This window comes from Larkinella terrae (assembly GCF_009668025.1).
Taxonomy (GTDB): Bacteria; Bacteroidota; Bacteroidia; order Cytophagales; family Spirosomataceae; genus Larkinella; species Larkinella terrae.
In genome coordinates, this window is record NZ_WJXZ01000014.1 from 1,506,823 (window position 1) to 1,622,165 (window position 115,343).

Annotated in this window: 101 protein-coding genes (2 of these 101 only partly in view); 39 read left to right on the plus strand and 62 right to left on the minus strand. The window is 50.3% G+C overall.

Annotated features, from left to right (window positions below; translation table 11 throughout):
• From GJJ30_RS27845 to GJJ30_RS27865, 5 genes are all read right to left on the minus strand, one after another.
• Positions 1 to 293: the 5' end (the start) of a glycosyltransferase family 9 protein gene (locus tag GJJ30_RS27845; RefSeq protein ID WP_154178421.1), read on the minus strand. The gene continues 730 nt to the left of window position 1, outside the view; the window shows 293 of its 1,023 coding nt (coding positions 1–293); the start codon lies at positions 291 to 293; the stop codon falls past the left edge of the window.
• Positions 294 to 469: 176 nt separating this feature from the next.
• Complete coding sequence (locus GJJ30_RS27850; RefSeq protein WP_205880624.1) at positions 470 to 1,096, minus strand: hypothetical protein; 627 nt, start codon at positions 1,094 to 1,096, stop codon at positions 470 to 472.
• Between the two features lie 165 nt (positions 1,097 to 1,261).
• Positions 1,262 to 2,356 (minus strand): DUF4249 domain-containing protein, encoded by a 1,095-nt coding sequence (locus GJJ30_RS27855; protein ID WP_154178422.1) that lies wholly within the window; start codon positions 2,354 to 2,356, stop codon positions 1,262 to 1,264.
• Positions 2,357 to 2,371: 15 nt separating this feature from the next.
• The gene (locus GJJ30_RS27860; protein WP_154178423.1) at positions 2,372 to 4,789 is read right to left on the minus strand and encodes a TonB-dependent receptor; all 2,418 of its coding nucleotides are present in this window, start codon (positions 4,787 to 4,789) and stop codon (positions 2,372 to 2,374) included.
• A 111-nt stretch (positions 4,790 to 4,900) separates the two neighbouring features.
• Positions 4,901 to 6,598 carry a helix-hairpin-helix domain-containing protein gene (locus tag GJJ30_RS27865; RefSeq protein ID WP_154178424.1) on the minus strand — a complete coding sequence of 566 codons (1,698 nt, stop codon included), beginning with the start codon at positions 6,596 to 6,598 and terminating at the stop codon, positions 4,901 to 4,903.
• A gap of 144 nt (positions 6,599 to 6,742) precedes the next feature.
• On the opposite strand from GJJ30_RS27865, the gene GJJ30_RS27870 reads away from it, so the two are divergent.
• Positions 6,743 to 7,027: a 2TM domain-containing protein gene (locus GJJ30_RS27870; protein WP_154178425.1), complete on the plus strand. Its 285-nt coding sequence runs from the start codon at positions 6,743 to 6,745 to the stop codon at positions 7,025 to 7,027.
• 90 nt (positions 7,028 to 7,117) lie between these two features.
• Here the strand turns inward: GJJ30_RS27870 and GJJ30_RS27875 are convergent, their stop codons facing one another.
• Both GJJ30_RS27875 and GJJ30_RS27880 read right to left on the minus strand, forming a co-directional pair.
• Positions 7,118 to 7,912, minus strand: a complete 795-nt coding sequence (locus tag GJJ30_RS27875; protein ID WP_154178426.1) for a thymidylate synthase — start codon at positions 7,910 to 7,912, stop codon at positions 7,118 to 7,120.
• A 152-nt stretch (positions 7,913 to 8,064) separates the two neighbouring features.
• Entirely contained in the window at positions 8,065 to 8,481 is a 417-nt protein-coding gene (locus tag GJJ30_RS27880) for an OsmC family protein (protein ID WP_154178771.1), read from the minus strand.
• A 135-nt stretch (positions 8,482 to 8,616) separates the two neighbouring features.
• Between GJJ30_RS27880 and GJJ30_RS27885 the strand changes: the two genes are divergently transcribed.
• On the plus strand, positions 8,617 to 8,952 hold the full coding sequence (locus GJJ30_RS27885; protein WP_154178427.1) for a hypothetical protein: 336 nt from the start codon (positions 8,617 to 8,619) through the stop codon (positions 8,950 to 8,952).
• Here the strand turns inward: GJJ30_RS27885 and GJJ30_RS27890 are convergent.
• The 12 genes from GJJ30_RS27890 to GJJ30_RS27945 all read right to left on the minus strand — a co-directional run bounded on the left by GJJ30_RS27890 (position 8,949) and on the right by GJJ30_RS27945 (position 21,771).
• Positions 8,949 to 9,518, minus strand: coding sequence for a precorrin-2 dehydrogenase/sirohydrochlorin ferrochelatase family protein (locus tag GJJ30_RS27890; protein ID WP_154178428.1), 570 nt, complete (start codon positions 9,516 to 9,518; stop codon positions 8,949 to 8,951). The two genes, GJJ30_RS27885 and GJJ30_RS27890, sit on opposite strands and share 4 nt — an antisense overlap.
• A 102-nt stretch (positions 9,519 to 9,620) precedes the next feature.
• Positions 9,621 to 10,370: a uroporphyrinogen-III C-methyltransferase gene (gene cobA, locus GJJ30_RS27895; RefSeq protein ID WP_154178429.1), complete on the minus strand. Its 750-nt coding sequence runs from the start codon at positions 10,368 to 10,370 to the stop codon at positions 9,621 to 9,623.
• Positions 10,371 to 10,457: 87 nt separating this feature from the next.
• A complete protein-coding gene (locus tag GJJ30_RS27900) occupies positions 10,458 to 12,605 on the minus strand; it encodes a ferredoxin-like domain-containing protein (RefSeq protein WP_154178430.1) in 2,148 nt (715 codons plus the stop codon).
• A 458-nt stretch (positions 12,606 to 13,063) separates the two neighbouring features.
• Positions 13,064 to 14,317 (minus strand): sulfate adenylyltransferase subunit 1, encoded by a 1,254-nt coding sequence (locus tag GJJ30_RS27905; protein ID WP_310588405.1) that lies wholly within the window; start codon positions 14,315 to 14,317, stop codon positions 13,064 to 13,066.
• Positions 14,318 to 14,402: 85 nt separating this feature from the next.
• On the minus strand, positions 14,403 to 15,314 hold the full coding sequence (gene cysD / locus GJJ30_RS27910; RefSeq protein WP_154178431.1) for a sulfate adenylyltransferase subunit CysD: 912 nt from the start codon (positions 15,312 to 15,314) through the stop codon (positions 14,403 to 14,405).
• 119 nt (positions 15,315 to 15,433) lie between these two features.
• A complete protein-coding gene (locus GJJ30_RS27915) occupies positions 15,434 to 16,147 on the minus strand; it encodes a phosphoadenylyl-sulfate reductase (protein ID WP_154178432.1) in 714 nt (237 codons plus the stop codon).
• Positions 16,148 to 16,196: 49 nt separating this feature from the next.
• The gene (locus GJJ30_RS27920; protein ID WP_154178433.1) at positions 16,197 to 17,300 is read right to left on the minus strand and encodes a Gfo/Idh/MocA family protein; all 1,104 of its coding nucleotides are present in this window, start codon (positions 17,298 to 17,300) and stop codon (positions 16,197 to 16,199) included.
• 1 nt (position 17,301) lies between these two features.
• Complete coding sequence (locus GJJ30_RS27925) at positions 17,302 to 17,760, minus strand: PIN domain-containing protein (protein ID WP_154178434.1); 459 nt, start codon at positions 17,758 to 17,760, stop codon at positions 17,302 to 17,304.
• The gene (locus GJJ30_RS27930) at positions 17,753 to 17,980 is read right to left on the minus strand and encodes a UPF0175 family protein (protein ID WP_154178435.1); all 228 of its coding nucleotides are present in this window, start codon (positions 17,978 to 17,980) and stop codon (positions 17,753 to 17,755) included. Before GJJ30_RS27930 ends, GJJ30_RS27925 begins: the two co-directional genes overlap by 8 nt.
• Before the next feature lie 44 nt (positions 17,981 to 18,024).
• Positions 18,025 to 19,218 carry a trans-sulfuration enzyme family protein gene (locus GJJ30_RS27935; RefSeq protein WP_154178436.1) on the minus strand — a complete coding sequence of 398 codons (1,194 nt, stop codon included), beginning with the start codon at positions 19,216 to 19,218 and terminating at the stop codon, positions 18,025 to 18,027.
• A 93-nt stretch (positions 19,219 to 19,311) separates the two neighbouring features.
• On the minus strand, positions 19,312 to 20,370 hold the full coding sequence (locus GJJ30_RS27940) for a sulfite exporter TauE/SafE family protein (protein WP_154178437.1): 1,059 nt from the start codon (positions 20,368 to 20,370) through the stop codon (positions 19,312 to 19,314).
• Between the two features lie 228 nt (positions 20,371 to 20,598).
• The gene (locus tag GJJ30_RS27945) at positions 20,599 to 21,771 is read right to left on the minus strand and encodes a S8 family serine peptidase (protein ID WP_154178438.1); all 1,173 of its coding nucleotides are present in this window, start codon (positions 21,769 to 21,771) and stop codon (positions 20,599 to 20,601) included.
• Between the two features lie 201 nt (positions 21,772 to 21,972).
• Between GJJ30_RS27945 and GJJ30_RS27950 the strand changes: the two genes are divergently transcribed.
• From GJJ30_RS27950 to GJJ30_RS27975, 6 genes are all read left to right on the plus strand, one after another.
• Positions 21,973 to 23,046, plus strand: coding sequence for a plastocyanin/azurin family copper-binding protein (locus tag GJJ30_RS27950; protein ID WP_154178439.1), 1,074 nt, complete (start codon positions 21,973 to 21,975; stop codon positions 23,044 to 23,046).
• 209 nt (positions 23,047 to 23,255) lie between these two features.
• Complete coding sequence (locus GJJ30_RS27955; protein ID WP_229313462.1) at positions 23,256 to 24,656, plus strand: DUF7133 domain-containing protein; 1,401 nt, start codon at positions 23,256 to 23,258, stop codon at positions 24,654 to 24,656.
• 145 nt (positions 24,657 to 24,801) lie between these two features.
• Positions 24,802 to 27,633 carry a leucine--tRNA ligase gene (gene leuS / locus GJJ30_RS27960; protein ID WP_154178441.1) on the plus strand — a complete coding sequence of 944 codons (2,832 nt, stop codon included), beginning with the start codon at positions 24,802 to 24,804 and terminating at the stop codon, positions 27,631 to 27,633.
• Positions 27,634 to 27,713: 80 nt separating this feature from the next.
• A complete protein-coding gene (locus GJJ30_RS27965) occupies positions 27,714 to 28,514 on the plus strand; it encodes an exodeoxyribonuclease III (protein ID WP_154178442.1) in 801 nt (266 codons plus the stop codon).
• Complete coding sequence (pnuC, locus tag GJJ30_RS27970; RefSeq protein WP_154178443.1) at positions 28,511 to 29,179, plus strand: nicotinamide riboside transporter PnuC; 669 nt, start codon at positions 28,511 to 28,513, stop codon at positions 29,177 to 29,179. The genes GJJ30_RS27965 and pnuC overlap by 4 nt, the downstream gene beginning before the upstream one ends.
• Positions 29,176 to 30,141, plus strand: a complete 966-nt coding sequence (locus tag GJJ30_RS27975; protein ID WP_154178444.1) for an AAA family ATPase — start codon at positions 29,176 to 29,178, stop codon at positions 30,139 to 30,141. Before pnuC ends, GJJ30_RS27975 begins: the two co-directional genes overlap by 4 nt.
• Here GJJ30_RS27975 and GJJ30_RS27980 read toward each other — a convergent pair.
• From GJJ30_RS27980 to GJJ30_RS27990, 3 genes are read right to left on the minus strand one after another with little or no spacing between them, the layout of a single operon-like run.
• Positions 30,133 to 30,747, minus strand: coding sequence for a 3'-5' exonuclease (locus tag GJJ30_RS27980; protein WP_154178445.1), 615 nt, complete (start codon positions 30,745 to 30,747; stop codon positions 30,133 to 30,135). The genes GJJ30_RS27975 and GJJ30_RS27980 overlap by 9 nt on opposite strands.
• An 8-nt stretch (positions 30,748 to 30,755) precedes the next feature.
• Complete coding sequence (locus tag GJJ30_RS27985) at positions 30,756 to 31,208, minus strand: RES family NAD+ phosphorylase (RefSeq protein WP_229313464.1); 453 nt, start codon at positions 31,206 to 31,208, stop codon at positions 30,756 to 30,758.
• Entirely contained in the window at positions 31,205 to 31,645 is a 441-nt protein-coding gene (locus GJJ30_RS27990) for an Xre family toxin-antitoxin system antitoxin (protein WP_154178446.1), read from the minus strand. Before GJJ30_RS27990 ends, GJJ30_RS27985 begins: the two co-directional genes overlap by 4 nt.
• A 155-nt stretch (positions 31,646 to 31,800) precedes the next feature.
• Between GJJ30_RS27990 and fumC the strand changes: the two genes are divergently transcribed.
• Both fumC and GJJ30_RS28000 read left to right on the plus strand, forming a co-directional pair.
• A complete protein-coding gene (gene fumC, locus GJJ30_RS27995; RefSeq protein WP_154178447.1) occupies positions 31,801 to 33,204 on the plus strand; it encodes a class II fumarate hydratase in 1,404 nt (467 codons plus the stop codon).
• Between the two features lie 68 nt (positions 33,205 to 33,272).
• Positions 33,273 to 34,139 (plus strand): glycerophosphodiester phosphodiesterase family protein, encoded by an 867-nt coding sequence (locus tag GJJ30_RS28000; protein WP_154178448.1) that lies wholly within the window; start codon positions 33,273 to 33,275, stop codon positions 34,137 to 34,139.
• Positions 34,140 to 34,203: 64 nt separating this feature from the next.
• Here the strand turns inward: GJJ30_RS28000 and GJJ30_RS28005 are convergent, their stop codons facing one another.
• The 3 genes from GJJ30_RS28005 to GJJ30_RS28015 form a co-directional block, all read right to left on the minus strand.
• Entirely contained in the window at positions 34,204 to 35,799 is a 1,596-nt protein-coding gene (locus GJJ30_RS28005; RefSeq protein WP_154178449.1) for a bifunctional GNAT family N-acetyltransferase/carbon-nitrogen hydrolase family protein, read from the minus strand.
• Between the two features lie 81 nt (positions 35,800 to 35,880).
• Positions 35,881 to 36,912 carry a threonine aldolase family protein gene (locus GJJ30_RS28010; RefSeq protein WP_154178450.1) on the minus strand — a complete coding sequence of 344 codons (1,032 nt, stop codon included), beginning with the start codon at positions 36,910 to 36,912 and terminating at the stop codon, positions 35,881 to 35,883.
• A 128-nt stretch (positions 36,913 to 37,040) separates the two neighbouring features.
• Positions 37,041 to 37,595: an outer membrane beta-barrel protein gene (locus GJJ30_RS28015; protein ID WP_154178451.1), complete on the minus strand. Its 555-nt coding sequence runs from the start codon at positions 37,593 to 37,595 to the stop codon at positions 37,041 to 37,043.
• A 245-nt stretch (positions 37,596 to 37,840) separates the two neighbouring features.
• On the opposite strand from GJJ30_RS28015, the gene GJJ30_RS28020 reads away from it, so the two are divergent.
• Positions 37,841 to 38,743, plus strand: coding sequence for a sterol desaturase family protein (locus GJJ30_RS28020; protein ID WP_154178452.1), 903 nt, complete (start codon positions 37,841 to 37,843; stop codon positions 38,741 to 38,743).
• A 90-nt stretch (positions 38,744 to 38,833) separates the two neighbouring features.
• On the opposite strand, the gene GJJ30_RS28025 is transcribed toward GJJ30_RS28020, so the two are convergent.
• On the minus strand, positions 38,834 to 39,142 hold the full coding sequence (locus GJJ30_RS28025; protein ID WP_154178453.1) for a GNAT family N-acetyltransferase: 309 nt from the start codon (positions 39,140 to 39,142) through the stop codon (positions 38,834 to 38,836).
• A gap of 252 nt (positions 39,143 to 39,394) precedes the next feature.
• On the opposite strand from GJJ30_RS28025, the gene GJJ30_RS28030 reads away from it, so the two are divergent.
• Both GJJ30_RS28030 and GJJ30_RS28035 read left to right on the plus strand, forming a co-directional pair.
• Positions 39,395 to 40,111, plus strand: a complete 717-nt coding sequence (locus GJJ30_RS28030; protein WP_229313466.1) for a membrane or secreted protein — start codon at positions 39,395 to 39,397, stop codon at positions 40,109 to 40,111.
• A gap of 36 nt (positions 40,112 to 40,147) precedes the next feature.
• Entirely contained in the window at positions 40,148 to 41,227 is a 1,080-nt protein-coding gene (locus GJJ30_RS28035) for a dipeptidase (RefSeq protein ID WP_154178454.1), read from the plus strand.
• A 66-nt stretch (positions 41,228 to 41,293) separates the two neighbouring features.
• Here GJJ30_RS28035 and GJJ30_RS28040 read toward each other — a convergent pair whose 3' ends face one another.
• Complete coding sequence (locus tag GJJ30_RS28040; RefSeq protein WP_154178455.1) at positions 41,294 to 41,863, minus strand: DUF4126 domain-containing protein; 570 nt, start codon at positions 41,861 to 41,863, stop codon at positions 41,294 to 41,296.
• A gap of 181 nt (positions 41,864 to 42,044) precedes the next feature.
• Between GJJ30_RS28040 and GJJ30_RS28045 the strand changes: the two genes are divergently transcribed.
• Positions 42,045 to 43,805 (plus strand): ABC transporter ATP-binding protein, encoded by a 1,761-nt coding sequence (locus GJJ30_RS28045; protein ID WP_310588407.1) that lies wholly within the window; start codon positions 42,045 to 42,047, stop codon positions 43,803 to 43,805.
• Positions 43,806 to 43,884: 79 nt separating this feature from the next.
• On the opposite strand, the gene GJJ30_RS28050 is transcribed toward GJJ30_RS28045, so the two are convergent.
• The 7 genes from GJJ30_RS28050 to GJJ30_RS28080 form a co-directional block, all read right to left on the minus strand.
• Positions 43,885 to 44,154 carry a hypothetical protein gene (locus GJJ30_RS28050; protein WP_154178457.1) on the minus strand — a complete coding sequence of 90 codons (270 nt, stop codon included), beginning with the start codon at positions 44,152 to 44,154 and terminating at the stop codon, positions 43,885 to 43,887.
• 102 nt (positions 44,155 to 44,256) lie between these two features.
• Positions 44,257 to 46,830, minus strand: a complete 2,574-nt coding sequence (locus GJJ30_RS28055) for a penicillin-binding protein 1A (RefSeq protein ID WP_154178458.1) — start codon at positions 46,828 to 46,830, stop codon at positions 44,257 to 44,259.
• 233 nt (positions 46,831 to 47,063) lie between these two features.
• On the minus strand, positions 47,064 to 47,552 hold the full coding sequence (gene msrB / locus GJJ30_RS28060; protein WP_154178459.1) for a peptide-methionine (R)-S-oxide reductase MsrB: 489 nt from the start codon (positions 47,550 to 47,552) through the stop codon (positions 47,064 to 47,066).
• 98 nt (positions 47,553 to 47,650) lie between these two features.
• Complete coding sequence (locus GJJ30_RS28065) at positions 47,651 to 48,211, minus strand: fasciclin domain-containing protein (protein ID WP_154178460.1); 561 nt, start codon at positions 48,209 to 48,211, stop codon at positions 47,651 to 47,653.
• A 178-nt stretch (positions 48,212 to 48,389) separates the two neighbouring features.
• Positions 48,390 to 49,280 carry an anti-sigma factor gene (locus tag GJJ30_RS28070; protein ID WP_154178461.1) on the minus strand — a complete coding sequence of 297 codons (891 nt, stop codon included), beginning with the start codon at positions 49,278 to 49,280 and terminating at the stop codon, positions 48,390 to 48,392.
• The gene (locus GJJ30_RS28075) at positions 49,277 to 49,825 is read right to left on the minus strand and encodes an RNA polymerase sigma factor (protein WP_154178462.1); all 549 of its coding nucleotides are present in this window, start codon (positions 49,823 to 49,825) and stop codon (positions 49,277 to 49,279) included. Before GJJ30_RS28075 ends, GJJ30_RS28070 begins: the two co-directional genes overlap by 4 nt.
• Before the next feature lie 165 nt (positions 49,826 to 49,990).
• Positions 49,991 to 50,260, minus strand: a complete 270-nt coding sequence (locus GJJ30_RS28080) for a hypothetical protein (RefSeq protein WP_154178463.1) — start codon at positions 50,258 to 50,260, stop codon at positions 49,991 to 49,993.
• A gap of 200 nt (positions 50,261 to 50,460) precedes the next feature.
• Between GJJ30_RS28080 and lysA the strand changes: the two genes are divergently transcribed.
• Together lysA and GJJ30_RS28090 are read left to right on the plus strand one after the other, a co-directional pair.
• Positions 50,461 to 51,717, plus strand: coding sequence for a diaminopimelate decarboxylase (gene lysA, locus GJJ30_RS28085; RefSeq protein ID WP_154178464.1), 1,257 nt, complete (start codon positions 50,461 to 50,463; stop codon positions 51,715 to 51,717).
• Between the two features lie 79 nt (positions 51,718 to 51,796).
• Positions 51,797 to 52,510, plus strand: a complete 714-nt coding sequence (locus GJJ30_RS28090) for a YebC/PmpR family DNA-binding transcriptional regulator (RefSeq protein ID WP_154178465.1) — start codon at positions 51,797 to 51,799, stop codon at positions 52,508 to 52,510.
• 15 nt (positions 52,511 to 52,525) lie between these two features.
• Here GJJ30_RS28090 and GJJ30_RS28095 read toward each other — a convergent pair whose 3' ends face one another.
• The 4 genes from GJJ30_RS28095 to GJJ30_RS28110 form a co-directional block, all read right to left on the minus strand.
• Positions 52,526 to 52,765 carry a hypothetical protein gene (locus tag GJJ30_RS28095; RefSeq protein WP_154178466.1) on the minus strand — a complete coding sequence of 80 codons (240 nt, stop codon included), beginning with the start codon at positions 52,763 to 52,765 and terminating at the stop codon, positions 52,526 to 52,528.
• 101 nt (positions 52,766 to 52,866) lie between these two features.
• Positions 52,867 to 55,749, minus strand: a complete 2,883-nt coding sequence (locus GJJ30_RS28100; RefSeq protein WP_154178467.1) for a T9SS type B sorting domain-containing protein — start codon at positions 55,747 to 55,749, stop codon at positions 52,867 to 52,869.
• Between the two features lie 168 nt (positions 55,750 to 55,917).
• Positions 55,918 to 56,916 carry a glycosyltransferase family 2 protein gene (locus GJJ30_RS28105; RefSeq protein WP_154178468.1) on the minus strand — a complete coding sequence of 333 codons (999 nt, stop codon included), beginning with the start codon at positions 56,914 to 56,916 and terminating at the stop codon, positions 55,918 to 55,920.
• Between the two features lie 91 nt (positions 56,917 to 57,007).
• On the minus strand, positions 57,008 to 58,492 hold the full coding sequence (locus GJJ30_RS28110; protein WP_154178469.1) for a circularly permuted type 2 ATP-grasp protein: 1,485 nt from the start codon (positions 58,490 to 58,492) through the stop codon (positions 57,008 to 57,010).
• A 249-nt stretch (positions 58,493 to 58,741) separates the two neighbouring features.
• On the opposite strand from GJJ30_RS28110, the gene GJJ30_RS28115 reads away from it, so the two are divergent.
• From GJJ30_RS28115 to GJJ30_RS28130, 4 genes are all read left to right on the plus strand, one after another.
• Complete coding sequence (locus GJJ30_RS28115) at positions 58,742 to 60,265, plus strand: DUF5723 family protein (protein WP_154178470.1); 1,524 nt, start codon at positions 58,742 to 58,744, stop codon at positions 60,263 to 60,265.
• Positions 60,266 to 60,478: 213 nt separating this feature from the next.
• Complete coding sequence (locus tag GJJ30_RS28120; protein WP_154178471.1) at positions 60,479 to 60,811, plus strand: PadR family transcriptional regulator; 333 nt, start codon at positions 60,479 to 60,481, stop codon at positions 60,809 to 60,811.
• A gap of 130 nt (positions 60,812 to 60,941) precedes the next feature.
• Positions 60,942 to 63,572 carry an ABC transporter permease gene (locus tag GJJ30_RS28125; RefSeq protein WP_170299292.1) on the plus strand — a complete coding sequence of 877 codons (2,631 nt, stop codon included), beginning with the start codon at positions 60,942 to 60,944 and terminating at the stop codon, positions 63,570 to 63,572.
• 160 nt (positions 63,573 to 63,732) lie between these two features.
• Positions 63,733 to 64,308 (plus strand): Uma2 family endonuclease, encoded by a 576-nt coding sequence (locus GJJ30_RS28130; protein WP_154178472.1) that lies wholly within the window; start codon positions 63,733 to 63,735, stop codon positions 64,306 to 64,308.
• A 377-nt stretch (positions 64,309 to 64,685) separates the two neighbouring features.
• Here GJJ30_RS28130 and hslU read toward each other — a convergent pair whose 3' ends face one another.
• From hslU to GJJ30_RS28155, 5 genes are all read right to left on the minus strand, one after another.
• Positions 64,686 to 66,086 (minus strand): ATP-dependent protease ATPase subunit HslU, encoded by a 1,401-nt coding sequence (hslU, locus tag GJJ30_RS28135; RefSeq protein ID WP_154178473.1) that lies wholly within the window; start codon positions 66,084 to 66,086, stop codon positions 64,686 to 64,688.
• A gap of 153 nt (positions 66,087 to 66,239) precedes the next feature.
• Positions 66,240 to 67,289 carry a type IX secretion system protein PorQ gene (gene porQ / locus GJJ30_RS28140; protein ID WP_310588408.1) on the minus strand — a complete coding sequence of 350 codons (1,050 nt, stop codon included), beginning with the start codon at positions 67,287 to 67,289 and terminating at the stop codon, positions 66,240 to 66,242.
• 138 nt (positions 67,290 to 67,427) lie between these two features.
• Positions 67,428 to 68,156 (minus strand): hypothetical protein, encoded by a 729-nt coding sequence (locus tag GJJ30_RS28145; protein ID WP_154178475.1) that lies wholly within the window; start codon positions 68,154 to 68,156, stop codon positions 67,428 to 67,430.
• Positions 68,153 to 68,914, minus strand: a complete 762-nt coding sequence (locus GJJ30_RS28150) for an LVIVD repeat-containing protein (protein WP_154178476.1) — start codon at positions 68,912 to 68,914, stop codon at positions 68,153 to 68,155. Before GJJ30_RS28150 ends, GJJ30_RS28145 begins: the two co-directional genes overlap by 4 nt.
• An 11-nt stretch (positions 68,915 to 68,925) precedes the next feature.
• Positions 68,926 to 69,474 carry an LVIVD repeat-containing protein gene (locus tag GJJ30_RS28155; protein WP_154178477.1) on the minus strand — a complete coding sequence of 183 codons (549 nt, stop codon included), beginning with the start codon at positions 69,472 to 69,474 and terminating at the stop codon, positions 68,926 to 68,928.
• Between the two features lie 104 nt (positions 69,475 to 69,578).
• Between GJJ30_RS28155 and GJJ30_RS28160 the strand changes: the two genes are divergently transcribed.
• The gene (locus tag GJJ30_RS28160; protein ID WP_154178478.1) at positions 69,579 to 71,135 is read left to right on the plus strand and encodes an acyl-CoA carboxylase subunit beta; all 1,557 of its coding nucleotides are present in this window, start codon (positions 69,579 to 69,581) and stop codon (positions 71,133 to 71,135) included.
• Positions 71,136 to 71,206: 71 nt separating this feature from the next.
• On the opposite strand, the gene GJJ30_RS28165 is transcribed toward GJJ30_RS28160, so the two are convergent.
• On the minus strand, positions 71,207 to 72,121 hold the full coding sequence (locus GJJ30_RS28165; protein ID WP_229313470.1) for a sugar phosphate isomerase/epimerase family protein: 915 nt from the start codon (positions 72,119 to 72,121) through the stop codon (positions 71,207 to 71,209).
• 289 nt (positions 72,122 to 72,410) lie between these two features.
• On the opposite strand from GJJ30_RS28165, the gene GJJ30_RS28170 reads away from it, so the two are divergent.
• The 3 genes from GJJ30_RS28170 to GJJ30_RS28180 all read left to right on the plus strand — a co-directional run bounded on the left by GJJ30_RS28170 (position 72,411) and on the right by GJJ30_RS28180 (position 76,238).
• Positions 72,411 to 72,989: an RNA polymerase sigma-70 factor gene (locus GJJ30_RS28170; RefSeq protein ID WP_310588409.1), complete on the plus strand. Its 579-nt coding sequence runs from the start codon at positions 72,411 to 72,413 to the stop codon at positions 72,987 to 72,989.
• A 102-nt stretch (positions 72,990 to 73,091) separates the two neighbouring features.
• Positions 73,092 to 74,186, plus strand: a complete 1,095-nt coding sequence (locus tag GJJ30_RS28175) for a FecR family protein (protein WP_154178479.1) — start codon at positions 73,092 to 73,094, stop codon at positions 74,184 to 74,186.
• Between the two features lie 78 nt (positions 74,187 to 74,264).
• Positions 74,265 to 76,238, plus strand: coding sequence for an STN and carboxypeptidase regulatory-like domain-containing protein (locus tag GJJ30_RS28180; RefSeq protein ID WP_154178480.1), 1,974 nt, complete (start codon positions 74,265 to 74,267; stop codon positions 76,236 to 76,238).
• A gap of 6 nt (positions 76,239 to 76,244) precedes the next feature.
• On the opposite strand, the gene GJJ30_RS28185 is transcribed toward GJJ30_RS28180, so the two are convergent.
• Both GJJ30_RS28185 and GJJ30_RS28190 read right to left on the minus strand, forming a co-directional pair.
• Positions 76,245 to 76,973, minus strand: coding sequence for a LytR/AlgR family response regulator transcription factor (locus GJJ30_RS28185; RefSeq protein ID WP_154178481.1), 729 nt, complete (start codon positions 76,971 to 76,973; stop codon positions 76,245 to 76,247).
• Between the two features lie 43 nt (positions 76,974 to 77,016).
• Positions 77,017 to 78,150, minus strand: a complete 1,134-nt coding sequence (locus tag GJJ30_RS28190; protein ID WP_154178482.1) for a sensor histidine kinase — start codon at positions 78,148 to 78,150, stop codon at positions 77,017 to 77,019.
• 341 nt (positions 78,151 to 78,491) lie between these two features.
• Between GJJ30_RS28190 and GJJ30_RS28195 the strand changes: the two genes are divergently transcribed.
• The 3 genes from GJJ30_RS28195 (at position 78,492) to GJJ30_RS28205 (ending at position 83,375) form a co-directional block, all read left to right on the plus strand.
• Complete coding sequence (locus tag GJJ30_RS28195; protein ID WP_154178483.1) at positions 78,492 to 79,718, plus strand: thioredoxin fold domain-containing protein; 1,227 nt, start codon at positions 78,492 to 78,494, stop codon at positions 79,716 to 79,718.
• Positions 79,719 to 79,850: 132 nt separating this feature from the next.
• Positions 79,851 to 82,199 (plus strand): TonB-dependent receptor, encoded by a 2,349-nt coding sequence (locus GJJ30_RS28200; RefSeq protein WP_154178484.1) that lies wholly within the window; start codon positions 79,851 to 79,853, stop codon positions 82,197 to 82,199.
• 93 nt (positions 82,200 to 82,292) lie between these two features.
• Positions 82,293 to 83,375: a M20/M25/M40 family metallo-hydrolase gene (locus GJJ30_RS28205; RefSeq protein WP_154178485.1), complete on the plus strand. Its 1,083-nt coding sequence runs from the start codon at positions 82,293 to 82,295 to the stop codon at positions 83,373 to 83,375.
• Positions 83,376 to 83,479: 104 nt separating this feature from the next.
• Here GJJ30_RS28205 and GJJ30_RS28210 read toward each other — a convergent pair whose 3' ends face one another.
• From GJJ30_RS28210 to GJJ30_RS28225, 4 genes are read right to left on the minus strand one after another with little or no spacing between them, the layout of a single operon-like run.
• Entirely contained in the window at positions 83,480 to 84,430 is a 951-nt protein-coding gene (locus GJJ30_RS28210; RefSeq protein WP_154178486.1) for an ADP-ribosylglycohydrolase family protein, read from the minus strand.
• Between the two features lie 48 nt (positions 84,431 to 84,478).
• Positions 84,479 to 85,081, minus strand: coding sequence for a hypothetical protein (locus GJJ30_RS28215; protein WP_154178487.1), 603 nt, complete (start codon positions 85,079 to 85,081; stop codon positions 84,479 to 84,481).
• Positions 85,082 to 85,112: 31 nt separating this feature from the next.
• A complete protein-coding gene (locus GJJ30_RS28220) occupies positions 85,113 to 86,816 on the minus strand; it encodes a DUF6909 family protein (RefSeq protein WP_154178488.1) in 1,704 nt (567 codons plus the stop codon).
• A gap of 55 nt (positions 86,817 to 86,871) precedes the next feature.
• On the minus strand, positions 86,872 to 87,468 hold the full coding sequence (locus GJJ30_RS28225; protein WP_154178489.1) for an outer membrane beta-barrel protein: 597 nt from the start codon (positions 87,466 to 87,468) through the stop codon (positions 86,872 to 86,874).
• Between the two features lie 132 nt (positions 87,469 to 87,600).
• Here GJJ30_RS28225 and GJJ30_RS28230 point away from each other — a divergent pair, with 132 nt between their 5' ends.
• Both GJJ30_RS28230 and GJJ30_RS28235 read left to right on the plus strand, forming a co-directional pair.
• Positions 87,601 to 88,353: an FkbM family methyltransferase gene (locus GJJ30_RS28230; RefSeq protein WP_154178490.1), complete on the plus strand. Its 753-nt coding sequence runs from the start codon at positions 87,601 to 87,603 to the stop codon at positions 88,351 to 88,353.
• Between the two features lie 96 nt (positions 88,354 to 88,449).
• The gene (locus tag GJJ30_RS28235) at positions 88,450 to 90,579 is read left to right on the plus strand and encodes a M3 family metallopeptidase (RefSeq protein WP_438821610.1); all 2,130 of its coding nucleotides are present in this window, start codon (positions 88,450 to 88,452) and stop codon (positions 90,577 to 90,579) included.
• Positions 90,580 to 90,695: 116 nt separating this feature from the next.
• Here the strand turns inward: GJJ30_RS28235 and GJJ30_RS28240 are convergent, their stop codons facing one another.
• Positions 90,696 to 90,986 carry a hypothetical protein gene (locus GJJ30_RS28240; protein ID WP_154178491.1) on the minus strand — a complete coding sequence of 97 codons (291 nt, stop codon included), beginning with the start codon at positions 90,984 to 90,986 and terminating at the stop codon, positions 90,696 to 90,698.
• 272 nt (positions 90,987 to 91,258) lie between these two features.
• Between GJJ30_RS28240 and GJJ30_RS28245 the strand changes: the two genes are divergently transcribed.
• The gene (locus GJJ30_RS28245; protein ID WP_154178492.1) at positions 91,259 to 94,291 is read left to right on the plus strand and encodes a glycosyltransferase family 117 protein; all 3,033 of its coding nucleotides are present in this window, start codon (positions 91,259 to 91,261) and stop codon (positions 94,289 to 94,291) included.
• 128 nt (positions 94,292 to 94,419) lie between these two features.
• Here GJJ30_RS28245 and dnaJ read toward each other — a convergent pair whose 3' ends face one another.
• Together dnaJ and GJJ30_RS28255 are read right to left on the minus strand one after the other, a co-directional pair.
• Positions 94,420 to 95,562: a molecular chaperone DnaJ gene (gene dnaJ, locus GJJ30_RS28250; RefSeq protein ID WP_154178493.1), complete on the minus strand. Its 1,143-nt coding sequence runs from the start codon at positions 95,560 to 95,562 to the stop codon at positions 94,420 to 94,422.
• A gap of 92 nt (positions 95,563 to 95,654) precedes the next feature.
• Positions 95,655 to 96,254, minus strand: a complete 600-nt coding sequence (locus GJJ30_RS28255) for a nucleotide exchange factor GrpE (RefSeq protein ID WP_154178494.1) — start codon at positions 96,252 to 96,254, stop codon at positions 95,655 to 95,657.
• A 192-nt stretch (positions 96,255 to 96,446) separates the two neighbouring features.
• Between GJJ30_RS28255 and queG the strand changes: the two genes are divergently transcribed.
• Positions 96,447 to 97,382, plus strand: a complete 936-nt coding sequence (gene queG / locus GJJ30_RS28260; RefSeq protein WP_154178779.1) for a tRNA epoxyqueuosine(34) reductase QueG — start codon at positions 96,447 to 96,449, stop codon at positions 97,380 to 97,382.
• 69 nt (positions 97,383 to 97,451) lie between these two features.
• Here the strand turns inward: queG and GJJ30_RS28265 are convergent, their stop codons facing one another.
• From GJJ30_RS28265 to GJJ30_RS28280, 4 genes are all read right to left on the minus strand, one after another.
• Entirely contained in the window at positions 97,452 to 98,414 is a 963-nt protein-coding gene (locus tag GJJ30_RS28265; RefSeq protein ID WP_154178495.1) for a threonine ammonia-lyase, read from the minus strand.
• A gap of 31 nt (positions 98,415 to 98,445) precedes the next feature.
• Positions 98,446 to 99,294 carry an alpha/beta fold hydrolase gene (locus GJJ30_RS28270; RefSeq protein WP_310588411.1) on the minus strand — a complete coding sequence of 283 codons (849 nt, stop codon included), beginning with the start codon at positions 99,292 to 99,294 and terminating at the stop codon, positions 98,446 to 98,448.
• A 144-nt stretch (positions 99,295 to 99,438) separates the two neighbouring features.
• Complete coding sequence (locus GJJ30_RS28275) at positions 99,439 to 99,915, minus strand: methylated-DNA--[protein]-cysteine S-methyltransferase (RefSeq protein ID WP_154178496.1); 477 nt, start codon at positions 99,913 to 99,915, stop codon at positions 99,439 to 99,441.
• 112 nt (positions 99,916 to 100,027) lie between these two features.
• Positions 100,028 to 101,242 carry a PQQ-dependent sugar dehydrogenase gene (locus tag GJJ30_RS28280; protein WP_229313472.1) on the minus strand — a complete coding sequence of 405 codons (1,215 nt, stop codon included), beginning with the start codon at positions 101,240 to 101,242 and terminating at the stop codon, positions 100,028 to 100,030.
• Between the two features lie 293 nt (positions 101,243 to 101,535).
• On the opposite strand from GJJ30_RS28280, the gene GJJ30_RS28285 reads away from it, so the two are divergent.
• The 3 genes from GJJ30_RS28285 (at position 101,536) to GJJ30_RS28295 (ending at position 103,641) form a co-directional block, all read left to right on the plus strand.
• On the plus strand, positions 101,536 to 102,360 hold the full coding sequence (locus GJJ30_RS28285; protein ID WP_154178498.1) for a serine O-acetyltransferase: 825 nt from the start codon (positions 101,536 to 101,538) through the stop codon (positions 102,358 to 102,360).
• Between the two features lie 285 nt (positions 102,361 to 102,645).
• Positions 102,646 to 103,197 (plus strand): RNA polymerase sigma factor, encoded by a 552-nt coding sequence (locus GJJ30_RS28290; protein ID WP_170299293.1) that lies wholly within the window; start codon positions 102,646 to 102,648, stop codon positions 103,195 to 103,197.
• A gap of 87 nt (positions 103,198 to 103,284) precedes the next feature.
• Positions 103,285 to 103,641 carry a thioredoxin family protein gene (locus tag GJJ30_RS28295; RefSeq protein ID WP_154178500.1) on the plus strand — a complete coding sequence of 119 codons (357 nt, stop codon included), beginning with the start codon at positions 103,285 to 103,287 and terminating at the stop codon, positions 103,639 to 103,641.
• Here the strand turns inward: GJJ30_RS28295 and GJJ30_RS28300 are convergent.
• Entirely contained in the window at positions 103,627 to 104,973 is a 1,347-nt protein-coding gene (locus tag GJJ30_RS28300) for a D-arabinono-1,4-lactone oxidase (RefSeq protein WP_154178501.1), read from the minus strand. The two genes, GJJ30_RS28295 and GJJ30_RS28300, sit on opposite strands and share 15 nt — an antisense overlap.
• 269 nt (positions 104,974 to 105,242) lie before the next feature.
• Between GJJ30_RS28300 and GJJ30_RS28305 the strand changes: the two genes are divergently transcribed.
• The 3 genes from GJJ30_RS28305 to GJJ30_RS28315 all read left to right on the plus strand — a co-directional run bounded on the left by GJJ30_RS28305 (position 105,243) and on the right by GJJ30_RS28315 (position 106,794).
• Positions 105,243 to 105,428 carry a hypothetical protein gene (locus tag GJJ30_RS28305; protein WP_154178502.1) on the plus strand — a complete coding sequence of 62 codons (186 nt, stop codon included), beginning with the start codon at positions 105,243 to 105,245 and terminating at the stop codon, positions 105,426 to 105,428.
• A 118-nt stretch (positions 105,429 to 105,546) separates the two neighbouring features.
• Positions 105,547 to 105,828: a hypothetical protein gene (locus tag GJJ30_RS28310; RefSeq protein ID WP_154178503.1), complete on the plus strand. Its 282-nt coding sequence runs from the start codon at positions 105,547 to 105,549 to the stop codon at positions 105,826 to 105,828.
• Between the two features lie 549 nt (positions 105,829 to 106,377).
• Complete coding sequence (locus tag GJJ30_RS28315; RefSeq protein ID WP_154178504.1) at positions 106,378 to 106,794, plus strand: helix-turn-helix domain-containing protein; 417 nt, start codon at positions 106,378 to 106,380, stop codon at positions 106,792 to 106,794.
• Between the two features lie 117 nt (positions 106,795 to 106,911).
• On the opposite strand, the gene GJJ30_RS28320 is transcribed toward GJJ30_RS28315, so the two are convergent.
• The 3 genes from GJJ30_RS28320 to GJJ30_RS28330 form a co-directional block, all read right to left on the minus strand.
• Complete coding sequence (locus GJJ30_RS28320; protein WP_154178505.1) at positions 106,912 to 110,007, minus strand: T9SS type A sorting domain-containing protein; 3,096 nt, start codon at positions 110,005 to 110,007, stop codon at positions 106,912 to 106,914.
• Positions 110,008 to 110,074: 67 nt separating this feature from the next.
• Positions 110,075 to 111,604: a DUF1501 domain-containing protein gene (locus GJJ30_RS28325; protein WP_154178506.1), complete on the minus strand. Its 1,530-nt coding sequence runs from the start codon at positions 111,602 to 111,604 to the stop codon at positions 110,075 to 110,077.
• Positions 111,605 to 111,714: 110 nt separating this feature from the next.
• The gene (locus GJJ30_RS28330; protein ID WP_154178508.1) at positions 111,715 to 113,352 is read right to left on the minus strand and encodes a DUF1800 domain-containing protein; all 1,638 of its coding nucleotides are present in this window, start codon (positions 113,350 to 113,352) and stop codon (positions 111,715 to 111,717) included.
• Between the two features lie 440 nt (positions 113,353 to 113,792).
• Here GJJ30_RS28330 and GJJ30_RS28335 point away from each other — a divergent pair, with 440 nt between their 5' ends.
• Positions 113,793 to 114,032: a hypothetical protein gene (locus GJJ30_RS28335; RefSeq protein WP_154178510.1), complete on the plus strand. Its 240-nt coding sequence runs from the start codon at positions 113,793 to 113,795 to the stop codon at positions 114,030 to 114,032.
• A 35-nt stretch (positions 114,033 to 114,067) separates the two neighbouring features.
• Here the strand turns inward: GJJ30_RS28335 and GJJ30_RS28340 are convergent, their stop codons facing one another.
• Entirely contained in the window at positions 114,068 to 114,538 is a 471-nt protein-coding gene (locus tag GJJ30_RS28340) for an anthrone oxygenase family protein (RefSeq protein ID WP_154178511.1), read from the minus strand.
• 339 nt (positions 114,539 to 114,877) lie between these two features.
• Between GJJ30_RS28340 and GJJ30_RS28345 the strand changes: the two genes are divergently transcribed.
• Positions 114,878 to 115,343: the 5' portion of a PQQ-dependent sugar dehydrogenase gene (locus GJJ30_RS28345; protein ID WP_154178513.1), read on the plus strand. Its footprint extends 749 nt past the window's final position; only the first 466 of its 1,215 coding nucleotides appear in the window; its start codon is at positions 114,878 to 114,880; the stop codon falls past the right edge of the window.

A 115,343-nucleotide genomic window follows, 5' to 3' on the forward strand; every position in this document is an offset into this window, starting at 1 on the left:
GCCAATCGGAGCTTGATCAGCATCGTGCGGAGGTTGTTGTGCAAATCAATGATGTAGTCGTAGCGCTCGGTTTTCAATTGAGCGATGAGGTCATTCAGGCTTTCATCCAGAAAAAAACCTTTGTCAATGTAGGGATTCGATTCAATGAGGGACTGGTAGGATCGCTTCGTACAGTAATGAATTTCCGCTCCCGGAACCTGTTGTTTCAGGCACCGAATAACCGGCGTCGTGAGTACGATATCGCCAATGGACGAAAACCGGATAATCAGGAACTTGACAGGAGTGGTATGCATCTGATACCAAAAGTACAATAAGGCCGGGATTTTTTGAAAGAATCCCCCAAAACCTACGGAATTGACGCGCTATAAATGATTTGACGGCCCACCCTGTCAGCGGTCGCAGACCCTGACAGCGGTGGAAAGCCATTATTTGCGGAGCTTTATTATATAACTCCAGAACTTCACCGCTGTCAGGGTCTGCGACCGCTGACAGGGTGCGTAAACAATTCCTCAACGTTTTCCTGAAGCATATCCTGATGAAATTGAATGTATTCCGTTTTACCGCCAAACCAATTTAAGACATCGTCCCGCTTCAGCAACGTCGGGAGGTTTGACAGATGGCTTTGGTAGGAGGAATGGGCATAGGATGTCAAATCTTTCGTGACTCCGTGGTTGACCGGATTGCAGTGAATATAGAAAATAAGCCTGGTGAAGTAAGAATCATCGCTCACAACTTTCCGCTGGAAGGGGCGTTCAAATAAACCGCCGGTTCGCTGAACTTGCGAATTGAAATACTGCGCGTAACTGTTGAAAAAATGAGAAAATTGACGACTGACATTGGGTGGTTTTCTCCAACCCCGTTCAACAAATAGCCGCTCCTGATCAAGTTCATGATTTTCCTTCACCCGAATCATCAGGTGGAAATGGTTTTTCATGAGGCAATAAGCATACGTATCAATGACGGGCGCCAGGTAATTCGCGTATTGGTGCAGAAAAAAACGATAGTGATTTGGATCGACAAATATCGGAGCACCATTGATTCCTCGGTTATAAATATGGTAGTAGCGGCCCGGTTCGAGCGGTTCGATTGGTTCCATCTGTTTTCGATTTAACCGTTTAGACGAAAACAACCGAAAAAGTCATCAGACACCCTGTCAGCGGTCGCAGACCCTGACAGCGGTGAGGGGTTGGAATTATTTAGTAGTGCTCTGCAAATGAGAGCTTTCCACCGCTGTCAGGGTCTGCGACCGCTGACAGGGTGGTTACTGATCCCAGAAGCGGGGTTTGTTGGGAGTGCGGTTTAGGCTGTTGATGCAGGGAAGACAGGCCGCCAGGTTATCCAACTGAATAACTTTTCCGTTGGGAACGCCGACCGCATCCTTCGACCGGTCTACTTTCAGGGGCAGGACACTTACGCCGGCGGCACCGAAATAACCGTAAATCACCTCGTCCGGATTACTGGTGCATTTCATGTTCCCACCAACGGTCGCCGGGGCCGAATCGAACAATCCGCCCGTGTTGGTGACCAATTTCTGGACGCTGCTGAAAAACCGGTAAGCACCCGGACTGATGGATTGCTGCTCCACTTCCAGGTAGTAAACACTCCGAGAGGTGAAAGGCACACTCATGATGTATTGCCTACTGATCGATTTTCCATTGATGGCAGCATCCGAACGGATGTTGATGCAGTTGCTGTAACATTGATTAATGTCCCAACAGGCTGTACAACAGGGAATTCCGGTGTAGAACCCGTCGGCATTGAGACCGGGGCTTATCTGACAGGCGGGTGTCATTTCGTAGTTTTTCCAGATCCAGCGGTAATAATCACCGGTCGTTTCCGGGTCTTTGGTATCCAGGTAAACCTCCCAGTTGTTGCGTAAATCATTGCTGAACGGGGCCGGATTATACGTGTATTCGTAAGTCAGCCGGGTGATCGGAGGAGCGGCTTTGAGCAGTTCCAGCGAAGATTCGTACTGTTTTCCGGCGGAGGTTCGGATCAGGAGTTTATAGGAACGACCTACGGTGCCGCGAATTCCGTTGGTAGCGGTTTGGTAAGAGCCCGGGAGCACCTCTTTCAAAACTTCCTGATTGCCCAGATTATCCGTAATCGTCACGGTTGCTCCGGTAACCAGTAAATTCAAGCCTGAGTAAGTATAGTCGGCAGTTTGGGTCAAATTGACGACATACGGCCCGGGTTGATCGGTAATCATCCCTTCGACCACCACGGCCCGACCGATCGACTGGGTGTCGGGCTGGTAGGGAGTCAGGCAGGAACTGACGAGACCTAAAGTGAGGAAAATCAGCAAATTGGCGCCAAGAAATGGTAAAAGCCGGTGGCTGTATTTTATACTTTTCATACGCGAGGATCGGAATCAGAACTTGAAATTGTACGTCAGCGACGGGAAGGCCGAGCCGAAAACCGACAGTTTGTAACCATCCGTCAGGGAGGCTGAATTGAGCTTGAAAAACACCGAATAAGCATTTTTTCGGGCGTAGACGTTGTAAATCGAGAAGACCCAGCTTCGTTCATACCGCCGTTTTTTCGCCGGGTCACTCCTGACTGGATCCTGATTGAATTCGACCGCAAAATCAAGGCGGTGGTAATCGGGAATCCGCTGCTGGTTGCGGTTGATATAAATCGGAACAATAATGCCGTTGATGCGCGCCCGGGCGTAGGGCTGCGTTACGGGGCGGCCCGTGCTAAAGGTAAAGTTAAACGACATATTTACCCGGTTGTTGGGCCGAAAAGTCGTCATTGCATTGAGTGTGTGCGGTTTATCAAAATTGGCCGGATATTGCCTGCCGTTATTCACCCGTTCTTCCGGATAAGCCCCGTTGATCGTGTACAACGCCCGCGAATACGTATAACTGACCCAGCCAATCCAGCGACCTTTGTTTTTCTTCAATTGCGTTTCCAGCCCATACGCCTTGCCGCTGCCCTGCAGCAAGTCGGTTTCGGGCGTCGGATTCAGGGTCAGATTGGCGCCATCTTTGTAATCGATCGCGTTTAGAATGGTCTTGTAATACACCTCTGCGGAAGCTTCGATGGCATTTCCGGCCGTATTTTTGAAATAGCCCACCGACCACTGGTCCGCAATTTGCGGTTTGATGAACGAATCGCTCAGTTTCCAGCGGGAGATGGGCAGCGCAGCCGTCGTATTCGTGATCTGGTGAATATATTGCCGCAGGCGGTTGTACCCCGCTTTGATCGACTGACCTTCCCCCACCGTCCAGCGTACCGCCAGCCGGGGCTCAATGCCACCGTCCTGGTGGTAAATATGCCCTTTGTTGTAAGTAGTTGACGATGTGGTGGTTTCAGGTTGAAGTGGAGCGCCCTCCTGGTAAATAGGCACGGTAGCGGGTCCGCGGTTCAGGAACTGGGAGTAGCGAAAACCGCCCAGAATGGAAACCGCTTCGTTCACTTTCCACTCATCCTGGACATAAACCGCCAGCTCATACGCTCGTTCGATGGGCAGGGTTTTCGCCAGCACATTCGACTGAAAACCGGGGACCAATTTGTTGGGCTGGAGGTAATAATCGATCAGGCTAAAACCGCCCTGCAACTGGTGATTTTCCGATGCGTCAAAACTCAGATCCGCTTTGAGCTGGCGGTGCAGAATTTCCGACGTAAGCCGAAACGCATTGGCAGAATCAGGAGCGGAGGTTTCGGGGCGGTATTGGCTGTAAATGGCCGTCGTTGTCAGGTTCAGCTGGTTGTTGATCGCGTAATTCCATTTCAGCGTACCGTTCAGGGTACGGTATTCGAATAGGGTAGAGGAAGCATTGACTTCCACGGTCGACAGCGAATCGGAAGCCAACTTGAACGCATCGTGACTGTTGTAACCCGTAAACGTAACCGTATGCTTTTCATTGGGTTGAAACTTCAGTTTAGTGGTTACGTCGTAAAAGTTGGCTTTCGTGTCCCGAATGTTTCGCGGCAGTAGTTTGAACAGAAAGTCATTGAACGAGGCCCGTCCGGCGAGCAGAAAGGAAAGTTTTTTGTTCAGAATTGGACCTTCGATACCCAACCGGCTGGCCACCACGCCAATGCCGCCGTTCACGCTGATTTTCTCCGTTTCCGGCTCTTTCACCCGAATGTCCAGCACCGAAGCAGCCCGCCCTCCCATACTCGGCGCAATACCGCCCCGGTTCAGCGTTACATCGCGAACAATATCGGGGTTGAAAACCGAGAAAAAACCCATCAGGTGGCTGGAATTGAAGATGGGAGCGTCGTCCATCAATACCAGATTCTGATCGGTGCTGCCGCCCCGGACGTTGATGCCCGGTGCTCCCTCGCCGACGGTCGTTACGCCCGGCAATAACAACAGACTCCGCACCACATCGGCCTCGCCCATAAACGCCGGAATGCGTTTGATGGTTTTGATCGTCATTTGCGTAACGCCCAGTTCCACTTTTTTAACGTTGCGGTCGGGGGCTTCGGTCGTTACGGTGACCTCTTCCAGGTCTTTGGAGTCATCCTGAAGCAGGATTTCCGTCAAAACCGTTTTGTTGAGTGTAATAGCGTGGGTCTGTGAATGAAACCCCACGTGGGTGAATTTAACGTTATAAGTTCCGGCGGGAAGCGAAATGACGAAAAAACCGTCGCGGCTGGTTGTGGTTCCCCGGCGGTTTTCGGTAATAAAAACCGTCACCCCCTGAATGGGCTGTTTGGTGGTGGCGTCGCGAATATAACCGGTTAACGAATGATTGAATTTTTCGGGTTTAGTCTGGCCCGCCCCCAAATAGGGAATCAGCCAACTACACACCAGGGTGAAGTAGAAAAATCTCATCAGGTCAGGTTGTAAGGGTTCTTACTACCTGGTAAATATCAAGTATTGAATAGTAAATTACGAATAATGAGGAGATTAAAATTACATTTAAGGTTCGATCAGTACCGAAAATCAGCCACGGTTCTTCTTTTTGAGAAGATAGGCTTCCATTTCGGGCAGCGTTAGTGCGTTGAACGTCATATTTTTAGTTAAACCACCTTTGCGGGCCACTGCCACCCCGTAATGCATATCGTGAAAACCGGCCATCTCGTGCGCATCCGGATTGATGCTTAGCATAACGCCCTGACTAACTGCGTATTGCACCCAACGCCAGTCGAGGTCGAGACGCCAGGGGCTGGCATTGATTTCAATAACAACCCGGTTTTCGGCACAAGCGTCGATGACGGCTTTGTAGTCGATGGGGTAGCCTGCCCGGGCCAGCAACAGGCGCCCCGTCGGATGACCGAGAATCGTGGTGTAGGGGTTTTGGATGGCATTGATCAGCCGGGCCGTGGCTTTTTCGCTGCTCATCGACAGATTCTGGTGAACCGAAGCCACGACGTAATCGAACGAGGCCAGAATGTCGTCGTCGTAATCGAGCGCCCCGTCGCTCAAAATATCGGACTCAATCCCTTTCAGGATTTTGAATGAACCGCCAAACTGGGCGTTCAGCCGGTCGATTTCTTCGTGTTGTTGCTGAATGCGGTACGGCTCGAGTCCTTTGGCGTAAACCGCCGTTTGCGAATGGTCGGCAATACCAAAATACGCAAACCCAAGCTCCCGGCAGTAGTTCGCCATCTGTTCCAGCGTATGCTTGCCGTCGGAATAGGTGCTGTGATTGTGCAGAATACCGCGTAGCGCATCCCAGGTGACGAGGTCATTAACGCTGTGACTCCGCGCCCAGTCAAACTCAAAACCGCCTTCCCGCATTTCGGGCACGATAAACGGCAAACCCGCCCTTTCATAAACCGCTTCTTCGGTTTCGGTCGGATAAGCCATACTGGTTTGGAGTAAGGTCCAGCCCGCTGCACCGGTTGCCTTCAGGTGTTTTTCGGCGGCTGAATGGATAAACAATTGACTTTCAAATTGATCGGACGGAACTGTGATGATTTCAATCTGCACTTCGTAACCACTGGCCTGCCCGCGCCAGGTGAAAGGAGAGGATTCGATTTCATTCTGTTCCAGATACGACAGGGAATTCAGAAACTCAAACGCGGCAATCGGGTCGGAGGTGCCAACGACAAACTGGACGGTATCGACCTCCTCGATTTTACGCCGGATTTGTCCGGTTATTTCAACGCGGCTAAACTCTTTTTCAAACACATCGAGCAGCATGCTGGCCAGCGCGTCGGCTTTATCCATGCGGAGTTTGCCGGACTGGTTTTCCAGAAAAGCCAGTGATTCGAGAATGGCCTGCTGCGTTTTTTCTCCAAATCCTTTGATCTTGGCAATTTCGCCACTTTCGCAGGCCAGCCGCAAATCCTGCAAGGTATCAATACCGTAATCCCGCCAGATCACCCGAATCTTTTTGGCGCCAATTCCCTTGATCCGAAACATTTCCAGCACACCTTCGGGCGTTTGAGCCAGCAAATCGTCCAGGTCCTGAAGCCGACCGGTTTCGATGATTTGCAGTACTTTTCCGGCCACCGATTTGCCGACTCCCGGCAGTTTGATCAGCTCCGGAAATGACAGTTTGGTGAGGTCTTCGCTGGTTTTGTCCAGATTAAAAGCAGCCGACTGAAACGCCCGGATTTTGAACGCATCCACATCGTGGAGTTCCATCAATTTGGCCGTCAATTCCAGCATATCGATAATTTCGGTATTGCTCATGGTGTCGAATAATTCAGTCGTTTTTGTAACCAAAATATCAAATGTGGTTTCTTGTTGGCCCGCTGCAAAAGAAAGTTGGGCTTCTTTATTGATTATAGCCTGAATCTGACTAACTTAATTTCCCCAACAATCGTAGACCCCTACATGGACACACGCGACCCTCATCTTTGGAAGCAGGCGAAAGCTCGGGCCGGCTTTAAAATGCACCTGCGTACTTATCTGTTTGTCAACGTTGTTCTCTGGCTGATCTGGCTGGTCATTTTCCTGGTTTTTAAAGAAAAATGGGGCACTTACCCGTGGCCAATCTGGACGACACTCGGTTGGGGAATCGGCCTGATTTCGCATTACTTCAGTGTTTACCACGGTTTTAACGAAAAAAATCTGGCCGAACGCGAATACGAAAAACTCAAACGCACTCACGGACTTTAGCCCGCAAGATTTTCACTTCACAGCGTTAGTGTTCCCACGAAAAACCCCGAATCTCACGGATTTAAGTCTACGCTCCTTGGTTCGCAGAAACTAAACCGCAACCGGAGCCTTGATCGCCGGGTAAGGATCGTAATTCTCCAGTTTGAAATCATCGTATTTGAAATCGAAAATCGACTTCACCGACGGGTTCATCTTCATGACCGGCAATGCCCGTGGCTCGCGGGAAAGCTGTAAGTTAACCTGATCCAAATGGTTGAGGTACAGGTGTGTATCTCCACCCGTCCAGATAAATTCGTGGGGTTCATAGCCGCACTCCTGCGCAATCATCATGGTCAGCAGCGCGTACGAAGCAATGTTGAAGGGAACGCCCAGAAACACGTCGGCGCTCCGTTGGTACAACTGGCACGACAGGCGGTTTTCGGCGACGTAGAACTGAAACAGCGCGTGGCAGGGCGGCAACGCCATGTTCGGAACGTCGGCCGGATTCCAGGCTGAGACGATCATCCGGCGCGAATCGGGACGGTATTTCAACTGCTTCAGAACGTCCTGCAACTGATCGATGAGCTGGCCGTTGGGAGCTTCCCAACTGCGCCACTGTTTGCCGTAAACCGGTCCGAGTTCGCCGTTTTCATCCGCCCATTCATCCCAGATTTTGACGCCGTGTTCGGTCAGGTAATTGATATTTGTATCCCCTTTGATAAACCACAGCAATTCGTGAATCACCGATTTCAGGTGTATCTTTTTAGTCGTAACGAGTGGAAATCCTTCCTGTAAATCAAACCGCATCTGGTAGCCAAAAACGCTGATGGTGCCGGTGCCGGTGCGGTCGGTTTTTTGGGTCCCGGTTGCCAAAATATGCCGGAGCAGGTCGTGGTATTGTTTCATTCTGCCAAAATAAAAAAAGGCTTCCGGGTTCGAAAGCCTTTTGGGAGATAAAAGATTTGAGACTAGAGACTAGAGATTTAACAGGTTATCAATCACCGATTTGTTTTTATCACCGGTCTCACATTTTTCTTCTCATTTCGCTTGTCTACCTGCTATTTTTCAATTGTCAGTGAATACGTGATGGCGGCCGTCGGGCGAAGCTGGGCAGTTGCCGAGCAATATTTATCCATCGACAGGTCAATGGCCCGGCGCGCCTTGTCTTCGTCCAGATTTCCTTTCAGGAAGTAATGGAGATGAATGGCCTGGAATGGATTGGGGATGGCATCGGCGGGGCGCTGGCCTTCGACCGTAATGCGGAAATCCTCAATAATCTGCCGTTGTTTTTTCAGAATCAGAATCACATCGATGGCACTGCATCCGGCTAATCCCATCAGCAGCATTTCCATGGGACGGGCGCCCGCGTTGTGGCCGCCGATGTCCAGAGCGCCGTCAATATGTACCGGAACGTTGGAAACGCCGGTCGCTTCAAAATGGAAATCGTCATCAACCCGGTTCAACTCCACTTTCATGGTTTTAAATTGGGGCGAAACGGTATTGGATTGCTCACTTACCATGGTTTTTTCGTTATAGGAATATTGACAAACTGCAAGATTGTTTGTTTGTCATAAAATACGTAATTTCACTCGAATAAATTCCTGTCAATCATGTCGGATCGACTATTTGACTTAAAAAACGACCGCCGGTTCAGCATGTATCTGTACCGTGCCGGTTTTGGTTTCTGGCTCCTGTACATTGTCATGGGCGCCCGTTTCATGCGGGAGTTGGTTGCTTACCGGACCGACTGTGCGGTTTTCTCCTTTTTTCTGATGGTCATGGCATTGTCGGCCTCCATGTACTACGATTACCATCATCATCCCGCGGAATTTGAGCAAAAGAAAAAGTGGCTGATTGCCATGTATATGGTTTTAGCCGGGCTCATCTACGTTTTTATTCTCCGCAAGGAACCACTTGATCTGTCCCACATTCTGCCCCATTTTTAGGGCTTCATTACCCTGGTAATTTCGTTTAGTCGCTCCACTTTTTCCTGAAAATCACCTTTCAGGCGGTTTCGGATGCTTTGTAGGTTATTGAGCGTATCCTGTAACGAATCCGGCAGGATTTCTTCCAGTATTTCCCGAAACCGTTTGGCGAAGGTGGGTGACTTGCCGTTCGTTGAAATAGCGATTTTCAGATCGCCCTTTTTAACAACCGAACTCAAATAGAAATCGCACAAATCGGGTGTGTCGGCCACGTTAACCAGAATCCGGCGGTTTTTGCAATCATTCTGCACCTGCGCATTGACCGCCTTATCGTTCGTTGCCACGATGACAAGGTCGTTGTTTTGCAGGTATTCAGGACGATAGGAATCGTAAATCAGGCGAAAATTGGGATGTGTTTCGGTCAGTGCAACCAGTTCTGGTCGGATTTCGGGAGCGATCAGGGTAATGGGGGCATCGGGAGCATTCGATAGCAGGGCATTCGCCTTTTCCAACCCTACATTTCCACCACCTACCACCAGCGTCCGGAGGTTTTCAATTTTCAGAAAGATGGGGAAGAGGTTGTTCATGGAAAGAAAGGTGGTAGGAACACGGATTGAACAGATTTCAAAAGATTAAAACGGGTCATTATCCGTGAAAATCCTATGCATCCGTTCAAACCGCGTTTATCTCTAAATATTTGCGATAACCTGTTGCAAATCAGTTAATTGTAAATCACGTAACCGCGCAACTTCACCGACTACGATAATGGCCGGGGAACTGATTTTAGCGGTTGCAACCTGCTCAACAATCGTTGAAACTTTTCCGGTTACCACGCGTTCGTCGGTCAGCGAGCCGTTTTGAATAATGGCAACCGGCAGATCGGTTTTGCCGCATTCACCGAAAACCGTCATGATTTCAGCCAGTTTGTGCATACCCATCAGGATTACGACGGTCGCGGTAGATTGTGCCGCCAGATGAAGATCCTGCGAAAGCTGACCGGTTTTGGTGGTGCCGGTTACCACCCAGAAACTCTCACTAACTCCGCGCGTAGTCAGCGGAATTCCCGCCAGAGCCGGAACGGCGTAGCTGCTGGACAAACCGGGGATCACTTCCGTTTCAATACCGCACTGCCGGGCGTATTCCATTTCCTCGTACCCGCGTCCGAAAACGAAGGAATCACCGCCTTTCAACCGCACAACGTGACCGTAATTCTGCGCATAATGTACGATTAGCGGATTGATTTCTTCCTGCGTACACGAGTATTCGTTCAAGCGCTTGCCGACATACACTTTCAGCGCATCCGGTTTGCAATAATCCAGTAAATCGGGGTGCACCAGCGCATCGTACATGACCACATCAGCCCGTTGCAATGCTTTGACGCCCTTCAGTGTTATCAAATCCGGATCACCAGGACCCGCACCTACCAATGTCAATTTCATTAGAAATAAGTTTTGAAGCATGAGTGATGAAGTATGAGTTAACCGCGTCAGCCAACTCATCATTCATAACTCATAACTCTTCATTCATTAGCTGTCTTTTGCAATGACCAGTTCGCGCAGTTCGGGCAGACCTTCCAGTTCGATCTGACGTTCACGGTAGACCCGGAATTTTTCGATAAAATCAGCGGCTTGCGCCATAAAGGATTGGGCAAACTCTTCGGTAGGCTCGTTTTTATTGATGCTGAAAACCAGCGCTTTGAAGTCCCCTTCCTGTTCGTGGAAACCTTCGCCAACGAAGTTTTTATCGAAATCGCTGACAATACCATGCTGGGTATTGGTGTTGATGTCTTTCATCATCAAACAACCTTTGGCACCCACAATCCACGCGTTGTACGTATGATAAATGGCATCAGCCCATCTTCCTTCGTTGTAGGCTTCGCGGGCCCAGCCCAGTTTTTCATTGGCTTCCGTCAGAACCGTAGCCACCAGGTCGATCATCACACTGGCACATTCGCCAATCCCGATTTCGGTAATGAATTGCTCCGTATGATCCCAGTCTGTATAATCTTCCTGGGCCAGTGTTTTCAGGTCGGCCAGCGGTTTTAAGAGCGAATAGAAATAATTTTTGCCTTTTCTCGCGTAATAATCACTGTAATACTCGCCATCGAAGGCGTTGGCATCGTAATCGTTCAGCAACAGACGGAGACCTTCCGGACCGCGTTTGGTCGGAATTTTTACCACTTTATCGCCGAAAAGACCTTCTCCTTTTCCATTAAAACCGCCCCCAAGCAGCACTTGAAGAGCTGGAATGATGTAGGCTCCGTTTTTCACCGAGCTACTGTGGAAACCGATGTTGGCAACGGAATGCTGACCGCAGCCGTTCATACAACCCGAAATCTTGATTTTGATGTCGTTGTTGTAAATCAGGTCAGGGAATTCAGCTGTCATCATTTTCTCCAGAGCCCGCGTGATCCCGTAACTGCTCGAAATTGCCAGGTTACAGGTATCGGTACCGGGGCAGGTGGTGATGTCGGCGGCAGAATCAAAACCGGGAGTTGCCAGACCAAGCGCATCGAGTGCGGCATACAGTGCGGGCAGGTTTTCCGGCTGGATGTGCCGCAGGATATAGCCCTGATTCACCGTTACGCGAATATCGTCACCGGCGTATTTTTTAACGACATCAGCCAGCGCCCGGGCCGTATCCGAGTGCATATCACCCAGTAAAACCCGGATTTGGGCCGCATACCAGCCTTTTTGTTTCTGCTCGAATACGTTGGTTTTCAGCCAGGCCTGGTAGCGCTCATCACCCGACAACTCTGCTGGATTTATCAGCGAGACAGTCGCCGTTGCATCGGGTTCCGAGAGAGCAATGATGTTAGTATCGATGGCGTACGTTTTATTTTTCAACGCCAGTCGTTCCCCTTCTACGCGCTGTAAAAATTCTTCAAGACCAATGTCCTGAAGCAGGAATTTCATGCGGGCTTTGTGCCGACGGGTGCGCTCACCAAAGCGGTCGAAGACGCGGATACAACCTTCGATAAACGGAATGATTTTGTCTTCTTCCAGAAACTCGTAAGCGGTTTCGGCCATGTAGGGCTGAGCGCCCAAGCCACCGCCAACCATCACTTTAAAGCCTCTTTTTCCGGCTTCGTTGATGCGCGGAACCAGCCCGACATCGTGCATGTAACCGTAGGCGGAGTCTTTTTCGCTCGAGGACAAGGAAATCTTGAATTTCCGGCCCATTTCCTGGCAAATCGGATTGCGTAGGAGGTAATCAAATATCGAATAGGCGTAGGGAGTAATGTCAAACGGTTCTTCGGGATCGATACCCGCTGTGGCCGAACCGGTTACGTTGCGGACGGTATTTCCACAAGCTTCCCGGAGCGTTATTTTGGCATCTTCCAGGTCCGACCACAGTTGGGGTGTGTCAACCAGTTTCACAAAGTGCAACTGAATGTCCTGTCGGGTGGTTGCGTGAAGATTTCCGGTGGCGTATTTATCAGAAATGTCGGCAATTCGGACCAACTGATCGGCCGTAATCCGCCCGTGGGGCAATTTAATACGAATCATCTGCACACCCGGTTGACGTTGCCCATAGACGCCCCGTCCTAGCCGAAATTTGCGAAAGTTTTCTTCGGGCATTTCACCATTGGCAAAGCTTTCAATTTTACTCTGCAGGACCAGAATATCACGCTGGGCGGCCGGGCTGACGTTATCGGTGAATTGAACAGACATAATGTATTGCTTTAGTGAGATAGTCGATAGATTTGAGAGACTAGTGTTTTGAACAAAATGCCGGAAATCCGGCACTTTGGGTTATGGTTTACATACAAATGTACTCATTTATCAGTTCCTACCATTCCGGAAATAGGCCTACTTTTTATTATTGGTCATTACTATTGGTTATATAGCGCACGCGTTTTCAGAATGATAAAGCCAAATCTGTCAACTAATTACCTTGCTTTACCCGAATGTTTGGGAAAGTCGATTCGGTTGCTTTTCGAATCAACAACCTGAACCACCAAAAGCCGATTGAAGAGGCAACGACGATCGCTTTTATAGCGGTTTTACCGAATACAACTCGTTGAAGGGAATCGGGTTAGCAGTAAGCAAAACGCTGTCCCACCCGCAGCAAGGGCCGATATTCGGCGATGCAACGTAGGAACAGCGACTGTTAACGAGATACTTAAAAATTAAATGGCTTCTTTCCGGAGCATCAAGGCACCAACCGTTACGTTCGAGGTTTCGTCAATCAATATAGCTCCGCCATTGACCCGGTTTTTGTCGTAAGGGTCAAAGCTAACCGGTTTTGCGGTTTTGAGAACAATCCGGGCAATGTCGTTCAGCTTCAGACTTTCAACGTCTTCCGTTTCTTCATACGTATTGACATTCAATTGGTAGATGATTTCGCGGACGGCGCAGCGGGTCCGGAACGTACCGTGTTGCAGCGTATACTTGTTACCCACTTTCAGCGGTTTGGTATCCATCCAGCAGAGCATAGCTTCGACATTCTGACTCACAACTGGCTGGTTATCTGACTTTACGATGAGATTTCCACGGCTCACGTCGACATCGTCGGCCAAATGCAGCACGACCGACATGGGCGCAAACGCTTCATCAAAATGCTTTTCGGCCACTTCAATGGCATCGATGGTGGAGGTTTCACCAGTTGGTAAAACCGTTACCGTATCGCCTTTCCGGAAAATACCGCTGGTAATTTTTCCGGCGTATCCCCGGTAATCGTGCAGTTCGGCAGTCTGCGGACGAATCACATACTGAACGGGAAAACGAGCATCTGTCAGGTTTTCGTCGTGGTCCAGCTCGACAGTTTCGAGGTAGCTCAGCAGCGGTTCACCTTCATACCAAGGCATATTGGCCGACTTTTCGACCACATTATCCCCGTTCAGGGCGCTCAACGGAATATAGGTGACTTCGCCGACGTCCAGTTTTTGGGCCAGTTCGTTGTAATGAATGCAGATGTTGGAAAAAACATCCTGCGAATAATCCACCAGATCCATTTTATTGATGGCCACCACCAGGTGCGGAATACCAAGCAGCGAAGCGATCAGCGAATGGCGACGCGTTTGTTCAACCACCCCGTGTCGGGCATCGACCAGCACAACCGCCAGTTGGCAGTTGGATGCACCCGTGACCATATTGCGGGTATACTGGATGTGACCCGGTGCGTCGACAATGATAAATTTCCGTTTGGGCGTCTGGAAATACCGGTAAGCCACGTCAATCGTAATGCCCTGTTCGCGTTCGGAGCGTAAACCGTCGGTCAGCAGTGCCAGGTCGATTTCACCATCATCCCGACTTTTGCTGGCGCGTTCGATGGCTTCCATCTGGTCAGCCAGAATGGATTTTGAATCGTATAACAGGCGGCCGATCAGCGTGCTTTTGCCGTCGTCGACGCTACCTGCGGTAATAAATCTGAGTAAGTCCACTTTTAAAATGATGAATTAAGAATGATGAATGATGAGCAAGAATTAGCAGGAATAAACTCTACATTCTTAACTCATAACTCTTAACTTAAAAATAGCCTCCCTTTTTCCGGTCTTCCATCGCGGCTTCCGACACCTGATCGTCGATCCGGGTTTCGCCCCGTTCGCTGATTCGGGTGGCCTGAATTTCGGCAATGGCGGCTTCCAGCGTGTCGGCATCCGATTCCACGGCGGCCGTGCAGGAAATATCACCCACCGTCCGGAACCGAACCCGGCGGGTTACGATTTCGTCGGTTTCTTCCTGTTGAATAACGCCTTTCGCCGTGGCCAGCAGCTTACCGTCGCGCAGAATCAGCTCGCGTTCGTGGGCAAAATAGATGCTCGGCAGAGCAATATTTTCGCGTTTGATGTAATTCCAGACATCCAGCTCGGTCCAGTTCGAGATTGGGAAAACCCGAACGTTCTCGCCCTTGTGAATCTTGCCGTTGTAAATGTTCCAGAGTTCGGGCCGTTGCAGTTTGGGGTCCCAGGAACCGAATTCATCCCGAACGGAAAAAACGCGTTCTTTAGCGCGGGCTTTTTCTTCATCGCGCCGGGCACCACCGATGCAGGCATCGAATTCGAATTCTTCGATCGTATCGAGGAGGGTAAACGTCTGCAGCGCATTCCGGCTGGCGTTCCGGCCCGTCGGTTCTTTCAGTTTCTTTTCCCGAATGGTATCTTCCACATACCGCACAATCAGCTTTTCACCCAGGCTTTCGGCCAGCCAATCCCGAAAATCGAGGGCTTCCTGGAAGTTGTGACCGGTGTCGATGTGCACCAGCGGAAACGGGAATTTACCGGGACGAAACGCTTTGAGCGCCAGATGCACCAGCGTAATGGAATCTTTCCCGCCCGAAAACAGCAGCGCCGGTCGCTCGAATTGCCCGGCGACCTCGCGCATAATGTGAATCGCTTCCGATTCGAGCTGATCTAAATAGTCAAGTTTGTAAGTACTCATATGTATTCTCTGCTTCCCTCTGAAAATCTCCGCTTAACTCTGCGATATAACCCGTTGAACTATTTCGCGGACGGGGCCGCCCGGCGGTTGAGCAGAGAAAAGAAGAGTTGAGCGGAGGTTTATTTGGCATGTAATCCGCACTCTTTTTTCGAATTATCTTCCCACCACCAGCGACCGGCCCGGAAATCCTCGCCCTCCTGAATGGCGCGGGTGCAGGGCTGGCAGCCGATCGATACAAAACCGCGGTCGTGCAACGGATTGTACGGCACATTGTTTTTGCGCACGTAATCCTTCACCTCGTCGAACGTCCAGCTCATCAGCGGGTGGAATTTGATCAGGTTATGTGCCTCATCCGCTTCCAGTTGCGTCATCGTCTGGCGGTTTTGGGACTGTTCGGCCCGAATGCCGGTAACCCAGATTTTGTTGCCCGCCAGCGCCCGGTTCAGCGGTTCCACTTTCCGGATGAAACAACATTCTTTCCGGTTTTCGATTGACTCGTAAAAGCTGAACGGACCTTTTTCATTCAGCATTTTTTCAACGGCATCGGTTTTCGGATAATACGCTTCAATCCTGGTGTCGTACCGGCTGTTGGTTTTCTGCCAGACCTGATACGTCTCGCCAAACATCCGGCCCGTATCCAACGAAAAAATGCGAATCGGGATGTTGTTGGCCAGAATCATATCCGTAATCACCTGATCCTCATAGCCGAAGCTGGAGGAAAAAACCACCTGGCCGGGAAATAACTCAGCCAGTGTCCGCAGACTTTCTACTTCGGTTTTACCCGCGAGTAGGTCCGTCAGACTTTCGATGGTGTAAGAAGGTTCTGCTATCATTGGGTACTCACGGACTGAAGTCCGCGCTTTTATGTGCTATAGTCGTACGCTACTTCAGGGTGATGGGTTTGCCTCCTTCTTTGGCCGAGCGACGGGCCGCATCCAGAATTTCCATCACCACCATATTCACTTGCAGGGATGACAAATCATCCACGGATTTAGTTTCACCCCGCACCACTTGTGCCAGATAATCGAACGGATCGGAAACCGGTGCATCGGTTTTGGCGGCTTCGGTCGTCTGCTCAGTTTTGTCGTCTTTCAGTCGAACCCGCATTTTGGTGCCGTCGAGCGTAAACACGTACCCGGTTGCCCCGTACACTTCCATATCCTTGCGGCTAAACGGCCAGTTCCACGACGGTTGGATCACCACCTGTGTTTTCGGATAAACCAGCACGATCGTCGCGTCGTCGTCAACCTTGGGATAGGTATCCGGTTGAATCTGAAGCGTAAACGCACTCACGGAGGTCGGTCGCTGGCCTTTCAGAAGCCAGGTTGCCAGGTTGGCACCGTAACAGCCAAAATCGAACAGGGCTCCAGCGCCGTTTGTAACCGGATCGGTCAGCCAAGCCACAAACTCTTTATTCATCCGGCTCGGCCCGTCGTGACCATCGTGCACGACAATCCGTCGAATCGGGCCGATCGCGCCATCTTTTACCGCCATCTGGTAGGCTTTGTGGTTGCTGCCGTACCAGGTGGTTTCGTAATTGGTCAGCAAATGGATGTTGTGCTTTTTCGCCAGCGCTTCCATTTGTTTGGCCTGGTCAAGACTGACTGCCAGCGGTTTTTCCACCATGACGTGAATGCCACGGGGCGCGCAAACCTTCACCACATCGATGTGTTTGCTGATCTCGTTGAACGCCGTCACCGCGTCCGGTCTGGTCTTGTCCAGCATTTCCTCAAGGGTGGAGTAAACCAGACTCATCGGCAATCCGTAGCGTTTCATGTAACGCTCGGCCACTTCCCGATTGGGCTCGGCAATCCCAACCACTTCGATGTCAGGGTCGCCGGTTTTCTTGGCCCGGTTCAGGATCCAGCCGACATGCGAATGCACCAGTCCAGCTACCCCGATCCGTACCGGTTTTTTAGCAGTTTGGGCGATATTGGGTGAACTGAAGGCTAGCACTAATACGAGTAAAAGTAAAGCGATTCGCATGTTATTCGTTGGCTTCTTCGAGTATCAAATCATATAAGCTTTCACTAGCTCGGAAATCGGTTTTCTTTATTTTTTCAAGTAATGGACGAACACTTGGTATAATACCCAGGCGCTTGGCCCGTAATATCAATCCCAACGTGCCTAAATATTTTTGAGAGATAGCTTCCGCATATTTCCTGGCTTTATTGTCATCGATCAGGACGTAACATTCTTCAATTTCAGCCGCCAATGCCAGTACACTGGCTTCTCCGGCGTCCATTATCGCGTTTAATTTTTCCTGTCGAACCTTGTCATGAATTTCCTGAACAATAATCCAATCAGGTAAAAGAATTCCAAATTCGCGGGCAACAACAGGAGTTGCATAAACTTTGTCGAAGCACTTATTGAGAATCTCTGTTTCTCCAATTTTATCCAATAAGATAATAGAGGATGTGTCAGATATGACAAGAACTTCAGACATTGGAAATTTCCCGCTTAAGATCTTCTACGGAATAATTAAAAACGCTAAAACCAAACCGCCCCATAATTTCAATGAAGGAACGTTTACTGATGCCTACGATGTCTGCGGCTTGGCCCAGTGTAACTTTGCCTTTCTCATACAATTGACCGGCAAACAGCATTTTAGCCTCAAACTCCTCAATATCAAGGCTGTCGGGTAAATTGAGCGTCAGCGTTTTCATTTGTTTGTGATTTGGATTGATAACCTGAAACCACGCTTTTAAATTCACTGGGCCGCCGACTGAACGGCTTCGGCCGACTTGGTCAGGGCCTGTGTAAAATCGGCTACCAGATCCTCCCCATCTTCCAGACCGACCGAAACCCGGATCAGGCCTTCAGTGATTCCCAAAACCGCCTTCTCGTTCGGTTTTAACTTCGAGTGAGTGGTAGTGAACGGATTGGTTACAATCGTGCGCGTATCCCCTAAGTTAGAAGAAAGCGACGCGATTTTCAAGGATTCGAACAAAGCTTTGACCCGTTCAAAACCGCCTTCCACTTCGAACGTTACAATAGCACCTCCCGCCGACATCTGGCGCTGGGCCAGCTCGTATTGCGGGTGGGAGGGAAGGAACGGATATTTCACATGCTGCACATCCGGGTGTTCTTCCAGCGCCTGGGCCAGTTTGAGGGCATTCTGGCAGTGCCGATCCATGCGGAGCTCCAGCGTTTCCAGGCTTTTCGACAAGGTCCAGGCATTGAATGGCGACATCGACGGGCCCGTATGCCGGGCAAAAAACCGGATCGGTGCGATCAATTCTTCCGGGCCAACCACGATGCCACCGAGTACGCGGCCCTGTCCGTCCATGTATTTCGTGGCCGAATGCACCGACAAATCAGCGCCCAGATCGAGCGGGGTTTGCAGAATGGGCGTGGCAAAGCAGTTATCGACGTTCAGGATAAAACCGTATTTTTTCTTCAGACGAACCAGCATTTCCAGATCGACCAACTCCAGCCCGGGATTCGACGGCGTTTCCAGATAAACCATTTTGGTGTTGGGCTGCATGGCGGCTTCCCATTCGGCTTCCGTAGCGGTGGCATCCACGTACGTATAGGTGATTCCCCATTTCGTCAGAATCTGCGAAATAATCTGGTGGGCCGATCCAAACAACGCCCGGCAGGCCACAATGTGATCGCCTGATTGTAGCAAGGCCGCCATACTCGCAAAAACCGCAGCCATACCGGTCGCCGTGGCAATACCCGTCTCGGCGTTTTCGAGCATACAGACTTTATCGACAAACTCCGTTACATTCGGATTGGAAAAACGGGAATAAATATTGCCTTCTTCCGATTCCTCAAAGAGCGCTTTACCCTGTTCGGCACTTTCAAAGGTGAAACTGGACGTCAGAAACAAAGGCGTTGAATGTTCGCGGTACTGCGACTTTTTCGTCTGGATACGAATGGCTTTCGTTTGTCTTTTCATGAACTTGGGGAATAGACATGAGATAATAGACAAGAGAGTAAAGACTTTTTAAATACCATGCGGTCTTTACTCTCTTGTCTAACCTCTCAACTCTCATAGCACTACGGATAAAAAATTACGCAAACTTACGATTATTACCACAACGCCGACCATAATCATCATGGCTTTTATCGGCAAGCGGGTTGAAAGGAGGGCGGCAATGGGAGCGGCAATCATCCCGCCCAAAACCAGGCCGATGATGACTTGCCAGTGCGTCATACCAATGAGGGTAACAAACGTCAGTGAGCTCGACAGTGAGATGAAAAACTCGGCGAGATTGACTGATCCGATCGTGTAACGCGGGTGGCGCCCGCTGGCAATCAGCGTAGAAGAGACAATCGGGCCCCAGCCACCGCCACCGATGGCGTCCATCGTACCACCAAACCAGGCCAGCAAACCGATTTTCTTGATCGGTTTTTTCTTGATTCGCTTGGCCAGGGCTTTCTGAATGATCAGAACGCCCAACACCGCCGTGTAAACCGCAACTGCCGGTTTGATATAGACCGAATATTGTTCCAGCGAAACCAGGACGTAAGCGCCCAGACAGGCCCCGATGACTCCCGGAATTAAAACCGCTTTGAATAGCTTGCTATTGACATTCCCGAACCGGAGGTGCATGTAACCCGAAACTCCGCTCGTGAAAATCTCCGAACTGTGGACGCTGGCACTGACGGCCGCCGGACTAACGCCCACGGTGAGCAGAAGGGTGGAGGCCGTAACCCCGTACGCCATGCCCAGCGCTCCATCGATCATCTGCGCGACAAAACCGCCTACCACGTAGTACCAAAAATCCGCATTGAGTTCCAGCGAGGTCATGAAGAGCGTCAGCCGGTCAAGCGTCAGGTAGCTGAACAGCAGGTGCCCGACAATCATAAGGGCAATGGCCGCTGAAACGTAGATGGCAATTTCGGTGCGATTGCGTCGGCGCAGCAGCACCGAACGGGCGGGGGCATCCGGGACCAGTTCGATCTGAGAACCTGGAAACGCCGTGCGTAGTGCCTTAACCTGTTGGGCGGCCGAGTCGCCCTGCACCGTAATCTTCAACCCGTTCAAGTTCAGTCCGACGGGAGTGGTTGCTTCAGGAGAAGAGTCGGAGGCTGAGACTGGTTGCATAACTAATTAAGTATATATAGTTAGTAGGGAATTTTTTTCATGAAAAACGGCATTGTATAATGCCGCCATCATTCTCAGATTAAGTCACAAAGGTGGGCAAACTATTGTATTTAAGCAAGAAATTCGTCCTTATTATTCTGAATCTGATTTGTTGGGTATGAATTTTCTAATTGTCAATATTTCTACAATTCCTACCTGGTTAATGGAATAAAAGCCGTTTCCGCAGGTTTATTCACCGGCAATGGGATCGGCGGTTCCGTCCGGGTCATTCTTGACAAAACCGTTGGTCGGAATCGCATGACCGCGAATCAGCAGCAGACCTGCTACGTGCGGTGACGCCATCGACGTGCCCGACATGGTCGCATATTTTCCGTTCAGGTAAGTCGAGGTAATTCGTACCCCGTAAGCGCAAATATCGACCGTCGGACCGTAGTTGGAAAAGGAGGCAAAACGGTTGTTTTGATCCATCGCCGAAACCGTAAAGACGTTCGGGTGATTGATATTGGCGGGGGCGTATTTTTCCGCCGATACACCTTCGTTTCCGGCGGCAATGGCGAACAGAATGCCTTTGTCGGCGGCCTGTTTGATCACCCGCTCCAGGGTCGTCGAAGTCCCTTCGCCACCGATGCTGATGTTAACCACGTCACCGGCTTTGCCATTCTGGTAAACATGCGAAACCGCCTGAACCAGCGCCGACAGTTTCCCTTCCCCTTCGTCGTCGAGTACGCGGAGGGCCACCAGCGTGGCTCCGGAAGCAACGCCTGTAATGCCAATGGTGTTGTTTTTGGCCCCGATAATGCCCGCGATGTGCGTTCCGTGGCCATTTTCATCATCGACGGTTTTGCCGGTGAGAAACGATTGACTCCGGTTGGCGTCGACGTTCAGATCGGGATGATCCAGATCGATGCCGGTGTCGAGAATCCAGGCGGTTTTGTCGGGATTGAGATCCCCCCGGCCGTAACCGGTTTGTTTCACGTTCCACGTCAGCGTGGAAGTAACGGCCACTTCGACGCAACTGCACAGCGAGATAATCCGGTCTGGTTCAATGAGTTCGACCGATGCGTCGGTTTTTAATTGCTCGGCTTCCGTTGCGCTGATGTGGGCCAGAATACCGGTTTTCTCACCGGAAAACAAAACCTGCAACCTGGGGTCGCTCAACCCGTGACGGGTCAGCAGTTGCTGGGAAACCGTACTGACGCGCGCATTCGGAGCCACCGGCAATTCTTCGGTCGGTTTATAGGTTACGATGTATGCTCCGGCAATGGCCTGGCCGTTGGAAGTGGAAGCCTTCACCAGACAGTCGCCCGCCGGTCCGATGGCTTCTTCATCGGATTGGCAACTGATTGATAGCGAGATAAGAACGGCATTGAAGGACAAGGCCGATAAAGATGACCACCGCATGGAAGTTTGAAGTAAGAAAGCCGAAAAAATGTAGCGGTAGATCGATAAAATTCGTGTAGTTACAGTGAAAAACACTTAATAGTCAACGAATGGAAAAACCGAAAATTGCACCGGTTTTTAGTCGGTTGTGATTTTGATGAAAGGAAACCTGGAAAAGTAGAAAAAGCCGTTAATTTGCTTTTTTCCTTATAATTTTCCTGCATGAGAAAGTACGCAGCCTTAGTGATTTTCGTTGCACTTTGCGGCCTAAAAATTCCGGTGGCCTTTGCCCAGGACACCACGCTGACGATTCGGGCAATCGAGGGCCTGAAATACGACGTGCCGCGCTTTGTGGTGCGACCCGGCACCCGAATCAATCTGACGCTTGATAATTACGACGATATGTCTCACAATCTGGTGGTTACGCTGCCGGGTGGGCGTTTGAGGGTGGTCAATACCGCCATTGGCCTTGGCGCAGACGCGGCCAAACTCAATTACGTTCCGCGCACGCCGGACGTGGTGGCGCACACCGCGATTGTGGAACCGGGAAAATCGGAAAAGATCAGTTTCCGGCTCGATCAGGAAGGAATTTACACGTATGTCTGCACCTATCCGGGCCACGGTTTTGTCATGTACGGAGCGATTTACGTCACCAGAAAACCGGCCACGGTTCCGGCTCTGGAAAAAGATCCGAACGTATCGGCCAATCGTCGGGACGATCTGGCGGGCCATGTCGGACACCAGCCCAACCATCCATATGAACTGAAATATCCGGCGATCTACCGAACCTTTATGCCCGATTCCGGACCTGCGTCGATTGCAGTCGGACTTACTCCCACCCAAGCCTATTGCTGGGATGCAGGAGCGTGCCGGTTACGCTATGCCTGGACGGGCGGTTTTGTCGATTTGACCGATCATTGGGACGGAAACGGCAAGAAACCCTCGCACGTTATCGGCGATGTGTATTTCCGGGACCGGGGCGGTTTTCCGATCCGGTTTGGTACCGCCGACCGGCTGCCCGAAGTGCATTTCAAAGGTTACCAGCTCTTCAATCGCTACCCGGAATTTCGGTACCTGGTGAATGGCATTGAGGTGCGGGAAATAATCAAGCCGCTGCCGACGGGCCGGGGGCTGGTCCGTTATTTCAGTCTGGGGCCCGTGGCCGGACCGGTTTATTTTGTCTGCAAATCCGGCGATGGCGTAAAATACCGCCCATCTGTGGGCAAAATTCAGGATGGAGTGGTGCGTTTGCCGGTAGGAACGAAGAAATTCACGATAACGATGATTGCCGAATGAAAACGTATAGAACTATTCGAAACAGTTGCCAGACGCCCCTAAATCCCCTGAAGGGGACTTTCAAATCCGGCATAAATGCTGTCCAAGTCCCCTTCAGGGGATTTAGGGGCGTCTGGTTGCTTTTAACTTTTTTTTATTCTTCTATAGTTGCCAAACCGCTTTTCCCCGCCGATACGATCACCGATTATTACGAAGTTGAAACCATTCAGATGCCGAAAGGACTGACGGCCGAAACGGATGGAATGGCAATCATGCCGGATGGCCGGATTGTGGCCGGTTTTCATCGGGGCGAAATCATGATCTACAATCCCAAAACGAAAACCTGGAAGCTTTTTGCCGAAGGCATCCACGATCCGCTGGGCATTCTGGCGGTCAGCAACAGCGAAATTCTGGTGATGCAGCGCCCCGAACTCACCCGGATAAAAGACACCAACGGCGACGGTGTGGCGGATGAGTACCTGACCGTTACGGATGATTTTGGGCTGTCGGGCAATTACCACGAATTTGCTTTTGGACCGATTAGAGACAAAAAAGGGAATCTGTTCATCGCTCTCAATTGTGCGTCGAGCGGAGCCGGTATTTTTCCGGAAGTACGGGGGAAGCTGGATACGCTGGGCCGGCCGGGCCGCATGTACTCGGCAGTGCCTTATCGGGGCTGGATCATGAAACTGACCGCAACGGCGGCCCGGACCGACGGAAAGCTGCATCCGTATGCCAGCGGTTTTCGGTCGCCCAACAGCATTGGGTTCGATGCCAACGGAAATCTGTTCGCGGCCGACAATCAGGGCGACTGGCTAGGAACCAGTAAGTTATACCATGTTCAGGAAGGCAGACATTACGGGCATCCGGCCAGTCTGTTGTGGAAAGACGGTTTTCCGCACGTAACGCCCAGTAAGTTGCCGGTTAAACTACTGGATAGTTTGCGGACGGTCGAGAGCGTGGCGTTTCCGCATAGCCGGATTGCCAATTCGCCGACGCAGCCGGTGCTGGACGATACCGGTGGTAAGTTCGGACCGTTTTCGGGCAAAATGCTGGTGGGTGAAATGGATCATCCGTACCTGATCCGGTTGATGCTCGAAACCGTCGATGGGCATATTCAGGGCGCCTGCGCGCCGTTCCTGGCCGGAGTTGGGTTGCGGAAAGGCAACAACCGACTGGCGTTTGCGGCCGACGGCAGCCTCTGGCTCGGTCAGACCGACCACGGCTGGGCGGGCGACCGGGGCATTCAGCACGTTCGCTGGAAGGGGAAAACCCCGCTGGAACTGGCCGACATGAAGCTGACGCCAACCGGTTTTGTTTTGACGTTTACGCAGCCGCTCGATGCTGCCACAGCGAAGCAACTTACTAATTATCAGTTTCAACGGTATTATTACGAATACCACGAAGCGTACGGATCGAAGCAATTCGATGTGAAACCGGTACCCGTTACCAATGCTGAACTTTCTGCCGATGGCCGGACGGTAACGCTGAAACTGGCTGAACTGAAAGCCGGTTACATTTACGAACTCGAACTCGGGAAACTTCGCTCCCGAACCCAGCAAAGCCTCCTGAATCACCTGATCTGCTACACTCTGAACCGACTTCAGCGAAATACGCAGGCGAATCCGTAAGAAAATCCCTACTTTTGTAAATGGATTGTTGCGCAGAGCTAAGCGGAGTAAAAAAGAGTTTAACAGAGTTTTCTCCGCTTAACTCTTTGTTACTCCGCTTAGCTCTGCGAAACATTTTTAAAGCGCATAAAAAGCATTAGCTCCAATGTCTGAGTACAACCACAAGAAGATTGAAGAACACTGGCGGGCGTTCTGGGAAAAGAACCACACCTTTCGCACCGAAAACAACTCTTCAAAACCGAAATATTACATCCTCGACATGTTTCCGTACCCGTCGGGGGCTGGTTTGCACGTCGGACACCCGCTGGGCTACATTGCTTCCGATATTGTTACGCGTTACAAACGGCTGAAAGGCTTCAACGTGCTGCACCCGATGGGCTTCGACTCGTTTGGGTTGCCCGCCGAGCAGTACGCCATTCAGACCGGCCAACACCCGGCCATTACGACCGAACAGAACATTGCCCGCTACATTGAGCAATTGAAAAATGTTGGTTTCAGCTTTGACTGGAGCCGCGAAGTCCGGACGTCCGATCCGTCGTTTTACAAATGGACGCAGTGGATTTTTATGGAATTGTTCCGCAGTTGGTACAACAAGGACACCGATCGTGCCGAATCCATTGATACCCTGATTGCCAAGTTTGAAACCAACGGAACGAGCGGTATTCAGGCGGTTTCTGACGAAGATGTCCCGAGTTTCACGGCGGAAGAGTGGAAGGGAAAATCGGCACGCGAGCAGTACGAAATCACGCTGAAATACCGCCTGACCTACGTGGCCGACGCAGTCGTGAACTGGTGTGCGGCTTTGGGAACGGTGTTGGCCAACGACGAAGTCAAAGACGGCGTTTCGGAGCGGGGCGGTTATCCGGTGGAGCAGAAATTGATGCGCCAGTGGATGATGCGGATCACGGCCTACGCCGACCGGTTGCTGAAAGGATTGGATACGATCGACTGGTCGGATTCGCTGAAGGAACAGCAGCGTAACTGGATCGGGAAATCGACCGGGGCGGAAGTAAGTTTTCAGATTGAGCACCGCGTTGAGCGGATCAAGGTGTTTACAACGCGGCTGGATACCATTTTTGGCGTGTCGTTCATGGTATTGGCACCGGAACACGAACTGGTGGCTGAGCTGACAACCCTGGAGCAAAAACCGGCGGTGGATGCCTACGTGACGGCGGCCAAAATGCGGTCCGAGCGCGACCGGATGGCCGATGCTAAAACCGTATCGGGGGTCTTTACCGGAAGTTACTGCATCAATCCGTTCAACGGCGAACGGGTTCCGATTTACCTGGCTGATTACGTGCTGGCGGGTTACGGAACCGGGGCCGTGATGGCTGTTCCGTCGGGCGACCAGCGCGACTGGGCGTTTGCCAAACACTTCGATCTGCCTATTATTCCGATTCTGGACGCGCAGAAAGAGATTGACAACCAGGCGGATAACACCAAAGAAGGACGTTACATCAATTCCGGCCTGATCAATGGGTTGACGTATCAGGAAGCCCTGCCGGTTTTGGTTCAGTTTCTGGAACAACACGGCATTGGGAAAGCCAAAATCAATTTCAGGATGCGCGATGCGGTTTTCAGTCGCCAGCGGTATTGGGGCGAACCCGTTCCGGTTTACTTCAAAGACGGTCTGCCGTACCTGTTGGAGGAATCCGAATTACCGCTGGAATTGCCGCAAGTGGATAAATACCTGCCCACCGAAACCGGCGAACCACCGTTGGCTCGCGCGGAAGGCTGGAAATACACCCCTCAGTCCCCTGAAGGGGATGAAAAATACGAATACGAATTGAGCACCATGCCCGGCTGGGCGGGATCGAGCTGGTACTGGTACCGTTACATGGACCCGCAGAACGAGCAGGAGTTTGCCGATCAAAAAGCCATCGACTACTGGCGCGACGTGGATTTGTACGTGGGCGGTTCCGAACACGCGACGGGCCACCTGCTCTACAGCCGGTTCTGGAATAAATTCATGAAAGATCGGGGCTTCGTTCCCGAAGAAGAACCGTTCAAGAAACTGGTCAACCAGGGCATGATTCTGGGCCGGTCGAATCTTGTGTATCGCTTGAAAGATTCGGTCGTAGAGGGAAAAAAGCCGGTTTTTGTTTCGAATGGATTGAAAAGCCAGTATGAAGTGACGCCTTTGCACGTCGATGTAAATATCGTCGAAAACGATGTGCTGAACGTTGAAACGTTCCGAAAAACACGCCCGGATTACGCGGAAAATGCGGAGTTTATTTTAGAAGACGGAAAATACATCTGCGGAGTCGAAATCGAGAAAATGTCGAAATCGAAGTTCAACGTCGTCAATCCCGACACGGTGGTCGAACGCTACGGCGCCGATACCTTGCGACTGTACGAGATGTTCCTCGGTCCGCTGACGGATGCCAAGCCCTGGAATACGAACGGCATCGACGGCGTGTACCGGTTTTTGAAGAAATTCTGGCGGCTGTTCTACGAAGAACCGACCGAAAACCGCCCCGGGCGCTGGCTGGTGACGGACGAAAAAGCGAGCCCGGCCGAGCTGAAGGTACTGCACAAAACCATTCGGAAAGTCGCAGAAGACATTGAAAACCTGTCGTTTAATACGTCGGTGAGTGCATTCATGGTGTGCGTCAACGAGCTGGCCGCGTTGAAGTGCAACAAAAAGGCGGTTTTGCAGGTGCTGGTGGTGGTGTTGTCGCCGTTTGCCCCCCACATTACCGAAGAACTCTGGGCGGCTTTGGGCAATCAACCCGGCACGCTGAGTTACGCCCAGTTCCCGGTTTTCAACGCGGCTTTTCTGGTGGAAGACACCATCGAATATCCGATCCAGATCAACGGAAAAATGCGGACTACGCTGGTTTTTCCTGCTGATACAATTGCGTCGGAAATTGAGAAAGAAGTACTGGCGAATGAGACGGTTTTGAAGTGGCTGGAAGGAAAAGCGCCGAAAAAAATAGTGGTTGTGCCGAAACGGATTGTGAACGTGGTAATTTGAGAATGGCACCGCTGACAGGGTCTTCGACCGCTGTCAGCGGCAAAAAATCTTCGGGATTATCAACGGAAAACTTTGTTTATATGACGCTCGACGCACCCATTCATTCCGGCGAAACCGTTCGGATTCTCACTTATAATCTCAACGGCATTCGGTCGGCCCTGAGCAAAGGACTGATCGAATGGTTGCTGCAAAACCCGTTCGATGTTCTCTGTTTTCAGGAGGTAAAAGCAACCCACGACGTGGTGGATCTGCTGCCGTTCGAAGCGCTGGGTTATAAGTACCACTGGCATGCGGCTGAGAAAAAGGGCTACAGTGGCGTAGCGACATTTTCCAAAATAGCACCCGATCAGGTCGTGATGGGGTGCGGCATTCCGGCCTACGACTGCGAAGGCCGGATTCTGCGGACGGATTTTGGCGACCTGACGCTGCTAAACTGCTATTTTCCGTCGGGCACGACCGGCGAAATCCGGCAAACCGTTAAGATGCAGTTTCTGAATGATTTTTTCGATTATGTTCAGGAACTCCGCAAAACCCGCCCGAATGTGGTGGTTGTGGGCGATTACAACATTGCGCACACGCCAATCGACATTCATGATCCCGTTCGGAACAAAACGTCGTCCGGTTTTTTGCCGGAAGAGCGCGAATGGCTGACGAAGTGGTTCGACAGCGGTTTCGTGGATTCGTACCGGTACAAAAATCCGGGGCAAGTCGAGTACAGCTGGTGGAGCTTCCGGGCCGGTGCCCGCTCGACCAACAAAGGCTGGCGGATCGATTACATCTCCGTCAGCGAGCCTTACAAAGACCGGATCGTAGCCGCCGGACACCGAACCGACGCCGTTCATTCCGACCACGGACCGGTTTGGGCGGAATTTTCGCGATGAACAACCTTTTCGACATCAACAGCATCTTTTTTACGGTACTCGGTTACCCGATGAGCTACCTGGAGTTCTTCGGAACCGTGACGGGGGCGGTGGCAACCTGGTTGTCGGCGCGGGCGCACATCGTCAGCTGGCCGGTCGGCATGGTGAGCGTGGTGCTGTTTACTTTTCTCTTTTACCAGATTCAGCTTTATCCCGACATGTTTTTGCAGGTGTTCTTTTTCGTCACCAACGCGCTGGGCTGGTGGCAGTGGACACATCCCAAAACCGGTGAAGAAGATCGTCGGAATGAGCTGAAAATTACACCGTTATCGACGCAGAATTTCTGGGTCCTGATGGGCGTCGGAGCGGTTTCTACCGCGCTCTTTGGGGCTATTGCGGAGAATCTCCACGAATGGTTTCCGGTAATGTTCAGCCAGCCGAGTGCCTACCCGTACCTCGATTCGTTTACGTCTGTGATGAGCATTATTGCTACTTTTCTGCTGATTCGGAAGAAACTGGAATGCTGGTACGTCTGGCTCCTGGTCGATTTGATCAGTACCTACATGTACTTTACCAAAGGCGTCAAAGTACTGGGAATCGAATACGGTTTTTACTGCCTGATTGCGTTTGTCGGGGCCTGGCACTGGACCCGCGAATACCGTAGTTACACCCCAACTACGGCATGAAAAAAGGACTTGTTTTCGGGAAATTCATGCCGGTTCACCAGGGCCATATCGCGCTCATTGCGTTTGCCGCGGCCCAATGCGACCAACTGATTGTTTCCATGAACTGCACGCCCGCCGATTCAATCGCTCCCGAAAAGCGGATGGAGTGGCTGCGGGCGTTGTTTGGCGATCGGGATGACATTGAACTGGTGCAGGTCTGGGATGATTTTTCGGACGATAGCCTGCCTTTGTGGGAAGCCACCCGGCTCTGGAGCGATTTTATCAAGCAGCGGTTTCCCGATATCGATGGTTTTTTCTGCTCGGAACCGTACGGCGAACCGTTATCACACCACCTCGGATTGCCCTGCGTCTGGTTTGATCGGGAACGTCGGCAGGTACCGGTTTCGGCGACCTTGATTCGCCAGCATCCGGCCCGGTATTGGGATTTTATTCCCGATGTTGTAAAACCGTATTTTGTCAAAAAAGTCTGCTTGTTCGGCCCCGAAAGTGTGGGAAAAACGACGCTGGCGGAACGGCTCGCTGGGCATTATCATACGGTTTTTGTTCACGAAGTCGCCCGCGACCTAATTACGTCCAACGACCTGACGCTCGATGATTACGTTCAGATTGGTCACGCCCAAACCGATGCGGTTTTGAAAGCTACGGAATCCGCGAATCGTTTGCTGATTTGCGATACGGATCTGATTACGACCGAGTTGTATTCCGAACACTATTTAAATGAAGTACCACCGGTTTTGTATGAGCTTGAAAAACAGGTAGTTTACGATCGGTATTTCCTGCTGAATATCGACGTTCCCTGGGTAGCCGACGGCCTGCGCGACTTGGGCCACCGACGCGAAGAAATGTACCAGCGTTTCAAAACCGCTCTCGAAGCCCGGGGAATTGCCTACATCGACGTTTCCGGCGACTGGGAGCAGCGCTGGGCGAAGGTAACTGGCGAGATTGACCGGTTATTAGCTTAATTTCAACCCGTCGGCCAGTTTAAAAACCTCCTTCAGACATTTCGCCGTTAAAATGGCATCTTCCAGCGCGTTGTGATGTTCGGATTCGCGTTCGAAACCGAAATGGCCCGCAATGTCCTTTAAACTCAGTCGTTGTGGTACCGGTTTTCCATTTTTCTTTAAAATCCGGAAGGAAAAATAACTCAGGGTATGCAGGTCGATGAGTGTGCGTGAATAGGGCCATTTGAGTTTTTCCAGCCGGTAGGCTTCTTTCAGAAAATTAATGTCGTTGATGACGCTCTGCCCGCAGATGATTACCTCACGCAGGTAGGGTGTATTGTCGTTCGTTTGCTGCGTTTTTCGAATGCCCAGCTGCTTGATAATCCATTCTTCCAGTTCCGGGAGCACGTCGTAAATCATCGGGGCATCTTCCAGATCGGCCAGCGAGAGGTTATGAATTTTCTCGGACGAACTGGAAAAAGCGTCTTCGTTTTCGGGATAAACGTTGGTCAGGTACTGGCCCTTTTCAACCCAGTTATCGTCGAAAAGAACGGCTCCCACCTGAATAATTTCGTTCCAATCCGGCTCCGGGCCGGTCATTTCGAGGTCAAGGACTAGGAAAGGCATAGGCGGTTTTATTTAAAGCGTCGGTCAAAAACCAAAGACTCTATACGAGCTATTTTTAAAGATTTGTGGTCTGGATGCAACGGGTTAAGTAAGTAATCGAATTCGGTCGGAGCGTGGGCTGAGGGCACTCTCATCATCCAAAAAATACGTTCATTAATCCATTGTTCGGTAATATTGGCTAACTCCTCGTTGTATGGGATGCTTCTCCAATCTTGAGGTAAATCTTCAACCTGAATTCGTTTTATTGAAGCGTCGTTCGGAATTTCAATTGTCACTAAACTCATATTTATTGAGAGTATTTCTGAATTCGCCAATGTTTCAAGCATTGCTAATGAAATGTGTTCTGCAAGGTAAAGAATAGGCGTGCCCTCCCGGTGCCACCTCCCTGAGCTATAAAGTCCACCGGTTCCATTTAAATCATTGGCATAAATCGTTTTGGTAATTCTGTACAGTTCCATCATAAATAAATACCGTGCAGAATGGCATTAAGGACATTCAGAACTTGTTTACGACCAATCATTGAGTCTAAAAGATCGATCGGTTTCTGACTTTGAAGTGATACTATTTTTGCATTCAACCAGTACTCAAAATCATTCTTCTTTTCAAAGACCTCCATTCCTTTGGCATAAATTTCTGACAAAGCAATTGCCTTTTCGGTCTCATCTTTGTTTAGTTTAGCCTGGTTTCTAATGCGACGTTGGTAAGTGCTTTCCGAAATGGCCAGGATATGACTCATCGTCTTATTCGTGAAACCCATATTTTTTTGAAGATGGGTAATTGATTCCATTGGCAATCCTTCTTGGGCGATGGCCAATAAATCGAATTCATGTCTGACGGGGCGATTGATCAGTACTTCTCCACCCAATGCAGAAACAATCTTTTGAAGCGGTACATTCATGGTTATTTGATCGTCTTACTCCTGTCATTTGATAACATTCTGACAAATATAGAAATTCCATTCTTATCTATTTGCTTCTGTCCTACCTTTGCCGCCGGAAGCGCCGGTCGAACCCGCCGGTTCCTTGTCTCAAGTCTAACATCTTTAGTCTCACGATGGAATACCGTATTGAAAAAGACACGATGGGTCAGGTGCAGGTACCGGCCAATGTCTACTGGGGCGCTCAAACCCAGCGTTCGATTGAAAACTTCAAAATTGCTCAAGACATCAATAAAATGCCCCGCGAAATTGTCCGGGCGTTTGCTTACCTAAAAAAAGCCGCTGCCCTGACCAACCTCGACGCGGGCGTGCTGTCGCCGGAAAAAAACGCCTTGATCGGACAGGCTTGTGACGAAATTCTGGAAGGCAAACTGGACGATCAGTTCCCGCTGGTGGTCTGGCAAACCGGTTCCGGTACGCAGTCGAACATGAACGTGAACGAGGTGGTGGCCTACCGCGCCCACGTGTTGCAGGGCGGCCAACTGACCGACGAAAAAAAGGCGCTGCACCCGAACGACGACGTCAACAAGTCGCAGTCGTCGAATGATACCTTCCCGACGGCCATGCACATTGCGGCTTACAAGATTCTGGTGGAAGTAACCATTCCGGGCATTGAAAAACTCCGTGACACGCTGGATGCCAAGGCCAAAGAGTTTAAGAATGTCGTTAAAATTGGCCGGACGCACTTCATGGACGCAACGCCCTTGACGGTGGGCCAGGAGTTTTCAGGCTATGTTTCCCAGTTGACGCACGGTTTACGGGCGATCAAAAACACGCTGGCCCATTTAAGCGAACTTGCGCTCGGTGGAACTGCCGTGGGAACGGGCATCAATACGCCCCCGAATTATTCTGAAAACGTGGCCAAACACATTGCCAGCCTGACCGGTTTGCCGTTCGTTACTGCCGAAAATAAATTCGAAGCCCTGGCTGCGCACGACGCGATTGTCGAAGCCCACGGCGCACTGAAAACCGTTGCCGCCAGCCTGATGAAAATCGGGAACGATGTTCGGATGCTGTCGTCGGGACCACGGGCGGGGATTGGTGAAATCTTCATTCCCGACAACGAACCCGGTTCATCGATTATGCCGGGAAAAGTGAATCCGACGCAGTGTGAAGCCATGACGATGGTGGCCGCGCAGGTGTTCGGCAACGACGTGGCCATCAACGTTGGGGGGGCGATGGGGCATTTTGAGCTGAACGTTTTCAAACCGGTCATGATCTACAACTTCCTGCACTCGGCCCGGCTGATTGGTGATGTCTGTGTTTCGTTCAACGACAAATGCGCGGTCGGCATTCGCCCGATTGAAGAAAATATTCAGAAACACGTCAATAACTCGCTGATGCTGGTGACGGCTTTGAATACCAAAATTGGCTATTACAAAGCGGCCGAAATTGCCCAAACTGCTCACCGGGAAGGCAGTACGTTGAAAGAAACCGCCATCAAACTCGGTTACCTCACCGAAGAAGAATTCAACGCGTGGGTGAAACCGGAAGACATGGTCGGCGACATAAATGTCTAAATTCTGATTGCCAGACAGACCTGTAAGGTTGAAAAACCATACAGGTCTTTTTACGCACACTTCACAACATGAAACTTCTTTTTGCGTTTGGAATAACCATCTGTTTTATAGCTGGTTGTGCTCCCAAAGCGATCATCAGCTCCTACCGGATTCCGCCGGGTGGATTGTCGGCTTTCTTCAACTATGCGCCTGGCAAAACGCCCATGATCAGCTTTCACCGGGGTGGGGGCGACATCAAGGGATACCCGGAAAACTGCCTCGAATCGTTCGCGTACGCGGCTGAAAAGTTACCTCTAATCATCGAATGTGACATCGATCTGACGCGCGATAGTGTGCTGGTAATGATGCACGACCAGACGCTTGACCGCACAACAACCGGCACCGGCAAGCTCATTGCGAAAACGTATAATGAGATTCAGCAATACCGACTGGAAGACAATTTTGGGAATCAAACCGATTTCAAAGTTCCAACGCTGGAGCAGGTGTTGCGGTGGGGAAAAGACAAAGTGATTTACGGGCTCGATGTGAAAAGAAACGTCCCGTTCGCCAGGGTTGTTGAGATGGTTCAGCGGACAGGTGCAACTGATTATTCGATGGTCATTGTGTACAACGCAACGGATGCGGCCACCGTACACCGTCTTGATCCGAACCTGATGATGTCTGTAACCATTATGAAGGAAGAAGATTACCACCGGCTGCACAATCTTGGCATACCCGATCGGAACATGATTGCCTTTGTCGGGGTCAAAGAACCCAGCCCTGAATTATACCGGTTTCTGCACGCCAAAGGCATTTCCTGCATTCTGGGTACGCTTGGCAATCTGGATAAACAAGCCGTTGCCAAAGGCGATACGTTGTATAAAAAGTTCGCCCAAAACGGCGCTGACATAATGTCAACCGACCGACCGTTTGAGGTTTTTCAGGCGGTGAAATAAATTCGAAGACCTGTCAGGTTTTCAAAACCTGACAGGTCTTTTTCTATCTTCAATATCAGCTCTACTATTCCACCACAATAACCGGTGGCAACGTTTTTTGCTCCTCCTCGTTCGACAGTTCCTTTTTCTTTTCCACCTTGGTTCGCGCCGAACGTTTGACCGTTACGTCGTATAAATCCGTCCGCCGGTCTTTCAAAATCTGCACCGAACCCTGTTCGTGCAATTCCGTTAGAAGCGATAAATCGACATCGGTGATCAGGACCATTTCCGTGTTGGGCGTCGACTCGGCCTTGATAGCGTTGTTGGGAAACTGGAAATCGGAAGGCGTAAAAACCGCCGACTGGGCGTAGTGTATGTCCATATTGGCGACGCGCGGCAGGTTACCGACACAACCCGAAATGGCCACATAGCATTCGTTTTCAATCGCCCGTGCCATCGCGCAATTCCGCACACGCGTGTAACCGTTCTGTGTATCGGTCAGGAACGGCACAAACAGAATCTGCATGCCCTGGTCGGCCAGAATCCGGCTCAGCTCCGGGAATTCAACGTCGTAGCAAATCAGTAAACCAATCTTTCCGCAGTCAGTATCAAAAGCCCGGATTTCGTGGCCGCCCACCATGCCGTAATGGCGCACTTCGTTGGGCGTAATATGAATTTTCCGGTATTCTTCGTAAGAGCCGTCCCGGCGGTAGAGGTAGGCGACATTATATAACTTGCCATCGTCGATCAGGGGCATACTGCCGCCCACAATATTGACATTGTAGGAGATGGCCAGTTCCGACAACCGCTGCCGCACCTCGTGCGTCACTTCGGCCAGTTTCCGAATGGCCATCGGACCCGGAAGGTCGTTGTAGTCGGCCATTAAAGGCGTATTGAAAAATTCCGGGAGAACAAGAAAATCGGCTTTGTAATCGCTGACCGAGTCGGCGAAAAACTCGACCTGCTCGAGCAGGGCCCGCATGTTGGGAAAATGCCGCATTTGCCACTGTACAACACCCAACCGAATGATGGAGTTGGTATGCGGTTTTTTCTTCTTTTCGTCAACGTAATAAATGTTGTTCCACTCCAGCAAGGTCGCATATTCCAGCGATTCACTGTCGCCGGGCAAATAACCGCGCAGGACTTTCTTGACGTGAAAATCATTGGAAAGCTGGAACGTGAGCGTCGGGTCGTAAATTTCCTTCTGCTTCACTTTGGCAATGTACTCGCGGGGCGAAAGCTCTCCGGCGTATTTGATGTAATTCGGAATCCGGCCCCCCGCCATGATGCCCTTGAGGTTCAGCGACTCACACAATTCCTTACGGGCGTCGTATAGCCGCCGACCCAGCCGCAAATCCCGGTATTCGGGATGCACGAAAAGCTCGATTCCGTACAGCCAGTTTCCCTTCGGATTGTGCGTATCGAAGGTGTACCTGCCGGTAATTTCCTCGTACGTATGGTTGTCGCCAAAGTCACTGTATTTCACCCGAATCGCCAGCGAACAGGCCACAACTTTGCCGTCGACCTCCACGCAGAACTGACCTTCCGGGAAGATTTTCAGGAGTTTATCAATGAGATTCTTCTCCCAATAATCTCCGCCAATGCCGCTGTAGACTTCCAGCATCGCTTCTTTCAGGTCGGCGTAATCGGATTTCTGTAATGTTCTGGTTTGAATATGCATTGTGCGTGATTGATGTTATTTCGCGGAGTTAAGCGAAGTTTTTTACTAAAAATCAACTCTGCTTAACTCGTTAAACTCCGCTCAACTCTGCGAAACAATCCCTTCTTTAATTTTCTGTTCTAAACTCAAAAGTTGCTCATCCGTGAAATCCAGGTGGGTAACAAACCGGACGAGGTGTTTGCCGAATGTAACCGCCAGAATTCCCTTTTGAGCTAATAATTCAACATAATCGGTCGCTAAGATGTTCTGTTTCAGTTGAAAAATGACAATGTTGGTTTCGACGGGGAAAACCGCTTCCACTTCCGGCAACTGACTGATCAACTGGCCGATCCTGCGGGCGCGGGCGTGGTCGAGTTTCAGGCGGTTGATGTGGTGATCGAGCGCATAAATGCCCGCAGCCGCCAGAAAACCGGCTTGTCGCCAGCCGCCACCCATCAATTTACGAAACCGGCGGGATTGTTTGATAAAATCCACTTTGCCCAACAGCAGCGACCCAACGGGGCAGCCAAGACCTTTCGACAGACAGATGCTGATCGAATCGAACAACTGACCGTACGATTCGGGCGTCTCACCGGTTTCGACCAGGGCATTGAACAGGCGCGCGCCGTCCAGGTGCAGCTTCAAACCGTATTCGTCGCAAACCTGGCGGATGGCCGCAATTTCCGGAACCGTGTAGTAACAGCCACCCCCTTTGTTGACCGTGTTTTCCAGACAAACCAGCCGGGTAATGGGCTTGTGAATATCGTCAGGCTGAATGTGCTCGCGAACCAGTTCAGGTGTCAGTTTGCCCCGTTCGCCCTTCGCCAGACTGACCGACGCCAGCGCATTCACCGCGATGCCGCCACCTTCGTACAGATAAACGTGCGAAAGCTGGTCACAAATCACATCGTCGCCGGGGCAGGTGTGCGTGCGAATGGCCAGTTGGTTCGTCATCGTGCCGGAAGTACAGAAAAGGGCGGCTTCCATTCCAAACAGCCGGGCGGTTTTTTCTTCCAGCGCCAGTACGGTGGGGTCATCGCCCAGCACGTCGTCGCCGACTTCGGCCGTAAACATGGCCTCCCGCATGGCCGGAGTGGGCCTGGTGACGGTATCGCTTCGTAAATCAATCGACATTTTGTGAAACGCAGTAAAAAACGGTTGATGAAAAACCACAAAGAAAACAAAAAAGCCGTCCCCTAAAAAGGAGACGGCTTTCTAAAACAGTAACAACAAATACTACTCTACTCTCACTCAAGGTCTTATCAAAAGTTCTTCGAGATACCGAATCCCGCACCGCTACCGAAATTGAATTTAAAATCCGTCATGCTATCCGAAGCGCCTTTTGGTTTTTGGGAAGCAAAGCTCAAACCGCCGAAGCTAAAGTTCAAGGCAAACCCATTTTTCATATTAACACCAATTGCCGGGAAGAAAGTGCCGCGAAATCCATTTGATGTAACGCCAGCGGTTTTACCGGAAAGGATATCCGCGTTAAACTGGCCGTAAAGGGCGAAAATGTCGGAGAGGGGCATGGCATACCGGATGAATGGTCCCACGGCGAAGGTCGAGGTTTTGGATTCGCCACCCGTTGCGGTCGGACCCTTCATGCTTCCGGTCGTTAAGGTTAATCCGGCGGTCCAGTTGTCGGTGAACTGATATCCGACAGCCGGTGAAAAATTGAAGCTATTGACCTTGGAACCGTCTACCTGTTTCTGCGATTCAGCATTGATTGAACCGTAAACCAATACCGTGTTTTTCTGGGCATAAACGCCGGCTACGCTCAGGGCTGAAACCAGCAAACTCATCATCACTTTTTTCATTTCTTGTGTCTGGTTGTAAATCGTTTTCCTCTTTTGCGAGGGTTAACGTTGAGACGTAGAAATTTTTAAAAGTTACGGATGGGGTCAAAAAAACAGTTTAAACGGTCGAAAAAGCTAGTTTTCCGGGCGTTTTAAGGGATAGGGCAAGCCGCCGAAAACTCGGTTTTGCGTTCAGCCAGGATCAACAGTTAGTCGTCAGATGAGGAAAAATGTACCTTTGGGAACATTACTTTTTGCGGTCACGCATGGATAATCTGATTCATTACGCCATCCCGGCTTTTGTGATTCTGCTCTTAACGGAAGTCATCGTTACGGCAATTCAGCAGAAGGATTATTACGAAACGAAAGATACGCTGAGCAGTCTGGCTATGGGCATCGGCAACGTCATTATCGGTCTGGTGGGGAAACTTCTGGTTTTGGGCGCGTATTCGCTCGTGTATGAATACCGGTTTTTTACCATTGACCTGACGCAGTGGTGGGCCTGGGTTTTGCTGTTTTTCGCCGATGATTTCAGTTATTACTGGTTTCACCGAATCAGTCACAGCAGCCGGTATTTCTGGGCCTCGCACGTTGTTCACCATTCGTCGCAGAAATACAATCTGGGGACGGCCCTACGCCAGACCTGGACGGGAAACGTAAGCGGTGCCTTTGTTTTCTGGATCTGGCTGCCGCTGATCGGTTTTCATCCGGCGGCCATTTTGACCATGCAGGCTATCAGTCTCTTGTACCAGTTCTGGATTCACACGGAACACATCAACAACTTTCCTGCCGTGATCGAAGCGGTTTTCAATACGCCCTCGCACCACCGGGTCCACCACGGTTCCAACCTGAAATACCTGGATAAAAACCACGCCGGAGTGCTCATTATCTGGGACCGGTTTTTCGGAACCTTCCAGAAAGAAGAAGAGCGCCCGACCTACGGTTTGACCAAAAACATCGATTCGTACAACCCGGTCCGGATTGCGTTTCACGAGTGGGCCGCCATCGGCCGGGATGTGCGCCAAGCGGGGTCTTTTCGTCAGGTTGTTAATTATTTATTTGGCCCGCCTGGCTGGAGCCACGACGGTTCCCGGAAAACCACCCGGCAATTGCGCGAAGCAGATTCGACTGTCCATCCCGGCTCGCGAAGGTCGAAAATCCTGAAATAGAGAATGATCAAATAGGTCAAAATGCCAGGAGGCCGGTTTTTGAAAACCGGCCTCCTGGGTTGAGAATTAAGAATGATCTTCCAAAAAAACTCACAGGGCCTTTAAAGATGCCGGACTCACCAGCCGCTGGTATTCAGGGTGGCGCCGGATATAAGCCAGGACGGAAGAACATAAGGGTATGACCTTCAATACATTACGATCGATATAATCAAAGGTGCCCTCCATGAGTTGAGAGCCAAAGCCGCGACCTGCCATTGTTGGATTTACTTCTGTATGCGTCAGCACAAGCGTATGATCATCTTTGGGATAATACGCAATGAATAAGAGCTTTCCGTCGATTTCGAGTTCAAAGCGGTTTTCAGCCCGATTGATGCTAACCGCCATCTCCTGAATTTTCATAATGAGGAAGTTTAAAGGTATTGAACGTGTAACCTTCTAAAGGCATTAATGTTACTATTCGGCGGGTATTTAGGAGGAAAATTAGGCTATTTGTCTGATATTCCTGGGGCCGTTCGATAATTGTTTGTCTTACTGACCAGTTTTGTTGAAATTGAAGCTCGAAAACTCCATCTACTTCCCGGATTAGTAGCGTTTATAATCCGTGGAAAAAGAGCCCACAGAAATCGACTCAAATTTTAAAACATCCTGGCCATGAGACTAAAAACCGTACTTCCGTTTCTATTGCTGTTGTGTATTGCCACGGCATCTCGCCAGGCAGCCCCTTCGCTCGCTGGTTCCTGGCGCATGGTCAATGACGGCCCGGTTTCCGTTGTATTTGTCCTGTCGGATAGCTATATGATGGGAGCGTATCACGAAGCCAACCGGTTTATTGGGGCACAGGGTGGCACTTATAAAGTTGACGGGAAACAGTTGAAAATCAACTTTGAATTTAGCACGGAAGACAGCACGGATGTTGGAACCACCCAAACCCTGACGATTGATTCGTTCAAAAATAACAAACTGGTTTTGTCGAGCGATGGAGGAACCGATACCTATGAGCGCATCGACGTCCCGACCGCCCAAACGCCCATGGCTGGTTTATGGCGGATCACCGGCAATATCGACGACAACGGTCAGGTGAAAACCCGGCAGCGGACGGCCCGAAAAACACTAAAATTATTGACCGGAAACCGCTTTCAATGGGCCGCCATTAATCCGGAAACGAAACAATTTTCGGGAACTGCGGGCGGAACGTATACCTTTGTGAATGGCAAATACACTGAGAAGCTGGAATTCTTTTCCCGCGACGACAAGCGAGTGGGCAAATCTCTCCAGTTCGACGCAGAACTGAAAGGCGACGACTGGTACCACCGCGGCCAAAGCTCAACCGGCGGCAAAGTCAGTGAGGTCTGGAGCCGGGAAAAGTGACTTAGTAAATTATATAGCGTTTAAAGTGACGGTTTTATGTTTTTAATTGATGCCCACCTCGACATTTCCCTGAATGCCATTGAATGGAACCGCGATTACCGGCTGTCGGCCCACGAAATTCGGGCGCAGGAAGCCGGAATGACCGATAAAATCGACCGGTCGAAAGGTACGGTTTCGCTGCCGGATTTGCGTCGGGGCGAAATTGGGCTGGTGGTGGCCACGCAGATTGCCCGGTTCAACCAGAGCAACGGAAACCTGCCCGGCGCAGGCTGGAATTCGCCCGAGCAGGCCTGGGCCATGACGCAGGCTCAACGGGCGTGGTACGAAACGATACAGGACGCGGGCGAAATGGTTCAGATTCGGGATCTGGCGGGTTTGGAGCAACACATTGCCCTCTGGCTCGATGGCTCGATATCGTCCGACCAAAAACCGGTAGGCTACATTCTGAGTCTGGAAGGCGCTGATTCGCTGGTGAATCTGTCGTACCTGGAAAAAGCGTACGCCTACGGATTGCGGGCACTGGGCCCGGCGCATTACAGCACGGGTCGGTATGCACCCGGCACCGGTTTAAGCGGTCCGCTGACGTCCCTGGGGCGGGAACTGGTACTTGAAATGGATCGGTTGGGCATCATTCTGGACGCGACTCACCTGACCGACGAAGGATTCTCGGAAGCACTTTCGCTTTATAAAGGACCGGTTTGGGCCAGTCACCACAATTGCCGGACGCTCGTGCCGCACCAGCGGCAGCTTTCCGACGACCAGATTCGGCAACTGGCCGAGCGCGGGGCGGTTATTGGTGGGTGTTTCGACGCTTGGATGATGAAACCCGGTTTTACGCAACGAACCAGCAACCCGGCCGATTTCGGAATCACCATTGAAACCATCATCGAACATTACGACCACATTTGCCAACTCACCGGCAGCAGCCAGCACATCGCCATTGGCAGTGACCTGGACGGAACGTACGGCACCGAACAATCGCCCACCGACCTCGATACCATTGCAGATTTGCAGAAATTAACCGGTCTGCTGGCTGCGCGCGGCTATTCGCCGGAAGATATCGAGAATATTTTTTACAAAAACTGGCTGCGGTTTTTGCGAAAAGCCTGGAGCTAGGGGAGTGAATGAATAATGAACAATTAACAATGTATAATGGACAGAATATCAATCATCTTTCATTATTCATTTAGACCTAACGGGTTGTCGTCCACGTGCCAGCATGGTTCGTATGAAGAACGCGATGATCAGCAAAACCAGGAAAGCCGCAATCAGGGGAAGAAGAACGGCAATAAACGATAATCCGAACGACGCAATGTTTTCGGCGCTGGCAATAACCGGGTTACCCAAACCGCCGGTTGTGGCGGTGGAACCGATGCGCAGGAGACTGGTTCCGGCCTGAATCAAACCGGCGGTTCCTCCTCCGGCGATGAGGCCGAGTCCCCATTTCAGCATCGGAACGTCCACATCGACAAATGAGGTCGTCAGAATGGTTCCGGCAACGAAAGCAATGGGCGTGGCGACAGTATCAAGGGCATTATCGAGCCAGGGAATGTAATACGCCCCGATTTCAACAATGGTGGCGGTTGCCAGTAAGAAAAAGGCCGTCCAGCCGCCGAGCCATTCAAAACCGGGCGTAACGGCAATCCAGCCGAGTTTGACGGCCAGACTGGCGACCAGCATGGGAACAAAAATCCGAAAACCGCAGCAGGCACTTAAAGCGATGCCGAGGCAGAGACTGAGCAACCATTCCATAGGGAATTATGAGTTATGAATGATGAGTTATGAGTTAGGGCTTCGTTGGGAAGCAGTATGTACGGCGAAAGGTAGGGAAACCAATCCCAAGAGTATACATTTTTAACTCTTAATTCTTAACTCTAAACTCTTAATTCATTATTTCTGTTACACTGATAACCTTCCAACTTACTTTTTGTCTGTGAATCCGGAAACCAAGAGCGGTCAGATTTTTGACTGGATTACCCTGCGACGGCTTTATGCCTTTGTAAAACCGTACCAACTGCATTTCTACGGACTTGTCCTGATTATAGTAATTAGTGCGGTTTTGGCACCTGTCGGCCCGCTGCTGATTCGGTATACCATCGATTCCAAAATTGCCACCGGTGATTACCCGGGCCTGACCAATATGCTGATTCTGATGATCGGGGTGCTGGTTTTGCAGGGAATCATTCAGTTTTTCAATACTTATTTGTCGGGCTGGCTGGGCCAGAATGTCATTCGGGACATCCGGGTTCAGTTGTACCAGAAAGTATTACAACTGCGCCTGAAGTTTTTCGACAATACGCCCATCGGACGCCTGGTGACCCGCACTATTTCCGACGTTGAAACACTTTCCGACGTGTTCAGCGAAGGCATGGCCGCCATTGTGGGTGATATTCTGCAACTGGTGCTGATCATCGCCGTCATGTTCTATACCGACTGGCGGCTTTCGGCCATCAGCCTTTCGATGATTCCGCTGATGTTGCTGAGTACCTATATTTTTAAGGAAAAGATAAAGGTTTCGTTTAATGAAGTCCGAACGGCGGTTGCCAATCTCAACTCATTCGTCCAGGAACACATCACCGGCATGAATATCGTGCAGATTTTTGGGAGCGAGAAGATTGAAGCTGAGAAGTTTAATCAAATCAACGACGAACACCGCAAAGCTAATATTCGCTCCATCTGGTATTATTCGGTTTACTACCCGGTTGCGGATATTCTATCGGCCGCGGCTACTGGCCTGGTGGTTTGGTACGGAGCCAAAGAGATTCTGAATCAGGAGGTTACCTACGGAACGGTGACGGCTTTTATCATGTTCATCAACCTGTTTTTCCGGCCAATCCGGATGCTGGCCGACCGGTTCAATACGCTCCAGATGGGTATTGTCAGCACCGACCGCATTTTGAAACTGCTGGACAGCGATGATTTTACGCCCGATAATGGTACGTATGTTCCGACGACCTGGCGGGGAAATGTGGAGTTCAAGAACGTCTGGTTTGCGTATAACAATGAAGACTACGTATTAAGGGATATCAACTTTACGGTAAAAGAAGGCGAAACTGTTGCCTTTGTGGGCGCGACCGGTGCCGGTAAATCATCGATAATCAATTTGTTAGGGCGGTTTTACGACGTCAACAAGGGCGAAATCCGGATCGACGGCGTGGAGGTTCATAACTACAAACTGGATGCTTTGCGCCAGAGCATCGGCGTCGTCTTGCAGGATGTATTTCTGTTTTCGGACACCATTGAGAATAATATCACGCTGGGCAATAAATCCATCAGCCGGGAGCGAATCATTGAAGCCGCCAAGCTGGTCGGGGTGCACGAATTCATTGAGCGGCTGCCCGGCGGTTACGATTACAACGTGATGGAGCGCGGCTCGACGCTTTCGTTCGGTCAGCGGCAGTTGATTTCGTTTGTTCGCGCGATGGTTTATAACCCGCGCATCATGGTGCTGGACGAGGCCACTTCCTCCGTCGACAGTGAAACGGAACGACTGATTCAGGATGCGATTGGAAAACTGATGAAGGGCCGGACGGCAATCGTGATCGCCCACCGGCTTTCGACCATCCGCGAAGCCAATAAAATTATCGTTGTCGACAAAGGCCGGATTGTGGAGCAGGGGACCCACGAGGAGCTTCTCCAACTGGAAGGCTTCTACGCGAATTTGTATCGGATGCAGTATAAGGAAATGGTCTAGTCTTAAATGAACAATTAACAATGAATAATGAACAGTTCTTGAGCGGTTTACCCATTCATTATTCATTGTTAATTGTTCATTATTTTTTAGGTTCCGCGCCGGCCAAAGCGTAGGCAATTTTTTCGTTCAGATTTTCGTCGTTGGCGGGATCCTCGGTTTGTTGCGACGGAATTCGGCCAACGCTGTTCAGGTTCGGTTCCAGACCGGTTTCTTCCGCACTGGGCTCCGGCCCGGTTTGATCGATTATTTCTTCATCCGCATTCGGATCGTTGTCCATCCCCGACGGAATCGTTTTCAAAGGCGCATCTTCCTTGACGGGATGCAGGTTTGGATTTTGTGACGGTGTCATAAGGGTGCATTGATGTTATCCGGTTATAACCCTCGTCTTACCAGTGTTGTTTATGAAAAGGCCATTAAAAAAGGCCAACCCGAGCAGGTTGGCCTTTTCCATTTAGCGGAATGGTTGGGCGCGTTGGGTGGTGTCAGGAGGCTCCACCTGTTCGGGAGCAGACGGTTCGATGAAAAGCGAATCGGATGGGATTTCCACATCGGTCGAATCGGATTCCATGTCACCTTCGTCGTCATCACCACCGGGGCATCCGAGATAATCCTTCGTTATTTTAACTGTTGGCTTGTCGAACGGCCCCTGATATTGCTTCAAATCTTTGTTTTTATAGACTAGTTCCAGAAACCGCCCGACCAGCGGCAGGGCGGTTTTGGCTCCTTCGCCCATATCGGTCGACCGGAAGTGAATGCTGCGATCATCGCCACCAACCCAGGCTCCCACCACCAGATCGCGGGTGACGCCCATAAACCAGCCGTCGGAATTGTTGGAAGTCGTACCGGTTTTTCCACCTACCTGATTGCGGTTTTTGAACAGATCGTACGACCACAGATTCTGGGACGTGCCGCCTGATTCTTCCAGACCACCTCTCAGCATGTGAATCATCAGAAACGCCGATTCTTCGCGAATGGCCTGTTTGCGTTCCGGCACAAATTCTTCAATGATATTGCCGTTCCGGTCTTCAATCCGAGTCACAAGCAGCGGCTGTGTATGAACACCGTTGTTAGCAAAGGTGCAGTACGCCGAAACCATTTCGTACAGCGAAACATCCGACGAGCCCAGCCCGACGGATGGGACCGCGGCCAGCGGGCTCTCAATGCCAATGCGGTGCGCGTATTCGACTACACGTTGCGGAGTGGCAACGTCATTGGTCAATTGGGCGGTGACTGAATTAATGGACCGCGCCATTGCCCGGCGCAACGTCATGTTCGAATAAGAGAACGTGCCCGCCGAGTTTTTGGGAGCCCAGAAGTCCTCTTCGCCTTTTTCGTTGATGTATTCCTTGCGGAACGGTTCGTCGCGCCGACGGTCGCAGGGGCCTAAATTGATCGTGGAATCGTCGATAACGGTCGCATATACGAACGGTTTGAAAGTCGAGCCCGGTTGCCGTTTTCCCTGCTTGACGTGGTCGAACTGAAAAAACTCGTAGTCGAGTCCACCCACCCAGGTGCGGATAAAACCGGTATGCGGGTCCATCGCTACCAAACCCGCCTGCAAAAAGCGTTTGTAATAAGCAATGGAATCCATCGGCGTCATGTATTTTTTCTTCGGACCATTCCAGGAGAAAACCGTCATGCTGTCCTTCTTCACCTTCATGTAGTAGTTGATCGAATCCGGCTGGTTGGCGTATTTGGCCAGTAGCGCCTTGTACCGCTCCGTTCGCTGCGCCACTTTATCCAGAAAATCCGGTATTTCCTTGCCGTCTTCATCCGTCCAGGGGTTTCGGCCATTCCAGTGGTTGTCGAAAATCCGCTGCAATTGCTTCATTTTCTCCGCAACGGCTTCTTCGGCCAGGGCCTGCATGCGGGAATCGACGGTCGTGTAAATTTTCAAACCGTCCGTGTAAAGGTCATAGCCCTTTTCTTCGCCCCATTTTTTGACGACGTCGACCACCGCGTTTTTGAAATAATTGGCCGGGCCGGAATACGGATTATCGGGGCTATAGCGAGTTCGTAAAGGCAAATCGCAGAGGGAGTCGGCCTGTTGTTTGGTCAGGTACTTGTATTTCTCCATTTGCCGCAGAACCACATTTCGGCGGTTTCGCGACTTCTCGAAGTTTCGTTTGATCAGGGGATTATACGTCGTCGTCGCTTTTTGGAGACCTACCAAAACCGCCGATTCCTGAACGTTCAGGTTCTCCGGCGATTTGCTGAAATAAGTCCGGGCGGCCGTTTTGATCCCGTAGGCATTACTGCCGAAATCGACGGTATTGAAATACATCGTCAGAATCTGTTCTTTCGAAAAATTCCGCTCCAGTTTAATGGCCATCAGCCACTCTTTGGTTTTCAGAATGATGGTCTTGACCAGCGGAACATTATACAGCAACCCTCTCGACTGCCGACGCCGGGTTTTGAAAAGGTTTTTGGCCAATTGCTGGGTAATCGTGCTGCCACCGCCGGAGCTGTTTCCCGTTAACACGCCGTATGCCGCCCGGCCCAGACTGCGCGTATCGATGCCCGAATGTTCGTAAAACCGCACATCTTCGGTGGCAATCAGTGCCTGAATCAGGGAAGGAGGGAGGTCTTCGTATTTTATCGGCGTGCGGTTTTCGGTAAAAAACCGGCCAATCATGACTTTGTCGTACGAATAAATTTCGGAAGACTGGGCAACTTTGGGGTTTTTCAGATCTTCGACACTGGGCATTTCGCCACTGAGATACAGGAAGTTGGTCTCAATCGAGAGAACGTAAACAAGAGCCAGAAAAAAAAGGAAAATCAGGCTTTTGGTGGATTGGTAAAATATTTTGAAACCAAGCGATCGGGTATCGAAGCGGGCGTTGAGCCAATTTCGGTAACGTTGCCGAATTTCCCGGTATTTTGCTCCTGCTGAATCGACACGTTCTTTTCCAAATAGCCCCGACACCATGCGGTAAATCAGTCGTCTGAAACGGTTTCTTACGAGACCGAAAAAGCCGGTGATGCCTTGCCAAAGGGTACGAAGTTGCCCCCAGAATTTACTCATGCCTGGTTTTTTGACGGTTAAAACGGAAGAACGGATTGGCCAGCAACCGTACCACTAACGTGATCCGATGGGAGTCCGTCTGATTTAAAAAAGCAAATATAATTCAGTATACAAAAAAGACGGATTGAAAAACCCGTCTTTCCCGGCAAATATAACGGAAATTTAGACGATATAATATGGCGAAAGCCAGCCCGGCAACCGAGCTGGCTCATAACCAGTGCATTAGCGTCTGCTTATTTCTTTTCAAATTCGAGTGCTACCCCATTCATGCAATAGCGTAATCCGGTTGGTTTCGGGCCATCTTCGAAAACGTGCCCGAGGTGACCACCACAAACGCCACATTCAACCTCGGTTCGGACCATTCCGTGGGTGTGATCGGTTTTCTCCACCACATTCTGTTTCGAAATCGGTTGGTAGAAACTCGGCCAGCCGGTTCCTGATTCGAACTTGGTGGTGGAGCTGAATAAAGGCGTTTTGCAGGCGGCACATTTGAAGATGCCTTTTTCGTGATTATCGACCAGCGGACTGGTAAAAGGCCGTTCGGTACCTTGCTGGCGCAATACGTAAAATTGCTCGGGCGTCAGGATTTTCTTCCATTCCGCTTCCGTTTTAACCACCTTGCGGGGTTTGGCATCGTCCGTGGATTTAGTCAGGGAAACGGATGCGATTGAGCCGGTGAGCACCAGCCCACACAAGACTCCAAGAAAAAGATTGCGGTTCATATCTGGTTAACAAATTAATTCAGAGGATAGTTTGTCAAATGAAAAAGCCACAGTGCAGTTGTGCAAGTGGCTTTTTCGACTACGTTTCCGGCATTGGCTTACATCGACATGGGCATTAAAACCGTATCGATTGAGTGAATGACGCCGTTGGATTGATACACATCCGAGATCAATACTTTGGCCGTTCCGCCTTTGGCGTCTTCAATCACAATATCTTTTCCGTCCATCTTGGCGGTCAGGTTGCCACCGGCAACGGTTTTCAGTGTAGCCGATCCGTTACCCGCTTTGATGAGCTTCGCCAGCGCCTTGCCGTCCAGCCGACCGGCTACCACGTGATAAGTCAGAATTCCGGTCAGGGCTGCCTTGTTTTCCGGTTTTACCAGAGATTCAACCGTTCCGGCCGGTAACTTGGCAAATGCATCGTTGGTAGGAGCAAAAACCGTGAAGGGACCGGCTCCCTGCAACGTCTCAACCAGCCCGGCGGCCTTAACTGCAGCCACCAGCGTGGTATGGTCTTTGGAATTAACGGCATTTTCAATAATGTTCTTGGCCGGGTACATCATGGCGCCACCGACTTCTTTCGGTTTTTGAGCGTAAGCGACTGAAAAAAGTGTGCAAAACAGGGCTGCAAGAAATCCAGATTTGATGATCGTCTTCATGAGTAAAATTAGATTTTATTAAGTTGAAGAATAAAAGAATCTGGTTGCAACCGACTCACAACAATACCTACGCCAGTGCTTATGATTTAGATTTAATGCGCCTGAAAAAAACTTAAAAAACAATAAAAAAGGCCCTGAAAATGTTTTCAGGGCCTTTTTTGGGAAGAATTAAGTCGTTCTACGTTTTCACATTACCGACTACAACCATCGCCGATAAGGTCGGTGTCGGACTACCACCCCGCCGTTCAAGCGTGATGGCGAAGGCATCCGCTTTTAGGAATTTTTTGGACTGCTGCACCACCCGTACGCCGTCCCCGAAATCAAACACACCGGCATCGACCGGTTTTCCATCGACGATTGCCCAGAGCTGGTACTGCTGGGTTTCGGGAGGTCGGCTCAGGGAATCAATTTCAAGATTGACCTGACCCGTGCTGGCATTCCAGTAAATGGTGGCCAGGTTGGCGGTTGTGCTATCGGTGGCATTCAGCCGGATTACCCGGGTGCCCGGTTCTTTCAGGATGGCCAGTGTCTGATTGTCCTGGAGCTGTTTTGCGCGCAGCGTCCGAACCTCGTCACTCAACTCCTGATTGGATTCCCGGAGCGCACTGAGTGTCTGCTGACTGCCCTGCAACTGCGAGTAGAGGAAATAAGCAAATACAAGGACAACCAGACCCAGGGAGGCTGCTACCAACCAGGTTACCCGGTAGGTTGGCCGGGAATCTATTTCGTCTTTTTCTTCTTTCGAGTAAAGGGGGAGGATGGGTCGTTCCGTCGTTTCTTCAGGGAGTGTAATTGCCGCAGCTGGTGGTTCCGGAGTTCCCTGAGCGGTTTCTGGCTCGGGATTGGTAAAGTCCAATTCTTTCAGGAGCCAAACCTTGACGTCGGCGGGTGGTTCACGGCGCAGAGTCTGGGCATACTGTTCCATGGCAGCCGACAGGGTGTCCAGCTCCGCACGGATTTCCGGGTAAATGCTCGACAAGCACTCGACTTCCCGCTTTTCCTGCGGGCTGACGGTGCCAAGCACATACTCCTCCAGTATTCCGGATTCTATGTATTCTTTCGTGTTCATGTGCCGAAAAGCTTCTTCAATTCCTGTAAAGCAGACCGAACCCGCGTTTTGACCGTTCCAAGAGGCAAATTGAGTTTCTCCGCTACTTCTTCGTGGGTGTAACCATTGAAGTAGACGAGGTCAATTACAATTCTCCGATCAGGATTTAGTTGATTTACTCTATCCGGTAAATCAAGCGTTTCTACCGCAGGCTGATAGGTTTGCTGATGTTGATCAACAATATCTACGATTTCCGTGCTGTTTTGGATTGACTGACCTGAATGCCGGGTGCGGATTGCGTCAATGGCCGTATTTCGGGCAATGTTGAGCAGCCAGGTAAATAACCGCCCTTTTTGAGAATCGTACGAAGGAATATTACGCCAGATTTTAACAAAGGAATCCTGTAAGACGTCTCGAGCGGCTTCTTCTTCACGAACAACTTTTAATATTACGCCATATAAAGCAGGCGAATACTGATCATAGAGCAAGTGAAAAGCCTTTTCCTCGCGCTGTTGGAGTTTTTTGACCAGTACGTCTTCCGAAAATGGGAGGTTTGAACGCTTCAAGGTATCCGGATAATTCAGTAACCAATATGGTCGAAGCCAAAAATACAAATAAATTGATGTGAGTGAGCAAAGGGAAGCAGAATTAGCAGTTAAAAACAAAAAAAAGCTATTCTGTTTTCCCAAAATAGCTTTTCGTGCGGTTAATGATTGGTTCTGGTAATCGGATTAATCGACTGGTTTTTTCGTTTTAACAGTTTTCTTCTTGACAACCATCGTTTTATTCTTCATGGCCTCGCTCGAACGCCGGGCGTTCCGGCTCGACTGCGTTCCTTTGACCAGTTTGCTTTTCAATGAATCCTCGCGGGCCGTGGGCTCACCCTGTGGAAACGACTGGGCCGACTGTTCCGGCGCGTGCGTATTGGGCGAAGGGGTCTGTGCTTTTCCCTGAATCGAAAGCCAGCACAACGTGATGGCTAAAATGGCTATTTTTTTCATGGCTTTATTTTTGCGTTGAGTAGAAATTTAACCCGAAAACCGCCAAATTGTTTTAATTCTGCACTACACGAAGAGTACTTTTACGTACTATTATTTTCCTAAAAACTCCATTTAATGCTATAGGGTGTTCGATCGTGGTTGCCGCAAATGGCATAAAATCCCTTATATTTGCACCTCAAATTGCGTAGAATTTTTTGCAGATGCAGATCGATCAAAACCGTTACCAGATTCAGGGCGTCGATGTTCTGGAGATAGCCCGGGAGTTTGGGCTTCCGTTGTATGTGTATGATGCTGAAAAGATTATCGAAAAAATCAATACGCTTCAGGCGGCTTTTCGGGGTGTTCAGCTCAAAATAAAATACGCTGCCAAAGCCCTGACGAACGTGTCAATCCTGAAACTGATGCGCAGCCGGGGAATCGACGTGGAAGTGGTTTCGATCAACGAAATCCGGATGGCTCTGTTGGCCGGTTTTGAGCCGGGTCAGATCATGTACACCCCGAGTGGCGTGTCGTTCGGCGAGATTCAGGAAGCACTGGCGCTGGGTGTTCGGCTCAACGTCGACAGCCTGCCTCTGCTGGAGTTCATGGGGCAGACCTTCGGCAGCACCAAACCTGTCGGTATTCGCATCAACCCGCACATTGCCGAAGGCGGAAACATCAAAATTCAAACCGGCCACAAGGATTCCAAGTTTGGTATCTCGATGGAACAACGGAGCCAGATCCGCGCGGTGGTTGAACGGTACGCCATTCCGGTGGTTGGGCTACATATTCACACGGGCTCGGATTTTAAAAATGCCGACGCTTTTCTGAAAGGGGCCGAAGTGCTCTTCGAACTCGCCAATGACTACCCAAATCTGGAATTCCTCGACTTCGGCAGCGGTTTTAAAGTGGCTTATCGCGAAGGCGATCACAGCACGGATATTGGCGAACTGGGACGGAAAGTGACGGCGGCTTTTCAGAATTTCTGTGAAAAATACGGCCGGGAAATTGATCTGTGTTTTGAACCCGGGAAGTTTCTGGTGAGCGAAAGCGGAGTACTGCTGGTGAATGTCAATATCGTAAAGGAAAATCCCTCGCGGACGTTCGTGGGCGTGGATTCGGGACTTAACCACTTGATCCGGCCGATGATGTACGACGCCTACCACGAAATCGTTAACGTTTCAAACCCGACCGCTGAAAAACAGACCTACAGTGTCGTTGGGTATATTTGCGAAACCGATACGCTGGGTTGGGATCGTTCCCTGAACGAGGTGCGCCCGGGCGACGTACTAGCCCTCAAAAATGCCGGAGCCTACGGTTTTAGCATGAGTTCCAATTACAATTCCCGCTTCCGGCCCGCCGAAGTGTTGGTCTACGAAGGAAAACCGTACCTGATTCGCCAGCGCGAAACCTTTGAAGACCTGATGCGGGGCCAGATTGAAGTTGATTTTGAAGAAGAAATAACCGTTAAAAAATAATGATGAGTTATGAATGATGAACGATGGATGCGAGCGTCAGCCGTCCATCGTTCATCATTCATCATTCCTAATTCAAACGATGGGACGCGCGTACGAATACCGGAAAGCCAGAAAATTCAAGCGGTGGGGGATGATGGCCAAAACCTTCACCAAAATCGGAAAAGATATTGCTCTTGCCGTGAAGAGCGGAGGCCCTGACCCCACTTCAAACGGACGACTTCGGGCCGTTATTCAGAACGCCCGGGCGGCCAACATGCCGAAAGAAAACGTTGACCGGGCGATCAAACGGGCGGTTTCGAAAGAACAGGAGGACTTCAAGGAGATCACGTACGAAGGCTATGGTCCGCACGGCATTGCCATCGTGATTGAAACCGCCACGGATAACATCAACCGCACGGTGGCCAATTTGCGGAGTTACTTTACCAAATCCGGCGGGGCGCTCGGAACGTCGGGGATGCTCGACTTCATGTTCGACCGGAAAAGCGTCTTTCGGATTCCGGCCGGTAACATCGATCTGGATGAACTGGAACTGGAAATGATCGACTTTGGCGCTGACGAAATTTCGCTGGATGAAGAAGCCGAACAGATTGTCATTTACGGTGAATTTACGGCGTTTGGCGCGATCCAGAAACACCTGGAGGAAAAAGGGTATGAACTCAAACAGGCTGAATTCGAGCGTATTCCGAACGATACCAAAGAGCTGAGTGAAGAAGAATCGGCCGACTTGGAAAAACTGCTGGAGCGGATCGAGGAGGACGAGGATGTGCTGAATGTATTCCATAACATGCGGTAATCGGATTTTCCCCGATTACCGCATACTGTCCAATAATTGCTCGCGGGTGGGTCGCTCGTTGACGACCTCATAATTCAGCCCTTCCAGATCCAGGGCATCCACAAAGGTGCTGTAATCTTCCCGCTCGACCTCGAACAGGCAAAGATTGTTATACGGTTCGTTAAATAGTTCGACTTCGGTTAATTTCGCTTTCTCCTGCAGCAACCGGTATTGCCGGTTAGTTAACTCCTCTTGTCGAACGGTGAAATACCACATATCAGTTAGATTAAAGAGAAAAGACGTGAGACACGAGACTTAGCTGCACAAAGTGCGATCTTAGTCTCGTGTCTCACGTCTATCTTCTCACCTCTCATTCATTAATTTGCGCCGGATTCACGGAGCAATTCAACCCATCCTTTGACCACTTCAGCGGGAGCGGAGCAATTGACGCGGGCGAATTTGACGGTTACCTGATAGAGATAAACCCCACCCGGCACATCTTTGCCCTGGTTGTTCTTGCCGTTCCATTTCAGCGACACATCGCTGCTCTGATACACTTTGACGCCCCAGCGATTGACCACCGTCAATTCGGCCGACTGCACAAACCGGGGACAGTTCATCGGCTGGAATACGTCATTTTTACCGTCGCCGTTGGGCGTAAACACGTTGGGCATATTCAGGTACGGGCAGTTGTCCTTACAAACCCGGTTCGACGCCTTACTTTCCTGGCCGCTTCGGCTGACGGCCTTGACCTCATAACAGCCCGCAAACGACGTCAGATTCTCGTGACGGTACGTCATCGTCGGTGCGTTGACGGAAGCCAGCAGCGTCGGTTCCTGGCCTTCGCAGGGGGAATAATAGATGTTGTATTTGACAATGTTGCGGTCACAGTCACCGGTCGTTGGGTTCTGCCAGGTCAGATTATTGGCGAATGTGGTCTGGTTACAGAACGATTCGGGCGTCAGCGTGGCACAATTCAGCGTATCGACCGCCAGAATGGGCGGACACGGTTTGGTTGTATCCACCGGCATCGCGCAAATACCCTGCGAGAAATTGTTCAACTGGATCGTCGTCAGTGGTGCCGAATATTGCCCGACGGTTTCGACCCGGTAACAATAGCTGCTATCCACCGACATGGTCACCGGTTGAACGCCATCGGCGGCATAGGTGTCGGCCCCCAGATCCGTATATACATACGTGTTGGCGGTCGTAACCGGAACAATGGCGACCAAGTTGAACGGCCCGTTCGGGCCGGTTTTGCTGCGATACACCCGGTGTTGTTTATTATCGTTGCTCCAGGGCACATTGGCCTGCCAGCTTAACTGAACGCGTTTAAGTCCGCCCGTAGCCGTTAACCGCACCGAACTGGCATTATCCGTTACATCCAGCCGCTGAAGTTGACCCGTACCGGGATCGGTAAAGAAAAATTCGATCCGATACCGGTAGGCATTGGCCACAGTATTGAGTCCACGGTCGGTGTAAACCGTATCGGCAACGTTGGTTTGGAGGGTCGTATTGATGGCGGCAATCTGGGTAAAATCGGTGCCATTCAAACCGGTTGCCCGGAACAGGCGGTACTGGAACGGTCCGGTTCCGTCCTGCGGATTGATGCCCGGAGGGCGGGTCCAGCGAACGGTAATTACCCCTCTTGTATCGTAGGTGCTATCAACCGTAACGTGCGTAATCAAGGGAACCTGCTGGGGTAGATTCACGCAAACCTGCTCCGAAACGGCACTTTGTCCGTTGTTCGGGCTGGGCATCATAACCACAATCCGGTAACTGTATTGCACCCCCCGTTTGAGTCCCTGATTTTTATTGTTGTCGGTATAGGTCGTGCGGCTAATTCCGACGGTGTCAACCAACGTATAGCCTTTCGCGGCCAATTGTCCGGGCGTCGCACAAGGGTCAAAAGTCGCCTGATCACAGCCTTCCTTGCGGTAAATGGCCATTTTGGTGTTGGCGGGCAAAGCGGCCGCCCCGCAGGCGTAAGCCGCCCAGTTGAGGATAATCGCTCGACCGGCGGCATCAGCGGCCGGGCGCGCCGTCAGGTTCTGCGGTTTCGGCGCAAAGATCCGAATTCGGAAGGATTCAAGCGTGGCTAGCTGGGTCTGCCCGCTACCTCGCGGTAAATCGACGACCCGGAAAATGACATCGTAAGGCTCCCCGCGCACGTGGGCGCAATTGGTTTGCCAGCGGAATGTGCCCGTTGCCGGGGTGTTTTGGGCCGTAACCGGAGCAAACGTTGCAAAATCTCGGGCGATAATGGCCGGATTGTACACTTTGCCGTCGGGGCTGATGTTAAATGGGCCACCAAATGCTGACAGTTCCACCCGGTTTCCGTCGGGGTCCGTAGCGGTGATGTTCTGCTGAATCAAGGTTCCGGCCTCCACACAAATATCGTCGGGAACCACAATCGCCGGGCGTTTATTGGGCGAGGCCGTGACGATAATCTGCATATCGCGGATGATTTCCCCGATTTTCACCCCGTCGCGCCACTCTTCCACGATAAAAGCAATATTATACTGCCCCTGTTCAGCGGGAGCATCCCAACACACATCACCGGTTATCGCATTGACAGTTAGGGTGGCCGGACCGGTTCCGGCCTCGTTCACTCGGTTGACGCCAATCAGGGTTGGATCAGAATAACCCGCTACTGATTTCAGCGTACAGTTGCCCTGCTCATCGGCAATTTTTCCGGAAGGAACATAGAGCCGGTACGCCAAACTATCGCCGTCGGCGTCGTAAGCCGCCGGGTTGTGGCACCATTTCTGACCCACGCGGGCCGAATCCAATGGCGGATTTAATAAAACCGGGGTACTGTTCAAACCAAGTGCCGCGTTGACCACAATTGTCGTCTGGAGCTGAAAACTGGTTTGGATGGACGTCGGAATATTGCGAACGTTCTCGTTCCGGTTGGTAATCGTACAGGTGATCCGATAAATTCCGGGGCCGGGATAGGTATAAGTTGCGACGTACGTATTGGCCGTCGTCGCCCGGTTGATCACAATCCGGCTGGCTCGTTTGACTGCGACGGCGGGTCCGATACCGAAACAGAAGTACGACGGGTCCTGCTGATCACTGGCAGTTTTTCCCCCAATTTCATCGTGATAGGTTGTCATCGTGACCTCGTAAGTCAGTGAGGTATTCGAAATCCGACGAGTGGTAATTTCACCCGCCCGCAAGTGCGTTGCCTGCGTTTCTGTAATTGCCAGCAATCCAAAAAGCAAAGCCCACAGTGATGTGAGGAAATATGTTTTCATAACCGATTAAATGCTATACCTACAAGAACGTACAATTGCTTAGGTTGTGTATACGGTTTTCGGCCGACGGAGACAATAATAGCAATAAAGTTTGGGAGTTCAGGCGTTTAGTAAACTCAGAATTCCGGGATTTGTAAGTCACGGAAACCGGTTCTGCTTTTTTAAATCCTAGATTTTATAAAAGCCCTTCTGATTAAACAGCGTTTTCCAGAAAAACCGCAGGAAAATACCGACCTGCCGGGCAAATTCCCGCTGGTTGGCCAACTCCGAAAACGGGTTTTGCAACTTTAGCAGATTGACGGCAATTTTCCAGCCGAAAATAATGGGAATCAAGGTCAGATAATGGACGATCAGCACCAGATACGCGCCTGCGCCATATTGTTTCCGGACCCACAGCAGGTTTGAAACGTGCATCTGCGGTTTAAAACGATTGATATGCGTCACTTTGCGCTCCTGGTAGTCGGTGCTGCTGCCGTATTCCAGGTGAACGTAGAACGCATCGCGGAGAAGCAGGATTTTGCCCTGTTTACCCAGTCGCCAGCACCACTCCACGTCTTCGGCGTACATAAAAAAGTTTTCATCCAGGCCACCGGCCTTCTGAATGGTTTCCCGGCGCGTCATGATAAACGACCCGATGAGCCAGTCGACTTCATTCGGATCGGAATAGTGATTGTCGGGCAACAACCTGTGGAGCAGGCGCTTGAAAAAACCGGAACCGGGTACGATGTAGAAATACCGGCGGAGTTGCGAAAAACCGTCGTAGGCTTCGGTATGTACTTTTCCTTCCCGTGTAAGCTGCATGGGCCCCACCGCAGCTACTTCCGACCGGCTATCCAGCACATCGGCACAGCGTTTCAGCACATTGTCGACGAGTAAGGTATCGGAGTTGAGTAACAAAACCAGACGGCCCGTGGATTCGGCAATTCCGCGGTTATTGGCGCGCGAAAAACCGGAATTGTAGCCCATCTCGATCCAGCGCGTTTGGGGGAAAGCGTTCAAAACCGCCGATTGCCCGCTCGGATCGGGATCATTATTGACGACCAGTACCTCGTAAGTCAGACCCGATGTGTAGTTGGAAACCGAATGAAGACAATCGATGATCAGGAGGGGAGTTTTGTAATTGACGAGAATAATGGAGAGATCGGGATTCCTGAGTGCTTGCTGCATAAGCACAAATTAAAATGAATAATGAATAATGAACAATGAATAATGTACCGACCGGCCCTTCATTGTTCATTATTCATTGTTCATTATTCATTTAATACAAAACCCACGTGTCTTTTCCGCCCCCGCCCTGCGAGGAGTTGACCACCAGCGAGCCTTTGCGCAGGGCCACGCGCGTCAAACCGCCGGGAATCACGTTGATGCCGTCGCCGTATAAAATGTAAGGGCGCAGATCGACGTGACGGCCTTCCGTGTGATCCCCGACGAGGGTGGGAACGCGCGAAAGCGAAATCGTGGGCTGGGCAATGTAATTCCGCGGGTTGTCCTTGATTTTTTTCCGGAAAAGTTTGTGTTCGGCTTTGGTGGCTTTCGGGCCGATCAGCATGCCGTAGCCGCCCGCTTCGTTGGCTTCCTTCACCACCAGTTGCTCGATGTTTTCCAGCACGTATTTGCAATCTTCTTCCTCCCGGCAGATGTACGTCTGCACGTTCGGAATAATGGCTTCTTCGCCCAGATAATATTTGATGATGCGCGGAACGTAGGCATAAATCACCTTGTCGTCGGCCACGCCGGTGCCGGGCGCATTGGCTAGCGCCACCCGCCCTTTCTTGTAAACTTCAAAAATGCCGGGAATCCCGATCAGCGATTCCGGATTGAAGACGTGGGGATCAAGGAAGGTATCGTCGATCCGGCGGTAAATCACATCGACGGTCTGGAAGCCTTTGGTCGTTCGCATTTTGACATAACCGCCCGAAACCACCAGATCACGCGAATCGACCAGCTCGACGCCCATTTGCTGGGCCAGGTAGGAATGTTCAAAATACGCCGAATTATAAATTCCGGGCGTCAGGACCACCACGGTCGGGTCGGGCCGGTCGGCAATGTGCTGGAGCAATTGCAGCAGACGGGTCGGGTAATCGGAAACCGGTCGAACGCCCGTACGCGCCAGCACTTCCGGAAACGTCTGTTTCAACAGCTCCCGGTTTTCGAGCATGTACGACACGCCCGAAGGACAACGCAGGTTGTCTTCCAGCACCATAAACTGGCCGTCGTCGCCCCGGATCAGGTCGGTTCCGGTAATGTGGCACCAGATATCCTTGGGCGGTTTCAGACCCATACAGGCGGGCAGGAAGCATTTGCTCGATTCAATCAGGTCACGCGGTACAATATTGTCATTCAAAATGTGTTGATCATTATACACGTCGTGAATAAACAGGTTTATCGCCTGGATGCGCTGAATCAGTCCGCGTTCGACCCGGTTCCATTCATCAGAGGGAATCACCCGCGGAATGATGTCGATGGGCATGATGCGTTCGGTTCCTTCGCCTTCCGAATACACGTTGAAGGTGATGCCCATCGACATCAGGGCCCGTTCGGCGGCATGCTGGCGACCAATGACATCCTCCCGGCTCAGTTGTTCGACCCGCTGCTTAAACTGGTCATAACCCGAACGGACCTGGCCATCGGCCGTAAACATTTCATCGTAGAAGTTATCGGTTTGATAATCAGTAAAAGAAAAAGAATTTTCCTGTGATTGCGACTGCGTTTGGCCTCCTTGTGATTGCGATTGAATTTGCATAGGTGGGTTGGTAATTTTGGCGAATAAACCCTTAAAATTGCAATAATATACAAAATTATATATGGTTGATATTGAATAGGGGCAGATTTTTATTTATTTCGGCCGAAAGATTCCAATTTTGCCGTTAAATAACTGCCGCTTCATTTCCGTAAACATCATGTATCTTTAAAGACTCAACAACGCGTAACGGTTTGAATCATGTCTATTTTTAGTTGAATGAGAGGGAGATACGGTCGACTATTCACAACGTTGGCAATTCTGGGGTCGATTGTCCCGGCGATGGGCCAATACCTGACAGGAATTGTAAACAGCAATTACGGAGGTACGCAATCCATTTATCGCCACCCATCGGAGGTGGTCGATTCCCGCTATCGGGTTTACATCAATCTGGCAGCGACTGATCTATACGCTTCCAACAACTATGTCCGCTGGGTGGCACCTTTCCCGCTTGTCCGGTACCTGACCGGTCAGGTACCGGCCCAATACCGGACGGAACGCGGCAGGAGCCTGGGCCGAACCGGTTACCTGAAAGAACAACTGAACGATCGTGACAAGCGATTGACCCTCGGCGGAGAAGTGCGCGGGCCCTCGGCCCTCGTTACCATAAACGACCGATTTGGCGTTGCTTTTACGACGCGCGCCCGAACCGGTATTTCGTACCGCCGGACATCGGAAGAAACCGCCCGGTTGATGTTGTACGGAACCCAAATTGCTGAATTGCAGCGCGTTCTGAACGAAGGCCAGCACGGCATGGCGAACATCAATGGTTATGCCGAATTGGCGGCAACCTTTGGCGCCGTTATTTTCGACAACGATGACCGGTTTTTGAAGGCGGGGCTAACCATCAAGCGGGAAATCGGTTTTTATAACGCCCACATTCGGGTCGACGACGGCACGCACCAGATTATTCGCGACCCCAATGCGATTGGTTTTCAGGCGTTAAATGTTCGAAAATTCGACGGCGTTTATGGTTACACGAACCAGACGGCTTTTCAACGGGCCAGACTGTCGCCGGGATGGCTTTTTGGGAAACAGTCGGCCGGTGGGGGCTGGGGTTTCGACCTCGGGATAACGTATGAATACCGCCCTGACTTCCGCAGATATACGTACCGGGAACAAGGCGAAGTTCGCCGGGATCCAACCAAAAACAAATACCTTTACCGCATTTCGGCCTCACTCGTCGACATTGGCGGTATTCGCTTCCGGAACCCGGAAATGGTCAATTTGTATCAGGTTTCGGTTACCAATAAAATCATATCGAACACGACCTTCATTGGGGTGAAAACGCCCGACGAAATAAACGAGCGGGTTGTCAATTCGCTTGGTCTGCCGCTGATGAACCGGGCAACCTCGTACCGATCAGGCCTGCCTACGGCGCTGAATATCAGCGCTGATTATCAGTTCAAAGATCAGTTGTACGTCGGTTTTCTGTTGACCCAAAGCCTGGTTTCACCCAATGCCGTGGCCATGATAACGCCTTCGATGCTGGCCGTTGTACCCCGTTGGGAAAGCCGCTGGGCCGAGGTTTCCATGCCGATTGCGTTGCAGGACAATTATACCATGCCAACCATTGGGCTGGCCCTGCGGCTGGGTCCGGTATTCGCCGGAACTGATCATTTGGGCGGAATCGCCAATATTGGCAATCCGCGCGGAGCCAATTTCTACGCAGGAGCCACCATTCCGCTGTTCCGCCGGGGACCTAAAAATCCGAACGACTGCTATTTTCCTCCCCAGGAAGGCGGGTACTGGAAACGTTTTGGCCGACGGCGGTAAACCGGAAAGCGGTTTACCGTTTCCGGTTTTCTTCCTCTCCGAACTGTCCAGTTTAGTACAATACCGTGTCCGTTTCTGGACAAGATCCAAACTGATCTATCTTGAAAAACCGCCATTTCCTTGAAAAAAGGTGGTTTTTGCTCGTTGGTCTGCTATTTGCTATGCAAAAGAGTAAGATAAAATTTCTGACAGAACTGGTATCTCAATCACGAAATGAAAGGCACGCAATTAGGCGAATTTGAAGAATTAGTCCTGCTAACCATCGCGCTCCTTTTCGACGACGCCTACAGCGTGGCCGTCGTTGAAACCCTCAGCGAGAAGCTGGAACGGCCCATGAGCCTGGGTGCCGTTCACCGCACCATGCAGCGACTCGAAGAAAAGGGGATGGTCAGTTCCCGGTTTGGCGACGCCACCGCCGAACGGGGTGGTCGAAGCAAACGACTCTTTACCGTTACGCTGGCTGGGGAGCAGGCTTTGCGGGAAATGCGCCGTATTCGCAATGAGTTGTGGGCGGGCATTCCGAAAACCGCCTGGTCGGGATTGTAAATTAATGAACAATTAACAATTAATAATGAATGGTACGTGAGGTGAGATGTTACTGATAATCAGTTTTTTATATTCATTGTTCATTATTATTTGTTCATTACTAATTTTTCATTCATACGCATTCTTCCTCATGAAAAATAAACCGCCCCGCTGGGCCGAATGGCTGGTGGAACGTATTGCGGCCCCATACCTGCGCGATGAAATTCTGGGTGATTTGTCCGAACTGTTTCAGAGACGCGGGAATCGCTACGGTTATTCCAAGGCTCGGTTATTTTATTGGCTGGATGTCCTGCTGCTCATGCATCCCCGTCTCTGGCGCCGGAAACCCCGTTCCGTTGCGTATGCTCCCCAATTCACTGATTATCAAAACCCATCCCCACTGCTTATGTTAAGCAACTATTTTAAAATTGCCCTGCGAAAACTCAATCGCAACAAAGCGTATACCCTGATCAACGTTGTAAGTCTGGGACTTGGCATTGCCTGCGCCATTCTGATTTTTACGCTCGTGAAATACCACCTGAGTTTCGATACCTTCCATGCCAATAAGGACCGGATTTTTCGGGTATTTACGGAACTGCACGACAGTAAGACGCGCTATAATCCGGGCGTTCCGAACCCAATGGGCGACGCGCTCCGGAACGGGTTTACTGCCTTTGAAAAAGTAGGCCGGATTGCTTTTCTGGAAAAAAGAGTGGTAGAGATATCACCGAACAAAAAGTTTAAGGAAGATATCGCTTTTGCCGACCCGGAATTTCTGGAAATCACCAATTTCCCGCTGGAACAGGGAAATTCAAAAACCGCCCTGCAGGAGCGAAATACGGCTTTGATTACGGATCGGGTCGCTAAAAAATACTTCGGAGCCGAAGACCCGATCGGCAAGATCGTCCACGTCGATGATTCGTTGGTGGTCCGCATTACGGGTATTCTGCGGGACCTGCCGGCCAACACCGACATCCGCCCGGAAATGTACATTCCGTTTGGCAATTTGAAAGATCACACACCCTGGATGGTGGAAAAAGACTGGTGGTTCAGCGTCAGCGATGATATGCAATGTTATGTTCGACTCAAACCGGGTGTGTCGGCGGCTTCGGTCGATAACACGGTTCTTCCGGCGGTTTCGAGTAAATACTACGACGAAAAAATGGCGAAGTTTTTCCGGTTCAAACTCCAGCCTATTTCCGATGTTCATTTCAATCCGAACCTGAAGGGGAATACGGAGAAAAAAAATCTCTGGGCGTTTGGGTTGATCGGCCTGTTTCTCATCATCACGACCTGCGTCAATTTCGTCAATCTCTCTACTGCTCAGGCCCTTGGCCGGTCAAAAGAAATTGGAGTCCGGAAGGTGATGGGAAGCCAGCGGGGAGCGCTTTTCTGGCAGTTTATGACCGAAACCGCCCTGATTACCGGCATGGCTACGCTGGTTGCGTTTGGACTGGCGTATCTCGCGCTACCGGTCGTCAATCAATTGTTCGAAATCGACCTGACGCTCAATCCGTTCACCGACATCTACCTGATCACGTTTTTACCGGTTTTACTGCTGGTCGTCATCTTTATTTCGGGTTCTTATCCCGGCCTGATTCTGGCCCGTTTTCAGCCGGTTATGGCGCTGAAGGGCAAGCTGTCGCAACGCCAGTTGGGCGGTTTTTCGCTACGGAAGGGCCTGGTTATCACGCAATTCGCTATTTCACAATTGCTGATTATCGGAACGCTGGTGATCGCCAATCAACTCCGGTATTCGCAACAGGCGGATATGGGTTTTGAGAAAGATGCCGTGGTGATGCTGCCGGTTCCCGAGAATAAAAAGTCCACAATAAACACCCTGAGTGCGCAGTTTTCCGAATTACCGGGTGTGGAAAGCAGTACGTTTTTTGATACCGCACCCGCTGCGGAGGAGGTAGGAAGCACCGGCATTCAGTTTGATTCCCGAACCGAGTCCGAAACGTTTTCCATTGCGATCAAAGCCGCCGACGACCGGTTTGTGCCCACCTTTGAGATTCCGATGGTGGCAGGTCGGAACCTGAATCCGTCGGATACGATCCGGGAATACATTGTGAATGAATCTGCCGTAAAAGCGCTGCAACTTAAATCCAATCAGGAAGTAGTGGGAAAACGGGCGGTGATCAACGGGCGGCCGGGCACCATTGTCGGCGTGATGAAAGACTTCCACTACCGGTCATTTCACGTCGGGATTGAACCGCTCTGCATCACCACGAGGAGCGAAAATTACATGAACTGCGCGGTGAAGGTCAACCTGCGCAATTTGCCTGCCACCCTCGCCGGACTGGAAAAAAGCTGGTCGGCAATGTATCCGTCTTCCATTTTCACGTATCAGTTTCTGGATGAGGAAATTGAGCGGTTTTATAAGCTCGACACAATGATGCTCCGGCTAATTCAGGCGTTTGCCGGTATCGCCATTTTTATCGGTTGTTTGGGATTGTACGGCTTGATTTCGTTTATGGCGGAGCAAAAAAACAAGGAAATCGGCGTTCGCAAAGTACTGGGAGCCAGCGTTCCGAGCATTCTGTGGTTGTTCTGCAAAGAGTTTGCCCGGCTGCTGCTGATCGCGTTCGTGCTGGCGGCTCCGCTGGCGTGGTGGGTCATGAACGGCTGGCTGAATAATTTCGTGTACCGAATCGAATTGGGTGCCGGAATTTTCGCGCTCGCGATTGTAATCACCGTCGTTATTTCGGTTTTGACCGTCGGGTATCGATCGATGAAAGCCGCACTGATGAATCCGATCAAATCCTTGCGGTCGGAGTAAATTCTGAAACTGATAAAACCGCCTGTTCCAGCGACTAGCTGGAACAGGCGGTTTTACGGAATAAACTGGAAAGGTTGACAGCGCGAAACCCGGTTTATTTTGCCGAAATGACCCCGGTATTTTGGCGTTTTTATTTATATTCGCTTAAATGACAATAGCCATGCTGCAAACCACTGCTCCGGTATTTCCTCAGACGTTCGATGAATTCCTGAACTGGGAACCCGTCGATGGGTATAAATATGAATGGAACGATGGGGAGATTATTCGATTTTCAGGAATGAAGAAAAAGCAATATTACATCTATGATGTTTTGAACAGCCTTTTTATCGAAAAAAGTTATCATAAAATCGGAACATTCATGGCTGAACCTGACGTCATGTTAACCGCACTTCAAATGCGTCGGCCAGATATAGCTTATTTTACAAAAAAGCAGATTCAGCAAGGGCGGCAGGGAGAAGACGTTATTCCGGCTTTTGTCGTCGAGGTTCTTTCCGAAACGGATCAGGCTTATCGGATTGAAGAGAAAATTGCTGAATACTTCAAAGCGGGTGTGCAAGTGGTCTGGAACATCTTTCCGGATGCCGCAGTCGTTTACGTTTATACATCCCGCAAACAGGTTACCATTTGTCTGGACGATGACATTTGTTCTGCCGCACCGGTGCTTCCCGATTTTTCAATCCGGGTCAATGATCTTTTTGCCCCAACCGACGGAGAAAATCCCACACCAATTGCCTAAATCAGCAGTTTATGCCCGAAACCCGTGGGCAGTTTTAATTGCCATCTGCAAATTCTGAAGGGGAATAGTAGCTCATCTCAAACTGGATTTTGACAAAATCCATGCCCGTGGCCCGAAAATAATCCAGATGCTAGATGGCGGCATTGCCGGTTCGTTGCCCGGCCGGGAAATGCAGGAAAAAACCGGCCGGAACGTAATTTGCCGGGCCGGTTTTTTCCAGTACCTGCATCATCCATCAGATCGAGCTTCGATTTGGCAGGCGCATTGAGCAGGGGACCTGCAATGCTTTTCGATAATGAGCCAGCCGTGGCAGCTCCCAGCGTAGAAGCGCCAGGAAATTCGCGCCGATGGATTGATTTTCCCATATCCGTGGATACTTAAAGGATAAATTGGCTTAAATCCCGGTTTTTGACCAATTCATTCAGTTTTTCGCTGACCATTTCTTTCGTGATCGAAACCCTGGAATCCGGGCCGATGACGTCGGGAATATCGAACATGAAATCGTTCAGCAAATGACTCATGACGGTTTGCAGACGGCGCGCCCCGATGTTCTCGACTTCGGAATTGACCTGAAACGCAATCCGGGCAATTTCGCGCAGGGAATCCTCTTCAAAGGTCAGTTCGACCTGTTCCGACTGCATCATGGCGACGTATTGCTTAGTAAGCGCGTTTTTAGGCGCTTTCAGAATCTGGAAGAAATCATCCTCCGACAAACTTTGCAGTTCCACCCGAATCGGGAAACGGCCCTGCAATTCCGGAATCAGATCCGACGGTTTTGATACGTGAAACGCGCCAGCGGCCACAAACAGGATGTGATCGGTATTGATGCTACCATATTTGGTATTGACGGTGGTTCCTTCTACAATCGGTAGCAAATCGCGCTGCACACCCTCGCGGCTGACGTCCGGACCGCCCGAGCCGCTGCCCCGGTTGGTGGCAATTTTGTCGATTTCGTCGATGAAAATGATACCCGTATTTTCGGCCCGGCGGATCGCTTCGTCCTTCACCTCGTCCATGTCGATGAGCTTGGCGGCTTCTTCTTCCAGCAAAATTTTCTTGGCTTCGGCAATCGTCACCTTGCGTTTTTTGCCGCGCCGGGGCATCATGCCGCCGATCATTTCCTGAATATTCATCATCGACAATTCATCGACGGTTCCGCCGATCATGCCGATGTTGGGGGCCGCGCTCTGCTGAACGTCGATCTCAATTTTCCGCTCGTCCATTTCGCCCCTGCGGATTTTCTCCCGAAACCGCTCCCGGGTTCGCTCGTTCAACTCGGCGTCGGAATCCGGAATTTCGCCTTTTTCGTTGAGGTCTTCCAGTTGAAAACCAGCCGGTTGTTTGATGGGCGGTATCAGAATGTCGAGAATCATGTCTTCCACAATCTGCTGGGCCCGTGTCTTCACCTGTTCTTTCTTGGCGGCTTTCACCATGTTCACCGACTGCTCGACCAGATCGCGCACCATGCTTTCGACATCGCGCCCAACGTAACCAACTTCCGTAAATTTCGAGGCTTCCACTTTGGTAAATGGCGCGTCGGCAATTTTGGCGAGCCGCCGGGCAATTTCGGTTTTCCCAACGCCGGTGGCCCCAATCATCAGAATGTTGTTGGGCGTAATTTCCTGCTGCATATCGGGCGAACTATTCATGCGTCGCCAGCGATTGCGGAGGGCAATGGAGACATATCGCTTGGCGTCGTGCTGACCAATAATGTACTGGTCGAGTTCCGCAACGATCTGCCGCGGTGTTAAATCCTTAAGTGCTTGCTGTTGGGTCATAATTCAATGAATAATTAACAATGAATAATGAACGAGGAATAGAGAATGGATGCAGAGTGCCTGAACCCCCATTTTTCATTATTCACTGTTCATTGTTCATTGTTCATTGTTCACAAAGAAACGGAGTAAACTGTAATTTGTGCCGGGATTTAGTCATTTTTTTGGCAGGAAACGATTTAAATTGACCCGAAATGACAAATGGCTGCTTCCGCCCACCGACGGTGTGCCGAGGGAGCGGGCATAGGTCAACTGGAATCCTTTGGCCTGAACCGCCACCCCGAAGGATAAACCAGCGGCTCCCGAGCCGGTTGCCAGCCGGGCTTCCTGCCGACGCAGGTGGTTGTAGCCCGCCAGTAAATTAACATTCCGGTGAATCAGGAATTCCAGCCCAACGGCCAGATGCCGGACAATTTTCTCAGGAACCGCAATTTTCTTCGGAATCGGGTTGCCATTCAGATCGTAAGTGACATTCAGTGCCGGATCGTTGTACACAATATCAAGCTGGTGCAGGTGATGGGCCGTCAGGGTTGCGCGAATGGGCAAATGTTCCGGTTTAACGGTCACACCGGCCTGTAAATCAAAGGGTAAGTCCGGGCCACCGGCCTGGCCGGGGAAAAACGTTTTCAGCCGAAAACCGGCATTTTTGGCGACCAGCCCAAAGACGAGTTCCTTTTCGGGATGGCGCCAGGTGCCGCCCAGATCGAACAAAACCGCAAAGGCCGAATAAGTATCGATGGACGAACCGACGGCTTTGAGCGTCGCGCCGAGCGTGAAATTGCCTTCGGTTCGGGCGTGGGTGAGGCTCAAGGCGTAGTCGCTGGAGGTAAAAGTACCGGTTTGGTTTCCCAGTAGATCCGTCTGATCGAAGTTGCCATACGTCAAATATTGCAACCCGACGGCCCACTGCCCGTTACCCCGAACCGGTAAACCGTATTGCAGCGAATAATAGCGTGTATCGGCAAAATAAGGCACGAAATTCAACACCAGTTGTTGGCGGGCCGAAGTGTCGAGTAAGGCCGGATTTTGTAACGAAAACTGCCCTTCGGGTCGCGTATTCGAAGCCGCAAGTCCACCCAGAGCCGCCACGCGGGCATTCGTCGGAACGGACAGAAAAATAAAGCTATCCTGCCCGCCGGGCGGCTGAGCCAAAGCTAGATAGGTTGTTAGAAAAAGTATAAGAAGTAAATAGGATTTCAAAGGCAATTCGTTCGTTCAACATCCGCTCCTGCGCTGGTCACTAAGGTACAATACTTAAGGGACGGAGCAAAATAGGTTCAAATACCTGCTGGTTGAATAAAAGGCATCATCAACCCTCTGCCGCAACCCCTTTGCCCTAGCTTCTCACAAAACATAACCCAGTTTTATTCCCAACGTCGCGCTGGGCCGTAAACCGCCCTGTTGGTTGCTCCAGAAGAGAAAACCGGGCGAGCGAATGACGTCTTCGTTGGTCGAGTTAAACCGGTAAGGCGTAAGGCTTCGAAAGCCGAAACCGACGTAGAAATCGAGCAAAAACCGGTTGTCGCCGGGTAGCGTCAGGACGTACTGCCGACCAAATTTGGCGTGGATTCCCCAAACCGTGCGGTAGATCGGAAACGTTCCCTGTTCAAAATAGGCACAAGTGCCATCGACGCATTCCCGGCCCACCGCCGTTGTTTCCAAGGCGGTTATTTGTTTGAAAAACGTTTCGATCGCGAAATACCGGCCAATGGGCGCGTTGGCATAATGCGGTCGGCGGAACCGGTAATATCGGCCCGCATAGCGTCGCCATTCGGCGCGGCCGCGCCAGACTTCAAAATTTTCGTAATCCCTCCGCCGGGATGGGTACATATTAACCGCTTTCCAGCCATACCCAAATTCCGCCTGAACCGTATGGCGCGTGCTAAAGAGTCGCTCGGCCCCAAACTGAATCGTATTATCGGGGTCGAACAAAGCCAGTGGCGCAAACTTGACGACCCAGCGCGGAGGTCGATTCATAACCGGCGTCAGCGTATCGGGCAATAAAAACTGAGCCCAACCGATAGAAGGTAGCAACAGACACCAAATCAGCCCTTTCAAAAAACGATACGTCATTGGATTTCGACCGGTAATTTGCTGAGCAATGTCAGTTGCTGGGATGCGTCGTAGCGGTACTGGAAAATACCGTCTTTGCCGGTGACAATCAGCATCGAACGGTTCGGAATCACGTCGTAGGAGCGGATGTTATCGAAGGTTTTGATCAGTTGTAATTTAACCGGATCGGTCGCGTCGAAGACTTTCAGGCCGGAATCGCCCTCGGAAACGAACAGAAGATTACCGTCGATGCCCAGTCCGTGCGGATTCGTCATGGCAATTGAATTGACCTGAACGGGATTGGCCAGATTGGAAATATCGACCACTTCGAGCCGGTTCGGGCCGGAGTTGCAGGCCGTACCACTGCGGAGCGTCACGTAGGCATAGTTACCCTGCGCCACCACCGGATCGCAGCTGAAAATGTGCCGATACAAGGCTGTTTGCTGCGGTTTGGCCGGATTTTCCAGGTTCATGATGTACATCCCGGTTTGCGTCCCGATGAAGAGATGGCGGTTATACGGGAAGATCGTTTCGACGCCGAAACCCAGCGAAACTTTGCTGAGGCTCGTCGGCTGACCACTTTGCTGGACATCGTATACCTGCAAACTGTTTTGATTCACGACGTATAAATAGTTGCCTGCCACGGCAAACCGGGCCATCGAACCACCGGTTCCGCTGCCGCCGTTGGGATTGACCGCAACGCTGTCTTTGCTGCCCACTTCGGAACAACCCACCAGCGTTACTAACCCGATCAGAAGTATAAGGAGCTGATTTTTCATCACCTGGAAAGTTAGCGGTAGCATTTTGGGTTGGTGAGCGTAGCGATTTCCCAGCGGACAACAATTCCTTTGTCGCGGTTCGCGCACTCGAACTGCACCCCGCGCTGTTGTGGGTAGGAGGGATACGGGTAAGCATCTTTGACCCGCTTGAGCACCTTCACCTGGCGGGGATCGGAAATATCGAGGGCCACGAGGTCAACCGAATTATCGGCGTACAGCACCTCATCCTTGACGGCCATGTCGACGTTGCCCGGCACCGACACGAACGAAATCTTCTGCGGGTTGGCCGGATCGCTGTTGTCGACAATATGGATGCCCTTGCCCTGTTCGTTAATGAACAAAAAACCGCCTTTAATGTATATCTTTCCGGGGTTTCTGAGCGGCTGCGGGGCCAGTGTTTTAATCGTGCTGATTTCTTCGTAGGAAGCATAAACGGGGCGTAATGCCTGAACCGTACGTTCCGGCGCGGTATCACGGTTCGTTTCGCAGCCAAAAACCGCCAGGAACAGGAGGGGGACAGTAAACCGGCGAACCCAATTGGGAGTAGAGAGGTATGTCATAGAAAATGTGCAGGTTTGTGCCTGTAGGATACAAATTCGCTCAAAAACGTTGGATTCGTTAATAAAATTTATTTTTGTTGCTAATCATTCAATTCAACCCGTGCATGGACACCGAGATTAAGTCTACTAAAACCGAGATTCTGGATCACAAAAACGCCGAGGCCGAATTGGGAGGAGGGCAAAAACGCATCGACGCGCAGCATAAAAAGGGCAAATTGACCGCCCGGGAGCGCATTGCGCTGTTGGTTGACGAAGGCACTTTTGAAGAAATCGGCAAGTTTGTCATGCACCGCACCCGCGATTTTGGATTGGACAAAGAGCATTACCTCGGCGACGGGGTAGTGACGGGATATGGCACCGTCAACGGTCGGTTGACGTACGTTTTTGCGCAGGATTTTACGGTTTTTGGGGGCGCTTTGTCCGAAACGCACGCGGAAAAGATTTGTAAAATTCTGGAACTGGCCCTCAAAAATGGCGCTCCGGTGATTGGATTGAACGATTCGGGCGGAGCACGCATTCAGGAAGGTGTTTTGTCGCTGGCGGGTTATGCCGATATTTTTTACCGCAATACGCAGGCGTCGGGCGTTGTGCCGCAGATTTCCGCGATTATGGGACCGTGCGCGGGTGGGGCGGTTTATTCACCGGCCATTACGGATTTTATTCTGATGGTCGAAAATTCGTCCTACATGTTTGTCACGGGGCCGAACGTGGTGAAAACTGTTACGCACGAGAATGTGACCGCCGAGGAGTTGGGCGGAGCCAGCACGCACAGTACCAAATCCGGCGTTACGCATTTTGCCTGCGCCAACGAACTCGAATGTATTCAATACATAAAAAAACTATTGAGTTACGTCCCGCAAAATTGTGAGGATGAGCCGGTTCGGTTGCCGTATGAGGCTGCGGACGAAAACCGCTCCAAGCTGAAAACGATCATTCCCGACAACCCGAATCAGCCGTACGACATGCGCGAGGTGATCGAGGAAATTGTGGATGGCGGTAGTTTTTTCGAAGTGCACAAAGCATTTGCCGAAAACATTGTGGTCGGTTTTGCCCGGCTGGCGGGCCGGAGCATCGGCGTGGTTGGCAACCAGCCTGCGGTTCTGGCGGGGGTTCTGGACATCGACGCCAGCACCAAAGCGGCCCGGTTTGTGCGGTTTTGCGACAGTTTCAATATTCCGCTGCTGGTGCTCGAAGACGTACCCGGTTTTTTGCCCGGCACCGATCAGGAGTGGAACGCCATCATCACGAACGGCGCAAAACTGCTCTACGCCTTTTGCGAAGCAACCGTACCGCGCGTGACGGTTATTACCCGAAAAGCCTACGGGGGCGCTTACGACGTGATGAATTCCAAGCACATCGGCGCCGACATGAACTACGCCTGGCCGACCGCCGAAATCGCGGTGATGGGCGCGAGCGGGGCCGCCGAAATCATTTTCAAACGCGAGATTGCCGAATCGGCCGATCCGCAGGCGAAGTTGCAGGAGAAAGTGCAGGACTACACCAATAAGTTCGCCAATCCGTACCGGGCCGCCCACCGGGGCTACATCGACGAGGTGATTTACCCCGAACAAACCCGCCAGAAACTGATCCGGGCGTTCCAGATGCTGGAAAACAAAGTGGCGACGATGCCGAAGAAAAAACACGGGAATATTCCGTTGTAAATTGACTTATTGATCAGCATGGAAAAGCAGCAGTTAACCTACTTCAAGATTGAAAATTCCAAGCGGTTCGATTAAAAATACGCTTTCATCGCTTTAGGATACTGGGGAATAGCCTGTTCTGGCTCGGCAATGTCGGGGTGCCAGAGTTTTTCCCATTCAAAACTGTAATAGCCTTCGTATTTCCCGGCTTTCAGGGAGTCGATGGCTTCCCGAAGCGGGGCCTCGCCCTGGCCAGTCAATACGTACTGGTGCTTCCCGTCTGTAATTTTGGCGTCTTTTACATGGACGTGCCGAATGTACGGTTTCAGTTTCCGGTATACCTCCGCCGGAGCTTCGTGTGCATCGGCCCACATGTTGAAGATGTCCCAAATTAAGCCAACTTTGGGATGTTTCGCGGCTTCCATGATTTGGACCAGCAGGTCGCTTCGGGTCAGTTCACCATGCGATTCCAGCAGAACCGTTACGGAACTTTGTTTTGCATAGTCGCCCAGCGTCAGCAACCCTTCACTGATAAGCTGAAGGGTTTTTTCACGGCTTTGGTCAGGTGGGAGTTGGTCGGGGAAAACGCGAACATAGGGGCAATTGAGCCGTTGCGCCAGGTCGATAAACCGTTGGGCTTCGTCCAGATTTTTGGCTCGTCTAGTCGCGTCGGCATGGTGCAGTTGAGCTGATGACCCCAGATTACAGATCCGAATTCCCAGGTCGGCAAACCGGGTGCGGGTTTCCTTCGCCTGACTTGCCGTACGGAAAGCCGGGCTTTTGGTCAGATCCAGCTCACCCTCCAGACCCCGAAATTCTACCGCCTGATAACCGGTCGTCATGGCGGTTTTCAGAATTGTATCGAGGTTCCATTTGGGACATCCGAGGGTGGAGAAGGCAAGTTGTGGATTTTTCGAACCGAAACCCGATAAAGTGCCGGACAAAGCTGTTGCCAGCCCAACTGCGGTTATTTTGAGTGCGGAACGGCGAGTTAGTGGGGACATCATAACGAAGAACAGGCGTTGAAGCGTTGAACGAATGGTCGGTTGTTGGCTTTCGCCAATTTAGCATCAGATATGAATACTGTCCAAATTAAATGTGAAGTGGCAGGCAACCAACCGGGAACCGGCTATGGAATAGGAATTGATTGCGTAGAATCCGAATAAAATTACCGTTCAGAAAAAAAAACGGCTGTTTCGTAGGGGGATCGATCCATTTGGGTGTCATATCCGTGGTTGCAGTTGAGTAGGTTCAAAAAAGAGTGGTAGATTTGCCAAGAAAAACTGACGCAACTACGTGCAACTGACTGACCAGGAATTAATTCATGCGATCCGACTGGGTAACGAACCCGCGTTTGAGGCCGTTTTCCGGCAGCATTACGCTTCGTTATGCCAGTATGCCCGCACTTTCCTGCACGATTGGGATGATGCCGAAGAAGCGGTGCAGGCGGTTTTTCTGGCGGTTTGGGAGAAGCGCGATAGTCTGGAAATTACGGTTTCGCTGAAGTCGTATCTGTACCGGTCGGTGCATAACCGCTGCCTGAATCGCATCCGGCATTTGTCGGTACAGGCCGAGCACCGGGAGCAGGCGGTTTTCGAAGTTGAGCTGTACCAGTCGGCCTCGGAGGCTCCGATGCAGTCATTGATTGCCGATGAACTGTCGGACCGGCTGCAGGTGGCCATTCAGCGGTTGCCGGAACAATGCCGGCTGATCTTTTCGATGAGCCGGTTTGAAGAAATGAAGTACCAGGAAATTGCCGATCAACTCGGGCTTTCCATCAAAACAGTGGAAAACCAGATCGGGAAAGCCCTGCGTATTTTACGAACGGAACTGGCCGATTACCTGCCCATTTTGTTCATGTTGTTTTTAAATTAAGAAGGTAGAGGAGAGACAAGAGAGTTAGACAAAAAATGTTTGCATGTAATTGATAATCTGAATCTTATATCTCATGTCTTGAATCTTTACGCTAGAAAATAAATGCCTGACCAATCCGAAAACCGAATCGATGACGACCTGCTGGGGAAATTCCTGGCCGGGGAGACGGATGCTGCCGAATCGGAGCGGGTACAGCAGTGGCTGAATCAGGAAAATTCCGAGCGACAGGAGTTTGACCGGTTCGAACTGATCTGGAACAAAGCCGGTACACTCGGTCAGAAATCCGACCCGGCGTCGATTCCGGTCAATACCGATGCGGCCTGGCAAAAAATGCGGGGAAAAATGCGATCGCAACCCGTGATCGACGTGAAACCGGATGCGCCAAAACCGCTTCCGGTTGAACCGGATCCCGTTATCAAACCACTGCCCGTACAACCCGTCCGGACGATTCAACGACCAGGCTGGTATAAATCACCGGTTTGGGCGGTTGCAGCTATGGCGGTTTTGCTGTCGGGTCTGCTGTGGTTTTTCCTGAAAGAAACCGAAACCGTTCCCGTTACGGAGGTTGCCGCCGTGACGAAAGAGCAGAAATTGGAGAAAATTCTACCGGATGGCAGCCGGGTTTTCCTGAATCAAAACAGCAAACTGACCTATCCCGAAGCGTTTGCGGCCGACAGTCGCGAAGTGGAGCTGACCGGCGAAGCGTTCTTTGATGTGAAGCCCGATCCGACCAAACCGTTCCGGATTCGCGTTCGGAATACAACCGTTCAGGTGCTGGGAACTTCGTTCAGTATCCGGGCTTATACCAACGACGTTCAGGTGGCCGTTCGGACCGGAAAGGTGCGGTTCTCAGCTAAAAACAAGGAAATTACCCTGATTAAAGATGAACAGGCGGCTTTCAATGCCGTAAAAGATACGATCATCAAAGCGTCCAAATTCGACGTTAACGCGATGGCGTTCCAGACCGGTCGGCTGGTGTTTGAAAAGGAACCGCTCAGCAGTGTGATCAAAACGCTGAACGAAGTCTATCACGCCGATATTCACCTTGCAAATGAACAGATTGCCAATTGCCTGGTCACATCTACTTTTGAAAATGATAATTTAGACCATGTTCTTAATATAACTGCAGATGCCATGAGTTTGCGCATTCTGCGGAATGGAAACCGCGTCACCCTGGACGGCAAAAAGTGCGAGTAATTCGTTCGGAAGTTGATGGAAACGTAGGGGAGAAGGCTTCTCAGGGTGTCATTCATCCACACGCAGCACACTCGTAACATGTACCCAATCCGTATACTATTTTTGCTGATTTTTTGCGGGCTCTTTCAACCGGCACTGGCTCAGTCGACACCCCCGCTCGAACGGGTGGTGTCGATAGATTTTACCAGCGAACGACTCGATAATGCCCTGAAAATCATTAGTAATAAAGGCCAGTTTTCATTTGCCTACAATGCCAATATTATCAATTCCAACAGCACGCTGACGCTCCGGGCGACCAATACCGTACGGGCACTGCTGAACCAGATTTTTCGCGGAACGCTGACGTATAAGTCACGCGGTAACCACATTATCCTGCAAAAAGCCGAACTTCCCAGCGAATCTCCCAAGAGCTTTATTCTGGACGGTTACATCACCGACCGGCAAACCGGCGAGAAAATCAGTCAGGTCAGTATCTACGAAAAAACGACGCTGGCGTCGACGGTTTCGAATCCCTACGGTTATTACCGCATCAAATTATCGACCGACATTCCGACGGTTCGGCTGGAAGTTCGCCGGAAGTATTATTTCGGGGAGACGGTTTCCATCAACGCGCGGCAAACCCACAAACTCGATATTGGCTTGACGCCCTTGCCCACGCAAACGACCTTACAGCCGATGGTAAGCCGGGCGTCGATCGATACTACGCGTCCGACGCCCGTCATTCCGCAGCCGGTTGCCGTGGCCATTCCGGTTGATTCGACGCCAATGCCCCGAACCGCCAATCAGGGCCCGACCATCTGGGACCGCAGCAAGTCGGTGCTGGAAGAAACGAAAAACGATTTTGCCGACTGGTTTAAATCCACGCGGCAGGCCGTTCACGACGCCAACCTGGCGGGCGACACCATTTACCGCGACATTCAGTTCTCGCTCTTTCCGTTCGTCGGCACCAATCACACGCTGAGTGGGCGCGTCATCAACCAGTATTCGCTGAACTTAGTCGGAGGTTATTCGCTGGGCGTCAGGGCTTTAGAGGTGGGTGGTTTTCTGAATATGGTTCGGGGTGATGTAGCGGGTGTCCAGGTAGCCGGGTTTGCCAATGTCGTCGGTGAAAATGTGGGCGGCATTCAGGTCGCCGGGTTTTTCAATGGCGTTCGTCATGACGCAACGGGTGTGCAGGCCGCCGGTTTTGGGAACACGGTGCTCGGAACCGTTCGGGGCATTCAGGCCGCCGGTTTTTACAACATGACGATGGGAAAAATGCCCGAAAGTATACAGGCGGCCGGTTTTGGGAACATCGTAGCTGACGAAATGAGCGGTTTTCAACTGGCCGGTTTTACCAATGTGGCCGCCCGCTCGATGAGCGGTTTTCAGCTGGCTGGTTACGCCAATGTGTCGGCCGGAACGATGTCAGGTTTTCAGTTGGCCGGTTTTTCGAATTTCGCGCTGAAAGAATTGCACGGCTGGCAACTCAGCGGTTTTCTGAATTACGCGAAAAATGTCGTTAGCGGACACCAGATTTCAATCATTAACATTGCCGGTTCGTCGGAAACCACACCTTTTGGGCTGTTCAGTTACGTGCACCACAATGGGTATCGGCGACTGGAGATTTCAACGGACGAAGTGATGACGGCCAGTCTGACATTTAAAACGGGCGTTCAGCGGTTTTACAACATTTTCACGGGCGGCTCCAACCTTGGGTTAGCCGGAAAACCGCTCTGGAGTCTGGGCTACGGTTTCGGAACCGCCGTTGATCTGAAACGGAGTTGGATGCTGAATTTCGACGCTACGGGCCACGTCCTGAGCGGTGAGGATCGCTATGTCTGGGAGGACTGGAATTCGCTGGTCCGACTGAATATGGGCATTGAGAAAAAGCTCGGTCGGCATTTCGCCCTGGCCGTCGGGCCGTCGCTTAACTGGTATTTGACCGATTACACCCGCAGCAAACCGGTCACGCGGTTTGATGTTCCGCTTTTCAACAATCCGAGAACCTTTGCCAATAACCTGTCGACGGGCTGGCTTGGTTTTCAGGTGGCTTTGCGGTTTTGTAATTGATGAAAACTATTTAATCCAAAGCTTATTTTTCACAACCTGCTGAATAATTTGGTCCCGATAATTCCGGCTGATCGGAATGCGGTGCGACTTCATAATGATTTCATTTCCGTCAATGGCTTCAATTTTATCGATGGAAACAATGAAAGATTTATGCACCCGGATAAACGATTTTGAATCCAAGTTCTGTTCCAGATTTTTTAAATAGAGCAGCGTTAAATAATTGCCTTTGTGTGTACAGATGGTGACGTAGTTCTGCATTCCCTGGATATAGAGAATGTCGTTAAAGTGGATTTTCTCGTACTTATTGTCGCATTTGATAAAGAAATAATCGACTTCCTGGTCGGGTTTCTGAATTTCCTGATGGATCGGTTTTGACAATAACTGGAAATAATCTTTCGCTTTGTTTGCCGCTTTAAAAAAACGGTCGAAAGTGATCGGTTTCAGGAGATAATCCAGGACATTTAATTGAAAGCTTTCCAGCGCATAACTCGGAAAAGCCGTAGTAATAATGACCAGTGGCGGATTCTGAACAATCTTTAAAAAATCAATGCCGTTCATTTTAGGCATCTGAATATCCAGGAAGATCAAATCAATGCGGTGTTCGTCCAGAAGTTTGATCAACTCAACCGGATTCTGGCAGGTTTGCACCAGATTTAAAAAATCAATTTCCCGCACATAATTGGCAATTCCTTCGCGGGCCAGTGGCTCATCATCGATAATTACGCAGTTCATCATTGAATTTCGATCGTTATAAAAATCGGTCTGAATGGCTGGATGTTCAAACCGCTTTTTCCATGAATTGAGGTATGTCAAGTTCTGAAAGCATCAAGCGTAATTCCACCGAAAAGCTGTTGTCGTTGTGTTGAATGTCTAAGCTATATTCCCCCGGATAAATTAAATCCAGGCGTCGCTGCACATTCTGGATACCAATACCCCCAAAGTTAATTACTTCATTCGTAGGCAATTGAGAAGCACTGTTGGCAATTGAAAAATCAAGTTGCTGCTGATTCATACTTAAATTAATTCGAATCCAGTTCGGCTGATCGGTATGTTTGGAAACGTGTTTAAACGCGTTTTCGACGAAATTCATCAGAATGAAAGGCGCAATCCCCAAATGACCGGAGAACTGCTGGCCGAGTTGCACGCTGACGTTGACGTTGTTATTCTGCCGCAGTTTTTCCAGTTCGATAAAATTTTCCAGATACGCAATTTCCTTGTTCAGCGGTATTTTCTGATCGTTGCTTTCATAGAGTTGATGTCGCAGCATTTCGGAAAATTTTGCCAGGGAATCAGACGCCATATCCGGATTTTTATGAATCAGAAAAAAGATGGAATTGATCGTATTAAACAGGAAATGGGGGTTGAACTGGTACTTTAGAAACTTCAGTTCAGTCTCCAGTTTTTCCTTTTCCAGAAGCTGTTGTCTTTGCCGGCTTTGAACCCAGTTTTTTGTTAGTTTAATACTCATGGCCAGTGTCATACTGGCCACCATCGAAGGTAGAGCGTTCCCCAGAAAGCGGTAAAAACATTCCGCATCTGTACCACCACCGAACTGGTCATTCATGGTTCTTCCGGAAATGGCGGCCGTCAAATAATAGCCGGGAATAATCAATAAAGATGCGAGGATAATGGTTAGAACCAGATAAATTATATATTCAACAAGCCGGTTTTTTTCAAGGTATTTTGGGATCAGAACATATAAATTAAAGTAGGCTCCGATGGCCTGAAAAACGAAATAAAAAAGGAACTTGATGAAATAAGGCGAAAAAAAGATGCCCTCGACCGCCTTGTACGGATTGCCGACGGCAACCACCCACCAGAGGTAATTATAGAGAAACCAGAACGGAATATGGTAAATTTTATACTTGAAAAACCAGTTTCCGTTGGATCGATTCAGTGCCAATGCGTTCATTTTTATGATCGTTTACTCGATACCTGCGTCGGTTCGGAAAGCTTCCCACTTGAACCAGGCGGAAAATACTCTCTAAAGTAATGAATTCAACGGCGGTTTTTTGATGGGTTATGCCAAAGGTGCTAACTAATTGACGAAATGAGACACCAGGTACATGAAAGGTATTGGAAAGGAGTTGTTCGGATTCGACAGCCAGCAGCCTGTTTGGTTAAGTGCCGATTGAGAAAGTAGCCGCTTTCACAAAGAAAACTCCGGCCTTCATATAGAATGGCCATCTGGGCCTCGTTTTGAGGCTATTTTTGTCGTAGCGTGCAAATAATACCCAACTTTTTGGCCAACGAATGGAGAACGCGACTTACGCTTTAAAATGTATCCTTATGAATCGGGGCGGACTGAGCAATGCTTTGCGTAGAAGGAAACGGCTCCTTTTCCTGTTTTGTGCGAGTCTGTTATGGGTGGTTTCCGCAGCGTTTGGGCAGGAAATGTCGCTAAAAGAAGCGATACAAAAGGAACATGAAAGTCTGAAGGTTGAGACCGGAAGTTATGCGGAGATGGTCGCTTATACCGGGGGGATGATCAAACCGGTTGATGTTTCGAGGCTTTCCACCTTAACTGATTCCTCTAAGGCAAAGAATAAACCCATCATTCTTTATTTCTTCGCAGATTGGGATATTTACTCCCATAAAATGCGTAAGGAGACATTTTTTAATAATAAAGTCAGTGGTTTAATTAATCGCGAATTCTATTTTGTTGCTTTGAATGAGAAAACGGAAGTAGCTAAAAAGCTTTATAAAAATATTACGGGTAGCGAACTGAAGTCGTTTCCGATGACGGTTTATTTAAATCCAAAGGAAAGCTATTCATTTCAATACCCCGGCTACCAAACGAATTTAATGTACATCAGTAATCTTTTTAAGTTAAAGAAGATCGGATATGCAACAATTAATAATCGGATTTTAAATAATATTGGTCAACTATTTAAAAAAGATTATAAGATTATTTATACGGCACTCGATAACTTAGATTCAATTGAAAAATTAGATGGTGTCGAAGAAATCTCAAAAAAAGCGAAGAGCCTGGCTGAAATTGAGGAAGCTATTGATAATGCCTTGTACACGTTAAAAGACGAGGAGTCATTCGGCTATATTCTAAAGCATGCCGGATTTGTAAAATTTGCTTCTTCGCTTTCCTATGACCAGAAAGACTCGCTTAGGCGCGATGAATATGTTTCACTTGATACGGTAAGTAGATCCATCCTGACAACGGCGGTGGAATACAGAAATATGCGGAATTCACTGAAAATAACCCCTGGCAGTAAGCAGGATAAAAATCTTCAGACCTATATGGCGAAGCATCTTATCATGGTTGGTATTCCACCTGCCATTCGCAATACCGTATATGAATACTGTAAGAAATATATGATATTGAAAGAATCCAAAGAGAACGCTGAAATGTATAGCCAAAAAATCCGAGAAACCTTGTCAATTGATTGGGAGAAAGGAATAATTTATAAAGCCGGTTTCTCAATCACTTTATTAAAGGATGGCTTGTTTATTCAATATAATTAACGAGATCCGACCCGGAGTTGTTTTAAGTTTTTGATTAATAAAATCGCTTCCACGAAAAATAAATAGTCCGATTGTATAGGGGTTTGGGCGTAGAAGGCTGTCATACCGGCATACTCTACAACACAAATACTTATGCACCTCCGTACGTTTATCCTCACTTTTATTGCGTGGATTTTTCTGCAGAAAGCCGTCGCCCAATCCTATACCCAAACCATTCGCGGAACCGTTGTCGATCAAAGTTTGCAAACCGCTTTGCCGGGAGCAACGATCGTCATTCTCAATTCTGATCCGTTGCGGGGAACCAGTACCGAAGCCGATGGTTCGTTTCGATTAAACCAGGTTCCGGTTGGGCGGCACAGCCTGAAAATTACCAGTCTGGGTTATAAAGAGCTGATTTTGCCGAACATTGTCGTCGATGCCGGGAAAGAGCTGGTGCTGAATGTTGCGCTGCAGGAGGCCATTGTGACGGTGAACGAAGTGACGGTTAAACCGCAGATTGAGAAGGAAAAACCCTTCAATGAAATGGCGACCGTCAGCGCCCGAACGTTTTCGGTGGAGGAAACACAGAAGTTTGCGGCTGCGGTCAACGACCCGGCCCGGATGGCAACGGCCTACGCCGGGGTGGTTGGGGCCGACGATGGCGGCAACCAGATTGTCATTCGCGGTAACTCGCCCACCGGCCTGCTATGGCGGATGGAAGGCGTGGACATCCCGAATCCCAACCACTTTGCCAACATGGGCTCAGCCGGGGGCGGAATCTCGATTTTGAGTGCGCAGTTGCTGGCCAATTCGGATTTTATGACCGGTGCTTTTCCGGCGGAATACGGCAATGCGTTGTCCGGCGTGTTCGACCTGCGGTTGCGGAAAGGCAATAATTCAAAGCGCGAACATACCATTCAGGCCGGGGTTTTGGGAATTGACGTAGCCAGCGAAGGGCCATTTTCTAAAAACTACAAAGGTTCGTACCTCTTCAATTACCGGTATTCGACGTTGGGATTGTTGTCGAAAATGGGGGTCAGCATTGGTCCGTTCGCCAACATTTTTCAGGATTTATCCTTCAATGTATACCTTCCGGCCGGAAAGGCAGGCAATTTTACGCTTTTCGGTTTTGGCGGCTTGAGCAACAGTGATCTGGACGCGGTGAAAGATTCGACGCAATGGAAAAGCGATGGCGAACGGTTTAACGACCATTTTTTTGCCAAAACCGGTGCCGTCGGTGCCACGCATTCAATCCATCTAACCAAAAGAGCATTCTTGAAATCCGTCCTTCTTTTTTCGGGCTATCAGTCGGGTTACGAAAACGAATCCCTGGAAACCGGTTATGTGCCCCAGTTGCAGCTTCGGGAAGCCTACCGCATCCGGAAACAGATTGCTTCATCGACACTCACGTATAAGTTCAATTCGCAACACACCCTGCGGGTCGGGCTGACCGGTTCGGTACTTGGTTTTAACCTCGAACGAAAGGAGCGACTGCCGGAACTGAATACGATGCAAACGCAGATTCAGATAAACGACCAAACCAGCACGGTGCAGGCTTACGGCCAGTGGAATTACCGAATGACCGAAAAACTGACGTTCAATGCCGGGATGCATTACCTGCGGCTGATGCTGAACAACACGGATGCGGTGGAACCGCGCGGTTCGGTGCGCTGGGCGTTTGTGCCGAAACATGCCGTTAGTTTTGGCTACGGTCTGCACAGTCAGGTTCAGAATCTGGCGACGTATTTTGCCACACAGCCTTCAGAAAATGGTTCTTCCAACCGAAATCTGGGCTTTACGCGCTCGCACCACCTGGTTCTGGCCTACGACTGGTCGCTCAACGATCATTTGCGGGTAAAAGCCGAATCGTATTATCAGTCGCTGTTCAACATTCCGATCAGCGCCGATAAACCGAATGCTTTTGCGATGGTCAACAGCTTCGACGGCCTGACTACCGAACGATTAACGAACAAAGGCGTCGGCCGGAATTACGGCCTGGAATTGACGGTGGAGCAGTTTTTACACAACAATGTTTACTTTCTGTTGTCGTCGTCGCTGTATGATTCCCGGTATCGCGGTTCGGACAATATCTGGCGCGACACCCGGTTCAACGGCAAATTTGCCTTCAGTTTTCAGGGTGGAAAGGAGTGGGTGCTGGGCGAATCGGGCAAAAATGTCATTGGTGTCAACCTGAAACTGACGTATTACGGCGGTTACCGCGCGACACCCATTGATCTGGCCGAATCGATTCGGAAGCAGGAGACGGTTTTTGTTGATAGTCAGTCGTATAGTCAGAAACTGCCCGATTATTTCCGGACGGATGTGCGGTTTAGCTGGAAGCGGAATAAGCGGCATTCGACCCGCACCTTGTCGCTCGATATTCAGAATGCGACCAATCGGCAAAACGTTTACGGGCAGTATTTCGAACCACGCAGCGGAACCGTCAAAACCAGTTACATGACGCCCCTGATTCCGGTTTTGAGCTACCGGGTGGCTTTTTGAAAAACCGCACCGCAAAAAAACGGTCGGCAGGGTGGGAATTGTCGACCGTTTTTGTTTGGTTTGAAAAATAGCACTTAACTAGATTCAAATCGAATGACAGAGTCCAGTAAAAATTTTCTTTACACGTACCTCAACAACGCGTCGCCCACCGGTTTTGAATCGTCGGGACAGCAGATCTGGCTGGATTACCTGAAGCCTTACATTGATGACTACATTGTCGATACGTACGGAACCGTGGTTGGGGTTATTCAGCCGACGGCGCCGGTCACGCGGGAATATAAGGTCGTGATTGAAGCTCACTCCGACGAAATTTCGTGGTTTGTCAATTTCATTTCCGACGACGGTTACATCTACGTTCGGCGCAACGGGGGTTCTGACGCGCTGATTGCGCCGTCGATGCGGGTGAATCTGCACACCGCCAATGGTCAGGTCGCGGGTGTTTTTGGCTGGCCCGCCATTCACGTTCGGGATCTGGCGAAGGATGTCGCGCCGAAAGTGACGGATTTATTCATCGACGTGGGCGCGCTGACCAAGCAGGAAGTGCTCGACATGGGCATTCACGTCGGTACGGTCTGCACCTTCGCCGAGGGCCTTTTTGTGCTGAATAACCGCTATTACGTGGGTCGTGCGCTCGACAACCGCATGGGCGGTTTTATGATTGCGGAGGTAGCCCGGCTGTTGAAGGAGAACAATATCGAATTGCCGTTCACGCTGTATGTGGTCAATGCGGTGCAGGAAGAAATCGGTTTGCGCGGGGCGGAAATGATTGCCCGCCGACTGAAGCCCGATCTGGCGATCATCACCGACGTGACGCACGATACGCAATCCCCGAAATACGACAAAAAGGAGCAGGGCGACCTGAAAGCGGGTGGTGGGCCCGTGATTTGCTACGGTCCGGCGGTGCAGAATAAAGTCCGGGATTTTATTATTCAGATTGCTCAGGACAAAGAAATTGCGTTTCAGCGCCAGGCCGTCAGCCGTTCCACCGGAACTGATACCGACTCGTTTGCGTATGCCGCAGAGGGCAGCGCGTCGGCCCTGATTTCATTGCCCTTGAAATACATGCACACGACGGTTGAAACCGTCCACATGGATGATGTTCAGGCGGTTATCCAACTGATTTATGAAACCCTGCTGGCCGTAAAAGGCAATGAAGATTTCCGGTATCTGAAATAAGAAAAGCCGATTGAAAAAACCGCCTGCCCGGAAGATTTCGGGCAGGCGGTTTTTTATGAAAACTATTGGCGATTTTGAAAAATAACCGCCAATAGTTTCTGGTTTTATTGACTAAAATGATCCCGTAAACGATTTGCTAAATCTTCAATATCGGCTCGTTTTGCTATTTGCTCAATCCATTTTTTTGGAATGGAATCAAAACCGTATAAAAGCCCCGCTAACCCGCCTGCAACAGCTCCGGTAGTATCGGTATCTAAGCCCAAATTGACGGCCTTTAAGGTTGCACCTTTAAAATTATCGGTTGTTAATAAACACCAGATACTTGCTTCCAATGTGTGAATAACATAACCACTACTATAAATTTCTTTTTCCGGTAATTCATAAATAGCAGCATTCAACAATCGGTCAAATAGTTTGATTTCATCCAGATTAATTGATATAGAATGAAGGAAATCTGTTACCTCGGTTTGCAGGTTTTTATAAATTGTAATTTTGTCAATCCCGATTGCTAATTGTCTTGCAAATTCGAGATAATAAAAGCAGCCAATTACGGAACGAATGTGTCCGTGTGTGAGAGAAGAGACTTGTTTGGTGATTTGATATCGATCCCCAATTGGTAGCTCTTTAATGTAAAATAGCAATGGCAAAATGCGCATAAGAGATCCATTTCCATTATCCGAGATTTCCATTCCACCCGCTAATTCAGGAATACAACCGTCCTGAAGTCTTCGGATAGCCTGACTCGTTGCAATTCCGACATCAAAAACCACTCCTCTGGCACTCCAATAGTTATGGTTGAGCCATTCAACGAAATTATCTGCAATTCGTTGTAGACTGAATTCGGAAGTCAATGCCTCTGCCAGACAAAATGCGAGGGAACTATCATCTGAAAATGTGCCGGCTGGAAGATTATAAGTGCCGTAACCTATCATATCAGTGATAGGATTTAATGCAATTTTTTCGCGACTATTGAATTCGACTGGTACACCCAACGCATCACCAGTTGCAATTCCAAACAATATATCTTTGTAAATATTTTTTGAACTCAGGCTCATTAGTTATTCATTATCAATTCTATAATTCCAGAAAATATAAAACATTGATTACTTCCGCAACAGCTTTTCAATTGCCTTCAGAATCGCATCTCTATTTTTGGCGGATTTGATGAAATGCGGAAGCTTTTCAACCATGGTAGTGTATTTTGGGGTCTGCCGTTCGCGCAGTTTTGCCGACACATAATTTCTGATTTCGATCAAATGGTCCCGATTGAAAGCCCAGAAGAAGTCCCCTTTTATTTCGGTCTGAAACCACAGGGGTAAGTTAAAAACCGGGTCACCAATTCCGGAATTTTTGTAACGCAATCGGTACGAATCATTTTTTGGCTTAACAGTTTGGGAGGTTCCGCAATGGGGACATGAAACGATTAATTCTTCCACTTTCTCCTTATTGTTGGGAATAGTGAAATCGAGAGATTCATTGCAGTGATCACAGGCCCACTTGACGGTTGCTGTATACCGGATGCGGTCATCAGCCTTTTCGGAATGGTTGCAATGGAAACAGGTTAGTTTATCCTGACTGGTTTCGCGGGACCGGTTTGTTGTCACTACGGCCAGATGCTGGCATTTCGGGCACTCAACCAGAAATTCATTGGCGTATGCGTACAAGGTGGTGGCTGGGCCTGCGTACCGGATCGTTTCGTTTTCCATTGGTAATGCGGTTTTCGATTTTTAGCGGAACTTATCCCAAAATCTTCTCCAGACACTTTATCGTAATCAGGTACGTGGGTTTGACGCCCAATGTGCCGAGGCTGCCGGATGCGAGTGTAGCGCCCGTAATCAACGGATTATCAGAGGCATAGTACGCATACCGGACCTTCATGCCAGGCTGCACACTACCCCGAATTTTGGCGTGTGCCTGGATAGCTTTCTGGTAATGCGCCCCTTCCATCTCCAGCCCGACGGCCTTCCAGGATGAATTTTTGAAATACGCTAAGATGTCTTTGTTCTGAAGCGATGTTCCCAAAACCGTAATCATCGAGCCCTCAAAAGCATCGATGCCAAAACCGTCGAAGTCGGCAACCGAAAAATCATTGTCGAGCGGATAATTGTCGGCGGTTCCTTCAAAAATGTGCGAAGTCGGAATCATCAGGTCGCCCTTGTCGCCCGTCAGAATACCGGCTTTGCCCATGATCGAGATGGATGCCACGTTCAGTTTGTAGGAGTCCCCCCGGTGGTCATCATACGGTTTCAGCAGTTCGTCCATCGTTTCAAACGCCTGTTCGCCAAAGGCATAATCCATCACCAGCAGCAGCGGTTTGGTTGCCTGAATCAAAACCGGGTCGTGAACGATTTCGGAGGACAATTGGGTCGCATCAAGTTGCGCCGTATCGATGACCTGAACGAGCAGATTGGTGCCGCCCAAATCCTCCAGTTCGTACAAACCGTGCGCCAGCGCATAATTGCTAACCTGCTGACGGAGTTCGTTTTGGGCAGGCTGGCTGAGTTTGTAGGCCAGATCGTAGAGGTTGTCCCAGGAAGTCGCATCGGCCAGCGCGGCTGGGGCAAACAGGCAGTTGATGACGCTGTGCGGATTGGCGCTAATGATGTGAATCGGTCGCTGCTGCCAGCCGTTTTCCTGAATGTACTGCTTGATTTGGTTGGCCCAGCGCTCGCCGTAAAGGTGTTGACCGACCCGTTCGCGCAGCATCGGTGTGAAATTGATTTCGCGGTCGACGTGCTTTTCCTGAATTTCGCGAACCGACACGCTGCCCAGGCCATAGACAATCTGGAACAGGCCGGAATTGGTTCCGGCGTTTTCGGCAAACCGGTAGAAAGCCTGCTGCGTTTCTTCAAACGTTCGGCCCAGAATTGAGCTCAGGTACATCAGCGCCAGTTCCTGCTCTTCCTCCTTCACGGTGCCGCCCGATTTAATGATGGCTTCCAGCTTTTCCCATTCCCGGAGTTTATTTCCGCGATCGAGAAACACGTTCCGCCGAATTTTGTCGGCTTCCATGTACATGAAAGTCAGGTGAGTCAGAATGTCGTAGATTTCACTGCGGCCGTTAGTCACCTCAATCACCATCTGTTCGTCGTCGACCCGGTAGCAATTTCGGCGACGTTTGGCCGGAACCAACACCGGAAACCGCGAATGTTCGAATCCTTCGCGGGAAACCAGCGTGATAATCCGGCAGGCTTCAATGCCCTTGGGCAACCGGTCCATGACGTACACAAGTCCATCTAATTCAACCCTTTGCGGGTCATTGACGGAACCGTATATTTCAGGCCGGAGGGTCAGCAGAGCCTGCCGGATTTCTTCACCCGAAACCCCGGACGGTTTGTAAAACCCCCGGTTAAACAGGTGACGCATCGTTATATAAAGCCGCTCGATGGCAAGTCGGGATTCCTGAGCGCGGGTGAGCGGGGGCGAAAAATCTGGATTCATCGGCAAATGGAGTAATTACCCGCAAGATAACCGATCGCCCTCAACTCCGCAGCGGTTATTTTCGGCCACCGCCGATGTCAACGCCTATTTTAACGCCGAGGTAGGCATTTTTGCTGTCGATTTGCTGACCGAGAATATCCGACTTGGAATTGGGAACGATGTTGTATTCAACGCCCAAATTAAAGTGACCGGCTTTGAAACCCACGCGGGCCATCACGCCGAATTTGTTGCTGGCTTCCACTTTGTAATCGTCGTGATCATCCTGAACCTGCCCATTGACGACTGTGACCGTCGTGCCCGCAATGCTGTACAGACCCGCTCCCAATCCAACATAGGGCCGGAAATTATTTTTGGAAAGATAATACGTGCCGGTCAACAGGTACGAACCCATCCCTTTGGCACTGACATCACCATTCTGATTGTTAACCGAAATGGACCGGGCCATCGCGGCCAACTCAATCCGCAAACCAAGATCGAGGTTATCCATCAAACCATACTTCGGTTCTAGGGAGACCAGCAAACCTCCCGCAGCACCACTTCCGGCTGGTCGGGCGAAACCCAGCGATACATTCACTTTAAACGGTTTGAAATCCTGAGCGGATGCGGATAGTGTCATCAGCGCAAAAAAGGCCAGTAACAAAGACTTTGTCATGTAAATTGATGGTTGATAGGTGTTAATAACTGAAACAGGATAAGTTTCGCGTGCAAATTTTGGCTTTTGATCCGTTAAAATTCATTTTATTTGATGAACGGAGAAGCTACCTTGTGACTCCAACCACCTGAAATGAAAAGTAAACTACCTCTCTATCTCAAGCGATTTGGCGTTTTTAAAGGATTGAAGCTCTATTTTTTGCTGAAATCGAAGCAGAAACGAACCGTACAGATTCAAATTCCGCAGGCCAGACATCCCATTTTTTTGCGGCTCGGCACCTCCGACCGGAAAGTTTTCAACAACATTTTTGTATACGGCGAATACGACTCGGTCGAACTGGGATTCAGCCCGCGAAGTTTTCTCGACGGCGGGGGGAATATCGGCCTGGCGGCCGTTTATTTCGCCAACCGTTACCCCCAAATGCAGATTCTTTCCGTCGAACCGGAGGACGAAAACTTCAACATCCTCCAACAAAATGTGGCGGCTTACGAAACGATAAAAGCCGTTAAAGCCGGTTTATGGTCGCGACCGACCCAACTCGAAATCCGGGATACCGGTGGGGGAGAATGGGGTTTTGTGGTGGAGGAAACCAATGAACACACCCCCGGCTCGGTGCGCGCCGAGTCCATCTGCGGTTTGGCGTCACAAAACGACGGGCAATCGTTTGATGTGATTAAGCTGGACATTGAAGGCAGCGAAGCGGAAGTATTCCGAAGCAATACGGAAACCTGGCTGCCGAAAGTCCGGGCGCTGATTGTGGAACTCCATGAATGGATGAAACCGGGCAGTTCGGCGAGTTTTCTGGCGGCAACCTCGGCCCACACCTACCGAAAAACCGTGGCCGGGGAATACGAAGTATATGTTCGGGAAGACGTGACTGCCTGATTACCAGCAGTCAATCGCAAATTCCGTTTGTCCGGAATCCCTTCCTTAATTTTCCGTACTTTTGTAAACTGCGAGAAACCTAATCAGCGAGCTAAAATGTTTACACTTCGAAAATTGACCCAAACGGCTGTACTGCTGGCGGCATTAACCCCGCCACTTTATGCGCAGCCTTCTCCCGAAAAAGCCAAAATGAGTGACAATCCGCTATTGCAGCCGTTCAAAACACCGCACGAAACGGTGCCGTTTAACCTGATAAAAAATGACCAGTACCTGCCCGCGCTGAAGGATGCGATGGCGATGGGCCGGAAAGAAATCGACGCGATTGTAAACAACCCGGCCGCGCCGACTTTTGAAAACACCGTCGTCGCCCTCGAACACGCGGGGCAGATGCTGAGCCGGGTGTCATCGGTTTTATTCAACCTGAACAGCGCCGAAACCAGTCCCGAACTCCAGAAAATTGTGCGGGAAGCGTCGCCCTTGCTGACCGAATACAGCAATGATATTTCCCTGAACGAAAAACTCTTCAAGCGGATCAAAACCGTTTACGAACAGCGCGATAAACTGAAACTGGATGGGGAAGACCGGATGCTGCTCGAAAAATCGTACAAAGGTTTTGCCCGCAACGGCGCCAATCTGAAAGAAGCGGATAAAGATAAATTCCGGACAATCAACAAAGAACTCTCGCAGGCATCGTTGCAGTTTGGCGAAAACGTACTGAACGAGACGAACGAATACCTGATGGAAGTAACGGACGAAAAAGATCTGGCTGGTCTGCCGGATTTCGTTCGGGAAGCCGCGAAGTCGACGGCCAAGAAAAAAGGCAAAGATGGTTGGGTATTTACGCTGCAGGCACCAAGTTATCAGCCGTTTATGCAGTATGCTGATAACCGTGAACTGCGTAAAAAACTGTTCATTGCCTACAGTTCACGCGGTTTTCACAACGATAAAAACGACAACCAGCAGATCATCGGTAAACTGGTGCAACTGCGTTACGACCGCGCCAAACTGCTGGGTTATCAGACGCACGCCGATTTTATTCTGGAAGAAAGTATGGCCGGTTCGCCGGAAAAAGTGAAGCAGTTTCTGAATGAACTGGCAGGCTATGCCAAACCGGTTGCCGAACGACAACTGACCGAACTGACGAACTACGCGAAGGAGCACGGTTTTAAAGATGAGCGACTGGAACGCTGGGATTTTAGTTATTATTCGGAGAAACTGAAAAAGGAGAAATACGCGCTCGACGACGAAATTCTGAAACCGTATTTCAAGCTGGAAAACGTGATCGACGGCGTTTTCACGATTGCCAACAAACTCTACGGCCTGACGTTCAAGGAGCGCAAGGACATCCCGGTTTACAATCCGGAAGTAAAAACGTACGATGTGTTCGACCAGAACGGGAAGTTTCTGGCGGTTTTCTACGGCGATTATTTCCCGCGGGAGGGCAAACGGAGCGGAGCCTGGATGAATGATATTCAGGGGCAGAAAATTGAAAACGGCGTGAACGTTCGTCCGCAAATCATCAACGTCTGCAACTTCACACGTCCGACCGAAACCAAGCCGTCACTGCTGAGTTTCAACGAAGTAACTACGCTTTTCCACGAATTCGGACACGGGCTGCACGGCATGCTGGCCAATGGCAAATACGAGAGTCTGTCGGGAACGAGCGTTTACCGCGATTTTGTCGAGCTGCCCTCGCAGGTGATGGAAAACTGGTGTTACGATCCGGAAGCGCTGAAACTGTTTGCCAAACACTACCAGACCGGCGAAGTAATTCCGAATGATCTGATCGAGAAAATCCGGGCCAGCCAGAACTTCATGGCCGGTATGTCGAACCTGACGCAGTTGCGCTACGGTCTGGTGGATATGTACTGGCACGGCGGGGCACCCAAGGGCGAAACCGTCGAGCAGGTGGAATCCCACATCGACTCCCTGGTGAATCTGTTTCCGAAGGTCGAAGGTGTTGCCTTCAGCACGGCTTTCTCGCACATCTTCGCGGGCGGGTATTCGGCTGGTTATTACAGCTACAAATGGTCGGAAGTGTTGGACGCGGATGCGTTTGAGTTCTTCAAGGAAAAAGGCCTTTCGAACCGGGAAGCGGCCGATAAATTCCGCAAAAATGTGCTTGAAAAAGGCGGTACGGAAAAACCGATGGAGTTGTACAAGAAATTCCGGGGCCGCGAACCATCTCCGCAAGCCATGCTTCGGCGGAGCGGGTTGACGTTGTAAAAAATTAAATATATCGCGGAGTTAAGCGGAAAAAAAAAGGAGTTGAACAGAGTTGAAATTATCTTCTCTGTTCAGCTCTTTTTTTTCCGCTTAACTCCGCGATATACTAGTTTACGCTATTTTCTTCCAATGTTAATCCGGTTTGAAGCGGCAATCAGGAGCATCACCAGGCCGAAGCCCAGGAGTGGAAAAGCCGGAAGACGGGACGTCAGGGTGGACAGAGAAACCTGATCGCGGGTTTTCAGGTAAATGGCAAATGCGACCAGCGTTCCGCAAAGGGCAATCGCCAGCAACCCTTTACCGGCATATAATTCAGGCAATGAAAAGGTGCCCGCCAGGGCATCGTAAATACCGTACAGGACCGCCATGCAATCAATGGCTACGCCAATTTTGAAAAGAGATTTCATAGGTGTATTGGGCTCGTTGGTCTACAGTTTGAAATCAGTCGGCAAACAAACCGGCTGAAATCCCTGCCGTTGAATAATGCCTTGAAATACCGAATTAACCCGCTTATTCGCCAGCCAGAGTAAACAACTGGCGGGTTTTGGTTGATAAGTCGCAGGAACCGGCCATAAGTGGCATTGGGGAGTCAAAACCGCTTTAACAAACTTTAACGGGTTCGACGGGCAATAAGCGGGGTTATTTTGCTAATTTTGGGGAAATTATACCTGTTACCCCAATGCAAACCATCAAAGGAACAGAATCTAAAGTAAGTGCTGAGACGCCTTCCCAGGCATCCGGTTTTTCGTATCAACGACTGAACAACATAACGGGCTGGGTGCTTTTTGCCATTGCTCTGTTTACCTACGCGTCGACGGTCGAACGAACCGCCAGTTTCTGGGATTGTGGTGAATTTATTGCCTGCGCCTATAAACTTCAGGTGCCTCACCCGCCGGGTGCGCCGTTCTTCCTGCTGTCGGGACGAATTTTCTCGTTGCTGGCTTTCGGTGACGTCACGCGGGTGGCCTACTGGGTCAACATGATGTCGGTGATCGCCAGTGCGTTTTCCATCCTGTTCCTGTTCTGGACCATCACCATGCTGGCCCGCAAGCTGATTAACAAGCAGTTCGGCGAACTGACTCAGGCCGAAACCTGGACGGTAATCGGTTCGGGTGCCGTTGGTGCGTTGGTATATACTTTCTCCGATACGTTCTGGTTTTCGGCGGTTGAAGCCGAAGTATACGGCATGTCATCCTTTTTCACGGCCATTGTGGTGTGGGCGGCTTTTCGCTGGGAGCTGATCGAAGACGAAGCTGCGGCCAATCGCTGGCTGATTTTCATTGCCTATCTGATCGGTTTGTCCATCGGCGTTCACTTGCTGAACCTCGTGACCCTGCCCGCCATGGCGCTGATCTATTATTTCAAGAAACAACCCAAAGTTACGCTGTGGGGCGGTATTGTTGCCTTTGGCATTGGGATGGTAATTCTGGGAATCATCAACTCGGGAATTATTCCGGGCTTGCCGACGGCCGCGTTTGCCGTCGAGCGGTTTTTTGTGAATACGTTCGGACTGCCATACACCTCAGGAATCATCATTTTTACGATCATTTTCATCGGGGCGCTGGTGTACGGAATTATCTGGTCGGCCCGGAAAAACCGCCCGATGTTGAATACCGCCCTGCTGGGATTGGCATTCGTGCTGATCGGGTACGCGTCCTACATTCAGGTGCTGATTCGTTCCGATTTCAATACGCCGATCAACGAAAACAACCCGAGTGATGTGATCAATTTTGTGTCGTATCTGAAGCGCGAACAATACGGAAGCCGGTCGCTGAGCTACGGTCCGCTGTTCTTTTCCCGCCCCGTCGACCAGAAAAAAGGTGCCCCGCAGTACGAAAAACGGGATGGCAAATACGCCATTTACGATTACGCACCGGATTATGTTTATGACAGCGATAAGCAAATGCTGTTTCCCCGGATTTACAGTAACCAGCCGAATCACCCGCAGTTGTATTCCCAGATGCTGAACATTCCGCTGGATGCGCAGGGGCAGCCGACGCGGAAAGTGACGATGGGGGATAACCTGCAATTCTTTTTCCAGTACCAGCTGGGGCATATGTACTGGCGGTATCTGATGTGGAATTTTGCCGGCCGGGCGGGGGATCAGGAAGGGTCCGGTTATCTGCTTCCCTGGACGAGTGACGATGGCGTTCCCGATCTGATCAAAGAAAACAAAGCCCGGGATAATTTCTACATGCTGCCGTTCCTGCTGGGCCTGTTCGGGATTGTTATCCAATATTTCCGGCGACCCAAAGACCTGCTCATTGTCGGGATGCTGTTTTTCTTCACCGGTATTGCCCTCCAGATTTTCCTGAACTCACCGCCTTCCGAACCGCGTGAACGCGATTATATCTACGTCGGATCGTTCTATTTCTTCGCCATCTGGGTTGGTCTGGGCGTAGTGGCCCTCATCGACGGTTTGGCGGCATACCTGAAAAACGAGAAGATGCGCGTCGGGCTGGTGGTTGGATTGAGCCTGCTGGTTCCGGTGATGATGGGCGCCAAAAGCTGGGATAATCACGACCGGTCGAACCGCTATCACTCGGTTGATTTTGCCAAAAACCTGCTGAATTCCTGCGCACCGAACGCCATTCTGTTTGTCGGCGGGGATAACGACACCTTCCCTCTTTGGTATGCTCAGGAAGTGGAAGGTTTCCGGACCGACGTGCGGGTTTGTAACCTAAGCCTGCTCGGTACGGAATGGTACATTCAGCAGATGAAACGCAAAACTTACGAATCGGAAGCGCTGCCGATTTCGCTCGAATTTCCGCAGTTCAACAAGGGCAAAAACGACGTTATTCCGTTCTACGAATTCCCGGCGGTGAAAAACGGGATTAACCTGAAAGAATACATCGGGTTGGTCAAACAAAACAACTCGGCGATCCAGGTGCCACTGACCACCGGCGAAATGACCAATATTCTGCCATCGCCGACGTTCTTCCTGCCCGTCAACAAAGCGGAAGTCCAGAGCCTCGGTTTTGTGCCCGCCAAACTGTTGCCGATGATGAAGGACACTGTAGTCTGGAATTACGGTAAACAGGATATTTACAAACCGGATCTGGTGATGCTCGACATCATTGCGACCAACAACTGGAAGCGGCCGATTTACTTCTCGACTACACTGGGGCAGTCGAATTACCTGAATCTGAAGGATCACATGCAGTTGGAAGGTTACGCTTATCGCTTAATGCCGCTGCAGGTGGCGAGTGCGTCCGACGGTTTTGTGAATTCCGACATCATGTATACCAACATGATGAAGAAGACCTTCTGGCGGGAAATGGACAACCCGAAATCGTATTACGACGATACGTACCGCGGTTCACCGGTTATTTCGGCCCGGATAGCGTTCCTGCGCCTGGCGGATCAGTTGATGCGCGAAGGTAAGAATGCCCAGGTGAAGGAAGTGCTGAACCATTCCTTGAAGGTCATTCCGGACAAGGCCATTCCGTATGACCAGATTTCGACCAACTACATCCGGATTCTGCTGGAAGTTGGCGATACCAAAACCGCCCAGCAAATTGCTGACGTGGTGGCGACGCGGGCCGACCAGAGCCTGACATACATCAAGAAAACCGGTGGCGGCAGCAACGACGCTAACTTCGATCTATACAATTTGCAAACCATCGTGAATGCGTTCCGGGAAACGAAAAATGAAGCGCTGGCGAAGAAATACGACGCTATTTTCCAGAAGCATTTGAACGCATTGGGTTAATATTGAGACAAGAGAGGTGAGACAAGAGAATAAAGACCAAAACAATTTTCAAATCTTTACTCTTTTGTCTCACCTCTCTTGTCTTTCACTGAAAAAAAAAGCCCGGCCAATCGGCCGGGCTTTTTTTTTCAGTGAAAGAAATCTTTCATTTTATCGAAGAATCCCTTTTCGTTTTTGCCCGGTTTGGGCTGAAAGTTCGGGGAGTTTCGCAGTCGCTCCAAAATATTGCGCTCTTCCGAGCTGAGGTTTTTGGGCGTCCAGATGTTGATGTGAATGAGCTGGTCACCCCGCCCATAGCCATTCAATTCCTTGATTCCCTTGCCTTTCAGTCGCAGGATTTTACCCCCCTGGGTTCCCGGTTCGAGCGTAATCCGCGCCCGGCCGTCGATGGTCGGTACTTCAACGGAGGTTCCCAAAGCTGCATCGACAAAGTTGACGTGCAGGTCAAAAACCACATTGTTGCCATCGCGTTTCAGGTTATCGTCTTCCTCTTCTTCCACCACAATCAGCAAATCACCGGCCACGCCCCCACGCGGAGGAACGTTGCCTTTGCCGGTTACAGAAAGCTGAATGCCTTCGGCAACACCGGCCGGAATCTTGATCGGAATGACATCCTCCTGCAACAGACGACCTTCGCCGAAACACGTATCGCACCGATCTGTCACCATCTTGCCCTCGCCATTACAGGTCGGGCAGGTGCTGGTCGAAACCATCTGGCCCAGCATGGTATTCACCACTTTCCGAACCTGACCCGATCCATTACAGGTGTTACAGGTCGTAACTGCCGTTCCGTTTTTGGAGCCGTTGCCCCCGCAGGTCGTACAGGAAACGTGCCGTTTTACCTTGATTTTTTTCTCGACGCCGTTGGCAATTTCCTGAAGATTCAGCTTCAGCTTGATTCGAAGGTCCGAACCGCGCCGGACACGCCGACCCTGTTGCTGACCACCACGGCCGAAGAAACTGCCAAACGGGCTATCGTCGCCAAAAATATCGCCAAACTGGGAGAAAATGTCATCCATGGACTGGGCACCACCGCCCGCTCCGTTCATACCGGCATGGCCAAACTGGTCGTAACGTGCTTTTTTCTGCGGATCGCTCAACACATCGTACGCTTCAGCGGCTTCCTTAAACTTATCTTCAGCGGTGGGATCATCCGGATTTTTGTCCGGGTGATACTTAATGGCCATCTTCCGATACGCCTTTTTGACCTCCTCCGCCGAAGCGTTCTTGTCGACCCCCAGTATTTCGTAATAATCTCGTTTCGTAGCCATTATCGTTCTTAGAAAAAACAACAATCAGGCTGAACAGAATGAATTAATTTCTCATCCTCTTCAGCCTGATTACTGCGTCATATCGTTATCGTTCAGGAGCCTAAAATCACTTTTGCAAACCGGATTACCTTGTCGTTCAGGTGATACCCTTTTTCGGTTTCATCAATGATTTTTCCTTTCAGATCATCACTGGGAGCGGGAAACTGAGTAATGGCCTCGTGTAAATCCGGGTTGAAAACCTGGCCAACGGATTCCATCGGTTTGACACCTTTAGACTCCAGTACTTTATAAAATTTATTGAAGATTAACTTAACACCTGCTCTCAGGGCTTCAACGTCCGACGCGGTTTCGGCCGCTTTCAGCGCCCGTTCAAAATCGTCGAGGACGGGCAGCAGCGCCACCAGCAATCCTTCGTTGGCATTGGAAATCAGGTCAATTTTTTCTTTGGCGGTCCGCCGGCGGAAGTTCTCAAAATCGGCATATAAACGCAGGTATTTGTCTTTCAGATCCCCCAGTTCGCCACTTACTTTATCGAACTCCGTCACTACGTTTTCGCCCGGTGTCTCGGCCGCCGTTTCCTCCGTCACATTGTCAGCCCCGTTTACGGTTTCGTCGGTTAAATCGACGACGTTATTGTCAGGTTGCTGCGATGATTCCGGTTCTTCGGTATTCAAAGTTTCTTTATTGTCCATACGCTTGGTTGTATTTCGTCGCCACCACATAGTGCCTTAAAAGTTGCAAATTAGTTGCCAATTTTTAGAATACTGACAAGTTGGCATTTTTATTCATGAACCTGCCCGCTTAAATTTGACAGAAAAGTGCTGAATGTGTCAGGCTTGATTCAAAAAGAACGCGGCATTTCAGCGCAAGGTTCACCCGGTTTTATGCTCGAATTGATTCAAAAACGGACCCAACTCATCAAAGCCAAAGCTGCCGAGCTGGGCTTCGATTTCTGCGGGGTTTCCAAAGCTGAGTTTCTGGAAGAGGAAGCGCCCCGGCTGGAAACCTGGCTCAATCGGCAGATGAACGGTCGGATGGGATACATGGCGAACCATTTCGACAAGCGGCTCGATCCCCGGCTGCTGGTCGAAGGTGCCAAATCCGTGGTAACGGTTTTATTAAATTATTACCCCGAAAAAACCGTAGCGGAAATTGATGGTTATAAAATCTCGAAATACGCCTACGGTACTGATTATCATTTTGTTATTAAAGATAAACTGAAAGATTTGCTGGCTTACGTCCACGACGAAATTGGCGACGTCAACGGGCGGATTTTTGTCGATTCGGCACCGGTTATGGACAAAGTCTGGGCCAAAAAAAGCGGTTTGGGCTGGGTCGGAAAACACACCAATCTGATTACCCGCGAGATGGGCAGTTTTGTCTTTATTGGGGAAATGATTCTCGACCTGGAACTGGTGGCCGACGGGCCGATGGCTGATTATTGCGGCACCTGCACCCGCTGCATTGACGCCTGCCCGACGGACGCCATCACCGATCCGTACGTGGTCGATGGTAGCAAATGCATTTCGTATTTTACCATTGAGCTGAAAGACGCCATTCCCGACGAAGTGAAGGGAAAGTTCGAAAACTGGATTTTTGGCTGTGACATTTGCCAGGACGTCTGCCCCTGGAACCGGTTTTCCCGGCCGCATCAGACCCCAGCTTTCGACCCGAATCCGGCCTTGGCTGACTTTAAAAAAGCCGATTGGGAGGAAATTACGCAGGATATTTTTCAGGAAATCTTCCGCCGTTCCGCCGTGAAACGTACAAAACTGGAGGGCCTAAAGCGAAATATTGCCTTTGTAAAACTGAATGACTGAGTAGCCCAGCCCTGACAGCGGTTGAAAACCCTGTCAGCGGCAACGATATTCAACCAGTTATGCCGGCGATCAAAACGGCAATTTACCCAGATCGACATTGCCACCAGTGAGAATGATGCCTACTTTTTGTCCGGCAAACTGCTCCTTGTTTTTCAGCAAAGCTGCCAGCGGAACCGCGCAGGAGGGTTCGATGATGATCTTCATCCGTTCCCAGACCAGTCGCATGGCGGCAATGATCTCGGCATCTGAAACCGTCAGAATATCCGTAACATGGTTGCGAATGTAACCCAGCGTCCGCTCGCTTAAACTGGTCATCAGACCGTCGGCGATGGTTTTTATATAGGGCGCTTTTTCTACTTTGCCACTATTGAAAGACAATACGGCATCGGCCGCGCCTTCCGGTTCTCCGGCAATCACTTTGGTTCGGGGGCTGAGGTAATGCGTTGCCAACGCCGTCCCACTGAGCAAACCGCCCCCGCCGACCGGGGCCATGATGACGTCAAAAAACAAATCAAAATCGGCGTCTTCGATCAGCTCTTTAGCGGCTGTTGCCTGTCCGGCAATTACCCGGTCATCGTCGAACGGGTGGACCAGAACCGCTCCCGTGCGCTCAATGACCTCCTGAACACCGGCTTCGCGGGCTTCGAGCGTAGGCTCACATTCGATAATTTCGGCACCGTACCCTTTTACAGCGTCTTTCTTGACCTGAGGAGCGGTTTTAGGCATTACAATGATCGCTTTTGTACCAACCTGCCGGGCCGCAAACGCCACCGCCTGGGCGTGATTTCCCGACGAATGCGTGGTGACCGGACCCATCGGACGGCCATGATACCGCTCCTGCTCCGAAAGTTGCAGAATGGCATTCAGCCCGCCCCGCGCCTTGAACGCTCCGATTTTCTGAAAATTCTCCGGTTTAAAATAAATATCGACGCCACTGATTTCATTGATTGTGCGGTTCGTCAGAATTGGAGTTCGGTGGATGTGCGCCCGGATGCGGTCGTGGGCCGCCTGAATGGTATCAAGAGTTATCATTTGATTTTTGGGTGGTCCTGTAGAAACGCGATTAATCGCGTCTCTGCTGCAAAATTAAATTTTTAACCATTCCGGTGTGGGAATTCGTGATCAGATGTCCCGCGTCGGGCAGAAAAATGAATTCGGCCGGTTTTCCGGCCAATACCTTTCTGGCATAATCCAGATTTGAAGGATCGACCAGCCAGTCCTTACCACCCTGCATGAGCGTCACCGGCACTTTCAGGGTGGGCCACAAGGGTTCAAGTTGCTTCAATTCAGCGATGTGCGTGTATTTTTCGGCCGTTGCCAGATTAATATGGCGATCCATAAACCACTGAACCGGAGCCATTTTGCCCCATTTCGAGAACCAGAAAAACTTCTCTTTTTCCGGGTCCAGTGGCGACGAAATCAGGAAAAGGTGTTTAATGCGACTGGGATACAACATCGCCAGGCGCGCGGCAATGGGTGCGCCGTACGACCGACCCAAAACGACCGCCGGTTTTCCGGAGTGGTTCAGGTTCAGGGCATGCGCAATCCACTGCGCCTGCTTGGTGATGGACGTAACGGCTTTGCGGCCTTTGCGGGATTTTCCGTAACCCGGCCGGTCGACGGATAAGATGTGAAACCGGGAATACAAGGAACTGTCATCAATCATGCGGAGGTACCCGTACCAGGAGCCCGGCGCGCCGTGAATCAACAGCAGGGGCGGTAATGTATCTGAGCCAACGCTGGCAACGAACAGTTTCAGACTGTCATTCTCGATTGTGAAGAAAGTCGGTTTAACAGCTTTGTTGGCAAAATGCGCCTGAATCTGCCGGTCGCTCATGCGCCATTTCCGGAAAAAACAACCGCTGAGACTCGTAATTAGCAGGAGAAGGAGGAAATAATTAAAGAATTTCACAAAAACACTGAATAGAAATAAATGAGTTACGGTTTTCTGGTTTCGGTATACGGTAAAGTATTGCTTTCGGCCGATTGGTTATTCAAAAAAGAACGCGTCAGCCACCGAAATCATATACTGAAAACCGTAAACCTCGTCAATACATTAGAACAAACTCAACTGACCGTTGGAAACCTGCTCGTGTTCCAGCAGCCATTTTTTGCGGCCTAAACCTCCCGCGTAGCCCGTTAAATCGCCATTGGAACCGATAATTCGGTGGCAGGGAATAATGATCCAGATCGGATTTCTACCGTTGGCCGCGGCCACCGCCCGAATGGCTTTTTCGTCGCCCAGACGTCGGGTTAATTCCATGTACGACATCGTTTTTCCGTACGGCACTTCCCGGAGCATCTGCCAGACCGCCCGCTGAAAAGGCGTCCCGTGTGGGCGTAGAGGAAGATCAAACGACCGGCGACGGTTCAGAAAATATTCTTCCAACTGCCGCGCGCACTTGTGCAGCACTGCCGGAACAAAAGGGGAATCCAAACCGGGTTCGTTGCTGACCCGAACACTCGAAATGCCATCTTCATTGCCGCTGATGACCGCAAGTCCAACCGGCGTATGGATTGTAGTCGTATACATGTTCGTAGTTTCAGGTTACAAGTACCAATCTACAGAAAATCAGACAAAAAAAGACAGACCCCATTTGGAATCTGTCGATAAATTCTTGGAAGCAGTGGAAAACGGAACGGACTTACTTAGCCGCAAATCGCCTGATGGTGCCATTGCTGTGATCCAGCAGATACATTTCCTGATTAGCGTCTTCGCCGAAAGCAGAAACCGGGCCACCGTCCGTGCTGACCAACTGATTACCGGTTTTTTTGTCGCCTTCAAAACTGAGCGCCCAAACCTTTCCACTACCAAAATCCGCAAAAATGTATTTCCCTTGCAGATCGGGAAGGCTTTTGCCACGGTAGACGACGCCCCCCGTAACCGAAACGCCCTCAGCGCGGGGATACTGGTGGATCGGTTCAACAAGCTGGCCCTGATTGCAGTTATTTTGCGGATTAAAACACTCCTGGCCTTCTTTCAGCCGCCAGCCGTAATTACCGCCTTTTTTAATGATATCGATCTCTTCAAGGGTGTTCTGGCCCACATCGCCCGCCCAGAGCTGACCGGTTTCCTTGTCAAAACTAAACCGCCAGGGATTCCGTAGCCCATAAGCATAAATTTCAGGAAACGCACTCGCGTTGCCCACAAACGGATTATCGGCCGGAATACCATAGTTGCCTTTATCGGTTTTGTTGACATCGATCCGCAGGATTTTCCCCAGCATGGTTTTGAGGTTCTGCCCGTTGTTTTGCGGATCACCGCCACTGCCACCGTCGCCCGCGGCTATATAAAGAAAACCGTCCGGCCCGAAAGCCAGTTTGCCGCCATTATGATTGGAATAGGGCTGCTCAAATTTGAACAGAACCGTTTCCGTTGTAGCATCCACTTTGTTGGAACCGGGCGTTGCCTTGTACCGGGCAATGACGGTTTCGCGCGGATTATTTTTGGTGTAGTTGACGAAGAAATAACCGTTCTGCTTGAAATCCGGATGAAAAGCCAGGCCCAGCAGGCCCATTTCACCGCCGGAAGCGACTTTATTGGTAATATCTAAATACGTATCAGCGGTTTTGACCGATGCACTATTTTCAAAAACGCGAATCCGACCTTCCTGCTCCACCAGGAACAGGTGATTAGTGCCGTCGCCCGAATGGGTAAGCTCGACGGGCTGCGTAAATTTTAGTGCAGGAAATGCGTTCTCCAGTTGAACAGTCGGAGGAGTGGTGACCACCGGCGCGTCGACGATTTTATCTTCATCGTCCTCGCGCGGCTGGCAGGCCAGCGACACCAGGAAGGCGAAGCTGACGGTGGCTGCCAGGGAGCTGCACAGCGTAATGGCCGTTTTTTTGAGGTACGACATCGTAGTCTTCATTAAGTTCGTTATATTCGTCATAGCAAGTTTTTGTCCAAAGCAGCTGGCGAACTTTTTGGCAGTGTTTTTGTTTCTTTTTCAACGATTTAGCCCAAGTATTGTTGCCGATGCCCGTTTCCGAATCAAATCGCTGTTGTTGTTGCCATTCCACGGATTTGGGGCGGGTGATACACAGTTGGTTCTTAGCTGGTTACCCTTCGAAAGAAGGTTTTTTTTTGCGTTTCAGCTGAACTACCCGATCGAATTGACTCTATCTATAGACTTTACCCTTTATTGCTCCCATGACTCCTGCCGAACAGCAACAATTCTTTGAACGGATGGCCACTCAAAACGCCAGTTTTCGGTATTACCTGCCTTCCAAGCCTGATGTAGGCCGATTTATCGACAACCTGATTCGGTTTTTGTTTCCGATTACGCAGGATTGCCGGGCGTTTACGGTCAGTACGGCCGACACCTACCGGGATCTGAATGACAAGCTTTCCTGCCTGTTAAAACCGCTGAAAGAACATCTGCCGGTTGATCGGGAAGTGATCGTTGAGCGGTTTTTCGATCTGTTGCCCAATACGTATGATGAATTGTTGCTGGATTCTCAGGCCATTGCGGCTTTTGATCCGGCGGCATCGGGAGTTGAGGAGGTAATTGCGATTTATCCGGGTTTCTACGCCATCGCGGTTTACCGGATTGCGCACGTTCTGACGGATCTGGAGGTCCCACTTCTGCCCCGGATGATGACCGAATACGCCCACAGCCACACGGGCATCGATATTCACCCCAACGCCGAAATTGGCTCGTCGTTTTTTGTCGACCACGGAACGGGCGTCGTCATTGGTGAAACGGCGGTTATTGGTAGTAATGTGAAACTGTATCAGGGCGTTACGCTGGGGGCAACCAACGTAGCCAAGTCGATGGCGTCGAAAAAGCGCCACCCGACCATCGAAGACAATGTCATTATTTACGCCAACGCCACAATTCTCGGTGGCCGAACCGTCGTCGGTCATGACTCGGTAATTGGTGGGAACGTCTGGTTAACCCAGAGCATTGAACCATATTCGCTGGTTTATCACACGAGCCAGATCGAAGTGCGGTCGCTGACAACGGAACATTAACCTGTTAGTGGGTTTTAAATTTTTGGGTTTAGCGTTTAAGGTATTACGAAACTGCCTAAAATAGAGAACACCTCGCCCCCAACCCCCTAAAGGGGGCTTTCAACTCCGGATGAGAAGTCCCCTTCAGGGGGTTGGGGGCGGACCTCAAAGTAGTTTAGACTGACCGCCATATTTGATCCTGTTTAGAAAATACGTACGGACAACAAAGGAACCCCAAACAAAAAATCGAGATGCGCGGGTGATTAATACCGGCTTCGTGGTATTAATGGCTAAATGAAATTTGCCATGAACTGCATGTGTGATGAAAGCCTGATGGAGTCGCTGCGCGCCGGAGAAACCTCGGCGTATGAATGGGTCTATAAAAAATACTATCCGTCGGTTGCACGGTTTGTTCAGCGAAACAGCGGAAACGAGGGCGATGCCGAAGATCTGTTTCAGGAATCTGTCCTGATTCTTTACCAGAAAATTGCCGCTCCGGATTTTCAGCTGACGTCAACGCTGAAAACCTTTCTGTTTTCGATTGCTAAAAATAACTGGCTCAAAAAACTGCGCGACGAAAAGCTGGTCACCGTTCCCGAAGATCAGTTGATTTCGATCCAGGATATTCAGGATTTTGCCTCCGAAGAGCCGTCACCCGAAGACGTTCAGCACGAACGGCTCAATGCCTGGATGGCTCGTATCACCGTTCATTGTCAGCGCGTTATCAAGTCGATATATTTCTCCCACGAGCCGATGGACAACCTCATGGTGACAATGGGCTGGAAAAACCGGCACACCGCCGTGAACCAGAAATACAAATGCATTCAACAGTTGAAGCGCGCTTCGGAAATCGGATAAAAGCGGTTTTTTCCGAAAAACTTTTTCAAAACGCGGGTGATTTTTGCCGTTTGCCGGAATAAACAGGTAAACAAATCATTCAAACTGATGAATACGGGAAATACGAAAGCGGTTTTTGCAACCGATCAGAATTGGGACGAATTAGTGGCCAAACCCGGCGTTCTGCTGGTCGACTTTAGCGCCGAATGGTGCCCCCCTTGCCGACGGCTGGAACCCATTATCAATGAATTAGCCGCCGATTTTACGGGTACGGCGACGGTGGCCACAATCGATGTGGAAATGAATCCCAGCGTAACCGTGCGCTATAATGTGCGGAATATGCCGACCATTCTGGTTTTCAAAGATGGCGAGCTGGTCAACCGCCATCTCGGTTTTACGACCAAACAGGTGCTGGCCGGACTGATCGAAACCCAAATGACGGAACCGGTTTTAACGGCCCAATAGATTCGTATTCAGAAATTCGTTGCGGAATTTTCCTTTGGGGTCATATTCGGCCATGAGCTGTTTGAATTCGGGCAGTTTCTCGTACCGCGATTGCAGTTGTGCGGGTGCGAGCGTAAACAACTTCCCCCAGTGCGGTCGCACCTTGAACGGGGCCAGTTCCCGCTCGATCATGGGTAAAACTTTCCTGACGGAAGGCCAATCCGGTTTCCAGGTGAAGTGAATGGCCATCGAGGGCTGTTTGTAACACGGGCTCATCCAGAAATCGTCCGCGTCGATGGTACGGATTTCCGAAATCAGCAGGTGAGGGCTGATGTAATCGCGGAGTCGTTCAACAGCCAGAATGGCTTCGATCGCATTTCGATAAGGTACAAAGAATTCCGATTGCAACTCCTTGCCGCTGCTGGGGGTGAATCCCATGCGGAAGTGCGGCAACCGTTCATACCACGGACCCGGCACGCCGAGCTGTTCGGTGCAATTGACCGCGGACAGCTCGGCGATTGGGTGGAGGTTTTTCGTCGCCAGCTTCGCACCGTAAAATTCCGGTTTGGCGTCGCCCTTTTCGCCTGGGCCGACACGCTTTTTCAACCAGACTTCGTTGATCCGTTTTTTCTGCCAGTCGGTAAACAAGCTCACGCTGTATGCGCTTGATTCGATGGCTTCAAAGTGATTTTTTAATTCTTCCAGCGGCAGATTTTCGTAGACATACTGGCGCATCATGAACGTCGGTTGAATATCGAGCGTGATTTTGGTCACTACGCCCAAGCCGCCCAGATGCACCACGGCCGCGCGGAATGCCTCCCCGTCTTTCGTCCGCGACAGCGTTCGAACCTCGCCATTGGCCAGTACGATTTCCATGGCGGCCACTGCCGTTGCCAGATTCCCGTTTTTGATGCCCGAGCCGTGGGTAGCCGTTGCGCAGGCCCCGGCAATGGAAATGTGGGGCAGCGAAGCCAGGTTATGCAGAGCGAATCCTTTATTATTCAGGTACGTAGCCAGATCGCCGTACTTCATGTTGGCATCGACGGTTACCGTTTTGGCCTTCGTGTCCAGCGCAAGAACCTGTTTCATTTCCACCAGTGAAATCAGCTGATCGGGGCTGTCGGCAATCCGGTTGAAGCAGTGCCGGGTCCCGATTACCTTCATTTTACCGTATCCTTTTACCAGTTTCTGGACCTGTTGAAGTGATTTGGCCTGCTCCAGCCGGGTCGTACTGAATTCAAAATTACCGGCCCAGTTTTTAATTTTTTCGACAGCAATCAAGTTAGCCAGGGGTGGAAGTACCGGCGTTGCCAGCAGGGTGGAAGAAAGCTTTAAAAAGTCTCTTTTTTTCATCGTATACGGCTTTTATCGAATCGATGCGCGCGTGCTTACCCACATCGTCAACAGGACTTTTACAAAAGGCAACAAGGCGGTTTTCATACTGTCGGATTTATTGGGCCAATTAAGTACGCTTTACCGAAACCGTCTTCAACCTGATACCACAAACTAAATTGGAATAGGAGAGCGGCATACTGGCAATATTTTTGAAAGTTTGCTCGAAGGCATTGGAAATTCGAAACATCCCGTAACTTACCTGCCGACATAAAATAACCTCAGCAGCAATGAAAATCAATTTTGAGACGACACAAAAGGAAGTAGAAATAGTCCAGGTGGCCTTGACCCGACTCGTAAACGAGCTGAAGGGCAAGCCTGACGTATTGGCAAAATGGGGGCTGAACCAGATCGACCTCGGGAGGATCGAGCGGTTTCGGGATGCAATTCGTACGGCCCCGCTGAACGAAGAGTAAGGACGGAAATGGCGTAAATCGGTTTTACAGTTTGGTATGACCGACAATTAGGCGCAAACGCGCATGACAACCAGGGAAGTTGATGTGACTTTCTAATGGATTCGGCGTCTAATTGTATATGAAAGCATTCCTGTTAATTATTCTGCTTTTACCCGGTTTGAAGCTGTTGGATTATGCCTGTGAACAATCTGCCAGGCTGGATGCCAGCTCCTCTTTAACGATGTATAATACCGGTGCCAGACGCTCGGATATGTACATTCACGAGCGGAAAGCGGAGGCAATCGAAAATCAGAAAACCATAAAAACCTCCCATCAGAACGGATGGGTTATTAAAGGATTAGTTGTGTCCCTTGTCATTATTATTTCGATTGGGTTAGTTCGTGAACGGCCCCGTGGTTAACGGTTAGGTAGACTGACTTTAATTGATCTTTCGTATTTTATTTCTTTTAAAAGCTGCCTAGAATGCAGTTAAAGGCTCTTTATTGAAAAACCTCAATTTTTTTTTATTGTAATTTTTATAGTAATTCCTGCGAGTTGTTCTGGCTACTTTTTTAGTATTTTAAAAAAATACAACGATTTATACTCCATCTAAATAACACTGATAAGGGGTTTTATTGGCTTGTTATCCCTTTTTCGTCCAATAAATCCGGCCATTTTTAAAGAAGTTCAGCAGGTTTTTTTAAGTTAAGTTAAACAAAAGTTTAACTCCTCAGACGCAAATTCAATCTGACATCTTGGTTATGTTCAATTTTTTATTTGCATTCAAATATATAAACTTTTTGATTTTTGCTGACGTAGTAGATAACCGTTACTTGCAACGTACTGATAATCAAACTATAATTGCCGTATAATTAACCTATGTTTAACATAAAAACTAGTTCGAATAACCGGATTCTGGGTAATGTAAGCCAAATTATTTCCTCTGGTATTTTAAAACTCTGTCGACACCATGAAAAACATCACTGGCCTAACTCCTGCGGAAATCAAGGAGTTGCATTATTACATTGATCAAAAAAAGAACACGGCTATCCAAAAACGCTGTCAATGCATCCTTTATAGCTATTACGGCATGCAGGTAAGCGATCTTATGAAATTTTTCGAAGTAGACCGGCGCAGCATCTACAACTGGCTGCATCGGTGGGAAAAAGGGAAAATTCAGGGATTAATGGACAAACCAGGCCGGGGATTAAAACCAAAGCTGAGTCTGGTACACCAGGATCAGGTCGAATGCATCAAGGAAGCCTTGTGCATTCATCCGGAAGACCGCTGTCAGCGCCTGGAGCGTATCAATACGTTATTACCCAAGCCCGTCAGCTACGACACACTGCGTCGGTTTGAAATTAAACTTCGATCCATTGGCGTTTAAACTTTCGGGGAAACCGCATCCGAATTCCCAATATTGCATTTATAAGGGCCGGTTTTAACACTGGATGAAGTTAGTCGTATTGGCGACGTTTATGGGTTGGCGTTAGGGTTGAATAAGTTAGTGAGTTAAAATAAACCGCTTAGTTTCAACTCGTTCGCCGACTTTAAACCGAAAAAAGTAGACTCCTTCAGCCAGACTGCTTAAATCGATCGTTTGCTGATTGTTCTGACCTTTTCCCGTAATGGACTGCTGCCAGACAAGTTGGCCCAGAACATTCACAATAGAGAGGGTCGCCGTTTGCTGTTCATCAAGGCCAAAAGTAGCCGTAAGCATGCCAACCGCCGGATTGGGGGCAATGACCAACTCCCAATCGGCGGCTGCGTCGTTCGCAACGGCCAGCCGACCAGATGACGAACAAGTGATTGTCTTGGGTGAATCCGTTAGGGTATACGTCGTGTTTTTGACCCGTACGCCAAGTTGATGGGCTTTTCCATCTTTTAAGCCAGCGGGCAGCGGCAGACTAAAACCGTAGTTGCCGGTGCTGCCCAGGGCGGTATTTTTCAAACCGGCCAGAAACGTATTCGCCAGGCCCGTGGCATGAACGGTATTGCCTTCCACCAGCTCAACGGTCAATGCCGAGTTAGGATTATTCATATCCCACACCCAGCCTGCGGCCAATGTACAATTTAGTCCTTCAAAGCGGCCCAGATAAACGTTGGAAGCGCAATTCAACGTTTTAGGTGAATCGGTCAAAATATAGGTGCTGCCCTGAACGCGGAGACTGAGTTGGTGCGATTTCCCATCTTTCAGGCTGGCGGGGACGGGCAAGCTAAAACCGTAATTGCCCGTACTGCCCAGCGCGGTGTTCTTGAGTCCGGCCATGAATTGATTCGCGAGAGCGGTGGCATAAACGGTATTGCCTTCCACCAATTCCACCGTTAAAGCCGCAGCGGGATTGTTCATGTCCCAGGCCCAACCCGCCACCAGGTTACAGTCCAATCCTTCGAAACGACCCAGGTAGACATTGGAAGGACAATTCAGCGTTTTTGGCGAATCCGTCAATGCGTAAGTACTGCCCTGCACCCGAATGCTGAGCTGATGCGGTTTTCCGTCTTTCAGGCTATTCGGCAGGGTGATACCAAAACCGTAATTGCCGGTGCTGCCCAGGGCGGTATTTTTCAAGCCCGCCAGAAACTGATTCGCGACAGCGGTGGCGTAAACGGTATTGCCTTCGACCAACTCGACCGTCAGGGTCGCATTGGGATTGTTTTTATCCCAGACCCAGCCCACGGCCACATTGCAATCCAGGCCTTCAAACCGCCCCAGGTAATCGTTGGTCGCGCAGTTCAAGGTGCGTGGAGAGTCGGTCAACGCGAAGGTGGTGCCCTGTACCCGAATGCCGAGCTGATGCGGTTTTCCGTCTTTCAGGCTATTCGGCAGGGTGATACCAAAACCGTAATTGCCGGTGCTGCCCAAGGCGGTATTTTTCAAACCCGCCAGAAACTGATTGGCCACGGCGGTGGCGTAAACGGTATTGCCTTCGACCAACTCGACCGTTAGGGCCGCATTGGGATTGTTTTTATCCCAGACCCAGCCCACGGCCACATTGCAATCCATTCCCTCAAACCGCCCCAGGAAGGAGTTTAACGGACAATTCAGCGTTTTTGGCGAGTCGGTCAACGCATACGAACTGCCCTGCACCCGGATGCTAAGCTGGTGGGATTTTCCATCTTTCAGGCTGGTCGGCAGAGGAATGCTGAAACCATAGTTGCCGGTGCTACCCAGGGCAGTATTTTTCAGACCCGCCAGAAATTGATTGGCCGGCCCGGTTGCGTGAACGGTATTTCCTTCGACCAACTCGACCGTCAGGGAGGCCGTTGGGTTGCTCATGTCCCAGACCCAACCCACGGCCACGTTGCAGTCCATGCCTTCGAATCGCCCCAAGTATTGCGGGGGGGCACAACTCAGCATTTTGGGGGAACCGGCAAACGTATAATTGACATTTTTGACGCGAACACTGACCTGGTGGATCTTACTGTCTTTCAGGGTGTTGGGAAAAGGTATTTTAAAGCCGTAATTGCCCGTCGCTGTTCCGGCATTTTTCAGATCTTCCCGAAAGATATTCGCGGTAGTTGTGGCATACACCGTGTTACCTTCGGTCAGTTCGACCGTCAGCGCGGAATTGGGACTGTTTTTATCCCAGCCCCAGCCAATTACTTCGGTACAGGTGGCTGATTCGAGCTTTCCGCCGTAACCACAGCTAACGGTTTTGGGTGAATCGGTCAGCGTGTACGTACTGCTGCGCACCCGGACGCTGATCTGGTGTTCGTTTCCGTCGGTCAGGGTAGCGGGTAAGGGAATGCTAAAACCGTAATTACCCGTGCCGATTCCGGCATTTTTGAGGTCTTCCCGGTAGAGGTTCGCCGTGGCCGTCGCCTGCACGGTGGTTCCTTCCAGCAACTCGACCGTCAGGGCCGCATTCGGATACGAGTTATCCCACGCCCATCCTTTCACCTCGGTGCAGGAGGCCGTTTCGAGTTTACCGCCGTAGCTGACGGGCAATTGCGAAGAATTTGTAGCGGCTAACGAATATACACTGTATGCATCAGGAATGACGCTGGCTATGGAGGTGATTGATCCGGCGGTTAGTGTGCTGGTTCCCCCCTGAAGCGCTTCGGAATCGATCAGTGAAGCGATCTTTTCCCAGCGGGAAGTGGCTGAATTCCAGCCAACAATGCTTAAATACGACAAGGCATTTCCGGTTAATTCGCCAATGGCGCTCGCTGCATTCCAGGTTAAGGTCAGGCGCGTTGCCGTAGTACCGTCGATATCCCAGAATTCCTTCGCGCTGACGCTGGTGACGGCACTTTCCTTATTGGAAACCGCAAATGGTCCCCCGGCGGGTAACTGGGCCGAACCGGGATTTTCCTGAAAATAAGCCCCGGTCGTTCCATCGGCATCGGCGACGAAAGGCCGGTAAACGCCCTTGTGCCCGACCGGAAATGCAAACAAACCGGTCCCGTATTTTTTGACGTACCCATCCACGTGTTTGGTGTCGCTGATCCCGCTTGGCTTCGACGACTGCGAAAAACTCACAATGCCCCGGGGCGAAGTGCGTTCCGTTTTGACAATTCCGTTTTGCTGAGCGTAGCCCACCAGGGATGTTACAACGAACAGGAAACAGGTTACTAAATATCCGTAGCTCTTTTTCATAGATTCATTTTTCCCACTGCCATCAGGATCTGCTATCCGGTTTTAATCTGTGATTCGAGTGAACGGATTAACCCGTAATGTTGACACTGTAGTCGCCTAAAAACTTTAATTCACCTCCCGCTGCTACTTTAATATTTTTTGCGGTAATGTTCTGACCCACCTCAATGACGTGCCCCGGATTGATCTGAACATTGTCAATAGAAGACGGAACCCGCCCGGTCGACCAGTTTTCGGGGTTGGCCCAGGCACCGGACGCGAGCGATTGAACAAGGTCGGAAAAGAGGGACGTGGTTTTGAAATTATTGAACAAAACCGCATCGGTTTTGGCGGGCACTGTTCCAAACCAGTCGTTCAAAATATCCGAATAAACCCGTCGAAAATCGATCTGCATTTTGATGTCCCGGTTCATTTCCCAGGCCGGGGGGGAGGCTGGTAACAGACCGTTGATCAGGTCGGGATTAGTGCCCACGAGCTGCCGCTTAATACCGGTTCCAAACACAAACATTGGCGCACCAATCCCGTGATCCGTACCTTTCGAAGCGTTGGAGGTGGCGCGTCGACCAAAGTCGGAAAAAGTCATTCCAAGCACTTTATTTTCCGTTCCCTGTAACTTTAAATCGTTCTGAAATGCGTAAATGGCATCGGATAACTTTTTTAATAATTCGGCGTGCGGGCCTTCCGTTGTGCTGGTTCCAATTTGATTGGCGTGCGTATCAAAACCGCCTAACTCGACGTAATAGATTTTAGATCGTAAACCGCCGTGAATTAAACGCGCAACGATTTTTAACTGTTCGGCTAGGTCGTTATTCAGTGAAGTATCCGGGTACGCAGCCAGGTTTTTTCCGGCATCGGCAGCGGCTTTTATTTCGGCGGCATACCCGACAGTCAGCACCTGTTGCTGTCGGATAAAAGCAATTAATTCACCGGCGTCGCAGCAGGGTAAATCCTGTTGAGCGGGCATGTTTGAGGCACCGATCAGTTGATAGAAAGAAGTCGGATCCTGCAGCGTTACGCCCATCGATTGCTTGTTGCCCAGCAGCGCGGTGGTGCTAATGTGCCCAATCTGTACCGCCAGGGGGTCTTCCATGTCAGAATTGGGGTAGTTTTCCGGGAAATTCGGGTATCGATCAGCCAGATAACGCCCCGCCCAGCCGGAGGAGACGTATTGCGAGGAGGCTGCGCCGGTCATCCAGATATCTGTCGACCGGTAATGCGACAGGTCGGGATTGGGGTAGGAGACCGAGTGAATAATTGCCAGTTTTCCTTCATTATACAGATTGCGCATGCCGGTCATGGCGGGGTGAAAACCGGTTTCGGCATTTCCGGCCAGATTCAGGATTTTATTTTCAGGAATGGCAATATTACTTCTCAGCTCATTGTATTTGGAATAGTATTCGATTGGGATAACCGTATTGAGTCCGTCGTTACCTCCACCTAAATAAATGATTACCAGAATTCGATCGTTGTTTAACGCGGAAGTCTTTGCTAGCGATTGAACTAATGCCGAGCTTTTTGCGAATGATTTAATTGAAAAACCACCCAGCATTACCGGCGCCATTATGGAGGAAGCGGATTTTAAAAATTCTCTTCTTTGCATAGATTTTATAGAATGCGCAATCGTATAAGTAGTCGTTCCAGACGGTTTTTATTACTTCCCAGGCTATTTATCAGTACCGGTTTTTATAGGTTATTGAACGCCGTATTAAATTAAAATAATTGATATTCGGCCATGCGTAACATGTATTTCAGGAGCGTCTGGCAGCGCCAGAGGATCATGTTCTGCTTGGCGGGATCGGTGGGTGCAGCCCGGTAAGCGTCCCACTCCCTGATCCAGGTGGTCCGCGGACTGCTGTTCATCATCATGATTGCATCGATCAGGAAATTCTTCTGCGTTTGGGATAGTTCGGTAGCAAAAAGATTTTTGGAAAATTCCGCTAAGACCTGCTCGCTGGTGATGGCGGGCGTACCCGTTACGTCGCTGAAATTGGGCTGAATGGACGTCAGCCGGTTCAGAATCTCGATTCCCAGTTTATAACCCGGTTTTATTTCCAGGTACGGATAGACCAGCGCGTCGGAAGTGCCCGCCCGCAGACCCAGCGTGGTGCCGTTGATCCAGTTTTTGGAGTAACCCGTCTGGTAATACGGCAGTGACCCAAAAACCGTGGGCTGATTCAGGAAGTTGATCTGCATAGCCGTCATGGTGAGGTTTAAAAAATTCATCATGGTGCGGAACGGGCCGTATTCGGTCGTGATGTCGGGGACGGACTGATTGAAAAACCGGAACATACCAATTGCAAATTCGGCGGGCGATTTCACAATGGCCCCGATATTCCGGTTATCAAAAAAGATCGTACTGGTCAACAGCTTTTTTAACACGGGCGTGATGGCGTAATTATTCCCGGGACTGGCAAAAAAAGCCGCCAGCGGAATAATGACCTGATTCTCAATTTCCTGCGTGACATTGGGATTGACATACCAGCGGTATAATTTTCGGCAGATGAATTTGGGCGTCTCGGGATGGCTCAACAGCATGGTGACCAGATCGCCCAGTTCGGCATCGCCGGCCGATTCACCACTGCGGCCTACGATGGTTGTGTTGTTGTATTTCGCGGAGAAAACCTTGTTCAACGTGTCGTGTCGGTCGGGATTGAAAACGGTTCCGAACGAGGTGGAACCCGGGACCATGTGGTTGGTGACTTGCCAGCCGGTCAGGACTTGGGCGGCTTCTTTCACGTCCTGCTCGGTATAATTATGGTTACCGGCAAAATCTTTCTGACCCACCGTAAACAGCTCCTGCAATTCCCGGCCGTAGTTTTCATTCGGACTTTGCTTGGTATTTTCGTTCCCGTTCTGAAAAATGAGCATGGACGGGTCCTTGGTAATTCCGATGACGAGGTCCCGGAAATTTCCGAGTGCGTTCGTCCGCAGAAACCGAAGATACCGGTCGGTAAACCGGTAATCGTTCACTTCCCGGTTGGCGGTTACAAAGTGATTTTGCCAGAAAGCCGTTAGCTTTTCCAGAACGGAAGGATGGCCGTTCTGTTCGGTCATAAGCCCAATCCACCAATACTGAATGTAACCGAAATAGATAAAAGTACGGATATCGTTAAACGGCTTGTCCAGAAAAGGCTCGCCCGAATCGGTCCGGAGTTCTTCCATTTCGACGGGCGGGGGAGGTGAGGCCCGGTAAGCGACATTGGCAAATAACGTATCAACGGCCTGTGTGGCGGTTTTGCCGGTGAAATCGGTTATTTCCTGCTGGGTTGGTCCAAAAGTAGCTCTTCGTAATAAATGCGCGGCTGTGCTTGCGGTCAATGGTACTGTATACGGATCTAAATAGGCCATATTAACTGGCAAAAAGGGTATTTAATGATTTGATGCTGTATCGTTTAACTATGCATATGAATACCTACTATTTTTGACTGATAATTAGAATAAAGAGTGTTGTTTTACAAATAGTTATCTAAATTAGTAATACCTGACAAATAGATAACAAAATTTATACCATTCTTGGTATTTCCGGTCTTCTCGCTCAGGCCGGAACCAATGGAAAGGCTGGGTTTAAAAGCGCAAATAGGACAGACCAAAGATGAGATTATAGTTATTGAGGAGTAAAATACCGATCACTAATGAATCGAATTATCGGACGCCGGTGGCACCACTTTTGCTATTTTTTGGTAAAATATTATAAAACCATCGGCTCGATTTACTGGTTTCTTAGACCAGAAACGGTGTTTTTAACGAATCATTCAGAAACGTGAGAAAAATTTTAATCTGATCAGATCATGCAAATTCGAGGTTATTACAGCGACAAGAGAAAATGTCAGGTTTGGCTGAAACATTCACCGCAGCTTGATTTGAGTGTGATCCCTGATAATGTGCGCGATCAATTGGGAGAGCTAAAAAAAATGGGGACGGCGGAATTGATTGATGTTTCCAATTTTGCCAAAACCATTGCCGCACAAGGGTACTGCGTTACCAAACATACCGTCACGTTCGGTTGTGAGCGCGTTCTGGTAGACTAAACCGAGTTGCGAACGGCGCAGATTTTTATTGAATCCTATGGCATCTTCTGACGGATTACAGTTGGAAGATTTGCCCAAATGAGTAAGCTCAATCCGATGAGGCTGGTAAAGAAACGGATTTTGTGATACAACCACCATTTATCCCGCCACTCTGTCCAATCGGATGGCGGGGCGGTGGGATTCCAGGTCATGACCAGGTCATTAATTGGTTGGTTTCCAAACCGGGTCAGCAGGCCGGAAAGGACAAAGAAAATTGCCGCAATCAGGTATAAGCGCCGAATAGAAGGGTTGCCTTTGTTCAGAAAAACAATCCATAAACTTGTCAAAATGGTCACGGCACCCAGCATGGGCAGGAGCACGTTGAGCCCTTTTACCAACTGTTGGTGTTGTTCCACGTAGGAAGCCGCCGGAAGGCTGGTGGGATTGAAACTGACCAAAATGCCGAACACGCTGCCGACGACCAATGCGGCAATCAATAGATTTAGAAATCGGATTATTACTTCCATAGCGAATGCGGGTAGGGTGGAAGTGCTTGTTTCGGTTGTCGGATCTGACGGGTTCAAAAGAAGTTAAATTTTTATACCGATACCAACAGAATTTACTGACCGGTTTATCCATAGAAAGCTGGCTAAGCAGGAAAACCGCACGATGTCTTTAAAATGCGGACATTCCATTGTGTGGAGCAAGTACTGTTTGCTTCCCAAATCTTCCCACTTATCTTTACCTGTTCGTAACCAGCTCATTAGCTAGAAAACCGCTTGCCATTGTCAGCGCCCGCTGAGTAGGGGCAGAGCGGTTTTTGCCGGTTATTCTCTGTTGGACTTTAAGCGCTGAACCGCATCACGATGAAAAGTTGGATTTTCAAGGGACGCACATCGTCTCGAACCGCTCGGAATCTATTCACAGATTTAGTTCATCTGGCCGTTCTGGTCGGTGTAACCACCCTGATTCTTGCTGCCGATAGCCCGCAAAACCGCCAGACTACTCACTGGACGCTTGAAAATGCGTTCCCGAACCTGACTTTTAGACGCCCGGTGGAATTTGCACGGGCGGACGATGGAAGTAATCGGGTTTTCGTGGTGGAACAGGAAGGCCGGATTCTGGTTTTTGAAAACAAGCCGACTGCCCAAAGAGCAACCGTTTTTCTGGATGTTCGAAACAAAGTATCTTCCGAAGGCGAGATGGGGCTGCTGGGGCTGGCTTTTCACCCCGACTTCGCGAAAAACGGGTATTTTTATATTTATTACACCAGGCGAAATCCGCTGGAATCGGTTATCGCCCGGTACAAGGCTTCCACGAATGGTGAACCGA

What these genes read in the sequence shown, in the direction of transcription:
- GJJ30_RS27950 (WP_154178439.1), top strand. Translation starts at nt 21,973, where the DNA reads ATGAGAAAGTACGCAGCCTTAGTGATTTTCGTTGCACTTTGCGGCCTA.
- GJJ30_RS28335 (WP_154178510.1), top strand. Translation starts at nt 113,793, where the DNA reads ATGCAAATTCGAGGTTATTACAGCGACAAGAGAAAATGTCAGGTTTGG.
- GJJ30_RS28120 (WP_154178471.1), top strand. Translation starts at nt 60,479, where the DNA reads ATGAAAGGCACGCAATTAGGCGAATTTGAAGAATTAGTCCTGCTAACC.
- GJJ30_RS28145 (WP_154178475.1), bottom strand. Translation starts at nt 68,156, where the DNA reads ATGACGTATCGTTTTTTGAAAGGGCTGATTTGGTGTCTGTTGCTACCT.
- GJJ30_RS28300 (WP_154178501.1), bottom strand. Translation starts at nt 104,973, where the DNA reads ATGAAAAAAAGAGACTTTTTAAAGCTTTCTTCCACCCTGCTGGCAACG.
- GJJ30_RS28240 (WP_154178491.1), bottom strand. Translation starts at nt 90,986, where the DNA reads ATGAAATCTCTTTTCAAAATTGGCGTAGCCATTGATTGCATGGCGGTC.
- GJJ30_RS28235 (WP_438821610.1), top strand. Translation starts at nt 88,450, where the DNA reads ATGTTTACACTTCGAAAATTGACCCAAACGGCTGTACTGCTGGCGGCA.
- GJJ30_RS28205 (WP_154178485.1), top strand. Translation starts at nt 82,293, where the DNA reads ATGACAGAGTCCAGTAAAAATTTTCTTTACACGTACCTCAACAACGCG.
- GJJ30_RS28150 (WP_154178476.1), bottom strand. Translation starts at nt 68,914, where the DNA reads ATGAAAAATCAGCTCCTTATACTTCTGATCGGGTTAGTAACGCTGGTG.
- GJJ30_RS28330 (WP_154178508.1), bottom strand. Translation starts at nt 113,352, where the DNA reads ATGGCCTATTTAGATCCGTATACAGTACCATTGACCGCAAGCACAGCC.
- GJJ30_RS27985 (WP_229313464.1), bottom strand. Translation starts at nt 31,208, where the DNA reads ATGATGGAACTGTACAGAATTACCAAAACGATTTATGCCAATGATTTA.
- GJJ30_RS27930 (WP_154178435.1), bottom strand. Translation starts at nt 17,980, where the DNA reads ATGAAAACGCTGACGCTCAATTTACCCGACAGCCTTGATATTGAGGAG.
- GJJ30_RS28265 (WP_154178495.1), bottom strand. Translation starts at nt 98,414, where the DNA reads ATGATAACTCTTGATACCATTCAGGCGGCCCACGACCGCATCCGGGCG.
- GJJ30_RS28230 (WP_154178490.1), top strand. Translation starts at nt 87,601, where the DNA reads ATGAAAAGTAAACTACCTCTCTATCTCAAGCGATTTGGCGTTTTTAAA.
- GJJ30_RS28225 (WP_154178489.1), bottom strand. Translation starts at nt 87,468, where the DNA reads ATGACAAAGTCTTTGTTACTGGCCTTTTTTGCGCTGATGACACTATCC.
- fumC (WP_154178447.1), top strand. Translation starts at nt 31,801, where the DNA reads ATGGAATACCGTATTGAAAAAGACACGATGGGTCAGGTGCAGGTACCG.
- GJJ30_RS28165 (WP_229313470.1), bottom strand. Translation starts at nt 72,121, where the DNA reads ATGATGTCCCCACTAACTCGCCGTTCCGCACTCAAAATAACCGCAGTT.
- GJJ30_RS28195 (WP_154178483.1), top strand. Translation starts at nt 78,492, where the DNA reads ATGGAGAACGCGACTTACGCTTTAAAATGTATCCTTATGAATCGGGGC.
- GJJ30_RS28030 (WP_229313466.1), top strand. Translation starts at nt 39,395, where the DNA reads ATGAGACTAAAAACCGTACTTCCGTTTCTATTGCTGTTGTGTATTGCC.
- GJJ30_RS28305 (WP_154178502.1), top strand. Translation starts at nt 105,243, where the DNA reads ATGAAAATCAATTTTGAGACGACACAAAAGGAAGTAGAAATAGTCCAG.
- GJJ30_RS28325 (WP_154178506.1), bottom strand. Translation starts at nt 111,604, where the DNA reads ATGCAAAGAAGAGAATTTTTAAAATCCGCTTCCTCCATAATGGCGCCG.
- GJJ30_RS28255 (WP_154178494.1), bottom strand. Translation starts at nt 96,254, where the DNA reads ATGGACAATAAAGAAACTTTGAATACCGAAGAACCGGAATCATCGCAG.
- GJJ30_RS27975 (WP_154178444.1), top strand. Translation starts at nt 29,176, where the DNA reads ATGAAAAAAGGACTTGTTTTCGGGAAATTCATGCCGGTTCACCAGGGC.
- GJJ30_RS27860 (WP_154178423.1), bottom strand. Translation starts at nt 4,789, where the DNA reads ATGAGATTTTTCTACTTCACCCTGGTGTGTAGTTGGCTGATTCCCTAT.
- GJJ30_RS28130 (WP_154178472.1), top strand. Translation starts at nt 63,733, where the DNA reads ATGCTGCAAACCACTGCTCCGGTATTTCCTCAGACGTTCGATGAATTC.
- GJJ30_RS27855 (WP_154178422.1), bottom strand. Translation starts at nt 2,356, where the DNA reads ATGAAAAGTATAAAATACAGCCACCGGCTTTTACCATTTCTTGGCGCC.
- GJJ30_RS27940 (WP_154178437.1), bottom strand. Translation starts at nt 20,370, where the DNA reads ATGCAACCAGTCTCAGCCTCCGACTCTTCTCCTGAAGCAACCACTCCC.
- GJJ30_RS27945 (WP_154178438.1), bottom strand. Translation starts at nt 21,771, where the DNA reads ATGCGGTGGTCATCTTTATCGGCCTTGTCCTTCAATGCCGTTCTTATC.
- GJJ30_RS28320 (WP_154178505.1), bottom strand. Translation starts at nt 110,007, where the DNA reads ATGAAAAAGAGCTACGGATATTTAGTAACCTGTTTCCTGTTCGTTGTA.
- GJJ30_RS27935 (WP_154178436.1), bottom strand. Translation starts at nt 19,218, where the DNA reads ATGAAAAGACAAACGAAAGCCATTCGTATCCAGACGAAAAAGTCGCAG.
- cysD (WP_154178431.1), bottom strand. Translation starts at nt 15,314, where the DNA reads ATGAGTACTTACAAACTTGACTATTTAGATCAGCTCGAATCGGAAGCG.
- GJJ30_RS28055 (WP_154178458.1), bottom strand. Translation starts at nt 46,830, where the DNA reads ATGAGTAAATTCTGGGGGCAACTTCGTACCCTTTGGCAAGGCATCACC.
- GJJ30_RS27850 (WP_205880624.1), bottom strand. Translation starts at nt 1,096, where the DNA reads ATGGAACCAATCGAACCGCTCGAACCGGGCCGCTACTACCATATTTAT.
- GJJ30_RS27980 (WP_154178445.1), bottom strand. Translation starts at nt 30,747, where the DNA reads ATGCCTTTCCTAGTCCTTGACCTCGAAATGACCGGCCCGGAGCCGGAT.
- GJJ30_RS27955 (WP_229313462.1), top strand. Translation starts at nt 23,256, where the DNA reads ATGCCGAAAGGACTGACGGCCGAAACGGATGGAATGGCAATCATGCCG.
- GJJ30_RS28340 (WP_154178511.1), bottom strand. Translation starts at nt 114,538, where the DNA reads ATGGAAGTAATAATCCGATTTCTAAATCTATTGATTGCCGCATTGGTC.
- GJJ30_RS28025 (WP_154178453.1), bottom strand. Translation starts at nt 39,142, where the DNA reads ATGAAAATTCAGGAGATGGCGGTTAGCATCAATCGGGCTGAAAACCGC.
- pnuC (WP_154178443.1), top strand. Translation starts at nt 28,511, where the DNA reads ATGAACAACCTTTTCGACATCAACAGCATCTTTTTTACGGTACTCGGT.
- GJJ30_RS28245 (WP_154178492.1), top strand. Translation starts at nt 91,259, where the DNA reads ATGCAAACCATCAAAGGAACAGAATCTAAAGTAAGTGCTGAGACGCCT.
- GJJ30_RS28070 (WP_154178461.1), bottom strand. Translation starts at nt 49,280, where the DNA reads ATGAACACGAAAGAATACATAGAATCCGGAATACTGGAGGAGTATGTG.
- GJJ30_RS28050 (WP_154178457.1), bottom strand. Translation starts at nt 44,154, where the DNA reads ATGACACCGTCACAAAATCCAAACCTGCATCCCGTCAAGGAAGATGCG.
- GJJ30_RS28190 (WP_154178482.1), bottom strand. Translation starts at nt 78,150, where the DNA reads ATGAACGCATTGGCACTGAATCGATCCAACGGAAACTGGTTTTTCAAG.
- GJJ30_RS28035 (WP_154178454.1), top strand. Translation starts at nt 40,148, where the DNA reads ATGTTTTTAATTGATGCCCACCTCGACATTTCCCTGAATGCCATTGAA.
- GJJ30_RS28290 (WP_170299293.1), top strand. Translation starts at nt 102,646, where the DNA reads ATGAACTGCATGTGTGATGAAAGCCTGATGGAGTCGCTGCGCGCCGGA.
- GJJ30_RS27920 (WP_154178433.1), bottom strand. Translation starts at nt 17,300, where the DNA reads ATGCGAATCGCTTTACTTTTACTCGTATTAGTGCTAGCCTTCAGTTCA.
- GJJ30_RS28160 (WP_154178478.1), top strand. Translation starts at nt 69,579, where the DNA reads ATGGACACCGAGATTAAGTCTACTAAAACCGAGATTCTGGATCACAAA.
- GJJ30_RS28125 (WP_170299292.1), top strand. Translation starts at nt 60,942, where the DNA reads ATGAAAAATAAACCGCCCCGCTGGGCCGAATGGCTGGTGGAACGTATT.
- GJJ30_RS28020 (WP_154178452.1), top strand. Translation starts at nt 37,841, where the DNA reads ATGGATAATCTGATTCATTACGCCATCCCGGCTTTTGTGATTCTGCTC.
- GJJ30_RS28065 (WP_154178460.1), bottom strand. Translation starts at nt 48,211, where the DNA reads ATGAAGACGATCATCAAATCTGGATTTCTTGCAGCCCTGTTTTGCACA.
- GJJ30_RS28015 (WP_154178451.1), bottom strand. Translation starts at nt 37,595, where the DNA reads ATGAAAAAAGTGATGATGAGTTTGCTGGTTTCAGCCCTGAGCGTAGCC.
- GJJ30_RS28280 (WP_229313472.1), bottom strand. Translation starts at nt 101,242, where the DNA reads ATGTCGTACCTCAAAAAAACGGCCATTACGCTGTGCAGCTCCCTGGCA.
- GJJ30_RS28105 (WP_154178468.1), bottom strand. Translation starts at nt 56,916, where the DNA reads ATGCAGCAAGCACTCAGGAATCCCGATCTCTCCATTATTCTCGTCAAT.
- GJJ30_RS27875 (WP_154178426.1), bottom strand. Translation starts at nt 7,912, where the DNA reads ATGAAACAATACCACGACCTGCTCCGGCATATTTTGGCAACCGGGACC.
- lysA (WP_154178464.1), top strand. Translation starts at nt 50,461, where the DNA reads ATGCAGATCGATCAAAACCGTTACCAGATTCAGGGCGTCGATGTTCTG.
- GJJ30_RS28095 (WP_154178466.1), bottom strand. Translation starts at nt 52,765, where the DNA reads ATGTGGTATTTCACCGTTCGACAAGAGGAGTTAACTAACCGGCAATAC.
- GJJ30_RS28010 (WP_154178450.1), bottom strand. Translation starts at nt 36,912, where the DNA reads ATGTCGATTGATTTACGAAGCGATACCGTCACCAGGCCCACTCCGGCC.
- queG (WP_154178779.1), top strand. Translation starts at nt 96,447, where the DNA reads ATGCTCGAATTGATTCAAAAACGGACCCAACTCATCAAAGCCAAAGCT.
- GJJ30_RS28175 (WP_154178479.1), top strand. Translation starts at nt 73,092, where the DNA reads ATGCCTGACCAATCCGAAAACCGAATCGATGACGACCTGCTGGGGAAA.
- GJJ30_RS27900 (WP_154178430.1), bottom strand. Translation starts at nt 12,605, where the DNA reads ATGTCTGTTCAATTCACCGATAACGTCAGCCCGGCCGCCCAGCGTGAT.
- GJJ30_RS28210 (WP_154178486.1), bottom strand. Translation starts at nt 84,430, where the DNA reads ATGAGCCTGAGTTCAAAAAATATTTACAAAGATATATTGTTTGGAATT.
- GJJ30_RS28110 (WP_154178469.1), bottom strand. Translation starts at nt 58,492, where the DNA reads ATGCAAATTCAATCGCAATCACAAGGAGGCCAAACGCAGTCGCAATCA.
- GJJ30_RS27925 (WP_154178434.1), bottom strand. Translation starts at nt 17,760, where the DNA reads ATGTCTGAAGTTCTTGTCATATCTGACACATCCTCTATTATCTTATTG.
- GJJ30_RS28310 (WP_154178503.1), top strand. Translation starts at nt 105,547, where the DNA reads ATGAAAGCATTCCTGTTAATTATTCTGCTTTTACCCGGTTTGAAGCTG.
- GJJ30_RS28000 (WP_154178448.1), top strand. Translation starts at nt 33,273, where the DNA reads ATGAAACTTCTTTTTGCGTTTGGAATAACCATCTGTTTTATAGCTGGT.
- GJJ30_RS27990 (WP_154178446.1), bottom strand. Translation starts at nt 31,645, where the DNA reads ATGAATGTACCGCTTCAAAAGATTGTTTCTGCATTGGGTGGAGAAGTA.
- GJJ30_RS28155 (WP_154178477.1), bottom strand. Translation starts at nt 69,474, where the DNA reads ATGACATACCTCTCTACTCCCAATTGGGTTCGCCGGTTTACTGTCCCC.
- GJJ30_RS28100 (WP_154178467.1), bottom strand. Translation starts at nt 55,749, where the DNA reads ATGAAAACATATTTCCTCACATCACTGTGGGCTTTGCTTTTTGGATTG.
- GJJ30_RS28275 (WP_154178496.1), bottom strand. Translation starts at nt 99,915, where the DNA reads ATGTATACGACTACAATCCATACGCCGGTTGGACTTGCGGTCATCAGC.
- GJJ30_RS28090 (WP_154178465.1), top strand. Translation starts at nt 51,797, where the DNA reads ATGGGACGCGCGTACGAATACCGGAAAGCCAGAAAATTCAAGCGGTGG.
- msrB (WP_154178459.1), bottom strand. Translation starts at nt 47,552, where the DNA reads ATGAACCGCAATCTTTTTCTTGGAGTCTTGTGTGGGCTGGTGCTCACC.
- GJJ30_RS28200 (WP_154178484.1), top strand. Translation starts at nt 79,851, where the DNA reads ATGCACCTCCGTACGTTTATCCTCACTTTTATTGCGTGGATTTTTCTG.
- GJJ30_RS28315 (WP_154178504.1), top strand. Translation starts at nt 106,378, where the DNA reads ATGAAAAACATCACTGGCCTAACTCCTGCGGAAATCAAGGAGTTGCAT.
- GJJ30_RS28215 (WP_154178487.1), bottom strand. Translation starts at nt 85,081, where the DNA reads ATGGAAAACGAAACGATCCGGTACGCAGGCCCAGCCACCACCTTGTAC.
- GJJ30_RS27865 (WP_154178424.1), bottom strand. Translation starts at nt 6,598, where the DNA reads ATGAGCAATACCGAAATTATCGATATGCTGGAATTGACGGCCAAATTG.
- GJJ30_RS27880 (WP_154178771.1), bottom strand. Translation starts at nt 8,481, where the DNA reads ATGAAAGTGGAGTTGAACCGGGTTGATGACGATTTCCATTTTGAAGCG.
- GJJ30_RS28005 (WP_154178449.1), bottom strand. Translation starts at nt 35,799, where the DNA reads ATGCATATTCAAACCAGAACATTACAGAAATCCGATTACGCCGACCTG.
- GJJ30_RS28185 (WP_154178481.1), bottom strand. Translation starts at nt 76,973, where the DNA reads ATGATGAACTGCGTAATTATCGATGATGAGCCACTGGCCCGCGAAGGA.
- GJJ30_RS28180 (WP_154178480.1), top strand. Translation starts at nt 74,265, where the DNA reads ATGTACCCAATCCGTATACTATTTTTGCTGATTTTTTGCGGGCTCTTT.
- GJJ30_RS28295 (WP_154178500.1), top strand. Translation starts at nt 103,285, where the DNA reads ATGAATACGGGAAATACGAAAGCGGTTTTTGCAACCGATCAGAATTGG.
- GJJ30_RS28080 (WP_154178463.1), bottom strand. Translation starts at nt 50,260, where the DNA reads ATGAAAAAAATAGCCATTTTAGCCATCACGTTGTGCTGGCTTTCGATT.
- GJJ30_RS27890 (WP_154178428.1), bottom strand. Translation starts at nt 9,518, where the DNA reads ATGAACAACCTCTTCCCCATCTTTCTGAAAATTGAAAACCTCCGGACG.
- GJJ30_RS27870 (WP_154178425.1), top strand. Translation starts at nt 6,743, where the DNA reads ATGGACACACGCGACCCTCATCTTTGGAAGCAGGCGAAAGCTCGGGCC.
- leuS (WP_154178441.1), top strand. Translation starts at nt 24,802, where the DNA reads ATGTCTGAGTACAACCACAAGAAGATTGAAGAACACTGGCGGGCGTTC.
- dnaJ (WP_154178493.1), bottom strand. Translation starts at nt 95,562, where the DNA reads ATGGCTACGAAACGAGATTATTACGAAATACTGGGGGTCGACAAGAAC.
- GJJ30_RS28040 (WP_154178455.1), bottom strand. Translation starts at nt 41,863, where the DNA reads ATGGAATGGTTGCTCAGTCTCTGCCTCGGCATCGCTTTAAGTGCCTGC.
- GJJ30_RS27965 (WP_154178442.1), top strand. Translation starts at nt 27,714, where the DNA reads ATGACGCTCGACGCACCCATTCATTCCGGCGAAACCGTTCGGATTCTC.
- GJJ30_RS27885 (WP_154178427.1), top strand. Translation starts at nt 8,617, where the DNA reads ATGTCGGATCGACTATTTGACTTAAAAAACGACCGCCGGTTCAGCATG.
- cobA (WP_154178429.1), bottom strand. Translation starts at nt 10,370, where the DNA reads ATGAAATTGACATTGGTAGGTGCGGGTCCTGGTGATCCGGATTTGATA.
- hslU (WP_154178473.1), bottom strand. Translation starts at nt 66,086, where the DNA reads ATGACCCAACAGCAAGCACTTAAGGATTTAACACCGCGGCAGATCGTT.
- GJJ30_RS28285 (WP_154178498.1), top strand. Translation starts at nt 101,536, where the DNA reads ATGACTCCTGCCGAACAGCAACAATTCTTTGAACGGATGGCCACTCAA.
- GJJ30_RS28220 (WP_154178488.1), bottom strand. Translation starts at nt 86,816, where the DNA reads ATGAATCCAGATTTTTCGCCCCCGCTCACCCGCGCTCAGGAATCCCGA.
- GJJ30_RS27915 (WP_154178432.1), bottom strand. Translation starts at nt 16,147, where the DNA reads ATGATAGCAGAACCTTCTTACACCATCGAAAGTCTGACGGACCTACTC.